We start from the raw sequence: 114,356 nt of genomic DNA, 5'->3' as shown, positions 1-114,356 counted from the left end.
CGCCGGCGAAGTAGCGGAAGTGGTCGACGGCGAGCGGGATGTCGGCGGCGAGCGTTTCGCGGACGGGCTTGCCGTTCTCCCACGTCTCGGCGACGGCGATCTTCTCCAGGTTCTCCTCGATGCGATCGGCGATCTTGTTCAGGATCACCGCGCGCTCGGCGGGCGTCGTGCGCTTCCACGACTCGAACGCCTTCCAGGCGACGTCCACGGCACGGTCGATGTCTTCCACGGTGCCGCGGCCGACCTCGCAGAACGGCTTCCCCGTCACCGGGGAGATGTTCTCGAAGTACTGGCCCTTCACCGGCTCGACGAACTCGCCGCCGATGTAGTGGCCGTAGCGCGAACGGTACTCGGCGACCGATCCACGCTGTCCGGGGGCGGCGTAGACGCTCGAGACGCCTTCTTCGACGATGGTCATGCTCTCTCCTCGTGTCCTCTTCGACAGGGGGCGCGACGGACGGTGTCGCGCGGTGCGTCGACGCTACGTCGCGGGAGGTTGCATCCCGTTGCAATGGGGAGACGGCTCGTCACCCGTGGGCGGCGAGGCGCTCCAGGCGCGCCACGAGCGGAGCCCGCTTCGGGGAGCGGGCCGGCAGCATCCGCAGACACAGCTCCAAGAGCTCCGCGTCCTCGTACCCGAGGTCGGTGTCGGCGAAGGCGAGGAGGACATCGACGCTCGCCTCGGTCATCAGCGCATCCCGGAGCGCCGTGCGCACCGTCTCGCGCACCTCGGCGACCCCCGGCGCGACCGAGTCGGGGAGGACATCGCCGTGGAAGGCGGCGAGCGCCACCCGATGCGCGCCGCGGTGGAGGAGCGACAGCACCTGGTGGGCGTCGGTTTCGAGCTCCACCGCCAGCCGGTAGGGCCGCGACGCCGGGACGAGGGCGGGCGCCGTCCGCTCGAGCGCACGGCGGAGCCGCACCATCTCGGCGCGGAGGGTGACGGCGGAGGAGCCGGCATCCTCCCCGTAGACGAGGTCGCCGAGGCGCTCCGCCGACAGCCCCTGACGGTGGGTGGCGAGGACGAGGAGCAGCTCGGCGTGCCGCGGCGACAGCTCGGTCACCGTTTCCGTCCCCTCCCGGGCCACCTCCAGCAGCGCGCGGTCGCGACCGAGCACGCGCAGAGTGAACCGATCGGCCTCGGTCGCCCGCGCGGACGGGCGGGACGAGAGCGGCCGCGACGGCGAGCGCGACGCGCGGGCGGCGTCCTGCGCCCGTGCCCGAAGCCGGGCGACGAGGAGTTCGCCCTCCACGGCGCGCACCGTGGCGTCCACGAGGAGCTGTGCCTGAGGCGTCACGGCCTCGGCTTCGCCGGTCACATCGATCACCCCGAGGATGCGGCGCGTCTCGGGATCATGGACGGGCGCCGCCGTGCACGACCAGGGCTGCACGAGCCGGTTGTAGTGCTCGGCGCCGTGGATCTGCACCGACCGGTCGAGGCGGAGCGCCGTTCCGGGTGCAGCTGTGCCGACGGCATCCTCCGACCAGTTCGCCCCCTCCACGAACCCCATGTCTCCGGTGAGGGAACGCACGCGCCGATCGCCCTCCACCCAGAGCAGGCGCCCGGCGGCGTCACCCACCGCAACGGCGACGCCCGAGTCCTCCGGGGTACCCGGGAGGAGGAGGGCGCGGACCATGTCCATGACGGAGGCCAGCGGATGCGCGCGGCGGTACTGCTCGAGCTCCGCCGCGGTCAGGTCGAGCGGCGGCAGATCCTCCGCGCCGACGAAACTCTGCAGCGATCGTCGCCACGACTCCCGCACGAGCGGACGGATGTCGGCGAGTCGGTGATCCTCCGGATTGCCGGCGACGAGCTCGTCGTGGGCGCGCTCGATGAGCAGGCGCGAGGTGGCGGGTGCGACCTCGAACCGGGCAGACCACGGCGACGTCATGCGGCTCCGATCATCGACGAAGGAGCGGTGCCGTCGAGTCTAGGTCGGTCCGCCCTCGGAGGACAGGGCCCGGGCCATCATGGAGCCATGGCATCCACACGGTCCGTCGCGCAGACCCTCGTCCGCCGCCTGACGCGGTGGGGCGCGGCATCCGTTCTCGTCGGCGGGGTGCTCGCCGTCTCTCCCCGCACCCGGGCGTTCGGGCTGCAGACGCTGATGTGGGGCGCGATCGACCTCGGCATCGCCGTGTTCACGGGGAAGCGGTCGTCGCTGCCGAAGAAGTCCGCGCTCCGCCGCATCCTGCTCGTGAACACCGCGCTCGATGTGGGCTACGTCGCCACCGGGGCCCATCTCGCGGTGCGCACGCCCACGTTCGGCGGCCGGCTCAGCGCCGCCGACGCGCGCGGTCACGGGCTGGCGATCATCATCCAGGGCGCCGCGCTGTTCGTGTTCGATCTCGCCGCGGCCCGCCGCCTCTCGCGCTGACGCGAGGGTAGCGAAGGCCCCCACGGGTCGGAAGACCCTGTCGCCGGGCGCCCCGACACCTCACGCTGGAAGAGTCCACGAGAGGAGAACGTCATGAAGGCAGTCCAGTATCGCGAGGTCGGCAAGGGTCCGGAGGTCGTGGAGGTCGACGTCCCCGAGCCCGGTCCGGGGCAGATCCGGCTGAAGGTGACCGCCGCGGGGCTCTGCCACTCCGACTGGTTCGTCATGGACCTTCCCGCCGAGCAGTACTCCTACGGACTCCCGCTCACGCTCGGACACGAGGGCGTCGGCGTGGTCGACAAGCTCGGTGCCGGGGTCGAGGGGATCGACGTCGGCGGCTCGTACGCCGTCTACGGGCCGTGGGGATGCGGACTGTGCCACGCCTGCGCGACGGGCAGGGAGAACTACTGCCCGAACGCCGCCGAGCTCGGCATCGCCCCTCCCGGACTCGGGGCTCCCGGCGCGATGGCCGAGTACATGATCGTCGACGACAAGCGGCACCTCATTCCGCTCGGCGACCTCGACCCGGTGCAGACGGTCTCCCTGACGGATGCCGGGCTCACGCCCTACCACGCGGTCAAGAACGCGCTCCCCACGCTGCGCCCGGGATCGACCGTGCTGGTCATCGGGGTCGGCGGGCTCGGTCACGTCGGCATCCAGATCATCCGCGCCCTCAGCCAGGCCCGCGTCATCGCGGCCGACCTCGGTGAGGACAAGCTCGCCCTCGCCCGCGAGGTCGGCGCGCACGAGACGCTCATCTCGGGCGCTGACACCGCCGACCGCGTGCGGGAGATGACCGGCGGACGCGGTGTCGACGCCGTCTTCGACTTCGTCGGCGCGGGTCCCACGCTCGAGACGGCACGCGCCGCCGTCGCGGTCGACGGGCACATCGAGATCGTCGGGATCGGCGGCGGGACCCTCACCGCCGGATTCTTCGCGACGCCCTTCGGAGCGACGGTCCGCGCACCCTATTGGGGTTCGCGGTCGGAGCTGATGGAGGTGCTCGACCTCGCCCGGGCCGGTGCGATCTCGGTCCACGTCGAGACGTTCGGCATCGACGACGCCGTCACGGCCTACGGGAAGCTCCACGACGGCACCGTCCGCGGACGCGCGGTCATCGTGCCCTGAGCCGGCGCGACGCGCGAACGCGCCCGGGCCGACGGAACACCTCCGCCGGACCGGGCGCCTTCGCGTGCGCCACTACTGCGTGCGGGCCCGCATCCGCGCCCGGGCGAAGAACGTCGCCGCAGCTCCCATGAGCCCGAGGATCAGCGCGCCGATCACGAAGGGTGCGGGGCTCGATCCTCCGGTGACCGCGAGGTCACCGGGGTCGGATCCGGATGCCGGTGCCGGGGTGGCGGAGGAGGTGGGCGTCGGCTCGGCCGTCGGGTCCGGCGTCGGCTCCGGATCCGGCGTCGGGTCCGGCGTCGGCTCGACCGGGAGCTCGATGCGGATGTCGTCCCACCCGATCAGGCGGCTCTCCGTGCCGAGCACGGCGAGCTTGTGGTCGCCGAGCGGCATGTCCTCGGGAATCGTCACCTCGATCGTTCCCGTCACCTCGAACTCGCCGAGGTCGATCGGGTCGGAGAAGAGCAGCACCGAAACGGTCGGGTCGCTGCCGGGGATCGTGACGGTGATGGTCTCGCCCGGAGCGGCGATGTCGGGAACGCTCACGCCACCGCGGTTCTCCTCGACGAGGTCCTCCTCGATGACCGGCCCGGGCGGGGTGACCGGCGTGCCTTCGCCCGCGGCCCAGAAGATGGCCCGCGCCACATCGCTGAACGCCCCCACCGGGTGGTTGCGGTACGACGGCGAGGTGCCGAAGACGAAGGCGCGGGTGCCCGTGGGGCCGACCGCCGAGAACGCCGAGGCCTGACCCGCGGCGTCCGCCTGGGTGCGTCCGGCCTGCGAGCCCGCCCAGTGCCCGGAGACGAACATGTCCTCCGTGGCGTAGGACTGCTCGACGGTGGCGTTCTCACCGAGTCCGGTGAACCATACGAACGACGAGCCGAACGCGGTGTCCTGCGGGTAGTCCCCGAGGATGCCGTCGGCCGGAGTGTCGACCCGTGCGATGCCGTTCGACCCGCTCGTTCCGGTGACCGCGGTGGCGGTCGTGACGCCGAAGGTGCTCGCGAACGCGGCGCCCGGGGTTCCGCGGGCCACGACGGGCTTGCCCGCCGCGATGTACGCGGCGACGGCGTCGCGGCCGGCCTGCTGGTTCTGGTTGAAGGTCAGGTTGGCACCCACGAACAGCAGGTCGATCGAGGTCAGGTCGACCGTGCCGGCGGTGATCGTCGCACTCGTCACCGGGACGAGGTCGGTGAATCCGAGCTTGGTGAGCATGTCGCGATCGTCCGAGACGTTGACGTAGCCGATGCGCGGAAGGCGCAACGCGGTGCTCTCGCCGTCGCGGATGGCGCGCCCGTCGACGGCGACGAAGTCCACGCCGTAGATGTCGGCGACCGCGGCGGCGGCCGCCGCCCCCGCCTCGTCGCGGCGCAGGATGACGGTGCCGTCGGGGATCTGCGACAGCGCGATGCCCTCACCGAGGAGCTCGACGATCGCCTGGTGGTCCGCGACGCCGCGCGGCTCGAAGGCCAGATAGGTGCCGGCATCCGGAATGGAGCCCGTCAGCGGCGCCTCCGTGACGGGCTCGACCGAGACCGCGGGGGCGGCATCCGTCGTCGTCCCGATGGCGTCGACATCCGCGCCCCACAGCAGCGACAGGCTCCACGCGGAGATGTCGTACATGTCGGGGACGCGCTCGGAGATGTCCGATCCGTCGGCGAGCAGCACGTTCGCAAGACCTCGGAGCGGCTGGTGCATGTCGACGAAGAACGAGCCGGGCTCGTAGGTCACGCCGTCGACGGTGAAGGGCGCGGTCGTCCGCGACACCTCGATGTTGTTCACCAGCAGCATCTGGGCGAGGGTCTGCGCGTCCGACTCCGAGCGCTGGTCGTCCCCGGCGGGGATCACGTAGGCGCGCGGGTAGTCGGCGTTGTAGATGTCGGTCTCGTCCCAGATGTCGACCCACTCGGTCGGCACGCCCTCGGGGAGCTGCTCGGCGGTGATGTCGGCGGGGATGACCACGCTCGGCTCGCCCGCGAAGCCGCGGCGGAAGATCTCGATCTGGTTGTCGAGCAGCGCGGAACCGTTGTCGGCGACGTAGTCCACGACCGTCTCGACGACGATCTCGGCGACCTCGATGTTCACCGCGGCCCGCTCGGCGTTCCGGGGATCGGACGCGGGGTTCACGCGCCCGAGCGGCAGCTCGACCGTGTTCGTGATCGCGCCCTGGTACGCCACGTACTGCGGCGCGAAGATCGGAGGCCAGTCGTCCCAGCCCGAGCGGATGTCGCGGTAGGGGATCTTGATCTTCCCGGTGTTCGTGGTCGTCGCCGACCCGTTGGCGGCGAGGTAGGTGTTGCCGGGGATGTTCGCCTCGACGACGGCCTTCTCGATCTCGAGCGCGGTGGAGTACGCGTGCGGGAGGAACAGGTCGTACTCGTAGTTCTCGCCGTGCGGGGGTCCGCAGGGCTCGACCTGCAGCACGTTGGTGTAGCCGTGGATGTCGATGAAGTACGTCGGCTGGATGACGCTCGCGAGATCACGGGTCAGCGAGGCCTCGGCGGTGGCGCCGGTGATGAAGTCGCGGTTGGGGTCGTAGCCGTTGACCGTTCCCCGCTGGCCGAGCGCGCGGCCGTCGGGGTTGTTCGTCACGGTGAAGTACAGCCGGTTGTTCGAGATGACGTCGAGTACCGCCGGGTCATCGCTGGTGGCGAGCTTCTCGATGTAGTTCAGGGTGGCGTCGGTGCCCTCCCACTCGTTGCCGTGGATGTTGCTGTTGAACCAGACGGGGATCTTGTAGCCGTCCTTCAGCGCGGTGTCCGCCGCCGCCGCCGCGGGGTCGTACTTGACCTTCTGGCGCCACGCGTCCTGCTGGGCGGTCTGCTCGGGCGTCTCCGGGCTCGTCACCGTGACGAGGTAGATGTCGCGGCCCTGCTGCGAGGTGCCGACGACCTGCGTCGACACTCGGTTCGACTCCGCCATGACGCGGGTGAGGAACGGCGCGATCTCGTCGTAGGGCATCACGCCGCGGAGGATCGAGGCATCCGTCTCCAGGTCCGGGAAGACCTGCAGAGCCGGCTGCACCGGGTACTGCGTCGGCATGTCGATCAGCGGCGATGCGGGTCGGACGAGGGGGATCGCCGGCGATTCGACGGCGGCGAAGGCGGGGGTGGCGACGACGGCGGCGGTGGCGAGGACCGCGGCGCACCCCACCCCGGCGATGAGGCGTTTCAGCACGGATGGGCTCCACTTCAGGTTGGTCGCCGTCACCCTAGGGACACCGTGTTTCCGTGGAGAGGCGGAATGTTACCGCTCCATCACCCGTCGTGAGACAGGAGCCGCGCAGACACGGGGAACGCATGCGGATCTGTCAGACTCTCCCGGGTGCGAATGACTCGATCCCTCCCCGTCCTGGCCGCCCTGTCGGCCGCCGTCCTCCTCAGCGGATGCACCGCCTCCGTCGGCGATCTCACCGGTGGCGACACCGCCGTCCGCGACGAGGACAGCGGGGAGGTCACCGAATCGGGGCAGGCCGACGTCTTCACCCTGTCGGTGGGCGACTGCCTCGACGAGCAGACCGGCGAGGAGATCTCCGACGTCCCCCTCGTGCCCTGCAGCGAGCCGCACGACATGGAGGTGTTCGGCGAGATCACCCTCGACGACGGCGAATGGCCGGGCGTCGATGTCGTCGGCCAGCAGGCCGATGAGGGCTGCTACGCCCAGTTCGAAGCCTTCGTCGGCCTGCCGTACGAGGAGTCAACGCTGCTGTTCAGCTCGTACATGCCCACCCAGCAGGGCTGGGAGGAATTCGACGACCGCCTGGTGTCGTGCCTGATCATGGACCCGGCCGGCAAGACCACCGGCTCCCTGAAGGACTCCGGGATCTGAGATTCGGCGGCGCCGGTTCGTCCGGAGGGGGTCAGCGCGACGCCCACCAGGCGAGCAGGCGCCGCTCGGCCTCCTCCTCGCCGACGACGCCCTCGTCCAGGCGCAGATCGAGCAGGAAACGGTACGCCTCGCCGACCTCGCGACCCGGGCTGATGCCGAGCACCTCCTGGATGCGGTTCCCGTCGAGCTCCGGGCGCATCGCGCCCAGCTCCTCGGCCTCGGCCAGCTCGTCGATGCGGCGTTCGATGTCGTCGTACGCGCTCGCCAGCCGGCGGGCCTTGCGCGCGTTGCGCGTCGTGACATCCGCGCGGGTGAGGATGTGCAGGCGCTCGAGCTCATCGCCCGCGTCGCGGACGTAGCGCCGGACGGCGGAATCCGTCCACGCCCCCTCGGCGTAGCCGAAGAACCGCAGGTGAAGCTCGATCAGTCGGGTCACCGTCGTGGTGGTCGCCGCGTCGAAGCGCAGGGCGTTCAGGCGCTTGCGCGCCATCCGCGCACCCTTGACGTCGTGGTGGTAGAAGGTCACTCCGCCGCCGCTCTCGAGGCGTCGCGTGGCGGGCTTGCCGATGTCGTGCAGCAGTGCGGCCAGGCGCAGCGGCACATCCGGTGCGGCACCCGGGTGCCGGGCGTGCTCGAGCTCGATCGCCTGCCGCAGAACGGTGAGCGAGTGCTCGTAGACGTCCTTGTGGTGATGGTGCTCATCCACCTCGAGACGGAGGGCCGGCACCTCCGGGAGGAACTCCTCCATCAACCCGGTCTCCACCAGCATCCGGATGCCGCGCACCGGGTCGTCGGCGGCGAGGAGTCGCACCAGCTCGCCCTGCACCCGCTCGGGGCTGACGATCGACAGCGATGAGCGCAGCCGCGCCATGGCCGCGACCGTGTCGGGCGCGACCTCGAAGCCGAGCTGGGCGGCGAAGCGCGCCGCCCGCAGCATCCGCAGCGGGTCGTCGCCGAAACTCACCTCGGGATCGGTCGGGGTCCGCAGCGTCCCGGCGAGGAGGTCCTCGACACCGCCGGTCGGGTCGACGAGCGTCTTCGCGGGGACACGCAGCGCCATGGCGTTCACGGTGAAGTCGCGGCGGACGAGGTCGCCCTCCAGCGTGTCGCCGAACTCCACGGTGGGCTTGCGCGTCACCCCGTCGTAGCTGTCTGCGCGGTACGTGGTGATCTCGACCTGCTCACCGGCGACCTTCGCCCCGATCGTGCCGAACGCGCGTCCGACATCCCACTGGACGGAGGAGATCGGGGTGACGATCGCGAGGATCTCGTCCGGGCGCGCATCGGTCGTGAAATCGAGGTCGTTCGTCGTGCGTCCGAGCAGCGCGTCGCGCACCGGACCGCCGACGACGGCGAGATCGCGGCCCGCCGCGGCGAACGCGTCGGCGAGCGTGGACACCACGCGGGACTCGGCGAGCGCGCCGAGACGCGCGATGCCCTCGGCCATGTTGAGCATCCCTCGAGCCTACCGAGGCCCGCCCTCGGCATCCGGTGCGAAGCCGAGGAATCCCGTGAAGAGCAGCTCGCGCACGCGCGGCAGGAGATCGGCGCGCAAGGCCCCGGCATCCACCTCGAGCAGCTGGGCGATCGCGTCGATGAGAGCGCCGACGGCGAGATCCCCGTCGCACGCGCCGACGAGGGCGGCGAGCGCCGGATCGACCGACAGGGAACGGGCGAATCCGCCGCCCTGGCGCAGTTCGATCACCGTCGGGTCCTCCTCGCCCGGGCGATGATGACGCACCTCGGTGACGTCGCCCGAAACCCGGAGGACGGATGCCGCCACCGCCGCATCGTCCATGTCGGCGAGCCGGTCGTGGGCCGCGAGCGCCTCCGCCAGATGCGCGCCGAGGCCCCCCTGCGGAAGGGGCTGGGTGACCGTCTCGTACCGGGCGAGGGTCGGCGCGTCCCCGCCGGCCGGGCGCCGGAGCAGGACGTAGCCGAACCCGATCCCGGTCACCCCGCGCGCGGCGAAGTCCTCGAGCCAGGCGTCGAGGAGTCGATCGAACTCCGCGGTGCCCGGGACTGTGCCGCCGTCGCGGATCCACAGCTCGGCGTAGGCGAGGGGGTCGGTGTGCTCGCGCTCGACGACCCAGGCGTCGACCGGAACCGGCGACGTGTCGACCCACTCGCGCACGCGATCCAGCCCCGGGACACCGTCGCGCGTCTCCCAGTTGCCGAGCATCTGGGCGACACCGCCGGGGACGAGATGCTCGCCCACGTCGCGGATGACGGAGGCCACGAGCGCATCGCCGACCATGCCGCCGTCGCGGTACTCGTAGGCGGGGACGCCGGTGCGTCGCGGGGTGATGACGAACGGCGGATTCGAGATGACGCGGTCGAAGCGTTCCCCGGCGACCGGCTCGAACAGGCTCCCCGCACGCGCGTCGATACCGGAGACGCCGTTGAGGGCGGCGTTCAGCCGCGCGAAGGCGAGGCCGCGCGCGGAGATGTCGGTCGCGACGACCTCCGCGACGTGCTCCCGGGCGCGGAGGGCCTGGATGCCGCAGCCGGTGCCGAGATCGAGGGCGCGCGCGGCGGGGGTGGGCAGTTGCAGTTCGGCGAGGGTGAAGGATGCACCCCCGACCCCCAGGACATGGTCCTCCGGCAGCGGTCCGGCCAGGGCCGCCTCGTCGAGGTCGCTCGCGATCCACCAGTGGCCGTCACCGGTGCCGACGGCGTAGCTCTGCGGGCGGATCAGCGCCGTCGGAGCCACGCGGGTGCCGTCGGTCGTCGCGAGTCCCAGAGCGCAGAGGCCGGCGATGCCCGTGCGCGGGAGGGCGGCGGCGACGGATGCCGCGTCCTGCGGCATCCCGAGGACGAGGAGTCTCGCCAGGACGGCGAGGGCGTCGTCGCGGTCGCCGAGGACACGCAGTGCCGGCCCGCGCACGCCGCGACCGACCGCGTCGTCGTTGTCGGCGCCCCACGCGGAGCGCACCCCGGCGGCAGTGAAGCCCGCGGCGCGGAGATCGGCGGCGAGTCGCTCGCAGCCCTCGCGGTCGGCGGTCGGGAGGGGAAGCGGCGGGGTGGCGGGCGGGGTGGCGGGCGGCGTGGCGGGCGGGGTCACCCCACCATTGAACCCTGCCGCGCGTCATCCGGGCCGCGTGTGTCCTCGCGGAGCGTTCTCAGGGGCCGGAGGGGAAGCGGACCGTAGAATCGCCTTCGATTCGTGCGGTCGACATCGCACGGGAGCGAACCGAACGTATGACCGTGATCCCCCTCGCCCGTCCCGCACGCCGTCCTCCGCGACGCCGGCGCATCGGCGCGACGGTCGGCGCAGCGCTCCTGAGCCTCGTGCTGCTCATCGCACCGACGACCGCGAGTGCGGCCACGACCCCCGCGCCGACCCCGACCCCGACGACCTCGGCGGGCCTGTCCGAGCCCGGAGAGGTCGCGTTCACGCTCTCGCCGCTGGGCGCCGGCATCCTGCGCCCCGGTGAGCGTCTCGCGGTGTCGGTGACCCTCGCCAACGGCACGGATGCCGCCACCCCGACGCTTCCGGTGCGGCTGTGGCTCGGTGGCGAGGCCGTGCGCGACCGGGCCGCGCTGACGGCGTGGCTCGACGGCGAGGGCGGGCTCGACGGGCTCGACGAGGTCGCCGCGACCGAGCTCGAGGCGGTGCCCGCGGGCGGCGAACGCACCGGCGGGATCTCGGTCGAGGCCGACGACCCGCGCCTGTCCGGACGCGCCCCCGGTGTCTACCCGCTCGCGGCGAGCTACGACCTCGACGGTGAGACCGTCACGGCCGTCAGCGTCGTCGTGGTCCCCGAAGACGGTGCCGAGACCACCATCGGGGTGGTCGTGCCGCTGACCGCTCCCGCCCTGAGCACGGGCCTTCTCAGCGCGACGGAGCTCGCCGCGCTGACCGCGCCCACCGGGGCGCTGACGAGTCAGCTCGACGGCGTGGAGGGCACGCCGGCGATCCTCGCGGTCGACCCCGCCATCCCCGCCGCGATCCGCGCGCTCGGCTCCCGCGCCCCCGCCTCCGCGACGCAGTGGCTGGAGCGACTGATCGCCCTCCCCAACTCCCGTTTCGCCCTGCAGTACGGCGACGCCGACGTCGCGGTCCAGCTCGCCGCGGGCCTCGAGCGGCCCCTCCGCCCCCTCGGGCTGGCGGCCTTCCTGACCCCGCAGGATTTCGTGCCGGTCGCCCCGACCCCGGGCAGCACTCCGGCCCCCGCGGCCACCCCGACGCCCACGCCGACCGCGACGGTCGTCCCCGGCGAACCGGTGATCCCCGACACCGACCAGCTGCTCGACATCGGCGGCGGTCGTGACGCGGTGTTCTGGCCGGCACCGGGAACCACCTCGCCCGGATCGGTCGCGCAGCTCGGCGGCATCGAAGCCGACGGTCGCTCTTCCCTCACGATGCTCCCCTCCACCGCGACCACCGCCGGGGCCGACGGCGGAGCCGTCCCCGCTCGCGGCGACGCGGACGGCGCGGCGGTGCTGGTGTACGACGCGGCGGTCTCCGATGCGCTCCACGAGGCGAGCCTGCGCGAGGAGGGGTCCCTCCGCGGCGCGCCCCTGGCGGCGGCATCCGCCTATCTGTCCTTCGCGGTCGCCGAGACCCCGGGTCTTCCCGTCATGGTGACCCTCGACCGCGAGGCCGAGCGTTCGCGCGTCGCACTGCGGGCGGTCCTGACCGCCGCTGCACAGTACCCCGGCGCCACAGCGGTCACACTCGGGGCCCTCGCCTCCTCCCCGGCTGTGCCGGTCACCGCGGTCGACGGCGCCCCGTCCGCCGAACGCGTCGAGACGGCATCCGCTCTGATCGCCGACGAGGATGCGCTCGGACGCTTCGCGACGATCCTCGACCAGCCTTCCCTCCTCACCGGACCGGAGCGCGCCGAGGTCCTGCAGCTGCTCTCGGTGGGCTGGGTCGACCAGCCCGACGCGGCCGCCCGTGCCGTGCAGCTGCACCGCGGCGCCACCCGGACAACGTTGAGTTCGGTGGAGCTCCTCCCCACCAGCACCATCAACCTCTTCGGCTCCGGCGCAGGGCTGCGGTTCTGGGTGCGCAACGACCTCGAGTGGCCGGTCAACCTCGTGCTGTACGCCACGCCCGGCGATCTCCGCCTCGACGTGCAGCGCGCGACCCCGGTGGTCGCCTCTCCGCGGAGCAACACCCGCGTCGAGGTGCCCGTGCAGGCGCGTGTCGGCAGCGGGGACGTCGTCATCGACCTCCAGCTGCGGAGCCCGGCGAGCATCGCGATCGGAGACTCGGAGCGGGTGGAGGTCAACGTCCGCGCCGAGTGGGAGGGCGTGGGTATCACCGCGCTGGCCGTGCTCGTCGGGGGCCTGTTGGTCCTGGGTGTCGTCCGCACCGTCCTGAAGCTCCGGGCGCGACGGCGTGGAATGTCCGACGGCTAGCATGGGTTGATTCATCGAGCGGGATCGATATGTCGGAGTCCCGTGAGAACCGCAGAGAAGGGGGCGCAGTGCGTCACGTCATCATCATCGGATCCGGCCCCGCCGGGTACACCGCCGCGATCTACGCCGCACGCGCGAACCTCGAGCCCCTCGTCGTCGCCAGCTCCGTCGAAGCCGGCGGTGAGCTGATGAACACCACCGAGGTGGAGAACTTCCCCGGCTTCCCCGAGGGCATCATGGGCCCTGATCTCATGGCCAAGATGCAGGCCCAGGCCGAGCGGTTCGGCGCCGAGGTCCTCTACGACGACGTCGTCTCGCTCGACGTCTCGGGCCCCGTCAAGCGCGTGACGCTCGGCAGCGGTGCCACCCACGAGGCGCACAGCATCATCTTCGCGACGGGCTCCGCCCCCCGGAAGCTCGGCATCGAGGGCGAAGCGCGCCTCTCCGGCCACGGGGTGTCGTACTGCGCCACGTGCGACGGATTCTTCTTCCGCGAGAAGGTCATCGCCGTCGTCGGCGGCGGCGACTCCGCGATGGAAGAGGCGACGTTCCTGACGAAGTTCGCCTCGAAGGTCTACGTCATCCACCGCCGCGAAGAGCTCCGCGCGTCCAAGATCATGCAGGAGCGCGCGTTCGCGAACGAGAGGATCGAGTTCGTCTGGAACAGCGCCATCGTCGACATCCTCGGACAGGATGCCGTGACCGGCGTGGTGCTCGAGTCGACCGTCGACGGCTCGCGTCGCGAGCTCCCCCTCGACGGCGTGTTCGTCGCCATCGGCAACGACCCGCGCACGCACCTGGTGCACGGTGCTCTCGAGCTCACCCCCGAAGGCACGATCGCGGTCGACGGGCGTTCGTCGCGGACGTCGGTCGCGGGTGTCTTCGCCGCCGGTGACGTGCTCGACCCCACGTACCGCCAGGCCGTCACCGCGGCCGGAAGCGGTACGGTTGCCGCACTGGATGTCGAGCACTACCTCGCCGGACTCGGTGAGGCCGGTGCGCCGGAGCCGGAGGCCGACCCGATCGAGGGCCGACCCGAGGTCAACGTCGCCTGACGCGGCATCCGGAACAATCCTCCGGCGTCATGTGTTGACGCCCCTGTACGACTTCCGATCGAAGGAGAAAACATGACTGCCAAGGCGACGTCTTCGGCGACCTGGGAGCAGGACGTGCTCCAGGCCGAGGGACCCGTGCTCGTGGACTTCTGGGCGGAGTGGTGCGGCCCGTGCCGCATGGTCGCTCCCGTTCTGGATGAGATCCAGTCCGAGAACCCCGACAAGCTCACGATCCTCAAACTCAATGTCGACGAGAACCCCGACCTCGCGATGAAGTACCAGATCACGTCGATCCCGGCGATGAAGGTCTTCAACAAGGGCGAGGTGGAGACGACCATCATCGGCGCGAAGCCCAAGTTCGCTCTGCAGCAGGATCTCGCCAAGTACATCGGCTGATCCGCTTCACGAGGGAGCCCCGCTCGGAAATCACTTCTGAGCGGGGCTTCTTCGTGTTCGCGCAATATATGCGCGAACCGGAATGTCTGTCTACGACGCGTCGACGCGCACCGTGGCGTCCCAGCGCCGATGGGTGTTCGCCTCGCCGAGGAGTCGCCACACCGCCGTTGTCAGCTCCGGGTAGTCGAGCGAGATCTGACGGAGGACGCGGTAATGACGAGCGGCATTCGGGCGGGATCCGCCGTTCGCGGCGATGTTCTCGGCGCGCAGCGTGAACACCACGAGCTCGTCGACGGAGGGGAGGTCCTCCATGAAATCCCAGGGGTCTTCGCCCTCGCGGAGGCGCTCCGCGATGAGAACGGAGAGCTCGTCCGCTGCTTCGGCGCGGAGCAGCTCGAGACTGGCTCGGCGTTGCGGGGAGCGATCTGCGGAACTCACCCCATAAGCCTACGTCGCGAAACCCGATCGCGGGCTGGGTGTGGAAAGGTGCTCTCAGGCTGAGCCGTAGCCCGATTCGCCGAGCTCCTCCAGAATGCGATTCAGATCCTGGATACTGGCGAAATCGATGTTGATCTGGCCCTTTTTCGCTGCCAGAGTGATTTTCACCCGCGTGTTCAGGCGATCTCCGAGGCGCTCCGCGAGATCGTCGAGGTGGGCGCGGCGGGCGCCGGCTTGTGCCTTGCCCGGCCGAGTCCCCGCACCATCGAGGGTCTTGGCGGCCGCCTCCGCCGCGCGCACCGAGAGATCTTCGTTGATGATCTTGTCGGAGAGGCGCTGCATCGCCTCCGGCGTCTCGACGGAGAGGATCGCCCGCGCGTGGCCGGCGCTGAGGACTCCCGCCGCGACGCGCTGCTGAACCGGAACCGGCAGCTTGAGGAGTCGGATGGTGTTGCTGATCTGCGGACGCGAGCGACCGATCCGGGTGGCGAGCTCCTCCTGGGTGATTCCGAAATCGGCGAGGAGCTGCTCGTACGCGGACGCCTCTTCCAGCGGGTTCAGCTGTGAGCGGTGGAGGTTCTCCAGGAGGGCGTCACGGAGAAGGTTCTCGTCCGACGTGTCGCGTACAACCGCAGGAATGGTTTCGAGGCCGGCTTCGCGAGCGGCCCGCGTGCGCCGCTCCCCCATGATGAGTTCGTAGGTGCCCTCATCCGTGGCGCGGACGACCACCGGCTGCAGCACGCCGAACTCGCGGACGCTGTGGATGAGCTCGGCGAGGTCGTCGGGATCGAAGTGGGTGCGCGGCTGACGCGGGTTGGGCACGATCGTGTGCGGATCGATCTGCATGAGCCGCGCTCCGGGAACGGCGACGAGCTCTTCGGTCGAGTCCCCCGCATCGTCATTGCTGCCAGCCTCGGGCGCGGCATCCGAGGAACCGGTCGCCTCGGGTGCGGCATCCGAAGATGCTGTCTTGGGGAAGAAGACGTCCGAGGGGCGTTCTTCTGTCGGTTCGGCGGTGGGGATGAGCGCCCCGATCCCGCGACCGAGGCCTGTGCGCTTGGCCATCAGGCGCTTCCTTCCTTCGAAGACGCGGAGTCGCGTCGAATGAGTTCCACCGCGGCTTCGCGGTAGGCGATCGCGCCGGCGGACTGGCCGTCGTAGGCGATGACGGTCTGTCCGAAGCTCGGGGCTTCCGAGACGCGGACCGACCGGGGGATGACGGTGCCCATCACCTCGGAGGGGAAGTGCTGGCGCACCTCCTCGGCGACCTGTTGCGCGAGGCGCGTACGCCCGTCGTACATGGTGAGCAGGATCGTGGAGAGGTGAAGTCGGGGATTCAGGTGCTTCTGGATCATCTTCACGGTGCCGAGCAGCTGGCTGAGGCCTTCCAGCGCGTAGTACTCGCACTGGATCGGAATGAGGACCTCGCTGGCGGCGGTGAATGCGTTGATCGTGAGGAGCCCCAGCGACGGTGGGCAGTCGATCAGGACGAAGTCGAGGTGGTGGTCCTCGGTCGCGAGGTAGTCGTCGAGCGCCGTGCGCAGGCGATGCTCGCGTGCGACCTGCGAGACGAGTTCGATCTCAGCGCCGGCGAGGTGGATCGTGCTCGGAGCACAGAGCAGCCTCGGCGACTCCGGGCTGACCTGGATGATGTCGGCGAGGGGGAACTCATCGATCAGGACGTCGTACACGCTCGGGGTGTCGGCGGTATGGGCGACACCCAGCGCTGTCGACGCATTTCCCTGCGGATCGAGGTCGACGACGAGGACTTTCGCCCCGACGGATGCCAGAGCGGCGGCGATATTCACCGCGGTCGTCGTCTTTCCGACTCCACCCTTCTGGTTCGACACCGTCAGGACGCGGGTCTTCCCGGAGAGTTCGACGTCCGTGCTTTCGAGCCGCCGCCGTCGAGCGGAGAGATCCGCGAGTTCGCGGGCCAGCGGGGTGTCGTCGAACGAGAAGGATGCGGAAGATGACTCCGTCTCCTCGGGTTGTTTCACGTGAAACACTCTCCCTCTCGCGCGTCAGAACAACGTCCTCCACTCTAGGCGATCCCACCCCCACCGCCCGCCTCCCGGTGATCGAGGAGCGGCGAAGCGGCGTACCGAGATCCCGTCGCCTACGTTTCACGTGAAACCCCTATCGGTGATCGAGGAGCGGCGCAGCCGCGTACCGAGATCCCGCAACGCCCCCGGGCCGGTCTCGATACACCGCACTCCGCGCGGCACTCGACCACCGACCCATCCGGGTGATCGAGGAGCGGCGCAGCCGCGTACCGAGATCCCGTCGCCACCCCGACCGCGGTCTCGATACACCGCCCTCCGCGCGGCACTCGACCACCGACCCATCCCGGTGATCGAGTAGCGGCGCAGCCGCGTACCGAGATCCCGTCGCCTACGTTTCACGTGAAACGCTTCTTGCCTAGCCGAGACACCGCACCCATATCACCGGCAACCAGAGCGAGGCGCTTTGCCCGGCCCCATCCCTGGACCTGCTTCTCCCGACGAAACGCATCATCGACGCGGTCGTACTCCTCGCAGTAGAGCAACGCGACGGGAAGCCTGACCGCGGTGTATGCCGAACCTTCCCCGAGCTGATGCTCCTGCACGCGACGTGAGAGATCGAGCGTGCTGCCGACGTAGAGAGAACCGTCCGCGCACTGAAGGATATACATCCATGCCACGACAGCATCCTGGCGGGATTGCGCGAGCCGACGGAGCGAGAATCTGGCACCGGTGGACAACGCAGGACAGTGCGCCCCGGGGGAGGAGGGGATCTCGGTACGTCGCTTTGCGACTACTCGATCACCGACGTATCAGCGGGATCTGTTTCACGTGAAACGGCCCGAGCGGCCGACCGACCTTCCGGTGGTCGAGTGCCGCGCGAAGCGCGGTGTACCGAGACCGGGCGAGGGATCTCGGTAGGCCGCTCCGCGCCTACTCGATCACCGAGGTACGACGATGTTTCACGTGAAACGCCTACCTCGAAGGTCTGCACCCGGTGGTCGAGTACCGCGCGAAGCGCGGTGTACCGAGACCGGGTGAGGGATCTCGGTAGGCCGCTCCGCGGCTACGCGATCACCGGGGGTGAGAATATCCCGTGGTCGACACCGGGCAGGGGATCTCGGATCACCGGGGGTCAGCGGCGGACGGCGCCTCGGAGGACGCGAGTGGGCTCGGAAAGGATGCCCTCACCCACGATCTCTACACGCGCATCGACGACACCGAACTTCCGGAGCTGCTTCTGCGCCGCGGCGATCTCGTTCTGAGCATTCGCACCCTTGAGCAGCACAAGCTCGCCACCGTCACGAACAAGAGGCGCCGTCAACGGCAGCAGCGTGCGCAGAGCGCTCACCGCGCGCGCCGTGACCACGTCCATCACCGGACCGCGGCTCCAGTCTTCCGCCCGCGCCCGCAGGACCTCTACGTTGTCCAGCTCGAGCTCGCGCACCTGCTCGGTAAGCCATTGCACACGGCGTTCCATCGGCTCAACCAGGACCCACTCGACATCCGGGCGAGCGATAGCCAGTACCAGACCCGGGAGACCCGCTCCAGAACCGATGTCCGCGACCCGGCCCGAGAAGAACGGTGCGATGATCGCACTGTTGAGCACATGACGCGTCCACAGGCGGGGGAGTTCCAACGGGCCGATCAGGCCGCGCTCCTCACCCTGCTCTGCCAACGCGGCTGTGAACTGCCGCGCGAGACTCAGACGCGACCCGAAGAGCTCCGCAGCGGCAACGGGCTCGACCTCGACCGTCACAGCCGCCGTTTCACGTGAAACGTCGCCCGACACGTCAGGCGCGGCGGATCACGGTGTGACGATCCGCTCCTTCACCGTACGACTCCGAGACGAAACCGCGCTCGGCGACGACATCGTGGACGAGCTTGCGCTCATAGCTCGACATGGACGGGAGGGATGCCTGCGAAGCGCCCTCTTCGATCTTCTGAATCGCACGATCCACCAGCCCGGCCAGCTGCTGCTGCCGTGTGTCGCGAGATCCACCCACATCCAGAATCAGGCGTGAGAATCGACCGGTCTTCGCCTGAACCGCGATGCGCGTGAGTTCCTGCAGCGCCTGGACCGTGTCGGGGTCGGCGATGAGGGAGACGGAACCACCCTCGGGGGCCTCGACAGAGACGTACGCACGACCGTTTCGCACGTCGAGATCGAGGTCACCGTCGATATCGGCGATGTCGAGTAGACCTTCGAGGAAGTCGGCGGCGACGTCCCCTTCCTGCTCGAGCTCCTCGATCGTCGGCTCGGTACGGTCCGCGTTCACGCGCGGAGTATCGATGTTCGTCATGACTGTTCCTTCTCAGAGGGGAGTCCGCTCACGCGGACGACGTGCCGTTGTCGCCCGGAGTCGCACCCGGCTGCTTCTGGGCCTGCTTCTTCGCTCGCTGTTTGCCCACCGGCTGCTGACGCTTCGGTGTCGCCGCCTTGGCGCGCTCGGCCTCTTCGTAGAGACGCTTCTGCTCAGCGAGGTACTTCTCCATCGGGACGACCTTGCCCGACGAATCGATCGCCTTGCCCTTGCGAGCAAGGCGCTCCTCACGCGCTTTCGCGGCTTCCGAACCGGGCGTCGGCATCTCACGGATGACGAGGAACTGCTGGCCCATCGTCCACAGGTTCGAGACGAACCAGTAGATGACGACACCCAGCGGGAAGAAGACGCCGGAGAAGACGAATGCGAACGGCAGGACGTACAGCATGATCTTCTGCATCTGATACGCCTGGCCGGTCTTGGCCTCGGGCGAAAGGTTCTTCGAGATGATCTGCAGCTGCGTGAAGAACTGGGACACGATCATCAGGACGACGAGAACCAGCAGGATGACGATCGCCGTCGTGTTGCCGGTGTTGAACGCGTCGATCAGCGTCTCGTGGAGCGAGGCGACACCGAAGAGCTTCGCGTCGTAGAACTCCTGGGTGAGCTCCGCGTTGAGGAGCCCGACGCCACCGATGCCCGCCTGCGCGTGACGCGTCACGTCGTTCAGCACGCTGAACAGCGCGAAGAAGATCGGCATCTGAACGAGGAGCGGGAGGCAGCTCGCCACCGGGTTCGTCCCGTGCTTCTTGTACAGCGCCATGGTCTCGCGACTCATGGCCTCACGGGAGAGCTGATCCTTCTTGCCCTTGTACTTCTCCTGAACTTTCCGCAGTTCAGGGGCGATTTCCATCATTTTGCGCTGGCTCTTGATCTGCCGCACGAAAAGCGGGATCAGGGCGGCACGCACGATGATGACCAGGCCGACGATGGACAGCACCCAGGTGATGCCGTCCGCAGCCGGGAGGCCGATGGCCGTGAACAACGCGTGCCAGGCGACGAGCACGAGCTCGACGACCCACTTCAGCGGCCACAGGATGGTGCCGATCAGGTCGAAGCCGCCACCGCCGGCGGGAGCCGGAGTGGACGAAGCGGTGGCGAACAGAAGATCCATGCGCAGGATCAGTCCTTTCCGGTGGGGGACGGCACGACGAAACCCCGAGGGGTCAGGGCGTGCGGGAAGTCTCTGTGGGGCGGGACGTCATCCTCGCCGCCGAGGGCCCAGGGATGGCATCGCGCGAGTCGCGCCGCCGCCATGACCGTTCCCTTGACGGCCCCGTGCTGCTGGACCGCGCCGACCGCATACGCGGAACACGACGGGTAGTACTTGCAGACGTCTCCGTACATAGGAGACACCGTCGCACGATACCCATGGAGAAAGGCGAGAACCGCGTTCCTCGGGAGGAGGGGAACCGAGCGCAAGGAGTCGGATGCCGCGAAATGCGCGTCGCCGACGGCGTACGACGGCAGGACGCTCATGCGCGGACTCGGGAGAGAGACCGCGTGACGTCGTCGCGGAGCTCGACATACGGCGCAGTTGCCGCGCTGGGTAGCGCGCGGATCACCACGTCCGTCCCGGCATCGACCAGCGAGGTCGCGAGAGCCCCCGCAGATACAGCTTTGAGCCGTCGGCGCACCGTGTTGCGCACGACGGCTCCGCCGACCTGCTTACTCACGATGAAGCCGAAGCGGACGGCATCCGATTCCCCCGTCGTCCTGACGTAGGTGATCGTGTGCGCGCCCGCGCATCGACGCCCCCGACGGACGACGGCTTTATAGTCCGCGCCGCGGGTGAGACGATTCGGCCTCGCGAGCACCGCTCGGCTCAGGCCGAGAGCTCGGTGCGGCCCTTGGAACGGCGCGCGGCGAGGATCGAACGGCCGGCACGCGTGCGCATGCGGGCACGGAAACCGTGCTTCTTGGCGCGACGACGGTTGTTGGGCTGGAAGGTGCGCTTGCTCATGGGATATCTTCCGGGTCAGGGTCACCGGGACGCTCGAAACCGGGGACTCTCGTACATGGGGACTGGCCGATAGGCACAAGTCAACCGATTAAGGCTACGTCGAGAGGCGTCAGAACTCAAACCGGGAACTGAACGGGCCAGTATGCACGAGCTCCCGACCCTCGCGAAGATGCGACACACCGCGGGATCGAACCCCGCGGGCTTGATACCGGGGGCGCCGCTGACTAGCGTGTCTGAGTCAGTTATCCACAGGTCCGGCGTGATGTTTCCGCGGGAGTGTGCACAACAATCAACACCCCCGGGGGGACCATGTCACCGCACGATGTACCGGATGTCCCCGTCTGGTCCGCGGTGCTGGGCGAACTCGCCGTCGACGATCGCATCACCCCTCAGCTTCACGGCTTCCTGAATCTCGCGGTGCCGCAGGGCGTCATGGGGGGCACGCTCTATCTCGACGTGCCGAACGACCTCACCGCCGCGCAGTTCACCAAGCGCATGCGGATGCCGATCATGGAGGCTCTTGCGAAGGTTCCTCAGGATGAGGCTCCCGCCTCGACCTTCCGTGTCGTGGTCAACCCCGAGCTGATCGAGAGCGCCGACTCCGACCCGGAGCCGGAGGCGATCCCCGCCACGATGACGGCGGCGCAGACGTTCACCCTCCCGCGTTCACCGTTGGAGGAGCCGGTGGAGGTCTCGTCGGCGGCCTCGCGCACCGACACACGGCTGAATCCGAAGTACACGTTCGACAACTTCGTCATCGGTCAGTCCAACCGCTTCGCCCACGCCGCCGCCGTCGCCGTCGCCGAAGCACCGGCGAAGGCGTACAACCCGCTCTTCGTCTATGGCGATTCGGGTCTCGGCAAGACCCACCTCCTCCACGCCATCGGCGACTACGCCATGAGCCTGTACTCCGGCATCCGCGTCCGGTACGTCTCGAGCGAGGAGTTCACGAACGACTTCATCAACTCGATCGCGAACAACCGCGGTTCGGCGTTCCAGGCGCGGTACCGCGATGTCGACATCCTCCTGATCGACGACATCCAGTTCCTGCAGGGTCGCGCCGAGACGCAGGAGGCGTTCTTCCACACCTTCAACACGCTGCACGATCACGACAAGCAGGTCGTGATCACCAGCGACGTGCCGCCCAAGCACCTCACCGGCTTCGAAGACCGCATGCGGAGCCGGTTCGAGTGGGGTCTCATCACCGACGTGCAGGCCCCCGACCTCGAGACGCGCATCGCGATCCTCCGGAAGAAGGCGCAGTCCGAGCGACTGCACATCCCGGACGAGGTCATGGAGTACATCGCCACGGTCGTCTCGTCGAACATCCGCGAACTCGAGGGCGCTCTGATCCGCGTCTCGGCGTTCGCCAGCCTCAACCGGTCGAATCTCGACATGTCGCTCGCGCAGACGGTGCTCCGCGACATCATCGATCAGGATGACGCGAACGTCGTCTCGCCGACGGACATCATCACGGCCACGGCGCAGTACTTCAAGCTCACCGTCGACGATCTGTACGGCTCGAGCCGCTCGCAGTCGGTCGCGATCGCCCGACAGATCGCCATGTATCTCTGCCGGGAGCGGACGAGCCTGTCCCTCCCGAAGATCGGTCAGCTCTTCGGCAACCGTGATCACACCACGGTGATGTACGCGTACAAGAAGATCAGCGATCTCATGAAGGAGCGCCGCTCCATCTACAACCAGGTGACCGAGATCACCACGCAGCTCGGCCGCAACGGCCGCTGACCTCTCCGCCGCCGCGCGAAACGGTCGGAAATCACTTGACACCGTCGCGTCGGCGGCGGCACAATCCGCGTTTCGCCTGTGTTCTGCACAGTGTGGAAAAGCTGTGGATAACTTTCCCCGACGCCGGAATCCCTGTGCAGGATCCGGGGAAGGCTGTGGATAACTGGGGATAACCGTCGTGACGGTCGCCGACCGACCACACCTCCGTCCGCAGCCGATCCACAACTCACACGAATGTGATTCCGGTGTCCCGCAAGCGATCCAGCCCGTTGTCCACAGTTTCCACAGGCGTTAACACCATGACAAAGAAAGAGGGATTAAGGGTCGAGCCGATGACCTTGTCGTGAACCGACCGGGGAAACGGATGCCGCTCCGCGACGCCCGCACATCCGACACAGGTGCAGGGTTCACCGGGGACTAGCATGAGAGGGCCCAGCCCGCTGTCAAGGGAGCATTCGTGAAGTTCCACGTCAATCGTGATGTGTTCAGCGAAGCCGTGTCGTTCGTCGTCAAGCTTCTTCCGCAGCGGAATCCGCAGCCGATCCTGGCCGGTGTGCTGATCGAAGCCGGCGAAAGCGGCCTGTCGTTGTCCGCTTTCGACTACGAAGCATCGGCGCGCACCACGATCGAGGCCACGATCGACGATCCCGGCACGATCCTCGTGCACGGGCGCCTGCTGTCCGAGATCGCCAGCCGTCTTCCGAACGCTCCGATCCAGATCGAGGTCGACGACGACGGCGGCATCCTGCTCTCCTGCGGTTCCGCACGCTTCACGCTCTCGTCGATGCCGGTTCAGGAATACCCCGCGATCCCGGAGGTCACGGGCGACTCGGGGCTCGTGCCGGGTGAGGATTTCGCCACCGCCATCGCGCAGGTCGCCTTCGCGGCCTCCCGCGACGACGTCACCCCCGTCCTCACCGGTGTGCAGCTCGAGGTCTCGGGCACCCATCTCAGCCTCGTCGCGACCGACCGCTATCGTGTCGCCCTCCGCGAGATCCCGTGGGACGGCGGCGGATCGGCTTCGGATGACGCCACCACGGCGCTCGTGCCCGCCCGCACCCTGACCGAGGTCGGCAAGACCTTCTCCCACTCCGGGGACATCTCGATCGCCTTCTCCGGATCGGGCGACCGCGAGATCATCGCCTTCACCGCCGGAAACAAGACGGTCACCTCTCTTCTGATCAAGGGCAACTTCCCGCCGGTCCGCCGGCTGTTCCCCGAGCAGACCGAGCACCACGCCGTCGTGAACACCGCCGAGCTCGCCGAAGCGGTGCGCCGTGTCGCACTCGTGCTCGACCGCTCGGCTCCGCTGCGCTTCACGTTCACCACCGATGCCGTGTCGATGGACGCCTCCGGCACCGAGCAGGCGCGGGCGACCGAGTCGGTCGACGCGAACCTCGTCGGCGAGGATGTCACGCTGGGCCTCAACCCCCAGTACCTCCTCGAAGCGCTCGGCGCGGTCAAGAGCGAGTTCGCGCGGATCACGTTCACCTCGAGCGACAACGCGAACAAGCTGAGCCCGGTCCTCATCACGCCGCAGACCTCGGTCGATCGCGCCGGCGAGGAGTCCTTCCGCTACCTGCTGCAGCCGAACCTGCTCCTGCGGTGAGGGAGGCCGGCACCGACGTCGTGTCGGCGCCGCTGATTAGGCTTGACCGGTGATCGTCGAGCACCTGAGCCTCCGTGACTTCCGCAATTACGCGGAAGCGGAGGTCGCGCTCGTCGCCGGACCCAATGTGTTCGTCGGCAGCAACGGCCAGGGCAAGACGAACCTCGCGGAAGCGATCGGTTTCCTCGCGACCCTGGGATCGCACCGTGTGTCGACCGATGCCCCGATGGTCCGCGACGGGGTGGATGCGGCGATCGTGCGGGCGCGCCTGCGACATGCCGACCGGCAGGTGCTGCTCGAGGTGCAGATCAATCGGCAGGGGACGAACAAGGCCCGCATCAACGGTTCTCCGGTGAAGCCCGCCGAACTCCCGCGTTACGCCCAGATCGTGCTCTTCGCCCCGGAAGACCTCCAAATCGTGCGGGGCGATCCGTCCGCGCGCCGTCGCTTCGCGGATCAGCTGCTCGTGCAGATGTCCCCGCGCATGTCCGGGGTGCTCGGGGATTACGATCGCGTGCTCAAGCAGCGCAACGCCCTGCTGAAGTCGGCGCGGGCGCGCGGCATCCGCGGCGAAGCGCTGTCGACGCTCGATGTGTGGGACGACAAGCTGGTCGCCCTCGGCACGGAGATCATCCGGATGCGCGCGCAGCTCGCCGATGAGCTCGCAGGTCCGCTCGCGTCCGCGTACGCGTCGATCGCCGGCGCCGACCACCGCCCCGAGATCGAGTGGTCGCGTTCGATCGAGGGATTCGATCCCGATGCGGAGGACGCACCGCCCACCGCCGACCCCGCGGCTTCCGGCCCCAGCGACGACACCGGAGAGGGGGACGTGACCGCGGCGCGGTTCCGGGCCGCCCTCGCGGCGAAGCGGTCCGCGGAACTCGAGCGCGGAATCACGCTCGTCGGGCCCCACCGCGACGATCTGCTCCTGCGTGTGCGCGGCCTGCCCGTGAAGGGGTACGCCTCTCACGGGGAGTCGTGGTCGGTGGCACTCGGGCTGAGGCTCGCCTCCGCCGAACTTCTACGCGCGCAGTCGCTGCGCGGCGATCCGGTCCTGATCCTCGACGACGTGTTCGCCGAGCTCGATGCCGGACGTCGGACGCGATTGGCCTCCCTCGCCGCCGACTACGAGCAGGTCATCGTGACCGCGGCGGTCGACGAGGATGTCCCGGAGGCGCTGACCGCGCGGGTCGTGCGAGTCGAGGCCGGCACGATCGTCGGGAACGCGGATGCCGGAGACTGACACCACCGCGCCCGCCGCCGACGTCCCCGAGACGGTCGCGACGTACCTGCGGTTACGCGGACTCGAGCCGACGTCCGCGTCGTGGCGGCGCAAGAAGCGTCGACGTCGCGATGACGACGAGAATCAACCCTTCACCGCGGGTCGCGATCCGAAGGGGGTCGCCGATGTCCTCGCCGACCTGACCCGGGAATCGGGGTGGGACCGCGAACTCGCCCGTGAGGATGTCGTGCGTGCGTGGGCGGAGGTGGCCGGCGAGGGGACGGCGCAGCACACTCGACCGGTGGCGTTCACCGAGGGTGCGCTCACCGTCCAGGCCGATTCCACCGCGTGGGCCAAGCAGCTGCAGCTCATGCGCGCGCACATCCTCACCGAGATCGTGCGCCGGTTCCCCGAGGCGGGGGTCGAGACCATCCGTTTCGTCGGACCGGACGTCCCCTCGTGGAAATGGGGTCCCAGAACGATTCCAGGGCGCGGCCCGCGCGATACCTACGGCTGAACCACGTCCGATATCGTCCAGAACGATTTCCGCGCGCCACAGGGGCGTAGAGGCGTTGTCGGCGAGGCAAAGTTGATAGACTGACCGGGCCCCTGCCCATCGATGTGGAGCGCTCTCACTTATGACGTCCGTTAACCCTGGAAGCGTTCCCGAGGAACCCGAATCGCCACCGTCCTCCGCGGTCCCCAACGAGTACGGTGCCGACGCCATCCAGGTGCTCGAGGGTCTCGAGGCCGTGCGCAAGCGCCCCGGCATGTACATCGGCTCCACCGGTGAGCGGGGTCTGCACCACCTCGTCTACGAGATCGTCGACAACTCCGTCGATGAAGCCCTCGCCGGTTACTGCGACGCGATCGAGGTCACGATCCTCGCCGACGGCGCGGTGCGCGTGGTCGACAACGGTCGCGGCATCCCGGTAGACATGCACAAGACCGAGGGCAAGTCCACGGTCGAGGTGGTCCTGACCGTCCTGCACGCCGGCGGAAAGTTCGGCGGCGGCGGATACGCGGTCTCCGGTGGTCTGCACGGCGTCGGTTCGTCGGTCGTGAACGCCCTCTCCTCCCGCCTCGAGGTGGAGGTCAAGCGCCAGGGCTCGGTGTGGCGTCAGTCGTACGCGACCGGTGGTGTGCCCCAGGCGCCGCTCGCCCAGGGCGAGGACAGCACCGAAACCGGGACGACGATCACGTTCTGGCCCGACGACACGATCTTCGAGACGGTCGTCTTCGACTATGACACGCTCCGCACGCGCTTCCAGCAGATGGCGTTCCTCAACAAGGGCCTGCGCATCAGTCTCCGCGACGAGCGCCCGGAGGGGCTCGTCGACATCGACGGTCTCGCCGATGCGGATGCCGCACCCCAGCCGCGCAGCGACAGCTTCCTCTACGAGAGGGGCCTCGTCGACTACGTCGAGCACCTCAACCGCGTCCGCCACGCGGAGGTCGTCAACGACGACATCATCGAGGTGGAGTCGGAGGACACCGAGCGGAAGATCGCGATGGAGCTCGCGATGCAGTGGACCACGAGCTACACCGAGAACGTCTTCACCTTCGCCAACACCATCAACACCCACGAGGGCGGCACGCACGAGGAGGGGTTCCGGGCGGCGCTCACCACGCTGGTGAACCGCTACGCGCGCGCGCAGAACCTCCTCAAGGAGAAGGACGACAACCTCACGGGTGAAGACATCCGCGAAGGGCTGACCGCCGTCATCTCGGTGAAGCTCTCCGAGCCTCAGTTCGAGGGCCAGACCAAGACCAAGCTCGGCAACACGGAGGCCAAGGCCTTCGTCCAGAAGGTCGTCGGCGACAAACTCGGCGACTGGTTCGACCGCAATCCCGTGCAGGCCAAGAACGTCGTCCGGAAGGCCATCGACGCGGCATCCGCGCGCATGGCGGCACGCAAGGCCCGTGAGACCGCGCGACGCAAGAGCGTGTTCGAGTCGGCGGCGATGCCCGACAAACTGAAGGACTGCACGAGCAAGGACCCGTCGATCAGTGAGATCTTCCTCGTCGAGGGTGACTCCGCCGGTGGTTCGGCCGTCCAGGGTCGTGACCCGCACACGCAGGCGATCCTCGCCCTGCGCGGAAAGATCCTGAACGTCGAGCGCGCGCGCCTGGACAAGGCGCTGTCGAACAAGGAAGTCCAGGCGATGATCCAGGCCTTCGGCACGGGCATCGGCGAGGACTTCAGCATCGAGAAGGCGCGGTACCACAAGATCGTGCTGATGGCGGATGCCGATGTCGACGGTCAGCACATCACCACGCTGCTGCTGACCCTGCTCTTCCGCTACATGCGCGGGCTCATCGAGGCCGGCTTCGTCTACCTCGCACAGCCGCCGCTGTACCGACTGAAGTGGTCGAACGCGCCCCACGAGTACGTCTTCAGCGATCGCGAGCGCGACGCCCTGCTGGCCGACGGCATCGCCTCCGGCAAGCGGATCCCCAAGGACAACTCCGTGCAGCGGTACAAGGGTCTCGGCGAGATGAACGCCAAGGAGCTGTGGGAGACCACGATGGACCCCGAGACCCGCACCCTCAAGCAGGTGACGATCGACGACGCCGCCGCGGCCGACGAGATCTTCACCGTGCTCATGGGCGAGGACGTCGAGTCGCGGCGCGGGTTCATCCAGCGCAACGCCAAGGACGTCCGCTTCCTCGACATCTGATCTCGTCGCCGCACGCGCACGGAATCCACCGGAATCGAACTGAGAACACATGACTGACGAAGAGCGCCCCGCCGCCGTACACAACCACGGCCACATCGACCAGGTCGATCTGCAGGCCGAGATGCAGCGCAGCTACCTCGACTACGCGATGAGCGTCATCGTCGGTCGCGCGCTGCCGGATGTCCGCGACGGACTCAAGCCCGTGCATCGCCGCGTGCTCTACGGCATGTACGATGGCGGCTTCCGTCCCGACAAGTCGTTCTCGAAGTGCGCCCGCGTCGTCGGCGAGGTGATGGGTCAGTACCATCCGCACGGCGACTCGGCGATCTACGACGCCCTGGTCCGCCTCGTCCAGCCGTGGTCGATGCGCTACCCGCTCGCGCTCGGGCAGGGGAACTTCGGTTCTCCCGGAAACCAGGGGGCTGCGGCCCAGCGTTACACAGAGACGAAGATGGCTCCGCTCGCGCTCGAGATGGTGCGCGACATCGAAGAGGAGACCGTCGACTTCCAGGACAACTACGACGGTCAGACGCAGGAGCCGACCGTCCTGCCGGCGCGGTTCCCGAACCTGCTCGTCAACGGCTCCGTGGGTATCGCCGTCGGTATGGCGACGAACATCCCGCCGCACAACCTCCGCGAAGTCTCTTCCGGTGCGCTGTGGGCGCTGGAGAACCCCGAGGCCACCCGCGAGGAACTTCTCGAGGCGCTCATGGAGCGCATCCCCGGCCCCGACTTCCCCACCGCCGCGCAGATCCTCGGTACCAAGGGGATCAAGGAGGCGTACCGCACCGGTCGCGGCTCGATCACGATGCGCGCCGTCGTCAGCATCGAAGAGATCCAGGGCCGCACGTGCCTGGTGATCACCGAGCTGCCGTACCAGGTGAACCCCGACAACGTCGCGGTGAAGATCAGCGACCTCGCCCGCGAGGGCAAGATCACCGGCATCGCCGACATCCGCGACGAGACCTCCGACCGCACCGGTCAGCGACTGGTCATCGTGCTCAAGCGCGATGCGGTGGCGAAGGTCGTGCTGAACAACCTCTACAAGCACACGCAGCTGCAGGAGAACTTCGGCGCGAACATGCTCGCGATCGTCGACGGCGTGCCCCGCACCCTGCCGCTCGACGGGTTCATCTCGTACTGGATCACGCACCAGATCGAGGTCATCGTCCGCCGGACGACGTATCGCCTCCGCGAGGCCGAGAAGCGCATGCACATCCTGCGCGCGTACCTCAAGGCGCTCGACGCGCTCGACGAGGTGATCGCGCTCATCCGCCGGTCGCCGACCGTGGATGAAGCCCGCGCGGGTCTGAAGTCGCTGCTGGACATCGACGACGTCCAGGCCGACGCGATCCTGTCGATGCAGCTGCGTCGCCTCGCCGCGCTGGAACGACAGAAGATCATCGACGAGGCCACCGAGCTCGAGGCGCGGATCGAGGACTTCAAGGACATCCTCGCCACCCCGGCGCGGCAGCGCTCGATCATCCACGAGGAGCTCACCGCGATCGTCGACAAGTTCGGCGACGACCGGCGCACCCACATCCTCCCCGGCTTCGACGGAGACATGTCGGTCGAAGATCTCATCCCCGAGGAGGAGATGGTCGTCAGCGTCACGCGCGACGGCTACATCAAGCGCACGCGCAGCGACAACTACCGTTCGCAGCACCGCGGCGGCAAGGGTGTGAAGGGTGCACAGCTGCGCGCCGACGACGTGGTCGAGCACTTCTTCGTCACCACGACGCACCATTGGCTGCTGTTCTTCACCAACAAGGGTCGGGTCTACCGCGCGAAGGGCTACGAGGTCCCCGAGGCCGGTCGCGACGCGAAGGGACAGCACGTCGCGAACCTCCTCGCACTGCAGCCGGGTGAGGAGATCGCGCAGATCCTCGACATCCGCGACTACACCGCTGCGGCCTACCTGGTGCTCGCCACCCGCAGCGGCCTGGTGAAGAAGACCCGCCTCACCGAGTACGACACCAACCGTCAGGGCGGCATCATCGCGATCCGCCTCCGCGGTCAGGACGAGGAGGACGGCGACGAGCTCGTCAGCGCCCTGCTCGTCGACGAGGACGACGACATCCTCCTCATCAGCCGGCACGGCATGTCGCTCCGCTTCACGGCCACGGATGCCTCGCTCCGACCGATGGGACGTTCCACCGAGGGCGTGAAGGGCATGGACTTCCGAGGCGACGATTCGCTGCTGTCGGCATCCGTCGCCCGAGATGACGCGTTCGTGTTCGTCGTGACCGAGGGCGGGTACGCCAAGCGCACGGCGGTCGACCAGTATCGGACGCAGAATCGCGGTGGACTCGGCATCAAGGTGGCCAAGTTGCACGAGGAACGCGGTGATCTCGCGGGTGGTCTGATCGTCTCGGAGGTGGACGAGGTCTTGGTGGTTCTTGCCAGCGGCAAGGTGGTACGCTCTGCCGTGGCCGAGGTCCCCGCCAAGGGTCGCGACACGATGGGTGTCGTGTTCGCCCGCCCCGATGACGAAGATCGCATCCTCGCGATCGCTCGGAACGGTGAGCGAGGCCTGGCCGAGGAGGCGCCCGTCGAGAGCGACGAGGCAGCCGAGCCCGCATCGGGCACCGAATCCGAAGCCCCTTGATTCCGCCGAAGGGCGCCATCCGAGAGAGTATTGACGCATGAGCACGGTAGCCGACAAGCTCGCCCGCAAGTCCAGCAGCAAGACCAGTGCCAAGCAGGTCCGCCTGCGCCTGGTGTACGTCGACTTCTGGTCGGCGGTCAAGCTGTCCTTCCTCGCGGCGATCGCCCTCGCGATCGTGACGGTGGTGTCTTTCGTCCTGATCTACCTCGTCGTGCAGACGACGGGCCTGATCGACCGGGCGGACGAGTTCTTCGGCAGCTTCTCGGACGGCAACTTCCTGCTGTCGCAGTTCATCAGCCTCCCGCAGGTTCTGGCGTTCGCCGCGGTCGTGGCGATCCTGAACCTCGTGGTGGTGACGGTGCTCGGCGCGGTCACCGCCGGCATCTACAACCTCGCCGTGAAGGTGACCGGCGGCCTGCTGGTCGGCTTCACCTCGAACTGACCTTCCGGAGGTCGCCCCGATTCGTGAAAACCGCGCGATTCGGGTAAAGTCTTCGAGGTTGACCGACGTGCGAACGCCGGTCGCAAGCGGGGCTATAGCTCAGGCGGTTAGAGCGCTTCACTGATAATGAAGAGGTCCCAGGTTCAAGTCCTGGTAGCCCCACCACCGCACATTTCGGGGCCTTAGCTCAGTTGGTAGAGCGCCTGCTTTGCAAGCAGGATGTCGGGAGTTCGATTCTCCCAGGCTCCACAGGATGGAAAGCCGGCCTCCGGGCCGGCTTTCGTCGTTCCCACGGTGATCCCCATCCGTCGTAGGGTGAAGCATGGATTTGCGGGTCGCGGCGTATGCCGTCATCGTCGACCCGGATGATCGACTTCTCCTGGCGCACTGGAACGAGGGACGCCGCGCCGCGTGGACGCTTCCCGGCGGCGGGCTCGAGGCAGGCGAGGATCCCGAGCGTGCGGCTCGCCGCGAGGTGCGGGAGGAGACCGGCTACCGCGTGGAGCTGACGGGTCTCCTCGGCATCCACTCGCGGGTGATCCCCCCGACGCGGCGGCTGGTCGACGACGCGACCGTTCCTCTGCACACCCTGCGCATCGTCTACCGCGCCGAGGTCGTCGGAGGGAAACTGCGCAACGAGGTGGACGGCTCCACGGACCGCGCGGAATGGTTCCCCCGGTCGAGCGTGCGGCGGCTACAGCGCGTGAAGCTCGTCGACATCGCTCTGCGCATGTACGACGACGCGTGAATCCGCGGACCCGTGCGAACGGATGCCGTCAGCCGAGGGGCTGCGAGATGTCGGCCACGACCGCTCCGTAGGCGGAGATCAGGTCGTCCGCGTCGACGAAGAGACTGAAGCCGTCGGCGCCGGCACCCATGGCGATCCGCTGACCGGCGATGCGCTCGTCGGCGTAGACGGGCCAGTCGGTCGTGCTTCCGATGGGGACGATGGTGCCGCGCTCGTAGCCGGTCGCCGCCAGCGCCCGATCGGGATCGGGGAGCTGCAACTTGTTAACGCCCACGACCGCCCGGAGCTTCGGCCAGGAGATGCCGCGGTCGCCGGGGACCAGAGCGAAGAGATAGGTGTCGTCGCTGCGCTTGACCACAAGGGTCTTCACGATCGTCGACGGCGACACACCGAGAAGCCCGGCCGCCTCCTCGAGGGAGTGTGCGGCCGGGCGTTCCCGGAACTCGACGGTCAGGCCGCGTGCCGTGGCGGCATCGCGGACCCGCGCGAGAGGATCACTCATCCGGTGCGCGCAGCGGGTCGTCCGCCACCCACAGCTCGTCGTCGGCGCGGAGCGTCTGCCACGCGGCGTAGAGGACGCCGAGGGCAGCGGCGGCACCGAGGACGATGGCGATGACGCCGCCGGCGCCCATGCCCTTCTTCTTCGGCTGCAGGCCCGAGAGCTGCGACGAGATCTTCTTCGTCGCCTTCGCGCCGTACTTGTCGGCCTTCTTGGCGTACTTCTTCGCGTCGGGGAGGGACAGGCCCTTGCCGGCGGCGAAGCGCGCACGCGTGTCATTGGCGGCATCCCACACCGACAGTGCGGAACCCACGACGGCACCCGCGGCCGGAACGACCGCGTCGTTGAGCACGCGCCGCGACGCGGTCACGCTCTTGTCCACATAGGGGGCTGCATACTTCTCGTACCCCTGCTTCACCTGCGGCGTGATCTGCTCGCGCCGGAAGTTGCCGAGCTGGTGCCCCGCCTCCCGTGCGATGCCCGCGGCTTCGTTCACGAGAACCTGCTGCGACTCCCACAGGCTGTTCGCCTGCTTCTGGAGCTTGCGGAGTTCCTTCTTGCGCTTACGGCTGAGGCTCACAGTGCCCTCCATTCGGCCCGGACTGATGTGATCCCATCCTGCCAGACCGCCTTCTCGACGGCAGGGGTTGGACAGAACTCTGGAAGAATGTTATCCATGCCCATCCACACCGCTGTCGCCACCCTGCACACCAACTACGGCGATATCGTCGTCAACCTCTTCGGCGACCACGCCCCCCGCACGGTTCAGAACTTCATCGGCCTCTCCGACGGGTCCGCGTCCTGGACGCACCCGTCCACCGGCGCCGCCGGCGAAGGCCCCCTGTACAAGGACGTCATCTTCCACCGCATCATCGCGGGCTTCATGATCCAGGGCGGCGACCCGCTCGGTGTCGGCACCGGCGGTCCCGGTTACACCTTCAACGACGAGATCAGCCCGGAGCTGACCTTCACCGAGCCCTACAAGCTGGCCATGGCCAACGCCGGCTCGCGCCGCAACGCCATCACGGGTGAGGTGCAGGGCACCAACGGTTCGCAGTTCTTCATCACCGTCCCCGGCCAGGGTGGTCGCGGCCCCGAGTGGCTGCAGGGCAAGCACACCATCTTCGGCGAGGTCGCCGATGACGCCTCGAAGGCCGTGGTCGACACGATCAGCGACGTCCCGACCGCGGCCGGCGACCGTCCGGTCGAGCCCGTGGTCATCCAGTCGATCGACATCGTCTCGGTCTGATCCGCCCTTCGTGACCAGCGATCAGTTCCGCCGGAACAGCGAGAACTACTGCTACCGGCATCCCGACCGGCAGAGCTTCGTGCTGTGCCAGCGGTGCCTGCGCACCATCTGCCCGGAATGCCAGACCCCGGCCGCCGTCGGCGTCGTCTGCCCGGAGTGCATGAAAGAGCAGCAGAAGGCGCAGTCCCCGGCGCAGAAGAAGGCGGAACGTCGCTGGTCGCGCGCGCGGCCGATGGCGATGGCCGTCTCCGGGGGGCGCCCGATCGTGACCTACGCGATCATCGCGCTGACCGCGTTCGTCTTCCTCCTGCAGCTGATCCCCGTGCTCGGTCCGCAGGTCGAGAACGCCCTGCTTTTCTGGGCGCCCTACATCTACTCGGAGGGGGCGTTCCAGCCGTGGCGGCTCGTCACCGTGGCGCTGGTGCACTCCGGTTTCTGGCACGTGGGACTCAACATGCTGGCGCTGTGGCTGATCGGCCGCAGTCTCGAGCCGCTCCTCGGGCGATGGCGGTTCCTCACGCTCTACGTGCTGAGCGCGGTGGGCGGATCGGTCGCGGTCGCGCTGCTGTCGCCGATGACGCCCGTCGTCGGGGCATCCGGTGCGATCTTCGGACTCTTCGGCGCCCTGTTGATCATCGGTCGTCACATCGGCGCGAACATCACGGGGATCGCCATCATCCTCGGGATCAACCTCGTGATCGGCTTCATCCCGGGCTTCAACGTGTCGTGGCAGGCCCACATCGGCGGGCTGCTGACGGGGCTTGCGATCGGGTTCCTCTTCACGCGGACGAAGAAGAAGAGTCAGCGGGCGGTGCAGATCCTCCTGCTCGCGGCGGTCGCCGCAGTGCTGGTGGCGCTCCTGTTCGTGCCGGTGCTCATCTGAGCATCGCGCCTTCGGGACCCGCGCGGTCGGGGTGGAAAGTTATCCACAGGTCTATCCCCAGTTGGGGATGAATCACACGCGTGTAATTCCTGAAATCCGACGGGTGATCAGCGCCAGCGCGTGGTCATCAGGAAGCCGATGAAGGCGATGCCGAAGCCCACGACGAGGTTCCACCCGGCGATGCCGGGGATGGGGAACTGCATCCCGCTCAGGTAGAACACGAGGATCCACACCAGCCCGACCAGCATGAGGCCGATCATGATGGGCTTGAACCACACCGGGTTGGGCGCGGCCTCACCTTCCGCGCGCTCGATCAGCGAGTCTTCGTCGTTGCCGCGTCGTGCCATGCCCTCGATTCTAGCCGGGAGGAACCTCCCACCGCCCTATGCGAGAATCGCCGGGTGGAGCAGACCCGAGCGAGCAGGCGTCAGGCGACCGCGCGCCCTCGTCCTCGGCGGCGTGTCTCGGTCATCGGCGTCTTCGGCGAACTGCTCATCACCGCCGGTGTGCTGGTCATGCTGTACGTCGTGTGGCAGCTGTGGGTCGGCGACCTCATCTACGGTGCGCAGAACAACGCCGCCGCGGAAGAGCTCTCCCAGACGTGGGCGGAGCAGTACACACCGCCCGAGCCGGACGGTGAGGTGCTCCCCACCGAGGAGCCGGCATCCGGCGAGCCGGTCATCCTGCCGGAACCTGCCGACACCGAGGTGTTCGGCATCATGCGCGTCCCGCGTTTCGGTGACGACTACGCCGTGCAGATGGCGGGCGGCGTGACCCGCGCCGGCACGTTGGACCCCATCGGGATCGGTCACTACCCCGGGACGGCGATGCCGGGCGAGGAGGGCAACTTCGCCGTCGCCGCGCACCGCACCACCTACGGCGCCCCGTTCAACCGCATCGCCGAGCTGAAGGTGGGCGATGCGATCGTGGTGGAGACCCCCGCCGGGTGGTACACCTACCGCTTCCGGACGCTGGAGTACGTCACCCCGAGCGAGACCGATGTGCTCCGCCCCGTGCCGCAGCAGCCGGATGTCCCCGCCAACGGAAAGTACATCACCTTGACCAGCTGCTCCCCGATGTTCTCCCTGGCCGAGCGTATCGTCGGCTACGGCGTGTTCGAGTCGTTCACGCCCTACGCCGACGGCCCGCCTGCGGCCCTCAGCGAAGGACTGGCCTGATGTACGGCGCGCTGTGGCGGATCCTTCCCGGCCCGTGGTGGATCCGCCTCCTCATCGTCCTGATCCTCCTGACCGCGGTGCTTTACGCCCTGGCCTTCTACGTCTTCCCGTGGGTGAGCGAGTTCGTCAACCCGCAGGAGGTCACGGTCGAGTGAGCGCACGCGCGTGAACGCCGTGCTCGTCGTGGACAACCATGACAGCTTCGTCCACACCCTCGTGGACTACCTGCACCAGCTCGGGGCCGCCACCGATCTTCGGGAGGCCGATGACATCACGGATGCCGCTGCAGCGGTCCGCGGATACTCCGGGGTGCTGGTCTCCCCCGGTCCGGGCCGTCCCGCGGACGCCGGCGCGTCGATCGACGTCGTCCGCGCGGCCGTCGATGCCGGCATCCCGCTCCTCGGCGTGTGCCTCGGACACCAGGCGATCGCGGAAGCCTTCGGCGCGCGCGTCGACCACGCGCCGGAACTGATGCACGGGATCACCTCTCCCGTGCACCACGGAGGCGATCCCCTCTTCGCCGGGCTGGCCGATCCCTTCACCGCCACGCGCTACCACTCCCTCGCCGTGGTCGAGGAGACCCTGCCGGCGGAGATCGTGGTCACGGCGCGGACCGACAGCGGGGTCGTCATGGGGATCCGACACCGCAGCGCACCCGTCGTGGGCGTGCAGTTCCACCCCGAGAGCGTCCTCACCGAGGGCGGACATCGGCTGCTCGGCAACTGGCTCGCCGAGGCGGGGTCCACCGTCGCCGCGGAGCGGGGCGCGCGCCTCACTCCGCGTCAGGCGCCGGTGCAGTAGGTGAGGGTGATCTCGGAGCGGTAGGGCACATCGCCGGGGGCGAGGGACTGCGCCGTGACCGTCGGGGGATCCGTCGCCGCGCAGGCGCCGTCCTCCTGCGGGACCACGGTGAGTTCGAGCGCTTCCAGTTCACGCGTCGCGGCCTCCAGCGTGTAGCCGGTGACGTCGTTGATCGTCACGCGACCGGAGGCGACCACCAGGTTCACGGCGGTGCCCACCGCGATGGAGGAATCCGCCGTCTGGTCGGCGGAGATCACGATGTTCTCGGCCAGCGCCGGGTCGTTCCGCGAGCTGACGGTGCCGAGGGTGAGGCCCGCCTGCTCGAGCGCCGCGGTGGCTTCGTCACGGGTGAGCCCCGCGAGCTCAGGGACGGTGGCCAGCTCCTGACCGCGCGAGACGAACACCCGCACCTCCTGTCCGGGCGACATGGAGGTGCCGGGGGCGGGCTCGGTGCGGATCACGTTGCCGACGGCGACGTCGATGGAGTCCTCCTCCACGCGGATGGCGAGGAGGTCGGCGTCGGCGAGCTCCGCATTCGCGCGGTCGTATGTCATGCCGGAGACGTCCGGCACGACGGCGGCGTTCGTGGGGACGTCGGTGGGCTGGAGGGACAGCACCCAGATGACGACGGAGATGAGGAGGACGGCGAGGACCGCCACCCCCGACCAGATCCACGCGACCGGGGGCCCGGCCTGCGTGCGCTTCATCGTCGTGTCGGTGCTCAGCTGGCGGAGGGAGCGCGCCGTCTCGGCCGCCTGACGGGGGTTGGGCCCGTACAGCTCGCTCGTGAGCGCCCCGAGCGCGCGCTTGGACGGCGCACGCCCGTCGATGGTCGCGTCGAGCGCCTCACGGAAGCTCGCGGCATCCTGGTAGCGCTGGAAGGGGTCCTTGGCCAGCGATCGCAGCGCGACGGCATCCAGGGATCGCGGGACGGTGTCGCGGATCTCGGACGGCGCGACGGGAGCTTCGCTGACGTGCTGATAGGCGACGGCGACCGGCGACTCGCCGCGGAACGGCGGGCGCCCGGCGAGCAGCTCGTAGAGCACGACGCCGGTGGAGTACAGATCGGCGCGTGCGTCGACGGGTTCGCCCTTGGCCTGCTCCGGCGAGAAGTACGACGCGGTCCCGATGATGGCCGTCGTCTCGGCGACGGTCGAGGAGCTGTCCGACACCGCGCGGGCGATGCCGAAGTCCATGACCTTCACCTGACCGGCATCCGTCACCATGACGTTGCCGGGCTTGATGTCGCGGTGGACAACACCGGCGCGGTGCGAGTACTCGAGGGCCTCGAGGATGCCGTCGACGTACCGGATCGCATCGTCGAGGGGAACCGGGCCCTCGGCGATGATGTCCTTGAGCAGCGCGCCCTTGACGAGCTCCATCACGATGAACGGCACGGGGCGGACGACGCCGTCCTTGCCGGTCTCGGAATCCTCGCCGGCATCGAAGACGCGGACGATGGTGGGGTGGGCCATTCGGGAGGCCGCCTGCGCCTCGAGGCGGAACCGCGTACGGAACGCGTTGTCGCCGGCGAGGTCGCGATCGAGGATCTTGATGGCCACCTCGCGCCCGAGGGTGAGGTCGTATCCGCGGTAGACGCTGGCCATCCCGCCGCGCCCGATGGGCTCGTCGATGCGGTAGCGGCCGGAAAGCACGCGCGGATCAGCGGTCACTGTCTCCCCCTGTCTGGAACATCAGCCACACTAGCCGAGCGCCCGGGCGGCGACCTGAGAACAGGCCGCCGCCCGGGCGATGTCGGATGCTCCGCGCCTTACTCGTCCGTGGTCGGGTTCGGGTCGGGCGTCGGGCCGGGGGCCGGGGGCTGCTCGATCGTCGCCGTGGCCTCGGGCGACGTCGGCGAGGTGCGCTCAGCCGACGGTCCGCCCGAGCAGGTGACCGTGTAGGTCACGATGAGCGTGCCGCTGCCGTTGTTCGGGATCGTGATCTGCGCGTTCCGGTCGTTCGCGCCGAAGGACGAGGACGACTGTCCGTTCGCGAACGTGCCGTTGGAAGCGGTGAAGTTGTACGCGCTCGGAGACCCTTCGCCCGCCGGGCACGTGTACCCGGGCCAGCTGACATCGATCGTGCCGCCGGGGGCCACCGTCGGCGAGTTCAGCGCCGGAGCTCCGGGGGTCTCGAGAGCCGTCTGCTCGCCGTAGGCGGTGAGGTTGATCGTCGTGCCGGCGGGGACGCGTCCGGTCGGGTCGACGGTGTAGACCAGCCCGACCTCGCCCTCGGTGGGGGCGGCGTTGCCGGGCGTGCAGCTGGCGACCAGGTCGTTGCTCTCGAGGACGCCGCGGGCGTCATCGCACGACAGGCCGATGAGTCCGAGCGAGTTGACGTCGATCCGCTCCTCGGTGGGCGTGGGATCGGGTGTGGGGGTCGACGTCGTCCGGGTCGGGGAGGGCGACGTGGGACCGGGCTCCGGCTCGCCCTGGTTCGCGAGGACCGCCCACAGCGTTCCGCCGAGCACCAGGAGCAGGAGGACGATGAGCGCGATCAGCGGCCACGTCCAGGGGCTCCGCTTCTTCTTCTCGGTCGTCGCTTCGGCGTCGGGATCGGCATCCGCGTCGAGAGGGAGGGCGGCCGTGGCGGGCAGGAGCCGCGTGGCGGCCTGGGTGTCACTACCCGGGGTGAGCAGCTGCGTCACGTCGTCGACGCTGCCGGCGCCGGCGACGGCGGGGACCGCGGCGACGGCGGCGGCCATGTCGCCGTGACGGAGGGCGGTCGCCGCGCGAGCGACGGCGGCCGCGGTGGCGGGGCGCTCCTCGGGCTTCTTGGCGATCATCGCCATGACGAGGTTCTGCACCGGGACGGCGACGGTCGCCGGCAGCGGCGGGGGCTGCTCGTTGATCTGCGCCATCGCGATCGCGACCTGCGATTCGCCGGTGAACGGCCTGCGACCCGCCAGGCACTCGTACGCGACGATGCCCAGGGAGTACACGTCCGTCGCGGGGGAGGCCGGGTGACCGGACGCCTGCTCGGGCGAGAGGTACTGGACGGTGCCCATGACCTGACCGGTCGCGGTGAGCGGAACCTGGTCGGCGATGCGCGCGATGCCGAAGTCGGTGATCTTCACCCGACCGTCGGGGGTGATGAGGAGGTTGCCGGGCTTGATGTCGCGGTGCACGAGTCCTGCGGCGTGCGCGGCCTGCAGCGCGGAGGAGGTCTGCGCGACGATGTCGAGGGTCTTGTCGCTGGAGAGCGATCCGTCCCTCTCGAGGATCGTCGACAGGGCCTCGCCGGGGACGAGCTCCATGACGAGGAACGCCGAGCCGGCCTCCTCGCCGTAGTCGAAGACGCTGGCGATGCCCTCGTGGTTGACGAGGGCGGCGTGCCGGGCTTCGGCGCGGAAGCGCTCGAGGAAGCCGGGATCCCCCATGTACTCGTCTTTGAGGATCTTGATCGCGACGGTCCGCCCGATGACATGGTCGGTGGCTTCCCACACTTCACCCATGCCGCCGATCGCGATTCGCGAATCCAGCTCGTAGCGGCCGCCGAAGGTCACTCCTTGCGTCGGTCTCATCTGCCCAGCACCGCCTCCATGACCTGTTTCGCGATGGGCGCGGCGATGGTGTTGCCGCTGCCCGATTGTCCCTGCCCGCCGCCGTCCTCGACCACGACGGCCACGGCGACCTGGGGGTCCTCCGCCGGAGCGAATCCGGTGAACCACAGTGTGTACGGCGCACCCGCACCGTTCTCCGCGGTACCGGTCTTACCGGCCACGTCGACCCCGTCTATTCTTGCACCCGACGCCACGCCGTCCGAGACATTGGCGACCATCATCTCGAGCAGGTCCGCGGCGACATCCGGCTCCATCGCGCGGCCGTACTCGGTCGGGTCGAAGGTCTGCTGGACCGACAGATCCGGGCCGATCACGCGGCGGATCATCTGCGGGTTCATCACGAGACCCTCATTCGCGATGCCGGCGGAGACCATCGCGATCTGAAGCGGTGTCGCGGTGACCTGGCCCTGTCCGAACCCGGTCAGGGCGGTCTGGGCGTCGTCGAGTCCGCGGGGGTAGCTCGACGGCGTCGAGGTCAGCGGGATGTCGAAGCTGGAGTTGAACCCGAACTTCTCCGCTTCCTCGCGGATGGCGTCATCCCCCAGCTCCACGGCGAGCTCGGCGAAGGGGATGTTGCAGCTCAGCCGCATCGCCGTCTCCAGCGTCACCTCCTCGCCCTCGCCGCACGTGCCGCCGCTGGCGTTGCGCAGAACGCTGGAGGACTGGGGCAGGCGGTATGAGGCGGGGTTGGGGAAGGTGGATTCGGGCGTGTACTCGCCGGAGGCGAGGGCGGCGGAGGCGACCACGAGCTTGAACACGGATCCGGGCGGGTTCAGGTCGCCCGCGATCGCTCGGTTCGACAGAGGCTTGCCCGGGTCGGCGACCAGTGCGTCGTACGCCTCGTTGACCTCGGCCGTGATGTGCGAGGCGAGGAGGTTCGTGTCGAAGCTCGGGCTGGACACGAGGGCGAGGATGCGGCCCGTGGACGGGTCCATCGCCACGACAGCGCCCTCGAGGTCGCCGAGTGCGTCGTACGCGGCCCGCTGGACCTCGGCATCCAGCGTCAGGGAGACGTTGGACCCGCGCGGCGGCTGCCCGGTGATGATGCGGTCGAGGCGCGAGAAGAACTGCGACCCGGAGGTGCCGCTCAGCGGCTGGTTCATCGCCAGCTCGAGTCCGGTGGCGGCGCCCAGTGCGGGGTTGATGTAGCCGGTGACGGGCGCCCACATGTCGGGGTCGACGTACTGGCGCTGCCAGCTGTACACATCGTCGGACGGCACCGAAGAGGCGATCGCGGCGCCGCTGGCGATGATCGAGCCGCGCTGGACCTCGTAGGAGTCGTAGAGCGCCCGGGTGTTCTGCGAGTTCTGCTGCAGAGCATCCGCCTGCACCACCTGGATCCAGCTGACCGATCCGAAGAGGGCGAGGAACATCGCCAGCATCACGATGCTGAGGCGTCGGAGTTCTTTGGTCATGTCAGCCGATCACCACCCGGGGACGACTGCGGACGGCATCCGAGATCCGCAGCAGAAGGGCCACGATGATCCAGTTCGCCACGAGGGAGGACCCGCCCGCGGCGAGGAACGGGGTCGTGAGGCCGGTCAGCGGGATCACGCGCGTCACACCGCCGACCATGATGAACACCTGCAGGGCGATGGTGAACGACAGCCCGGTCGCGAGGAGCTTGCCGAAGTCGTCCTGGCCGGCGAGTCCGATGCGGATGCCGCGGCTCGTGAAGACCATGTACAGGCAGAGGATCGCGAAGACGCCGATGAGACCGAGCTCCTCGCCGAGGCTCGGCAGGATGTAGTCGCTCTCGGCGACCGGCGTCAGGTACGGACGGCCCTGGCCGAGACCCGTGCCGACGAGGCCGCCTTGCGCGAGGCCGAAGATGCCCTGCACGAGCTGGTAGCTGCCGCCGGGGGCGTCGACCACGGCCGGGTTGAAGGCGTCGAGCCAGTTCGTGAAGCGTCCTTGCACGTAGGGCAGGACGCGGGATGCCGCGAAGGCGCCGACGGCGACGAGGACGAGCCCGATGAGCACCCAGCCGGTCTTGCCCGTGGCGACGTAGAGCATCGCCACGAACATGCCGAAGATGAGAAGACCCGTGCCGAGATCGCGCTGGAGCACGATGATCCCGAGCGAGACGAGCCAGAAGACGAGGACCGGGCCGAGCTCGCGTGCGCGCGGCCACGTCATGCCGAGGACCTTGGTGCCGGTGGTCGTCAGGCTCTCCCGGGTGCGCACGAGGTAGCCGGCGAAGAAGATCGCCAGGCACAGCTTCGCCAGCTCGCCCGGCTGGAACGTGAAGAAGCCGACGTCCACCCACACGTCGGCGTTGCCGCCGGCGCTGAGGCCGGGGATGACCGGGAGGACGAGCAGCAGGATGCCGACGAAACCGAAGATGTAGGTGTACCGGAAGAGCACTCGGTAGTTCTTCAGAACGACGACCACGGCGATGGCCAGGACCACCGCGATGCCCGCCCACGCCAGCTGGCGCGTGGAGAAGGCACCCCAGCCGAAGCGGATCGCGGCGATGTCGAGCCGGTAGATCATCGCGATCCCGAGCCCGGTGAGGAGCGTCGCGATCGGCACGACGAAGGGGTCGGCATCCCTCGCCACCAGGCGCAGCACGATGTGGAGGGCGACGACGAGGGCCGTGAGCCCGCCGCAGTAGACGAGGAAGCGCCAGTTGATCTCTCCGAGCGCGCCGAGCTGGACCAGCGCGACGGCGGACCAGGTCAGCGCGAGCGCGAAGATCAGCAGGGCGAGCTCGCGGTTGCGCTGGGTCTGCGGGACGCGCAGGCGCCGCAGGGCCCGGATGACGGCGGTGTCGCTCGAGACCGTATCGGGTGCGTCGGGGCGTGCCGGTGCCGCGCTCATCCGCCTCCTCCTGCCGTCTCACTGATCGTGGCGACGATACGACGTGCGTCTAGGAGGGAGCTCGCCGAGATGGTCTGCTCGATGGTCGCCTGCGCGAATTCCGGAAGCGAATCGAGCGGGATGCCGGTGTCTTCGTACGGCGTGGACAGCGAGATCGGGCCGATGTCCTGCTGGACGCCGCGGAAGATCACCACGGTGTCCTCGTCGGCGCCGACGTAGTAGCGCGTCTGGGTCCACTGGTAGCCGCCCCACAGGCCCACGGCGAGGATGCCGAGGACGAGCACCACGCCGATGATCCAGCCGAACCGGCGGCGACGGCCGCGTCGACGGTCTTCCTCGATGAGCTCCTCGAGGAACTCCGCGGCCGGCTCGAAGTGCGTCGGCTCGTTCGCGGCCTGCCGGTTCGGGTGCAGCCAGCTGGTGCGTCCGGGGCGGGCGGCGGGCACCTCGATGCCCTGCGGGTTGGAGGCGGAGCCGACGATCGTGGGTGTCCCGGAGAACACCGGATGCGCGCCGCCGACGTCGGCGATGACGATCGTGACGTTGTCGGGAGCGCCCCCGTCGAGGGCTTGCTTGAGCAGGATGTCGGCGGTGCGGCCGGGCGTGAGGCCCTGGCTGAGCGCTTTCGCCGTGTGGGCGTCGTCGACGACGCCGGAGAGGCCGTCCGAGCAGAGCAGCCAGCGGTCGCCCGGCTGCGTCGGCATGATGAACGTGTCGAGCTCGGGGTTCGGGTCCATGTCGCCGAGCACCCGCATGAGGACCGATCGACGCGGGTGGTAGCGCGCCTCCTCCGGTGTGATGCGGCCGGAATCGACCAGGCGCTGGACGAACGTGTGGTCGGTGGTGATCTGGGTGAGCTCGTCGTCGCGGTACAGGTAGATCCGCGAGTCGCCGATGTGCGCGATGACGGCGTAGTCGTTGACCATCACCATGGCGCTGACGGTCGTGCCCATCCCGGCGAGTTCGGGGCGGACGTCCACGGTGTCGATCAGCGCGCGGGCGGTCTCCGAGACGCCGTCCCGCAGGGCCCGTTCGGCATCCGACGGCGACGCGTAGGGGTGGTCGAGCTGCTCCAGCCGGGTGACGGCGATGCTCGAGGCGACGTCGCCGCCGGCATGTCCACCCATGCCGTCGGCCACGAGGAAAAGGTTGGATCCGGCGTACCCGGAGTCCTGGTTGTTGGAGCGCACCTTGCCGGTGTGCGAGATCGCGGCGCTCGAGCCCTGGAAGACCATGGTGAGGGTTCCGCTTACGCCCGCAGCTCGAAGGTCGTCGCGCCGACCTTGATGGGGGCGCCCAGGGTCACCGGGACGGGCGTCGACACGCGGGCGCCGTCGTGCCAGGTCCCGTTCGTCGAGTCGAGGTCTTGCAGCATCCACTGCTCGCCCCACAGGACGAGGCGGGCGTGGTGGCTGGAGGTGTAGTCATCGCGGATCACGAGACCCGACTCGCTCGAGCGACCGATCGTGAGGGGTTCGCTGCCGAGCGGGAGCTCGAGTCCCGCCTTCGGACCCGACGTGATCACGATGCGCGTCGCGGACGTCGTCGTCGCCGCTCCACCCTTGGTGCCGGCGCGGGGCGCGGATCCGGATGCCGGGCGGTCGGCCACGGGGGCGGTGGTGTTCGCGCGCGGGGCGGCGGGCGCAGCGGCGGCTGCCGCGGGGCTCGCAGCGGCGGGTGCGCCGGCCTCGGCGGGCTCGGGCATCCGTCGGACCTTCACACCGAACAGGTCGGCGCGGAGCGAATAGACGACGCCGAAGACGAACGCCCAGAGGAGGACGAGGAAGCCGATGCGCAGCAGCAGGAGGGTCAGTTCACTCATGCGAGGGGTCCGCCTTCGCGCAGATCGTAGGCCCGCGTCGCGTCGGCCGCCGGGAGGGGCGGGCGCGGCGGAGTGGCCTGGGCGACCACGCGGAAGATGATCTCGGTGCGGCCGATGGTGACCACCGAGTCGGGGGCGAGGGCGGCTTCGCCGACCTTCTGCCCGTTGAGTTTGGTGCCGTTCGTGGACTTCAGATCGCGCACCATCGCGCGCTCGCCGTCCCACAGGATCTCGACGTGTCGGCGCGAGGTGCCGGAGTCGGGGATGGTGATGTCGGCGTCGCTGCCGCGACCGATGACGGTGCGTGATTTGGCGAGGGTGTGGCGCTTGCCGTCGATGTCGACGACGCCGCGCCAGGAGACCTCGCCGCCCTGAGCGGTGGCGCTGTCGACGCGGAGGGTGCCGGTGGACAGCTGCGGGTCGCGCTCGAGGGTGATCGATACGGGGCCGGCGAAGCTGTAGCCCTGAGCCTTGGCGTGGGTGTGCACCAATGTGTCGAGCTCGTGGATGAGGGCGCCGCCGAGGGCCGCCATCTTCTCGTCGTCGGCGGGGGCGAGGCGCACGGCGAAGGTGTTGGGCGCGAGGATGCGGTCGCGGGTGACGACGGCGGCCTTCTTGTCGAGTTCGCTGCGGAGGGCGGAGGCGATCTCGACGGGCTGGATGCCGCTGCGGAAGGTCTTCGCGAACGCGCTGTTCACGGCGCGCTCGAGACCTTTCTCGAAGCTGTCAAGTAGTCCCACGGGGCTCCTCGGAGGGCGGTTCCGGTTGGTACATGGTAATTGCACATGAGCATCGGTGCCGTGCGAGTGGACGGAGGGAGGGAAGTGCGGGCGGTCGGGCCGCCGTCGGGCGGGTCGGGTGCGTCCTTGCGCCATTCTGCCCCGTCCAGGCGCTCGCGCGCGATTCCGCGGGCGGATTCGGGCGTGATATCCTCGCACAGTTGCGTCGGCAGGTGACTGCCGTTCGCGCGAGTGGCGGAATAGGTAGACGCGCTGGCTTCAGGTGCCAGTGCCCGCAAGGGCGTGGGGGTTCAAGTCCCCCCTCGCGCACAGCGAATGTGCGGACAGCCGGTCGGTGGAGAGATCCCCGGCCGGCTTCGTCGTTTCCGGATGCGGTGTGCGGCGGCTCGGGCGCCGTGGGGAATCCGAGAGGATGTCGAGCGTGACGACGAACGTGCGCCCGCTCCCCGCCGTGGGTCGACTGCGCCGGGGACGACTGCCGTTCCTCGGGCCGATGAACGCCGCGGTGCAGTTCCTCTACTGGCCGGCGATCACTTTCGCGCTCTGGCTGTATCTCCCTCCCGTCGCGATCATCGTGGGCGTGGTCTCGGGGCTATGGCTGTTGTTGCTTCTGGTGTTGTTCGTGCGATTGCCGTTCGTTCACATCGACTTCACTCCCGACGAGGTGAGCATCGTCGGCTGCCTCACCCGGCGCCGCATTCGGACCGAGGACATCACCGGGGTTTCGGCACTGTCCGCCGGCACGTTCGTGATGCTCGGGATCTGGTACGGCGCCCTGATCGGACGTTCGGTCTACTGCGCGCCGGACTTCGTCCTCGTGGACGGCTCGCGCGTCAACGTCCCGTCGTTCTTCGCGAACGAGTCCGACTCGGAGAACCAGGTCGCTGCCATTCGGGCGTGGCTTCGGGAACGGCAGGCTGAACGCGCGCTCGCAGTACCGGAATGAATCTTGACGCTGTCCTCCGCGCAGGCCGGAGTGGTGTGATGGGACGTGTGGCAGACGACAGCGTCCTGAGGGGCCGCGGCTTCGCGCGGTGGTGGGCGTACCGGCTTCTCACGTTCGCTCCCGCCTTCGCCATCATCTGGTTGTTCCCTGACTACTCCGTGACACGCAAGGTAGTTACCAGTGGGGTGATGCTGGCTATCGCTCTGATGCTCATACCTTTCGAGTTCGTTGTGCTCTCTCGTCGGGAGAAGCGCGATCTGGAGAACGTGGGACCCCGCGTCCGACGCCCCCTCTCAGAAAGCCCGAGACGGATGTATCGAGCGCGACGCAGCAGTGAGCCGGACGGCCACGGGGGTAGTTGAATCGGGGGCCCGCCCGCGGGATATCGATCTGTTGACGGAACCTCAGCTATGGTCCGGAGTTCGCCCTCGATTCCTCTGTCGCGTGATCAGCTACGGTCTCGACCAGACCAAGTACTTCATCGCCGAACGGAGGGCCGTGTGAGACTGCGGCTTTGTAGGTTCGTCAGCTCGTCTGCCGGGCTCACCACGTTCGTGCTCGTGGTGACTGGTCTCGTCTACCCCATAGGGTGGGACGTCAAGATCGGGATGATCTTGATCGGCGTTCCCATCGTGGTCGCCGCCGTCATCCGAGCCACGGCAATGTCCAACTGTGGAAACCCCGTTGTGGAGAGAGCCGCGAGAAGGGTTCACGTGGCGGTTGAGGCGTCGCTTCTTCGATTGGCGAAGAGTCTTGTGGATGCCTGTCGCGGTGTGTGCGACGGCGCCGAGGACCGGTTGCCTTGGAGTGGCAGGCACGAACGGAAACACAGAAGGTCGACGCGGTGATTGAGTACCCGAGACCGCCGATGGATGATTCGGCCAATGTGACCAGCTTGCAGGACTGGGGAGCGTCCCGAGAGGTGATCCCATTTATGGCCTGGGCCTACTCGACAGTTCGGGCCCCGCAGATTCCTCCGCAGATCCAGCTCCCTCAAGGCTGGAGCCCGAGATCGAAGCCTTCGCTGTCGAATGTTGTCGACATGCTGCGGAGGGGCGCGGGGTTGTCACTTCACGAGTCTGTTCCCGTCGACGTCGCGCTCTTTCGTGAAGGACACGCGACGCTCTCGAGCCTGGAGTGCGTGGGGAATGCCCGCGCGTTCGGATCTCTCGAGAGCGTCGAAGGCATGGTTGGGCTTCAGAGCCTCAGCTTGCCTCGCTTCGCAACGAGGTTCGATCTGGCGCATCTGGACAAGTTGCGAGTGGCGACCATCTCTCACGCCGCGCAAGTGTCGGTCGCGAAAGCACCCAATCTGACTGTTCTCGGGCTGAGGATGTCGTCGGTGCCGTCCACCTTCACGCTCGAGCCTCAGATCCATGAGCTCGACCTCGACGTTCGTCAGCTCGACATGCGTTCGTGGGGATCAACACAGAATCTCCGCGAGGTGGTCGTCACCGGTGCGTCCAGCTTTGACGTGACGCCGCTCGCCGACGCTATTGAGCTCGAGCGTCTCATCGTCATGAGGACGAAAGAGGTCACCGGACTTTCCGCGCTTCGCAATTGCCGCAAGCTGAAGGAGGTCGTGCTGTCGAATGTCCATCGCTTAGACGATGTTCGGGTTCTTCTTGAGCTTTCGCTGATGCGTTTCGAGGGCGTCGGACCCGCCTTCGACGACGACTTTGCCGTTGCCGCGGGAGCGCGTGCTGGCTGGTGGGTGCCGCGACCGGCCAAGGCACGCGAGGGTGTAGCCGCACCGTTCGTCATCCGAGAGGTGCCGGACGATCTCATCGAGGTCGCCCTCAGCGACATGGCGTGGTTCGCCGCTCGGACCGGCCTGCCTCTGGATTCCGTCACCACCGATGATGTCGAGCAATTGGTGCAGCACGAGCTCGAGCGAACTCACCCGCAGTGGCTGAGTGAGGAGATCGTCATCCTCGATTCCGAAGCCGATGAATTCATCGCGATAGTGCCGAACACCCAGGTCGCTCGGACGATGGTCGCTGTGATGAGCCGGCTCTTCGCCGACACAAGCCGGCTACGCGTTGCGGTACGCAGCCTCGGGATGACATGAAGGGCAGTATGAGGGCCAGGCTCTGTCGCTTTCTGGGCTCCTCCGCCGCGCTTTACACGCTTGCCGCCCTGACCGTCAGTATCGTCGGACCCGCTGACTGGTGGTGGAAACTGGTCATGGTGTTCGTGGCCACCCCCATCGTCGTGTTGGCCACGACCCGGTTCTACGGCAACCATCAGATCTGGAATCCGCCTTGTGGGGAGACCCGGAAGAAGCGTCCGCGAACTGACTGAACGCGAGCGGTCCCGGATCACGCGGAGTGAGGGTGCCCCAGAGCATCTCCGCTGGGCTTGAGGCAGCGGGGCTAGCGGGAGCCGGGGTGGCCGGGCGGACTGGAAAGTGCCGCGGAGGATCGATGCTCGAATACCTTCGGGGGGGGGAGTAATCATCACGGAGTCACGGTCCGCGCCGGTCACGGGTCGAGCCGGGCGCGCCTTCCTGCTCTCGATATCGACATTCCTCGGCGGAGGGGGAGCGTTCGCGCTCGCAACCGTCGGCTTCGTCGAGTCGAGTCTCGGCGCGTGGTCCTTCGTTCTCGCTTCCCCCCCTGCTCGGGTTGTTCGTTTGGGCCTGGGTCCGATTTCCGAGCCTCGGAATCCTTGTCACCGACCAGCATGTGGTCGTGCGGTCGTGGTGGCAGACGACGCTGTTCGCGCGCGAGAAGGTGGTGCGGTTCCGCTCCTTGACGTACACGGGCGTGCTCTACATCTCTTGGCCCGCCATGAGTGGGGTTCTCGAACCTGGGCAGGTCGTGGTGGTTATGGCAGGCGGTTACGAGCACGTGTGTGGCGGTTCGGTCACGTGGAGGACCACGGCGCGAGCTCAGGCGAGAGGGCTCAGCGACGCTTTGGGGGTTTCCGCGGAGCGTTCCTCAATGCGCCGAGCCGTGGGGGTAGACGGCCGAAGGAGGACGACCATGCGGGAGAGCCCTCGTCGGGTGTATCGAGCGCGACAGTGGGGGATCGATGACCCGAAGTCGTGAGGACGTGATCGAGGAAGCGGGAGAGGTCCTCGTCGGCTCTCGCCGCCTCGTCCGGAGTGTGTGGATGCTTCTGGGGCTGGGGTGCTGGCTGATCGTCGCCGCGATCTGTGTCGGTATTGCCGGGTCGACGGTGTGGCCCATCGCGCTCGTTGCATCCGCGATCGCCGGTGCGGCGACCGCCGCCGCCGTGTGGACCGTCGTCGGTGGACTCCGCATGCGGATCCGGCTGCAGGACACGCGGTTGACGGTCAGAGGCTGGCTGTGGCGGGAGGACATCGTGGTGCCGCGCGAGGATATCGAGGGCGGAGAGGTCGTCGAGTTCTTCGATCCGCGACTGCACGGCCTGTACTGGATCCGGGGCAATCGGAACTACCCGCGGAAATTGCAGCTGCAGCTGCGGACTGGCGACACGGTGGGTATCCCGTCGAGCTTCGGACCGGAGCAGCTCCTCCGAAGACAGGCCGCTCGCGTGAACGAATGGTGCGCGGCGTCCGATGGCGCCGGTTCCGCGACGGGTGATGCCAGCGACAAGGGGTACCGAATCGACACAATGCCGCGATTTGTCGCCTGGTTCCCCTGTTACCAGGCGGCTGCTGTCCTCGGGGTGATTTCTGTCGCGGTGAGCGCTGTCGGCTCTTTCGCGGCTCTCGGTCTCAGCGTCGCCTGCGCCGCCGGATTCGTGGCAGGCTTCGGCCGGCTCGCAAGACGGATGGATCGCAGCGACCCGGACTTCGATGAAGTGTTCTGAGTGATGGTGGGACGCAGGGCAGACGCGGGCATCTTGAGGGGCCGCAGCTTCGCGAGGTGGGTGGGTTACCGGCTTCTGACGCTCACCCCCGTGTTGGCCATCATCTGGCTACCGACCGGCCCTTCTGTGTCCGACAAGGTGATCAGTAGCGCGATCGTGCTGGCCATCTCCATGGGCATCTTCTCGCTGGAGTACGTCGAGCTCTCTCGTCGGGAGAAGCGCAGGCTGGAGGAAGTCAGACCTGCTGCCCGCCGTCCTCTCTCGGAAAGTCCGCGTCGGCTGTACCGCGCGCGCCGACGCAACGCGGTGGATGGTTCGGATACCGCCGCGCGCTAGTCCGCCCCGGCGCGCCGTTTGGCGCCGCCACCCCGGCGAGTGAGGATGGGTCGGTGCTCGACGGCCCGCCCCTCGCCGAATGGCTGCCGGTGTCGGCGGCCGCTCTGGTGTTCCTGCTGGTCGCGGCGGGCATCGCCGGATGGGTGGACGCGGTCGTCGGCGGTGGCGGACTCATCCAACTCCCAGCCCTCGTCATCGCCGTTCCGCAGGATGTCGCCACGCCCTACGTCCTCGGCACCAACAAGCTCTCCTCCTTCTTCGGCACGCTGACGGCCAGCTGGGTGTACCTGCGCCGCATCCGCGTGCAGCTCGTGCTCCTCGTCCCCCTCGTCGCGGGCGCGTTCTCCGGCTCGGCCGCGGGTGCCGCCGTCTCGCGGTTCGTGCCGCGCGAGGTGCTGACTCCGGTCGTCCTCGTCGCGGTGGTGGCCGTGGCGGCGTACACCTTCTTCAAGCCCTCGATGGGACTCGAGCACGAACCGCGGTTCGACGGCGGCGTCGCCGTCGTCTGGCGCGCGGCGCTCATCGGCATCGGCGTCGGCTTCTACGACGGACTCCTCGGCCCCGGCACGGGGTCGTTCTTCGTCATCCTCCTCGTCGGCGTGCTCGGTTTCGGCTTCCTCCAGGCCAGCGTCAACGCGAAGGTCGCGAACCTGACCACCAACCTCGCCGCGCTCGCGGTGTACGGGGTCCACGGCGAGATCCTCCTCGTCCTCGGCCTCGCGATGGCGGCGGTCAACATGGCGGGCGGTTTCCTCGGCGCGCACATGGCCACTCGGCGCGGCAGCGCGTTCGTCCGGGTGGTGTTCCTCGTCGTGCTCGGCATCCTCATCGTCAAGCTCGCCTGGGACACGGTCGTCCAGTTCACCGGGTGAATCGGCCCCCCACGCCGACGGATGCCGCACCCGTGCGTCACGCGCCGGTCGAGGCGCGGGGGACGAGCATCGTCGGCAGCTCGAGAGAAGGGTGCGCGACCGACCGGCCCTTCGCGGCGTCGGCGAGGAGCCCGACGGCGGTGGCCGCCATCTCGCGGAGCGGCTGACGGATCGTCGTGAGCGGCGGCTGCAGCCACCGCGCCCCGCGCACGTCGTCGAACCCGACGACGAGGACGTCGCGCCCGATCGACAGGCCCGCCTCCGCGATCGCGCGATAGGCGCCCGCGGCCATCTCGTCCGAGCACGCGAACAGGCCGATCGGTCCGTCGCCGGGGATCTCGGTGAGAGCCCGCGCCGTCGCCCGCCGTGCCTGGCCCGGCGTCCAGTCGGCGCGTTCGCGAACGACCACGGCGCCCGGCATCCGCCGCTCCACCTCCGCCTCGAACCCCTGCACGCGAGCTCTGCCGAAACGGAACGTCGGCTCCCCGGCGATCACGACGAACCGGCGTGCACCGCGGTCGATCAGGTGGGCGGCGGCATCCGTTCCCCCGGCGTGATCGGTCGTGCCGACGTTCCACAGCGGCAGGGACGCATCGCCCCGCGGCCCGAGGAGGACGATCGGGATGCCGGCATCGGCCAGCACCCGCACCTGCGACGCGGTCGGCGTGATGAGGCCGATGACCACCCCGGCCGACCCCCGGGAGCGGATGCGCATCGGCCAGTCGTCGCGCGGCGCATCGCGTTCGGTGGTGAGCACGAGGTCGTAGCCGAGCTCGGCCGCCGCGATCTGCGTCCCCGCGGTGACCTGCTCCGAGTACGGGTCGTGGAATCGGCCGAGCACCAGGTCGATGAGGCGCGAGGTGCCGGCGCGCGGACGGCCGCGGCGCTCGCCGTCGCGCCGGTAGCCGAGGTCCCGGGCGGCGGCGAGCACCCGCGCGCGCGTCTCCGCGGCCATCTCGCCGCGCCCGCGCAGGGCACGCGACACCGTCGTGACGCTCAGCCCGCACCGTGCGGCGACGGCGTCGAGGGTCGGACGCGGTTCGGAGGTCACCCCGTTATTTTGCGCCAATTCATCGCGCGTGATCCGGTCAGGTGGAAAGGTGGGCGCACCGTATCGATCGATGGAGAGGATTCGAGATGTCGACGACGACACCGCGAAGCGCCCTGCGCGTCGCGCTCATCGGCACCGGCTTCATGGGCCGCGCGCACGCGCAAGCCTGGCGCACCGCTCACCGGTTCTTCGACCTGGCCCGTGAGCCGCAGCTTGCCGTCGTGGTGGGCCGCGACCCGGAGCGCACCGCCGCCGCGGCGGCCGAGTTCGGCGCCGAGGGGTGGAGCATCGACTGGCGCGAGGTGATCGACCGAGGTGACATCGACGTGGTCGACATCTGCACCCCCGGCGACACCCACGCCGAGATCGCCACCGCCGCGCTCGAGGCGGGCCTCCACGTCCTGTGCGAGAAGCCCCTCGCCAACGACGTCGCCGAGGCCGAGGCGATGGTGGCGGCTGCGGATGCGGCGGCCGCGGCATCCGGCGCGGTGAGCATGTGCGGGTTCAGCTACCGCCGTACTCCCGCTCTCGCGCTGGCTCGACGCTTCGTCCAGGAGGGGCGGATCGGCGAGATCCGGCACGTGCGCGCGCAGTACCTGCAGGACTGGCTGAGCGATCCGGATGCCCCCTACACGTGGCGCCTGGACCGGGAGCGCGCCGGGTCAGGCACTCTCGGAGACATCGGAGCGCACTCGATCGACGCCGCCCAGTGGATCACCGGTGATGCGATCACGCGCGTCTCGGCGACGATGCAGACCTTCGTCGAGACCCGACCGGTGCTCGGCGAGCAGGTGGGTCTCGGCGGACGAGCAGCGCAGGGAGCTGCGCGCGAGCGGGTGACCGTCGACGACGCCGTCGCCTTCACCGCGCGCTTCGCGTCCGGGGCGATGGGGGTCTTCGAAGCCACGCGGCTGGCGACGGGTCACCGCAACTCCAACCGCATCGAGATCAACGGCGACCGGGGCTCCGTCGCGTTCGACTTCACCCGCATGAACGAGCTCGAGTACTACGACGCCGCCGATGATGCGGGGGCCCAGGGATTCCGCCGCATCCAGGTGACCGAGGCCGAGCATCCCTACACGGCGGCGTGGTGGCCGGCCGGTCACGGACTCGGATACGAGCACCTCTTCACCCACCAGGTGGTCGATCTCGTCCGCGCCATCGCCGGAGAGGGACCCGCCGAACCCGGCTTCGCCGAGGCGGCGGGCGTGCAGCGGGTCCTGGCCGCGGTCGAGCGCAGCGCCCACGATGACAGCCGCTTCACCGCCGTGGAGCCGGCACCGCCCACACCGTCCTACCAGAAGGAGCCCCTCTCATGACCTCCCGCCGTGCACTCGTCGTCCGCGGAGGCTGGGACGGGCACAAGCCCGTCGAGGCCACCGAGCTCTTTCTGCCGTTCCTCCGCGACAACGGGTTCGACGTCACCGTGTCCGGGACCAACGACGTCTATACGGATGCCGACCTCATGGCCGCGACCGACCTCATCGTGCAGAGCGTGACGATGTCGGAGATCTCGCGCGAGGCCTTCGCCGGCCTTCGTGACGCCGTGCGCGCCGGGACCGGGCTCGCCGGCTGGCACGGAGGGATCGCGGATTCCTACCGCATGGAATCGGACTACCTCCACCTCATCGGCGGCCAGTTCGCGACGCATCCGTCGAAGGCGCCCGAGGAGTGCGGCGCGGGCGAGTCCGACAACTTCCTGCCCTACACGGTCGAGATGACCGAGCTCGGCCGCACCCACGAGATCACCGCGGGGATTGCCGACTTCCCGCTCGACACCGAGCAGTACTGGGTCCTGCACGACGACCTCATCGACGTCCTCGCCACGACCACGCACCCCGTCCAGCCCTACCACCCGTGGCATCGGCCGGTGACGTCCCCGGCGGTGTGGACGCGCCACTGGGGTGACGGCCGCATCTTCGTGGCGACGCCGGGGCACTCCCCGGAGGTCCTCGCCGATCCGAACGTCCGCACCATCGTGGAGAGGGGGATGCTGTGGGCAGCCCGCACCGCGTAGGCATCGTCGGACTCGGGGTCATCTCGGGTCAGTACCTCACCACCTTCGCCGGCGTCGCCGGCATCCGCATCACCGCGGTCGCCGACCTCGACGCCGCCCGCGCCGAGGAGGCGGCCGGCCGCATCGACGGATGCCGCGCCCTCTCGGTGGCGGATCTCCTCGCCGACCCCGAGGTCGACACGGTCCTGAACCTCACGATCCCGGCCGCCCACGCCGAGATCGCTCTCGCGGCTCTCGCGGCGGGGAAGAACGTCTACGGCGAGAAGCCGCTGGCGGCGATCCTGCCCGACGCGCAGCGCATCATGGACGAGCGCGGTGACGCGTGGGTCGGCGGTGCTCCCGACACGGTGTTGGGGACCGGCATCCAGACGGCGCGCGCCGCGGTGGACGAGGGGCTCATCGGGCGCCCTCTCTCGGCGACGGCGACGTGGGTGTCGGCCGGGCACGAGGCGTGGCACCCGCATCCGGACTTCTACTACCGCGAGGGCGGCGGGCCGCTCATGGACATGGGGCCGTACTACCTGACCTCGCTCGTACACCTCCTCGGTCCGGTCGTCCGCGTCACCGGGGTGTCGCGGCGCGCGCGGGACGAGCGGACCATCGCCACCGGCCCGCGCGCCGGTGAGCGGATCCCGGTCGAGGTCGACACGCACGTCACCGGCGTCCTGGAGCACGCGTCGGGGGCGGTGTCGACGGTGGTGTTCAGCTTCGACGCCGTGCGCAGCGAGGCGCGACCGCTCGAGATCCACGGCGAGGAAGGGTCGCTCACCCTCCCCGACCCGAACATGTTCGACGGCGAGGTCGCCCTCGCCCGTCGGGGGTCGGAGTGGCAGACCCTCCCGGTCGCGGCGGGCTACGCCGACGCCGGCCGCGGGATCGGGCTCATCGACATCGTGCGCGGCGGTCGCGGTGCGGACGGCTCGGTGGCCCTCCATGTGCTGGACATCATGAGCTCCCTGCTCGAGTCCGGCCGCCGGGGTGCCCCGCTCGACCTCGTGACGACCGTCGCGCGCCCGGCGCTCGTGCCCCTCACTCCCCGGGAGGTGTGGTCCCGAGAGGCCTGAGCGGATGCCGCGGTGAGAGGATCGGAGGATGGAAGCCGACGCACGCGAAGAGCTCCGGGCGCTGCGCGCGCGGGCTTTCGGTCCGGGCGCCGACATCCACGACGACCCCGTCGCCCGCGAGCGTCTGCGCGAACTCGAGACGCTGGTGCAGGAGCGGGCGCGCGAGCGGGCGGATGCCGCGTCCCCGCCGGTCGCGGAGCCCGAGGGACCCGAGGAGCCGCCGGACGGGTCCGACGCCGGTCGTGAGCCGACGCCGCAGGAGCCCGCCGCTGAGCCCCGGTCGCCCCGGCGGATCTCCGCGGGGTGGTGGGCGGCATCCGTCGTCGCGGCGTTCGCCGTGGGCGCGGCAGGTGCCGTCGCGGTCACCGCGGTGAGTCAGGGTGCGAGCGGGGCCCAGGTCATCGCGTCGCTCCCCCCGGAGCCCGAGGTCCCGTGGCCCCGATTCCTCGGCGCCGAAACGGGCGACTCGACCTCGTTCCGCGAGTTCTACGGGTTGGCGACGGTCAGCGCGGAGCGCTCCTGGGGCGGGCCGGGGTCCGATCGCTGCCTCATCGTCTTCCAGACCGTCGAGGCGGACATGGTGGGCTCCGGTGCGGGGTATCAGTGGGCCTGCGGTACACGCTCGTTTCCCCCGAGTGTGCAGTTCGAGGTGGGGTCGTCGAACTCGCTGCCGGATGAGTTGCGGGCGCGCTTCCCCGCGGGGACCGAGCTCCAGTTCACATACGTCCCCTCACCTCGGGAGGACGTCGACGCCCCGCGCGTCGAGATCACGGAGATCCCGCCCGCCGACGACGCCGACGCGCAGGAGTGAGCTCAGACCCCGTCGAGGGCGGGCAGCAGCACGAAGACGATCTCCTCGACCTCGCGGCCGAGTCCGGGCGCGAACGACGTCGTCCGTGAGACCTCGGTGAAGCCGTTGTGGCGGAGCACTTCGACCGAGCCCGCGTTGTGCGCCGCGCACCGCGCGAACAGCGGGCGCACCGGCTCGAGCGACACGAGCTGGCGTAGCGCCTCCGTCGCGATCCCGCGGCCCCAGACCTCCCGTGCGGTCCAGAAGCTCACCTCGCGGTCGCCGTCGACGGTGAACGCCGCGACCGTCCCGGCGAAGGAGCCGTCGGCGACGATGATCCGCTGGATCACCTCGTCGCTCGCGCGCTGACGGGCCATCCACGCGTCGAACTCTTCCCGGGAGTCGGGATCGGATGCCGTGAACGCGGCCTGCTGAACACCGTCGGGATCGCGCATCATCGCGAAGACGTCGTCGAGGTCGTCGTCGGTGAGCGGGCGCAGCTCGATGTGGGTCACGGGGACACCGTACTCAGAGCCATCCCCGCGCAGAAGGGGACTCCCGCGCAGATGGGAGTTGTCGATACCATGTGCGTGTCACGCTTCGGCGTGGCCTATCCGGGGGGATCCGTCGGCGCCCGGGCTTGGAGCATCGCTCAGCCCGGGCGTTCGATGGGAACGCGACCAGCCCACGCGTTCTGCAACATTTCCGTCACTGTGCGACACCCCCCTCGCGGGCCGGGCGTCGCTTCGTTAGCGTGGAACCGCTCCGGCGCGCACGGCGGCGGACGATGAAGAACGGCATGGAATGAGCACGCAGGGCACCGTCAAGTGGTTCAACTCGGAGAAGGGCTTCGGGTTCATCGCACCCGACGAGGGCGGTGCTGACGTCTTCGCCCACTACAGCGCGATCGAGGCCAGCGGCTACCGCTCGCTCGAGGAGAACCAGCGCGTCGAGTTCGAGATCGCCCAGGGCCCCAAGGGCCTGCAGGCGGAGAACATCCGCCCGCTCTGATCTCGAGCGCCCCGCGGGGCGCTCAGGGTGATCTCGCGTCCCGGGCGGGGCGCGATCAGGAGCGGTCGCCGCGCACGAGCTCCAGACCCGCGCCGGCGAACTGACGCAGCGTCGCGTCCGGCAGGAACGCGCGCGTGAGCGCCGGTCCGATGCGGGCGAGGTCGCTCTCGTCGCGGAAGAGCAGGTACATGGTCTCGTACCGCGGGTGGAACTTCTCCTTGAAGCGGTGCAGTGACCCGAAGCTGTAGACCGGCTCGAGCATGTCGGCGAGCTTGTCGCTGAGGACGGCGATCATGCCGGCATCCGGCGGATAGTCGTGCGCGAGGGGCGCGCCCGAGAGCGACATGATCTCCGCGCCCTCCTCGGAGAAGAGCTTGGCCGACGAGCCGATGAGGAACTCCATCACCGGACCGAAGCCGCCCTCGCGCCGGCGCATGAGGTCGAGCGTCCACCCGCGTACGGCGCCGTCGCCGCCGTAGACCGGCAGCCACGACAGGAACCCGTCGACGTCGCCCTCGGGCGAGATGGCCAGGGCGAGTCGCACCTCGGGGTCTTCGGCCTCCACGAGCGTTCCGAGCGTGAATCCCATCTCGGGGAGTCCCTTGTCACCCACCCACATCTCCGAGATCGCGCGCAGCTGCTGACGCACGCCCCAGCTCTCGTCGGCGAGGCGCGTCATCCGGAACGTCATCTCCTCGCGCCCCGCGCGGTTGAGAGAGGAACGCACCGAGTTCCACTGCTTCCCGGTGAACGCCAGCCCCGGCAGGTCGACGATGGTGTCGTCGGCGACGACGATGCTCCGCCACGTCGCCGGGACCGCCGCGCGGGTGGCCTCGTCGGAGCTGAAGAAGCACGGCACGAGGCCCGCCTCCTCCGACATCCGGATGAATTCCGTGACGGATGCCGCGCGGGTCTCGACCGGACCGAGGGGGTCGGCGAGGGCCAGGGCCACCCCCGAACGACGCTGGTGGGCGACCATCCCTCCCGACGTCCGGGCGTACGCCATGCCGTCCCACGTGGTCATCCACGACAGCGTGCCGCCACCCGACGAGCGCAGCATCTCCTTCGCGGCGTCGGCATCGGGGGTGGGGCTGAGGCCCAGGCGCGACCGACGACGGGCGCGGAAGGCGCCGCGGACGATCACGAGATAGATCAGCATCCCGAGCCACATCAGTCCGCTCGTGAGGGCGAGCTCGGTCTCGCCGTCGATCACACCCTCGACCTGCTGTTCGGTCGCGATGATGATCGCGGCGACCACGACGGCGCCGAGGAGGACGTTCAGGCTCGCGAGGATGATCGTCACCACCCACGACCAGCGCCGTCCCCGGCGGAGGCCGTTCGCGACGAACAGGATGATCAGGGTGTCCACGGCGACGTCGATGAAGCCTCCGGAGACCGCCTCCGTGGGCCCGAACAGCCCGTTGGTCGGAATGAGGATCGTGATGATCTGGATCGCGCCCAGGACGACGACGCCGAAGAAGGCGATGAGTCTCTGCTCTCGCACCGTGGTGCGCCGGAGCTTCAGCGACCGGTCGACGGCGAGGATCAGGATCACGGCCAGGAAGTGCTCGAGGTCGGCGAGAGACCCCCAGAAGAGCAGCGCGATGAAGACGAACGAGAAGACGACCAGCCAGCCGCGCACCCGCCACGGCGGGCGGAGCAGGCCCACCGCGGCGGCGATGCACGCCATCGTGCCGCCCGACGCGCCCACGTCGAGGGCCTGCGCCTGCGCCTGCGCCCACTCCCACGGGGTCAGTGACAGCACCGACAGAAGAAGCGCCGACGCGAGGACGGCGAAGAGCTGGCCCACCCAGAAGTAGGCCAGTGCCGCGCGCGAGCCGCGGCGGAACTCGAGGTAGGCCATGCCGACGAAGCTGCTGATGGTCAGGATGTACACCCACGGGTGATCGACGAAGAAGGTGCCGATCACCGGTGTCCACCAGCGGCCTTCGGCCAGAGCCGGGAGCCCGTAGGCGACGACGTCGAAGGCGGGCGCGTCCACGAATGCCGACCACAGGCCGCCGAAGACCACGCCGACGACGAGGATCAACGCCACCAGGGTCAGCGTCGCCGGGATGCGGCGGACGACCGTGAGGACGACGGGGGGCGACTTCGGGGACGCTTCCTCGCTCATGGGCATCACCCTAGCGAGATGCGCCGGTCAGCGTCCGTCGAGTCGGGCGTGATCGGCCAGGGCCGCGGCGTCCTCCGCGTCGCGGAGAGCCCGCCGCGCGGCATCCAGGGCCGTCACCGGATCCTGGGCCTGACGGGCGTCGGCGAGCTCGCGCTGGGCACGCAGCAGGCGGGCGCGCGCATCGGCGCCGGCGCGCGTGTGGGCGATCGCCGCTTCGCCGCGGGCGACGGCGCCGCGGGCGGAGGCGAGGGTTCCGGGAAGAGCGGTACGGGCGCTCCGCAGTCGCTGCTGCGACGTCCGCGCGTCGCCGAGGGCGAGGTCCAGTCGATCCCGGAGCCGCGCCACCCGATCCACCGTCGCCGTCGGCGTGCGCTCGGCGGTGGCGTCGAGTGCGTCGATCCCGTCCTGCACCGCGCGGATCTCCGCGCCCAGCCGCTCGGCATCCGCGGGCTCCAGCGCATCGCGCGTGGTGACCGCCTGACGCACCGCGGACCGCGCGGCCTCGAGCTCCCCGCGGACGGCGGAGGCGGCCTGCAGCGTCAGGCGGTGGGACTCCTCGAGGATGCGCGCCTCGGTCTCCGCGGCGCGGATCGCCCGCTCGGCGGCGGCGAGATCGGCCAGCACGCTCACGGTCGGGTCGCCGAGGCCCTGCTCGGCCGCGGTGAGCGCCTCGTCGGCGCGGTGCGCGGCGGACGATGCCTCCCGGGCCGCGTCGGCGGCGGCGCGCCACTCGCTCTCGTCGAAGCGACGGGACAGCTCGGCCACGAGCGCGCCGGGGTCGCCGATCGTCGCGCGGAGGGTGGTGAGCCGCTCGCGCGCGGCGCGCACCTGGTCGGCGGCGGAGACGTTCTGCCGCACCCACGCGGCGTGCTCCGCGCGGGCGGCCTCGATCCGGCCGAGCGCTTCGCCGCTCCGGCGCTGGATGCGCTGGCTGGCGCGGCGGATCTCGTCCGGGCGGAGGTCGGCCCGCGAGAGCGCGGCGTACTCCGCGAAGGCGTCGTCACGCACGTGCTGCGCCGTCAGTCGCGCCCGGCGGAGGCTCGTCGGCGCGGTGCCGCCGTAGAGCGCACCGGAGAGCCCGAGCTCGAGGTCGAGCTCGTCCACCGCCTCGTCCAACCGGACGAGGTCGGTGCCGGCCTGCGTGCGCAGCGCGTCGGCGGCGGCACGGGCGCGGGGCGAGCGTCGCGCCCGCCGCAGGGCCCAGACGAGGATCACCACGCCCAGGACCGCGATCCCGAAGACGACCACCGAGGGGAGGAGGGCGTCGACGATCTCGCGGACATCGTCAGGCATCGGCATCCTCGACGAGCAGCAGCCGCCGGAGCGCGTCGACGTCACTGACGACCGCCTGCGCGCCCTCGGACTCATGGGGCCAGCTGAATCCCCACGTGACGAAGACGACCGGGATGCCCTGGATGCGTCCGCCGTCGATGTCGTGATGGCGGTCGCCGATCAGCACCGGCCGCGACGTGTCGACGCCGGATGCGCGCAGGCGCCGCAGCGCCTCGGCGATGATGTCGGACTTGGCGCTCAGCGTCTTCTCGTCCTGCGTCGCGCCGACGATCGCGGTGAAGGCGGGCGACAGATCGAAGTGATCCATGAGTGCGACGACCTGCACCTCGGGCTTCGAGCTCGCCGTCGCCTGCGGGATGCCGGCCGCGGCGACGTCGTGGATGAGGGTGTCGACGCCCTCGAAGACCCGGGCGCCGGTGGTGTACCCCTCCTGCTTCGACAGCGAGCGGTAGAACGCGACGGCCTCGGTGGACTGCGCCGGCGTCATCCCGACGTTCACCTGGAAGGACTCGTACATCGGCGGGCCGATCCAGTGCACGAGCTCGTCGCGCGTGGGGGCCGGGAGACCGAAGTGCTCGAGGGTGACGGTCAAGCGGTGGAGGATGCCGACCGAGGCGTCGACGATCGTGCCGTCGACGTCCCACAGCACGCAGGTCCAGGGAGAGCGGGAGGGCATGCTCTCAGCCTATGGGCGTTCGGCGACCCGGCTCGCGTCAGAAGAGGCGGAGGTGCCCCGAGTCGACGCCCTTCATCCCCTCGTAGTCGAGGGTGACGCAGCGGATGCCGCGATCCGCGGCGAGGACCTTCGCCTGCGGCTTGATCTCCTGGGCGGCGAAGACGCCGGTCACCGGAGACAGGTGCGGGTCGCGGTCGAGCAGCTCGAGGTAGCGCGTGAGCTGCTCGACGCCGTCGATGTCGCCGCGGCGCTTGACCTCGACCGCGATCGTGCCGCCGGCGGGGTCGCGCAGCAGCAGGTCGACCGGACCGATGGCGGTGGGGAACTCTCGGCGGACGAGGGTGAGGCCGTCGCCGATCACCTCGACCTGCTCGGCGAGGAGACGCTGCAGATCGGCTTCGACGCCGTCCTTCTGCAGGCCCGGATCGACGCCGAGCTCGTGCGACGAGTCGTGCAGCACCTCGTAGATGCGCACGAGCAGCGCATCGCCGGTCTTCGCGTGCGTGACGCGCCAGTACTCCTGCACGCCCGCGGCGGCGGAGTCGGCATCCGGCTCCTCGACGTCCAGACGGCAGGGCGGGCTCATCCAGTTGAGCGGCTTGTACGATCCGCCGTCGGAGTGCACGAGGAGGCTTCCGTCGCCCTTGTGGACGAGGAGGCGGGTCGCCAACGGAAGGTGAGCGGTGAGGCGCCCGGTGTAGTCGACCGAGCAGCGGGCGATGACGAGTCTCACTGCTCCACGGTACCTGGCTCGACGTCGGGGATCAGTCGCTTCCCGAGGTCGACGGTGTCATCGACGGTGTAGCCGAGGTGCTCGTAGAAGGCGACGACCGCCGTGTTGGAGCTGCGGACCTGGAGGTTGACCTTGGGGCACCCCCGGGCCTCGAGCGCGTGCTCGACATGCTCGACGAGCGCGCGACCGATTCCCGTACCGCGGGCGTCCGGGCCGGCGGCGAGGTAGTTCATCCACCCGCGATGACCGTCGTATCCGGCCATCACCGTTCCCAGTATCCGGTCGTCGTCGACGGCGACTACGAAGAGCTCGGGCTGGACCTCGAGCTTCCGTGCGATGTCCTTGCGCGGATCGTTCCACGGCCGGGTCAGCCCCACCTCTTCCCACAGCGCGACGACAGCCTCCGTGTCGTCGGGCCTGAACGCTCTGATCTGCACGAATGCCCTCCTCTGCTGCGCGGTCGCTCCGGGGCGCGGTGAGCCTAGCGCGCGCGATCTAGTCGCGCGCGCGCACCTCGTCGCGGTCGCCGCTGCGGTCGCCCGTCCGGTCGGCAGCGCCGTGGGAGCGGTGGCCGCCGCCCACGGTCGAGGTGGCCAGGGGCTTGGCGGCGCCGGAGGCGAAGCCGGACATCGCGATGAGGGCGACGATGATCCACAGGGTCGGGAGGATGCCGATCTGGTGGCTGATCCAGCCGAGCACCGGCGGGCCGCAGAGGAACGCGAGGTAGCCGATGGTCGCCGCCGCCGACACCGAGGCGGCGGCGCGCTTCGGGTCGTCCGCGGCGGCCGACATCCCGAGCGGGAAGCCCAGCGACGCCCCCGCGCCCCAGAGGGCGACGCCGACCAGGGCGATCGGGAGCGACGGCGCGAGGATGAACACCACGAGGCCGACGCCGGCGGTGACGGCGAGGATGCGCAGCGTCCACACGCGACCGAAGCGGTCGACCAGCGGACCGCCGATGACGCGGAAGACGGTCATCGCGACGGAGAAGACGGTGAGGGCGACCGCGCCGAAGGCCTCCGTCTCGCCGTGGCCGTCGACCATGGCGATGGTCAGCCAGTCATTCGCGCTCCCCTCGGCGAAGGCCATGCCGAGCATGATCACGCCGATCGCGTAGGTCCGCGGGGTCTTCCACACCGCGGCCAGCTCCGCGAAGCGCTCGCGGCGGGTCGGCGTGGGTGCGTCGTCGTCGAGCACCTCGTCGCGCTGGGGCACGAAACCGAGCGCGACGATTCCCGCGACGAAGGTCAGGATGCCCGCGAGGCCGAGGTGCCACTGCACACCGACCTGCCACGCGGCCATCGCGATGCCCGCACCGGCACCGGCGACCGTGCCGAAGGAGAAGAAGGCGTGGAAGAGGGGCATGAGGGTGCGGCCGAAGGACTGCTCGACGGCCGCCGCCTCGACGTTCATCATCACGTCGGTCGCGCTCATCCCGAGCCCCACGAGGACGAGGGCGGCGGCGGCGAGCTCGAAGGACTGCGCCACCTGCACGGCGAGCCCCACGAAGATCAACCCGAGCGCGAAGCTCGCGATCGTGGCCACCATGCCGCGCCGCGCTCCCCATCGCGCGACGATGACGTTCGCCAGCGACAGGCCGACGATCGAGGCGGCACCCATGACCAGGAGCAGGATGCCGATGCCGAAGTCGTCGGTGTCGAGCGCCTGCTTCACGGCCGGCAGACGCGAGGCCCAGGAGGCGAAGCCGAGGCCCACCACGAAGAAGATCGTGAAGATGGCGGTCCGCCAGCGCACGAGCTGGGAGCGGGTGAGGGTCTGATCCACCCGTGAAGGATATCGAATCGATTCGACCGGCCGCTACACGCTGGGTACGATCGGGGTGTGAACACGCGCCGGGCGACCATCGCCGACGTCGCCCGCGAGGCGGGGGTCTCGCCGTCGACGGCATCCGTCGTCTTCAGCGGCAAGACGCCGGTGTCCGAGGCCACGCGAGGCCGCGTCCTCGCCGCCGCCGAGTCGCTCGGGTACACGGGCCCCGATCCGCGCGCCGCTTCGCTTCGCCGCGGCCGTTCGGGAATCGTCGGGGTGGTGTTCGAGGAGTACCTCGGGGCCGCCTTCCTCGATCCGGTGAAGACGCTGATGATGGACGGCCTCGCCGACGGGGTGGCGCCTCTCGGAGCGGGCTTGCTGCTCCTGCGCGACGACATCGCCGGTTCCGGCGCTTCATTGACCACCGCTCCGCTCGACGCCGCGGTCCTCATCGGCTGCAGCGGCCATCTCCGTGCCTCGCTCGACGTCGTCCGCGCGCGCGGCATCCCGGTCGTCGTGGTGGAGGGGGATGCCGGAGACGACGTCCCCCGGATCGGACTCGACAACCGCGAGGCCCAGCGCCAGGCCGCCAGCCACGTGTGCGCGCTCGGACACCGCCGGGTGGCCGTCGTCGCGCTGCCGCTGTCGGCCGGATGGGAGCGCGGGTGGATGCCCGCCGACGCGCGGATCACGGTCGACGTCACGCGGGAGCGCTTGGCCGGTGCGCGGGAGGTCTTCCCAGATGCCCGGGTGTGGGCGGCCGCGGGCAGCTTCATCGCCGAAGGGCTCGAGGCCGGGCGCGCGCTGTTCGCCGACCCGACCGATCGGCCGACGGCCGTCCTCGCTCAGAGCGACCTGCTCGCCGCCGGCGTGATCCGTGCGGCGGAGGAGGCGGGGCTCCGGGTCCCCGACGACGTCAGCGTCACGGGATTCGACGGCATCGCCGTGGACGGTCTCGCCCCCTACGAGCTGACCACCCTCCATCAGCCCTCGGCCGAGAAGGGCCGCGCCGCCGGGCGTGCCGTCACCACGATGATCGAGGGCGGACAGGCGGCGTCCATCCAGTTCACGTGCACATTCCGCGAGGGCAATACCACCGGTCCTGCGCCGGAGTCCGCCGGACCCACGCGGTAGACTCTCCCTCAGACCCCGATCGCCCGAGCCGTGCACACCTGCCGGCCGACGACCAGAGGAGGCCGTCTCTGCTCGCCCTCCTGCTCGCCTTCGCGATCGTCCCCCTCCTCCTGCCGCTGCTGACCGCGAAGCTCGGCGCGCGCGTCTTCCTCGTCGCCGCCGTGCTTCCCCTCGCCGCCTTCGCGCACGCCGTCTGGCTCGGCCCGGAGGTGCTCTCCGGCGGCGTCCCCTTCTCGTCGTACACCTGGATCGCGCCGCTCGGAATCGAGCTGTCGATGCGGATGGACCTGCTGTCGTGGCTGATGACGCTCATCGTCACCGGCGTCGGCGCGCTCGTGATGATCTACTGCCGCTGGTACTTCCGGGGCAAGACCGACGGCCTCGGCCAGTTCTCCGCCGTCCTCCTCGCCTTCGCCGGCGCGATGTACGGGCTCGTCCTCACTGACGACCTCGTGGTGCTGGTGATGTTCTGGGAGATCACGAGCGTCCTGTCATACCTCCTCATCGGGTACTACAACAATCGTGCCGCCAGTCGGCGCTCCGCGCTCCAGGCACTGCTCGTGACGACGCTCGGCGGCTTGGTCATGCTGATCGGCGTCGTGCTGCTCGTCGTCGAATCCGGCACCACCTCGATGACGACGATGCTCTCGGATGCCCCGACCGGAATGGTCGTCGACGTCGCCCTCGTCCTCGTGCTCGTGGGGGCGCTCAGTAAGTCCGCGATCTTCCCGTTCCACTTCTGGCTGCCGGGGGCGATGGCTGCGCCCACTCCTGTCAGCGCGTACCTCCACGCCGCGGCGATGGTGAAGGCCGGCATCTACCTCATCGCCCGCTTCGCTCCGGTGTTCGCCTTCGCCCCCACATGGCGACCGATCGTCATCGGCCTCGGCGTCTTCACGATGCTGCTCGGTGGCTTCCAGGCGCTCCGCGAGACCGACCTCAAGCGCGTCCTCGCCTTCGGAACGGTCAGCCAGCTCGGCTTCCTCACCGTGATCCTGGGCTTCGGCACCCGGGACGCCGCGCTGGCCGGCCTGGCGCTCCTCCTCAGCCACGCGCTGTTCAAGTCCGCGCTCTTCCTCGTCGTCGGCGTCATCGACCGCCAGCTGTCCACCCGAGATCTCCGCGAACTCAGCGGACTCGGTCGGCAGGCGCCGGTGCTGGCGACGGTGTCGATCGTCGCGATCTGCTCGATGGTCGGCGTCATCCCGACCCTCGGATTCGTGGGCAAGGAGTCCGCGCTCGCCGCGCTCCTCACCGAGACCGAGAACGGCTCGATCTGGGGTCTCGTCGCCCTCATCGGCGTCCTCCTCGGATCGATCCTCACCGCCGCCTACGGGGCGCGCTTCGTGTGGGGAGCGTTCTGGACGAAGAAGGATGCTGACGGCGGCATGAAGACGCGGACCGAGTGGCCCCGGCCTCCGATCGGTTTCGTGGCATCCCCGCTCGTGCTCGCCGGACTCACCCTGGTCGCGGGTTTCGCGGCCCCCGCCCTCGATCGCGCCTTCGCCCTGTACGCCGATCTCTCGCCGGCGTCCTCGCCCGGCATCCCGGCTCCCGAGTACGCGGGCTACCTCGCGCTGTGGCACGGCCTCGAACCGGAGCTCTTCCTGTCGCTCGGGACCATCGCGATCGGGCTCGTGGTCTTCTGGCTCACCGCGCGGCGCGATCTCTCCGCCCGCATCCTGCCGTTCACCGCCGCCGACGTCTACAACACCAGCCTCCGAGGCATCGCCCAGCTCTCGGTGTGGACCACGAGCCTCACCCAGCGCGGGTCCCTCCCCATCTACGTCGGCACCATCTTCATCGTCCTGGTGGCCGCCGAAGGCACCGCGCTCCTCGCGAGCCCGGTCTGGCAGGCCGAGCTCGTCGCCTACCAGACACCCATGCAGCTGGTCGTCGCGCCGATCATGATCGCCGCCGGTCTCGTCGCGGTGCGGGCGCGCAAGCGCTACACCGGCGTCGTCCTGGTGTCGGTCACGGGCCTCGGCATGGTCGTGATCTTCGCCACGAGCGGAGCTCCCGACCTCGCGCTCACCCAGATCCTCGTCGAGACGGTCACCCTTATCGCGTTCGCCCTGGTCCTCCGCCGCATCCCCTCGCGCATGGGCGACCACAACGCCTCCGTCGCGCCGATCACCCGGGCGGTGATCGGCGGTGCAGTCGGCGTCACGATGGGGCTCATCGCCCTCGTCGCCACCGGCGCACGCATCCACACTCCGGTGTCGGAGAACTACCCCGACCTCGCGTACGAGCTCGGGCACGGCAGCAACGTCGTCAACGTGACGCTCGTCGACATCCGCGGGTGGGACACGATGGGGGAGCTGTCGGTGCTCGTCCTCGCAGCCACCGGCGTCGCCTCGCTCGTCTTCGTCACCCACCGCTCCGACACGCTCTCTCGCGCGATCGCGCCGCTCCCCGCCGCCTCGGGCCGTGGGCGCCGGCCGCTCGTGGAGACCTCCGAGGGAGTCCAGCCCCGGGAGACGGGATCGACCCTCGGTCGCACGGCCTGGCTCGTCGGCGGTCAGAAGGTGCGTCCCGAGGAGCGCTCCTTCATCCTCGAGGTGATCGTGCGGATCCTCTTCCACTCGATCATCCTCGTCTCGCTCTATCTGCTGTTCGCCGGCCACAACCTCCCCGGCGGCGGGTTCGCCGGCGGTCTCGTCGCGGGAATGGCCCTCGTCATGCGCTACGTCGCCGGCGGGCGTTACGAGCTCGGAGCCGCTGCTCCGACGGATGCCGGGCGCCTCCTCGGCGTCGGCATGACGATCGCCGTCGCCTGTGCGATCGTGCCCCTCTTCTTCGGCGTCGCCCCGCTCACGAGCACGTGGTGGGAGGCGGAGATCCCCGTCTTCGGCCACGTCGAGTTCGTGACCTCGACGCTCTTCGACGTCGGGGTCTACCTCGTCGTCATCGGCCTGGTCCTCGACGTCCTGCGGAGCCTCGGTGCCGAGGTCGACCGGCAGGGCAAGCAGGCCCGACTGGGGGTGAACGCCTGATGGACGCATCCCTCATCCTCATCATCATCATGGCTGTGCTGTTCGCGTGCGGCGTCTACGCGATGCTCGAGCGGAGCCTGACACGGGTGCTCATCGGGTTCCTCCTCCTCGGTAACGCCGCGAACCTGCTCATGATCATCGCCATGGGCACGCCGGGGATCGCGCCGTTCTACGGTGCCGGTGACCGCGACGAGATGTCCGATCCTGTGCCGCAGGCGCTGACGCTCACCGCCATTGTCATCACCTTCGCGATCTCCGCCTTCCTCCTGGCCCTCATCTACCGGTCGTGGCAGCTCGGGCAGGCCGACGACGTCTCGGACGACGAGGCCGACATCGCCGTGCGCGAGCGCACCGGAGACCCCGGCGAGACGATGGACGACGAGACCGAGATCGAGGACGCCGACGCGGAGGACACGACCGACTTCGTCGGGCTCGCCTCGACGCCGATCACCGTGCTCGGCAACCGCGACCTCGCAGAACTCTCCGACGACGCCGGTGTCGATCGCCCCGCCCCCCTCCGCGGCGACCGCCGCGCCGTGAGCGAGGACGACGACGCATGACCGAGATCGCCCCCGCCCTCGCGCCCCTGCTGGTGACGTTGCCCCTCCTCGGGGCGGCGATCGCCCTCATCGCCGGTCGTCACCGCCGCACCCAGGTGGTCGTCTCGGTCGTCACGCTCACCGTGGTGTGCGTGATCGCCGCCATCCTCCTCGCCGTCGTCGACGGTGGCGATCAGGCCATCGCCGTCTCGGTCGGCGGCTGGCCGATCCCGGTGGGCATCGTCATCTACGTCGACCGGCTCGCTGCGCTCCTGGTCATGGTCTCCAGCGTCGTGCTGCTCGCGGTGCTGCTCTTCTCCGTCGGTCAGGGTGCGGCGGACGGCGACGACGAGACGCCGGTGACGATCTTCCATCCGACGTATCTGATCCTCGCCGCCGGCATCTTCACGGCGTTCATCGCGGGGGACCTCTTCAACCTCTACGTCGGCTTCGAGATCCTCCTCGTCGCCTCGTACGTGCTCATCACCCTCGGCGGCACCGAATCGCGCATCCGGACCGGCGTGGTCTACATCGTCGTCTCGCTGGTGTCGTCGATCCTCTTCCTCGCCGCGATCGCGATGATCTACGCCGCCCTCGGCACGGTCAACATCGTCCAGATCTCCGAGCGGATGCCGGAGCTCCCGCAGGAGACGCAGCTGGTGCTGCACCTGCTCCTGCTGCTCGCGTTCTCGATCAAGGCGGCAGTCTTCCCGCTGTCGTTCTGGCTTCCCGACTCCTACCCGACCGCTCCGGCGCCCGTCACGGCGGTGTTCGCGGGCCTGCTCACCAAAGTCGGCGTCTACGCGATCATCCGCACCGAGACGGAGATGTTCCTCGACAACGACGTGAACACCCTCCTGCTGTGGGTGGCGATGGCGACGATGATCGTCGGGGTGCTCGGGGCCGTCGCGCAGGCGGAGCTCAAACGAATCCTGTCGTTCACGCTCGTGAGCCACGTGGGGTACATGATCTTCGGGCTCGCGATCGCGACCCCGGCGGCGATCGGCGCGACGATCTACTACATGGTCCACCACATCGTGGTGCAGACGACGCTGTTCCTCGCGGTGGGACTGGTCGAACGCCGCGCGGGCAGCACGTCGATCCTCAAAGTGAAGGGGCTGATGAAGGCGGCCCCCCTCATCGCGGTGCTCTACTTCATCCCGGCGGTCAACCTCGGCGGCCTCCCGCCCTTCTCGGGCTTCATCGGCAAGTACGCCATCTTCGACGCCGCGGCCGAGGTCGGCAGCCCGCTCATGATCACCCTCATCGTCGCCGGCATCGTCACGAGCCTGTTGACGCTCTACGCCCTGATGCGCGCGTGGAACCTCGCGTTCTGGCGCGAGGGCGAGGATTCGGTCGAGACCGACGCCCGCATCGAGTACCTCGGTGACGCGCCGGCCGCCGCCATCCAGACCGAGCGCCGCGTCATCCCGCGCATCATGACCGCGTCGACGGCCGGCATGGTGGCCCTCACCGTCGCCCTCACGGTTTTCGCCGGCCCGCTCTACGACGTCTGCACGCGGATCGGCGCCGCCCTCCTGGAGCCGGTCACGCTCGTGCAGCTGGAGGAGCAGCATCAGATCTCCACCGGCGGCGATGAGAAGACGACCGACACCGGCGAGGAGGTGACCCCGTGACCGCCCCGCCGACGCTCCCCGAGGGGCGCGCGCGCCGTGTCGCCACGATCCTGTGGCGCCAGCTGCCGTTCTTCGTCTGGCTCATCGCGCTGTGGATGCTGCTGTGGGGACAGTTCACGTGGACGGCATTCGCCACCGGCCTGGTCGCGGCGATCGTCGTCACGCGGATCTTCCGCTTGCCGCCGGTCGAGCTGTCGGGCCGGGTGAACCTCTGGTACGGCGTCGTGTTCGTGGTGACCTTCTTCCTCGCCCTCATCCGCGGCTCGCTCCTGGTGGCGTGGCAGGTGATCGACCCGCGTCGGCAGCCCGCCAGCGCGATCATCGCGGTGCCCCTGCGCATCGACGACGACCTGATCATGACGCACACCGCGGTGACGGCATCCCTCATCCCCGGCTCCCTCCTGATCGAGGTCGACCGGCCGCGCCGGATCCTCTACCTCCACGTCCTGGGAGTCTCCACGCAGCAGGATGCGGAACACCAGCGTCGCGCGGTTCAGGGCTGGGAGGCCCGGATCGTGCGGGCGGTCGGTTCGCGCGCGCAGCTCAACACCATCCGGCAGGCTGCGGTGAGCACACCGCGGCAGGGAGGGGCGTCGCTGTGAGCATCCTCATGATCGCGATCTATGCCGTCTTCGGCATCGCGGCGCTGCTGACCCTGTGGCGCGTCATCGTCGGCCTGTCGATCCTCGATCGCGCGGTCGCCTCGGACGTGCTCCTGACGCTCGTCCTGTGCGTGCTCGGCGCCGACATGGCGATCAACCACCACACGCGCTCGCTTCCGGTGATGCTCGTCATCGCCGCCATCGGCGTCTTCGGCTCGATCGCCATCGCCCGCTTCGTCGCGCGGAAGGACAACACCGACCAATGAGTCCCGAAGCACCCCTGAGCGCCCTCGACCTCGTCGCGCTCATCCTCATCCTCATCGGGGCGGTCCTGTGCCTCACCGCCGCGATCGGGCTCCTCCGCTTCCGTGACGTGCCGACGCGCCTGCACGCCGCGACGAAGCCGCAGGTGCTGGGCTTCATCCTGATCTGCCTCGCGATCGCCCTTGCCCTCGAGTCCTGGGCGGTGGTCGCCTTCCTCGTCCCCGTGGTCCTCGTCCAGCTCGCCACGGCGCCGCTGTCGGCCCACATCGTCGGCCGCCAGGCGTACCGCAACGGCACCATCGATCGGCAATCGCTGTCGATGGACGAGCTCGCGGAGTCGAAGCGCACGCCTCCGGCCGCGGGGGGCTGAGCAGGTCCTGCGCATCCGCTCCTTCAGGGAGCGAGGTCGACGGGCGCGCGGCGACCGAAGGTGTTGCGCAGAGCCGACTGCGCCGCATACCAGCCGGAGAGTCCGTGCACGCCGGGGCCCGGCACGGTCGACGAGCCGCACAGGTAGAACCCGTCGAGAGCCGTCCGCCACGGGTCGCGCGACAGCACGGGGCGCGCGAGCAGCTGCCACAGGGTCGCCGCTCCCGCGCTGATGTCCCCACCGACGTAGTTCGGGTTCTGCTCGCTCAGATCCACCGCCGTGGCACTGCGGTGCGCGACGATGAGATCGCGGAAGCCGGGCGCCACGCGCTCGATCGTCCGGGTGATGGCCTCGGTCTGGTCGACGTCGGACCCCGCCGGGACGTGGGTGTACGCCCACAGCACGTGGTGGTCGCCGGGAGCGCGCGAGTCGTCGAGCACCGACGGCTGCGAGACGAGGACGTAGGGGTCTGCCGCATGACGGCCTCGGGCGACCTGGTTCTCGGCCCACGCCATGTCGGCCCGCGTGCCGCCGAGGTGGACCGTCCCCGCCTTCCGCACCCGGTCGTCGGCCCACGGAACCGGGCCGGAGAGGGCGAAGTCCACCTTGGCCGCCGCGTTCCCGTGCCGGAAGCGCGAGAGCGCGCGCCGGTAGCGGGCGGGCACGCGGTCGCCGGCGAGGGCGAGGAAGGCCCGGGGGGTGATGTCCATCACCGTCGCCCGAGCCGGTGGCAGATCGGACAGGCGGCGGATGTCGTGTCCGGTGACGATCTCGCCCCCGTGGGCGCGGATGTCGGCCACCAGCGCGTCGGCGATCGCCTGGCTTCCTCCGCGCGGGATCGGCCAGCCGCCCGCATGGGCGTGCGCCTGGAGGGCGAGGCCCGCGCCGGCGGCGACGAGGCTCGGCTGGCGCACGATCGCGTGCGCCGAGACGCCGGTGATCATCGCCGGCGCCTGCTCCTCGCGGAAGCGCGCGTTCCACACCGGCGTCCCCTGCTCGAGGACCCGCGCGGCGAAGAATGTTGCGGCGATCGGGTCGTCGGGGATGCCGAGGAGGTTCGAGCCGGTGAAGCGCGCCACGGCCAGGGCGCGGTCCGACAGCGGCTCGATCATCCGGCGGTATGCCGCACCGTCCGCACCGAGTTCGTGCGCGGTGCGCGCGAGATCCACGTACGCCACCCCCGCCGGCCGATCGGGGAGGGGATGCGCGAACGACACCTCGGGGGTGAGGAGCTCGAGACGCTCGGCGAGCCCGAACGCACGGAAGAACGGCGATGCGACGGCGAGCGGATGCACCGCCGAGCAGATGTCGTGGTGATAGCCGGGGAGGGTCAGCTCCGCCGTGCGGGTTCCGCCGCCCGCCTGCTCGGAGCGCTCGAAGACCTGCACGCTCAGGCCCGCCCGGGCGAGGGTCGCGGCGGCGGCCAGCCCGTTGGGGCCGGAGCCGACGACCACCACGTCGGGAGAGGTCACTCGCGCCTCTCCGGAGGATCGACCTGTTCCGGGTTCTCCGCCGCGTCGTGGGCCTCGTCCGCCTCGGCGACGTCCTCGCGCGCCTCGGCGTCGGCCTCCGGGCCGGGTTCCTCCGCGGGCACGTCGTCCCGGATCACACGGTCGTTCTCGATCCTCGCCTGCGCCCGCCCCTCGGCGAGGAAGGCCAGGCGGCGCAGGGTCTCGGTGTTGCGGAGGCGCATGATGGGCGCCCAGAGGATCTGCGGGACGCGTGCGGCGAGGCCCGCGACCGGCTCCTCGCCCATCCGCACGATGCAGTGATCCCCGCGCGGTCGGACGTCGACGACAACCACTGCCCGCCCGAAGGGGCCGATCCGTGCGCGCAGGCGGAGCCGGCGCGGCGGGTCCCACTCGACGACCTCGGTGCGGTCGTCGATGAGGACCGGCCAGATCCCGAGCGAGTGATGGATCTCGGCCCCGGCCTGCGGCCAGTCGCCGGTGACGTCCCGCATGCGCGCGGCCCCGACCACCCACACCGGATACAGCCATCCGTCCGAGAACACCGCGAAGACGTCATCCGGCGTGCTGCGGACGATGCGGGCGTTACCGGTGGCCACGGGGTGCGCCTCAGTCGGTTCCCGAGTCGAAGGCCGCGGCCTCGCTGGCGGCATCCACGGCGTCGGCGAGCTTCTCGCCGCGCGCGTCGCCCGGCGTGGCCGACCCGGTGATCTCTTCCGCGCCGCCGGCGCTCAGGGTGCCGACGAGCTCGCCGGTCGCCCCGCCGATGATCCCGGCGGCGGCGTAGTGCTCGAGGCGCGCGCGCGAGTCGGCGATGTCGAGGTTGCGCATCGTCAGCTGTCCGATGCGGTCGGTCGGACCGAACGCGGCATCCCCGACCCGCTCCATCGAGAGCTTCTCGGGCGCGTACGAGAGGTTGGGCGAGACGGTGTCGAGGATCGTCCAGTCGTCGCCGCGACGCAGGCGCAGCGTGACCGTGCCGTTGATGGTGGACCCGACCCACTTCTGGATCGACTCGCGCAGCATGAGGGACTGCGGCTCGAGCCAGCGGCCCTCGTACATGAGGCGCCCGAGCCGGCGGCCCTGCTCGTGGTAGGTCGCGAGCGTGTCCTCGTTCAGGATGCCGTTGACCAGGCGCTCGTAGGCGATGAAGAGCAGCGCCATACCCGGGGCCTCGTAGATGCCGCGCGACTTCGCCTCGATGATGCGGTTCTCGATCTGGTCGCTCATGCCCAGGCCGTGGCGACCGCCGATGCGGTTGGCCTCGAAGACGAGCTCGACCGGGTCGGCGTACTCGACCCCGTTCAGGGCGACGGGGCGACCGGCGGCGAACGTGACCGAGACCTCCTCGGTCTCGATGGCGACCGCGGGGTCCCAGAACCGCACGCCCATGATGGGGTCGACGACCTCGAGCGAGACCTCGAGGTGCTCGAGCGTCTTCGCCTCGTGGGTCGCGCCCCAGATGTTCGCGTCGGTCGAGTAGGCCTTCTCCGCCGAGTCGCGGTAGGGGAAACCGTGCTCGGTGAGCCACTCGCTCATCTCCTGCCGGCCGCCCAGCTCGGTGACGAAGTCGGCGTCGAGCCACGGCTTGTAGATGCGCAGCGCGGGGTTGGCGAGCAGGCCGTAGCGGTAGAACCGCTCGATGTCGTTGCCCTTGTAGGTCGATCCGTCGCCCCAGATGTCGACGCCGTCCTCCTTCATCGCGCGGACGAGGAGCGTGCCGGTCACGGCGCGGCCGAGGGGCGTGGTGTTGAAGTACGTCTTTCCGCCGGAGCGGATGTGGAAGGCGCCGCACGCGAGAGCCCCGAAGCCCTCCTCCACGAGTGCGCGCTTGCAATCGACCAGGCGCGAGACCTCGGCGCCGTACTCGAGCGCGCGGCCGGGGATCGCGGCGATGTCGTCCTCGTCGGGCTGGCCGAGGTCTCCGGTGTAGGTGCAGGGGACGGCGCCCTTGTCGCGCATCCACGCCACGGCGACGGAGGTATCGAGCCCCCCGGAGAAGGCGATGCCGACACGCTCGCCGACGGGCAGGGACTGAAGGACCTTCGACATGCCCTCCAGCTTAGTGAGCGGCATCCGTCTCCCTATCACGGGGAAATCACCCTGTCCGGAGGTTTGCCCGAGCGCCGTTTCTGAACGAGAGTGTGTCCATGGCACTCCACGTCAACGCCGACAACTTCGTGCGAGCCGAAACGGACCGCATGTTCGCCGACATCCAGGCGGATGCGGGCGGCATCGGCGTCTTCCGCCACAACCGCGAACCCGCGTCGATCGACGCCCAGACGGTCATCCGGCTGAACCGCGACACGCTCTACAGCTTCGCGATCGCGGATCTCGCCGCCGGCGCGACGCTGACGGTGCCGGATGCCGGTGCCCGCTACGTGTCGGTGATGATCGTGGACAACGACCACTACATCCGCGCGGTTCTCCACGAGGCGGGGGAGTACGACCTCGCGGAGCTGGCGCCGGAGTCCCGCTACGTGCTCGTCGCGGTGCGCACCCTCGTCGATCCCGCCTCCCCGGCGGACGTCGAGGCGGTCGCAGCCGTGCAGGACGGGTTCGTGCTCGACAACGACGGTGCGGAGACCTTCTCGCCGCCCGAGTACGATGTCGCGTCGCTCGACGCCACCCGCACCGCGCTGCTGGGCCTCGCCAGCGGCCTGCGGGCGTTCGCGCGCACCTTCGGCGGCCCCGAGGAGGTCGACCCGGTCCGTCACCTCATCGGCACGGCCGCGGGGTGGGGCGGACTGCCCCTCACCGAGGCGTCCTACGTGGGTGTGGCGCCGAACCTCCCGGTCGGCCACTACGAGCTGACGATGCGGGACGTCCCGGTCGACGCGTTCTGGTCGGTCTCGGTCTACAACGCCCGGGGCTACTTCGAGCCGAACGGCGATGACCGATACAGCGTGAACAGCATCACCGGCGTCCCCGACGAAGACGGCGCGATCACGGTGCGCTTCACCCCGCCGGGGGAGGCCACCGGTCCGAACGACATCCCCCTGCCCGAGGGTTGGAACTACCTGCTGCGGCTGTACCGGCCGCGCGCGGAGTTCCTCGAGGGCCGGTGGGAGGTGCCCGACCTCGTGCGGCTGGACAGCCCCGCGGAGCCCGAGCCCGAGGGGTCTGAGCCCGCCGACCGCTGAGCACGGCGGCGTCCGAGGAAGACCACCGCGGCGCCTACCAGCAGGATCCCCACGGCGATCCCGACGACGTACACGGCCACACCGGCGTAACCCGGGGGCTGGAGCGCGGGATTGTTCGGGTTCAGGAACGGGTAGGGGTACCAGAACGGATCGCCCGTGACCGGGTTGGTGACGAGCGTCCCCCGCACCATCGTGTAGACGACCCACACGATCGGGAACGCCACGATCGCCCACAGCGCCCGCCACGCCAGCGCGCGGCGGCGCGGCCCGAGGAAGAGGTCGAGGGCGAGGAAGAGCGGCGCGACGACGTGGAGGACCTCGTTCGACCACGGCACGGTCGTCCCGGGGGCGAGCTCGATCCCCCGCAGTAGCAGGTTGTAGACCACGCCGGTGATGACCATGTACGTCGTCACCGAGGCCAGCGCGACGGCCAGCGGTGTCCCATCGGTCCTGTCGGGGTGGCGGAGCCCGTGCACCCCCGCGACGGCGAGCACGATCGCAGCGGAGACATTGGAGAGGATCGTGAAGAAGCTGAAGAAGTTCGCCACGGTCGTAGTCACGTCGCGCCCGGCGTCCCGCGCGATGTCGACGGTGAGGGCGAGCTGACTGACGACGGCGGCCAGCACCGCGACCGCCATGGCGAGGCGCAGGATCTGCCAGATCCGGGAGCGCGTGCGTGCGTGCATACGGGTGACTGTAGCGGCCCACCGCGCCCGATAGACTGAGGTCTAACCGTGTCGACAACGGGGGGAAAGCCCATGCCAGGCATCGTCATCGTCGGAGTCCAGTGGGGGGACGAGGGCAAGGGCAAAGCCACCGACCTCCTCGGGGAACGCACCGACTGGGTCGTGAAGTTCAACGGCGGCAACAACGCCGGCCACACCGTGGTGATCGGCGACGAGAAGTACGCCCTGCACCTGCTGCCCTCCGGCATCCTCTCGCCCGGCGTCAACGCCGTCATCGGCAACGGCGTCGTGGTCGACCCCGAGGTGCTCTTCAACGAGCTCGAGGCGCTCACCGCGCGCGGGATGGACATCTCGCGCCTGCGCATCAGCGCCAACGCGCACCTCATCACCCAGTACCACCGCACCCTCGACAAGGTCACCGAGCGCTTCCTCGGCAAGCGCCAGATCGGCACCACGGGCCGCGGGATCGGACCCGCCTACGCCGACAAGATCAACCGGGTCGGAATCCGCGTGCAGGATCTCTTCGACGAGAACATCCTGCGCCAGAAGGTCGAGGGCGCGCTCGACCAGAAGAACCACCTCCTCGTGAAGGTCTTCAACCGCCGCTCCATCACCGTCGACGAGATCGTGGACGAGCTCCTGTCGTACGCCGAGCGCCTCCGCCCGATGGTCGCCGACACCGGGTTGCTCCTCAGCGAGGCCCTCGACCGCGACGAGGTCGTCGTCTTCGAGGGCGGCCAGGCCACGATGCTCGACGTCGACCACGGCACCTACCCGTTCGTCACCTCGTCGTCGGCGACCGCCGGTGGCGCGGCGACCGGGGCGGGCATCGGTCCCAACCGCCTCGACCGCATCGTCGGCATCGTGAAGGCCTACACGACCCGGGTGGGCTCGGGCCCGTTCCCCACGGAGCTCTTCGACGAGAACGGCGACTTCCTGCGCTCGCGCGGGTTCGAGTTCGGCACGACCACCGGGCGCCCCCGCCGCGTCGGCTGGTACGACGCCCCCATCACCCGGTACGCGACACGGATCAACGGCATCACCGACCTCGTGCTCACCAAGCTCGACATCCTCACCGGACTCGACCGGATCCCCGTCTGCGTCGCGTACGACGTCGACGGTCAGCGCTTCGACGAGGTGCCGGTGAACCAGTCCGACTTCCACCACGCGCGGCCGATCCTGGAGTACCTCCCCGGCTGGAAGGAGGACATCTCGGGCGCCCGCACGTTCGACGACCTCCCGGTCGCTGCGCAGGAGTACGTCCTCGCACTCGAGGCGATGAGCGGCACGCGCATCTCGGTGATCGGCGTCGGCCCCGCGCGCGACGCGGTCATCGTCCGGCACGACCTTCTGGACTGACCCCGTGCGCTTCCTCGTGGGCGGCTACACCGCGCCGGAGGGCTCGGCGACGGGGATCGCGGTCCTGGATGCCGGCGCCCCCGACGACGCGCTCGCCGGGGGCGTGCTGCGCGGCGAGGGAGACGCGGTCACGGTGCCGGGGTCGCCGTCCTGGATCACCCCGCACCCGACGCTCGACGTCGTCTACGCCGCTCTCGAGGGAGCGGGGACGGTGCAGGCGTTCCGTCGCGTCGGACCCGAACGCCTCGCGGCCCTCGGTGCCGCGGTGCCGGCGGGGGACGCGGTCTGCCACGTGGCGGTCTCTCCCGACGGCGCCTTCCTCCTCGCCTCGTGCTGGGGAGACGGCCGCGTCGTGCGGGTGCGACTGGATGCCGCAGGTCTCCCGTCGCGCCCCGTCGAGGCGGCTGCTCCCGTCGATCCGCATGGATCGGCTGCGACGGAGGCCCAGACGACCGCGGTGTCAGGCGGGACGGGGGAGGTCATCGACCTCGCCGCTGCCGCGCGCGCCCTCCGCGAGGCGGCGGGTGCGGAGTTCGCTCACCTCGTCCCGGAGCACGACCGCGATGAGGCCCCGCACCCTGCGACGCCGGAGCAGCCGTCCGCGGAGACCGAGCGCACCCCGCACGCGCACCAGGCGCGGTTCCTGCCGCGCGGCCTCGTCGCGACCACCGACATGGGGTACGACGTCGTGCGGCTCTGGAGTGTCACGGCCGACGGCCTCCGTCACCGACAGGACGTCGTGCTGCCGCGCGGGTCGGGTCCCCGCCACACGGTCTGGCATCCGAGCGGTCACCTCTACGTCGTGACCGAGCTGTCGCACGAGGTCTTCGCCCTCGCACCGGATGACTCGGGGGCGTGGCGCATCGTCGCCGGGGCGAGCCTCGGCGCCGGCATCCTCCCCGACGACACGGCGGCCGAGCTCGCGATGTCCCACGACGCCGAGACGCTCTACGCGGGCGTGCGCGGGACCGACACCATCGCGGTCCTCCGGGTCCGCGGCGGGGGCGAGGCGCTCAGCCCGGTCGCGCTCGTCGAGGCGGACGTGCGGTGGCCGCGCCACCACCTCGTCGTCCGCGACACGCTGCTCGTGGCCGGCCAGCACTCGGACGACGTCGTCTCGCGCCCGCTCGATCCCCGCACGGGGATCCCGGGACGGGTCCGGCACCGCACGTCGGTGGCGTCGCCGAGCTGCCTGATGCCGCTCGGTTGAGTCCCGGTTCGCGTCCGCGCCGAGGCCCCGCGTTCCGCTAGGTGACCGGTCTCGTCTTGGCGTCCTGCCGGGGGATCACGACCTGCTTGATGATCAGCAGGATCGAGGCGGTCACCGGCACCGCGACGAGGGCGCCGAGGAGGCCGAGGAGCGTCCCACCCACGAGCGCGCCGATGACGACGAGCGATCCGGGCACCGAAACGGCCTTGTTCATCACCTTCGGCGTCAGCACGTACGCCTCGACCTGCATGTAGACCAGGTACGCCAGGGCGAAGATGAGCGCCGCGAGCGGGTCGAGGAAGAGCGCGACGCTCGAGCCGATGATCCAGAACAGCACCGGGCCGACGAGCGGGATGATCGTGATGCTGAACGAGACCACCGCCATCAGCGCGGCGAACTGCAGGCCGAGCAGCAGGTACATGATGAACGTGAACGTGGCGTTGAAGAAGGCCAGCAGAACCATGCCCATGAGGTACCCGCCGATCGAGTCGGTGATCTGCTCGGTGAGGTCGGCCGTCTTGGCACGCGCGTGCGCGGGGACGAGTCGGTAGAGGCCCTGCTTCATCGACAGCAGCGACGCCAGGAAGTACAGGCTCAGGACGATCACGATGATGCCGCCCGAGATCGCCGAGCCGATGCCGACGACCACGCGGAGGACTCCGCCGCCGAGGGTCGCGATGTTGCCCGGGTCGGAGAGGAACTTCTGGATCTCCGAGATCAGCACCTCGACCGGGTCGCCGAAGGTGCTCTCGGCCCAGCCGTAGAAGGACGACTGCTGGAAGTTGGCGATGAGCGAGGGGATGTCGTCGATGAACTGGGCGATCTGCCCGACGACCGTCGGCACGATGAGCAGGAGGACGCCGATGAGGATGAGCGCGAAGACGGCGTAGACGATGACGATGCCCCACGCGCGGGGCACGTTCTTGCGTTCCAGCCACCGCACCGCGGGATCGAGTCCGAGGGCGACGAACAGGGCGAGCGCGACGTAGATGATGATCGTCGACAGGTTGCCGAACGCGATGCCGAGCGCCAAGGCGACGAGGCCGCCGAGGGTGAGGGTGAAGCCCACCGCGAACGGGTTGTTCAGGCTTGCCCAGCGCTGCAGGGCGGCCCGCGGGGGAAGGCCGCGGCGGGTGTCGTCGGGGGCGTCGGAGGGGGCCTCGGTCGGTCCGGGCGCCTCGGCGGGGGAGGGGGCGGTCGAGGGCGGCTCGGCGGTCATCCTCACACTCTAGGACCGCGGCGTCGCGCGGTAGTGTCGGGGCGAGGAGGATTCACCCATGAAGGACGACCCGCGCGCCACCCTGCTCCGCCTGCGCAGCAGCATCGACAACATCGACGCCTCGCTGGTGTATCTCCTGGCCGAGCGGTTCAAGTGCACCACGCAGGTGGGCGAGCTGAAGGCCGAGTTCGGGATGCCCGCCTCCGACCCCGCACGGGAGGAGCAGCAGGTCGCGCGCCTGCGGGCCCTCGCGGAGGAGGCGGACCTCGACCCCGCGTTCGCGGAGAAGTGGTTCAACTTCGTCGTCGCCGAGGTGATCCGCCACCACACCGCAGCGGCCGACGGGCGCTGAGCACCCGCCGGCCGCGCGCCGATTCGGCGCGGGTCAGGGCGTCGCGCGACGGAGGATGCCGTACGCCGTCGCCGACAGCACCGCCACGACCCCGAGGACGAGGAACGCTCCGCCGAGGATGCCCAGCTGGGCGAACCATCCGAAGACGGCACCCCACGCGTTCAGGCGTCCGATGAGGAACATCGCCAGGACCAGCAGCGCGCCCAGCCCCACGAGCACCACCGTCAGGGCGATGCCGCCGAAGCGCTTGTAGATCGTCGCCGAGGTGAACCCGACGATGAAGAAGAGCATCGCGATGCTGAAGTAGAACAGGCCCGCGACGCCCGCGCCGGCATCCCAGACCCCGGGCAGGGCGAAGAAGTAGCCGTTCATGCCCCAGCCGTTCGTCGCCGTCTCGATGAACGCGCCGAGGACGAACACGATCGCGAGGATCACCGCGGTCATCGCGGCCGTGAGGAGGGTGCCGACGAAGAACTCGCGCCGGCTGACGCTCATCGCCTGCGAGAACGGGAACGTCAAGGTCAGCGCCTGCACGCCGACGACGCCGAAGTACCACAGCGGCGCCTGTGCTCCGCCGCCGAAGAGGTTGCCCGACCCGCCGTTGCCGATGATCACGCCCCAGATCGCGAGGGTGATGAGCAGCGTGCCGAACAGCACGATGAGGGGGACCCAGATGTAGGTCTGGCGGTTCACCAGCTGCATCCGCACGACGTTGAGGATGCGGGGGCTGCGGGTGGGGCTGGGGGTGGCGGTGACGGCGCTCATCGGAGGGCTCCTTCGTCGTGACGCGCGGACGCGGACTGCTGGGTGGTGCGCACGATCAGCTGCTGCAGCGAGACCGGGGCGACGTCGAGGCCGTCATCGGCCAGACGGACGCGGTCGGCGTGGGTGAGTTCGCCGAGGACGGTGACGCTCGACACGTGGCCGAGTCCCTCCCGGTGGAGCACCTCGCGGCCCGCCACGAAGGCGTCGACCCGGGCGCTGTCGCCGACGATGGTCGCGGCGCGTCCGCGGACGGCATCCGTCTCCTCGTCCATGATGATGCGCCCGCCGTCGATGACGAGGACGCGTTCGATGAGGCTGGAGACCTCGTCGATGAGGTGGCTGGAGAGGATGATCGTCCGGGGGTGCTCGGCGTAGTCGGCGAGCAGGCGATCGTAGAAGATCTGCCGGGCGACGGCATCCAGGCCCAGGTAGGGCTCGTCGAAGAAGGTGATCTCGGCGCGGGAGGCGAGGCCGATCACCACTCCGACGGCGGACAGCTGGCCGCGCGAGAGCTTCTTGATCGTCTTCTTCATCGGCAGCTGGAAGTCGTCGACCAGCTGATCGGCGAGGTCCTGGTCCCAGTTCGGGAAGAACAGGCGGGCGATGCGGAACGCGTGGCGCGGGGTGGCGTCGTCCGGGTACTTCTGGCTCTCGCGGACGAAGCACATCCGCTGCAGCACGCGGGGGTTCTCGTACGGGCGCTCGCCGAAGATGCGGACGTCGCCGGAGGTGGCGAAGTTCTGCGCGGTCAGGATCGACATGACCGTGGTCTTTCCGGCGCCGTTGCGGCCGAGGAGACCGTAGATGGTGTCCTTCTCGATGGCAAAGCTGATGTCGTCCACCGCGACGGTCTCGCGGTAGCGCTTGGTGAGGCCGGTGACCTCGATGACGGCGGTCATCTGGGGAGTCCTTCCGTGGTCGGGGGAGTGTGGTTCTCCGCGCGTTCGCGGATGAGGGAGGCGAGGGCGTCGGCGCTCAATCCGAGCCGTGCGGCCTCGGCGAGCAGCGGCTCGAGATAACGATCTGCAAACGCTTCGCGGCGGTCCGAGAGGACGCGGTCGCGGGCTCCCGGGGCGACGAACATGCCCACCCCGCGTCGCTTGTAGAGCACGCCCGAGTCGACGAGCATGTTCACTCCTTTCCCCGCGGTGGCGGGATTGATGCGGTGGAACGCGGCCAGCTCGTTTGTGGATGGGACCTGGGATTCTTCACGCAGCGTCCCATCCACGATCTGCTCCTCGATCGCCTCGGCGATCTGCAGGAACAGGGCTTTCCCGTCGTCATTCACGGGCCCTCCGATCCGGGTGCTTACGTGGTTCATTACTTGACTAAGTAACCATGGAAGTCGGGGTGTGTCAAGAACGGTTCCCGCGGCCATCCGGGTTTGCGCGCGGCATCCATCTCTGATTGCCTCGAAGTCGGGCCTTTCGGCCCACACGACCAGTCCGCGCCCCCGTCCCCCGAGAGAATCGGGTGAGGAGATGGGGTCGTACGGTCGGTGATCTGGGTGGGGAACCCGATGTACCCCACCGGTAGCGATGTCGCTGGGGCACCCCGCTGCCTCGCCTTCGCCGGTGATCACCACCCGGGCGCGACCGATGCGGCCCTGCCTGCTCGCGGGCCGTCGAGGTGTGACCAGTGACCGTCGCTCATGCAATCGAGGTCGAGAACCTCTACAAAGTCTTCGGGAAGAATCCGAAGCAGGCCGTGAAGCGGCTGAAGGCCGGAGAAAGCCGCACGGATGTCGCGGACGCCGGAACCGCCGCCGTCATCGACGCGGGCTTCACCGTCTCGCCCGGCGAGATCTTCGTCATCATGGGCCTGTCCGGGTCGGGGAAGTCCACCATCATCCGGATGCTCAACGGCCTGCACGACGCCACCGCCGGCAGCATCACGGTGCAGGGCGAAACCATCACGGACATCCCCGCGGGCAAGCTGCGCGAGATCCGCCGCGACCGGGTGTCGATGGTCTTCCAGCACTTCGCGCTCCTGCCCCACCGCACGGTGGCCGACAACGTCGCGTACCCGCTCGAGCTGCGCGGCGTCGGCAAGGCCGAGCGGCTGGCCAAGGCGGAGGAGATCCTCGGCATGGTGGGGCTCGAAGGTTGGGGCGACAAGCTCCCCTCGGCCCTCTCGGGCGGAATGCAGCAGCGCGTGGGCATCGCCCGCGCCCTCGCCGCCGACACCGACATCCTGCTCATGGACGAGGCCTTCAGCGCGCTGGACCCCCTCATCCGTCGCGAGATGCAGGAGCAGCTGCTCTCGCTGCAGCAGAAGCTGCAGAAGACGATCGTCTTCATCACCCACGACCTCAACGAGGCGATGTTCCTCGGCGACCGGATCGCGGTGATGCGCGACGGTCGCATCGTCCAGATCGGCACGCCCGAAGACATCCTCACCGACCCGGCCAACGACTACGTCGAGCAGTTCGTCCAGGACGTCGACCGGGCGCGCGTCCTCACCGCCGCCAACGTCATGGAGCGTCCCCGCCCGGTCGTCGCCGACAGCGGCGGCCCGCGCACGGCGCTCCGGCAGATGCGCGACGCCTACTCGTCCGCGGCGTACGTCGTGGGCCGTGACCGGCGTCTCCTCGGCATCGTGACCGACCGCGACGCGGTGAAGCTCGTCCGCCGCGGCGAGAACGCCCTCACCTCGGTGCTGAAGCCCGTGCCGCAGAGCGTCTCGCAGGACGAAGTCCTCATGAACCTCTTCGTCCCGGCCGTCGAGTCGCAGCTGCCGCTCGCGGTCACCGATGACGAGGGGCGTCTCGTCGGCGTCATCCCGCGCGTCACCCTGCTCGCCGCCCTCGGCCCCGGACCCACCGACACCTCGGAGATCACGATCCTTCCCCGACCCATGCCTTCGACCGAGATCGACGCGCTCCTCGGGGACTCCCTCGACGGAGCCCCGGCCGCCGACAGCGAGGGGGTGCGCTGATGGATGGTTTCCGCATTCCCCTCGGCGACTGGGTCGACACCGGGGTCGATTGGCTCCGCGACAACCTCTCGGGCCTGTTCGACGTCATCAGCCTCATCGTCAGCTTCTTGGTCGACGGACTGACGGATCTGCTCATCGCCGTCCCCGTACCAATCGCGATCGTCGTCTTCGCCTTGCTCGGCTGGTTCTTCCGTTCGTGGCAGATGGCGATCGGCACCGCGGTGACCTTCACCCTGATCGTCGCGATGGACCTCTGGGTTCCCGCGATGCAGACCCTCGCGCTCGTGCTCGTCGCCGCCGTCGTGGCGCTGCTCATCGGCATCCCGCTGGGGATCTGGTCGGCGCGCAACGACACCGTGCGGGCGATCCTGAAGCCGGTCCTCGACTTCATGCAGACGATGCCGGCGTTCGTCTACCTGATCCCCGCGATCACGTTCTTCAGCATCGGGGTCGTGCCGGGCGTCGTCGCGACGGTCATCTTCGCGCTGCCTCCCGGGGTGCGCCTCACCGAGCTCGGCATCCGCGGAGTCGACTCGGAGACCGTCGAGGCCGGGCATGCGTTCGGCGCGAAGCCCGGGCAGATCCTCCGGGGCATCCAGCTGCCCCTCGCGATGCCGACCATCATGGCGGGCGTCAACCAGGTCATCATGCTCGCGCTCTCGATGGCGGTGCTCGCGGGCATCGTCGGTGCCGACGGGCTCGGGAAGATCGTCGTGCAGTCGGTCTCGACCGTGAACCTCTCCCTCGGCGTCGAGGCGGGGCTCGGTGTCGTGATCCTCGCGGTCTTCCTCGACCGCGTCACCGCCGCGCTCGGCAACCCCGCCGCCTACCCCCGCTCGCTCCGCGCGAAGCTCGGGCGCAGCCGTTCCTCGCGCGGCTCGAACGAGCCGGCCGTCACCGAGAGCGCGAACGCGTCCGCCGAGGCCGAGCGCGAGGTCGCGTCCCCGCGGCGCGCTCCTGTGGGCGGCGGCGGAGCGCTGTAGCCCTCAGAACCCACAACTGAACACCGATACGGAACGAATGCGATCACACATGAAGAAGATGAAGGGAAGCACTATGCGAAATCGGAAGCTCACAGGAATCCTCGCCCTCGGCGCGGCGGCGACGCTCGCGCTCGCCGGCTGCTCGAGCGACGGCGGCGACAACGGAACCGCGGACGCCGGTTCGGAGGAGATGGGCACGATCACCCTCGGGTTCCTCCCCTCGTGGACCGACGGCCTCAGCACCGCGTACCTCCTCGAGAACCAGCTCGAGAAGCTCGGCTACACCGTCGAGATGCAGGAGCTGACCGAGGCGGGTCCGCTCTACGCCGGTCTCGCCCAGGGTGACGTGGACATGTACCCGTCCGCGTGGCCCGAGGTCACCCACGCCTCCTACATGGAGGAGTACGGCGACAGCATCGAGGACATCGGCGCCTACTACGAGGGCGCGGTGCTCACCATCGCCGTCCCCGACTACGTCGACATCACCTCGATCGAAGACCTCAAGGGCAACGCCGACATGTTCGGCGGCGAGATCGTCGGCATCGAGCCGGGCGCCGGCCTCACCGGCGTGACGCAGGACTCGATGATCCCCGCATACGAGCTGGGCGACGAGTACACCCTCCTCACCTCCTCGACCGCGGCGATGCTCACCGAGCTCGAGAACGCCATCGCCGACGAAGAGGACATCGTCGTGACCTCGTGGCGTCCCTTCTGGGCCAACGACGCGTACAACCTGCGCGACCTCGAGGACCCGATGGGCGCGATGGGCGAGCCCGAGGCGCTGCACTTCCTCGGAACGAGCGACTTCTCGGAGCGCTTCCCGGAGGCGGCCGAGCTGATCGCCGGCATCCAGCTGGATGACGCGCAGTACGCCTCGCTCGAGGACATGGTCGTGAACGAGTACGGCGACGGCCAGGAAGCCGAGGCCGTCGAGGCCTGGATCGAGGCCAACCCCGACGCGTTCAGCACCATCATCACGGACTGATCGCGGAACCTCTCACGGGCGGGCGGCCTTCGGGTCGTCCGCCCGTGGCAGTTCCCGCATGACTTTCTTCTCCAGCGTCTCCATCGCCTCGTCCGACACCGCGATCAAGCCGTCCAGCTCCTCGCGCACGCGGCGGTAGGCGCTCTGCCGCTCGGCGGGGGTGGCGGCCTCGTCCACGGCGATGTTCAGCAGCCGCTGCGCGGTCGCGAGGCGCTTGCGCTCGGCATCCGTGAACTCCGAATCCCGCAGACGGCGGGCGTCGCGCTCGGCGAGGTCGAAGGCGACCTCGAACTCGGTCACCGCCTCGCGGTACTCGCGGAGCTCTTCGGCGCTGATGCGGGCGTCGAGCCCGTCGGGCCGCAGATGGTCGGCCCGGCGCTTCGCACGGAGGAACGCGGCGGTCAGCGGCTGGCGCCCGTCGCTCATCGCGGGATAGGCGATCATCTTCGCGACGTCCAGCTCGTAGTCCAGCCACCGTGCCGTGATGTCGTCGTGCGTCGCGAACAGTCGCTCGAGGGTGGTCGGCCGCTTCTCGCCGGACGTGCCCTCGGACTCGTTCGTGTTCTTCTTCTCCGGCTTCGCCGCGAGCGGCGGCAGGATCACGCCGGTCTCGGCGGCACGCAGCTCGGCGCGGGCGCGGATGAGTTCGAGCTTCTGCTTGTGACGACGCCGGGATGCCGCCTGCAGAGCGTTCCACGCGCCGGCACCGACGCCGAACAGCGGGAACGCCAGCCACCAGAAGTTGCCGAGGAAGTCGAAGAGGGGTTCCACGATCTCCTCACTGGTCCTCGGTCGGCGTGTGGCGCGAGGGCACGGGCCAGGTGGGCTGCGCCCTCGTGGGCTGCGCGGCCGCGGGCGGTGTGACGGCGGGCGGCGGGCTGTTCCAGCGGAGCCCCGCGACACCGCGTCGCGCGGTGTCCTGCGCGTCGCGCTCGGCCACGTCGAAGGCGGCCTCCATCGCACCGACGGCATCGCGGTACTCCACGAACTGCACCGCGGTCATCTTGGCGCGCGCGCTTGCGGGACGCAGGCGCTGCGCCTCGTGCTGCGCCCGCAGGAAGGCATGCGTCGACGGATGCCGCGCATCGAGCATCTGGGGGAAGGACAGCGCGGCCCCGGCATCCGTCTCGTACATGAGCCAGCGCGCGGCGACCGCGTCGTGACGGGCGAGGAGCTGCTCCAGCGGAAGCGGGGCGCTCCGCCCGCTCTGCGCGAAACGCACCTGCACCGCCTTCAGCCGGTCGCGGCTCGCGCGCAGGTGCATCGCCGCCGCCCGCTCCGCGGCCTTGGCAGCCTGGATCGCGCGGCGCTCCTCGGGTGGGGTGGCGGCGAACGGCACACCCCCGCGCGCGGCCTTGGCGCTCAGCGCGTCCGCCCGTGCGGCCCGTACGTCGGCACGCGCGGACTGCAGGGCCTGGTAGGCGCGGTACTGGTCGTGGCGGGCGGCGTCGAGTTCGAGACGCCGCGCGCGTCGACGCGGCATCGTGACGGCACCGTAGCCGACCGCACCGAGGCCCGCGGCCGTCGGAGCGATCCACCACCACGTGCCGAGGAAGAACAGGACCGGCTCCACGGTGACATGCTAGTCGCGACCGGCGGGAGCCGCCGGGGACTCGGGGTCAGCGCTCAGCCGAACAGCAGCGCGAACACCGTCGCCCCACCGCCGACGAGCAGCAGGGAGACGATCGCGACCCACGCCACGACCTTGATCCGCTTCTGCCGAGTGTCGGCGAAGCCCGCGTATTCGTCGTCGTCCTGAGCCATGGCGACAGTTTAGGACTCGGCGATCACGGCGCCGAACGCCGCGGGGAGCGTGGCCGAAGAGACCGAGCGCAGCTCCGCGACCGGGACGGTGAACTGCCCCTGGACCTCGAGCTCGGCGGTCTCGGCGACGTCGGTCACGCCGATGCGCAGGACAGGGTATCCCCGACCCTCGCACAGGCCCCGGAACTTCACGTCGTCTTCACGGGGGACGCTGACGATCACGCGGCCCGTGGATTCCGAGAAGAGCGCCGTGGCGGCATCCACCCCGTCGCGCTCGATGATCTCGTCGAGCCAGACGCGGGCGCCGACGCCGAAGCGCGTGACGGCCTCGGCGAGGGCCTGGCCGAGGCCACCGCTCGAGAGGTCATGGGCGCTGGAGATCAGGCCCTGGAGCGAGGCGGCGTGCACGAGCTCGGCGAGGCGCTTCTCGGTGCCGAGGTCGACCGCCGGCGGGCGACCGCCGAGGTGGTCGTGGATCGTCGCCGCCCACTGCGAGCCGCTGAGCTCGTTCGAGGTGACGCCGAGGAGGTAGATGTTCTCGCCGGCATCCTGCCAGCCCGACGGGATGCGGCGGGCGACGTCGTCGATGATGCCGAGGACGCCGACGACCGGGGTCGGGAAGATCGGGGTGTCGCCGGTCTGGTTGTAGAAGCTGACGTTGCCGCCGGTGACCGGGACGCCGATCTCGAGGCATCCGTCGGCGAGGCCCTCCACGGCGCGCGAGAACTGCCACATGACCTCGGGGTTCTCGGGGGAGCCGAAGTTCAGGCAGTCGGTGACCGCGGTCGGGACGGCGCCGGTGACGGCGACGTTCCGGTACGCCTCGGCGAGAGCCAGCTGCGCGCCCTGGTACGGGTCGAGCTGGCAGTAGCGGCCGTTGCAGTCGGTGGCGATGGCGAAGCCGAGGCCGGACTCCTCGTCGACGCGGATCATGCCCGCGTCATCGGGGAAGCTGAGGGCGGTGTTGCCGAGGACGTAGTAGTCGTACTGGTTGGTGATCCACGACGTGTCGGCGAGGTTCGGGCTCGCCACGAGCTTCAGGAACTGCTCGCGGAGCTCGTCCGGGTCGCTCGGACGCTGGAGAGCGGATGCCGAGTCCTCGCGCAGCGCGTCGATCCACGTCGGGTAGGCGACGGGGCGCTCGTAGACGGGGCCGTCCACCGCGACGGTGGCGGGGTCGACGTCGACGATCTTCTCGCCGTGCCAGTAGATCTCCAGGCGTCCGTCCCCGGTCACCTCGCCGAGGACGCTGGTCTCGACATCCCACTTCCCGACGACCTCGAGGAACGCATCGAGCTTCTCGGGGGCGACGATCGCCATCATGCGCTCCTGGCTCTCGCTCATGAGGATCTCCTCGGGTGTGAGCGAGGGGTCGCGGAGGAGCACCTTCTCGAGGTCGACGCGCATGCCGCTGCCGCCGTTGGCGGCCAGCTCGCTCGTCGCGCACGAGATGCCGGCCGCGCCGAGGTCCTGGATCGCCTCGACGAGGTCGTCACGGTAGAGCTCGAGGCAGCACTCGATGAGCACCTTCTCGGCGAAGGGGTCGCCGACCTGGACGGCCGGGCGCTTGGTGGGCCCGCCCTCGGAGAAGGTGTCGGAGGCGAGGATGGATGCCCCGCCGATGCCGTCGCCGCCGGTGCGCGCACCGAACAGGACGACCTGGTTGCCGGCACCGGTGGCGTTGGCGAGCTTGATGTCCTCGTGGCGCATGACGCCGACCGCGAGGGCGTTGACGAGCGGGTTGCCCTGGTAGACCGCGTCGAACACGGTCTCGCCGCCGATGTTCGGCAGTCCCAGGCAGTTGCCGTAGAACGAGATGCCGCTGGTGACGCCGTGCACGACGCGGGCGGTGTCGGGGTCGTCGATCGCACCGAAGCGCAGCTGATCCATGACCGCCACCGGACGGGCACCCATCGAGATGATGTCGCGGACGATGCCGCCGACGCCGGTCGCGGCGCCCTGGAACGGCTCGATGTAGCTCGGGTGGTTGTGCGACTCGACCTTGAAGGTCACGGCCCAGCCCTCGCCGATGTCGACGACGCCGGCGTTCTGGCCCATGCCGACCATGAGCCGTTCCTTCATCTCGTCCGAGACCTTCTGGCCGAACTGGCGCAGGTAGATCTTGCTGGACTTGTAGGAGCAGTGCTCGCTCCACATGACGGAGTACATCGCCAGCTCGCCCGAGGTGGGGCGGCGGCCGAGGATCTCGCGGATGCGGTCGTACTCGTCGGGCTTCAGTCCGAGGGCGCCGTAGGGCTGCTCCTTCTCGGGCGTCGCAGCGGCATTGTCGACGGTGTCGGCGGCGGGGCGCGCGGGCGTCGAGGGGGTGAGGGTGGTCATGCGGCTGAGCTCCAGGAATCGCGGGCGCCGGACGCGATCAGTCTAGTTGGGCCCCGACATCGCCCGCGAGCAGCCATGGGCGGTGCGCGAGGCTTCTCGGCGAGGAGCCACTAGCGTGAGGGCGGGTGCCTCCGGCGGCCGCGTCCGGGCGGCTGTCCGCGCACGAAGGAGAACCGCATGTCCGTAGGTCTGCTCGCCGTCGTCGACGACATCCTCACCGCGGCGTTGAAGGCGAGCGCGAAGACGGCCGGTGTCGTCATCGACGACGCGGCCGTGACGCCGCAGTACGTCCAGGGCATCACGCCCGCGCGGGAACTCCCGGTCGTGTGGAAGATCGCGCTCGGAAGCCTCGTCAACAAGTTCGTCATCATCATCCCGATCGCGCTGCTGCTCACGGCGTTCGCGCCCTGGGTGCTGCCCTTCCTCCTGATCATCGGCGGCGGATTCCTCTGCTTCGAGGGCGCGGAGAAGGTGCTCGAGTGGTTCGGTGCGCACCACGAGAGCGCGGACGACGAGCCGCGCGACGAGAAGAAGCTCGTCTTCGGCGCGATCCGCACCGACCTCATCCTCAGTACCGAGATCATGCTGATCGCCCTGTCGAACCTCGACCCGGGCTTCGGTCTGGGCATGACCCTCGCCGCGCTCTCGGTGATCGGGCTCGGCATGACGGCGCTCGTGTACGGCGCGGTCGCTCTGCTGGTGAAGATCGACGACATCGGTCTCCGGTTCATGAAGAGCCCTTCGCGCCGCGTTCGGCGCGCCGGCGCGCGCGTCGTCGCCTCGATGCCGGCGGTCTTCCGCGTGATCAGCGTGATCGGCACAGTCGCGATGCTCTGGGTGGGCGGTCACCTCGTCATCACGAACCTCGCCGAGACGGTGTGGCAGGGACCGTACGACCTGCTCCACGCCATCACGCACCTCGTCGAGGCCGCGGGGCCCGTGGTCGTGTGGGTGGTCGACACCGCGGTGTCGGCGGTGTTCGGTCTCGTCGCGGGCCTGGTCATCGTCGGCGTCGTGATGGGGGTGAAGCGCCTCCTCCCCGCGCCGCGGAGGGCGAGCGAGCACCGCGCGGTCGATCCGGCGGAATGACACCCGCGACGCACCGCACTGTCGGGAATGCGGCGAGATGACACTGGATGTCATGTCAGGAATGTGTTCGAGCTGTGATCGCGGAGTCTTTGTCGTGACACTTTCCTGCTGATGGTTCCCCTCACCGACCATCCTGATGTGGGTGGTGAAGGGGACCCGCTACCGGAAGAACGTTGGGATGACTGCTTCGATTTTGGTTTCGAGGGTGTCGATGATCGTGGTCGGCCAGCCGAAGTAGGACGTCGTGTACGTGAGAGCGTTGTAGAACGCAGCAATCGCAGCTCGCGCTTCCTGCTCGGTGGGGCCGATCTCGATGTGGAGGTAAGCCACCCTGTGCCCATGTTCTGGATCGCTGAACCAACCGCGGCGCTGACGAGCGGGGTAGAGGGTCGGATGCGTCATGTTGGAGAGAAGGCCGTAGATGCCGGTGGCTTGCTTCGGGGTGATGTTGCCGCCGGCAGCTTCGGTGAGCGCGTACATGTCTTTCACTGAGTCTTCGATCCTCGGGAGCTTCTGACCATGGAGCTCGTACTTTCCCAAGGCCTCCATTGATGTGTTGGGGAACCGCGCGAGCGTTTGGCGCTGAATCTCCTTGTAGACGTCGGCAGCGTGGGCATGGCTCGAGGCTGTTTTGCCATGCATGTACCCGGAGTTCTTCTTGGCCTCCTCTGCGCTCTTCCGCTCCTCGAGGTAGCAGCGAGCGAGACGGTTCTCAGCGTCCTCTCCGTCCTCCCCGAGAACCCATATCGCGTGTGCGCAGTTCTCGATGACCGCGCGGACGAGGAGGGGCGGCGAGAAAGCGATCTCTCCGCTCAGGTAGAGGCTGGCGAGACCCCCGAGGTGACCGCTCGCGGTCAAGAGGAAGCTCTGAACAATCTCGGCAATAAGGCGATGTCCGGTCTCGCCCTGAGGCGATGGAATCTGAGGATCGGGTGAAGGAAGAGCGGCTGCATCTTGGGCGCTGGGGGAGCCAGGCGCCGGCGCCCAATGGTACGCATCCGCGATCTCGTGGAGAGCGTCGCGACACAGCAAGAACACGCCCGCGAGTTCTTCGAGTCGCGCGCTGAGCCCGGGCGAGTTGGACTGCCAATGGGTCATGGGTTGGCCTCGTGTGTCTTCAGGTCAGTGGTGAGGTGTCGTCTACGTTCGAGCCGAGGGTTCTTGCGGACCAGGCGGGCTACGCGCGGGGGAATCATCGACTATGCAGGCGCCCAGGCGCTGAGCTGATCCGTCACCGACGGGGCACCCTTAACGAGCTGGGTGCGCCAGTCGAGTTGGCGGTGATGCTGAAGGAAACCAACGATGACGATCTCATGTACCCCCAGCCGGTCGGCTTGTGTCGACACCCAGCTCTGACGGATCGGTCGTGGAGGGGTGGGGAGGCCACCGGGAATGGCCCACTCGCCGGCGAGTTGGTTAGTTGCATTCTCATCTCCCATCGTGTGTGTTTCACCGTCGTCGATCAGGATGATTCCGCCGGGGCGCACGTCACCGCGGACGAGGTGAGCGAGCTCGTGCAATAGCGTGAACAGGACCTTGTCGAGGCGCTTGCCTCGACCGGAGATCGCTATCACGGGCTGGCCTGCGTCATCGTCTAGGAGGAACGTGGCTCCGTTCATTTTGCTGCCGGGGAAAGCTTCGACGTAGACGAGTCGCACCCCCACCTCGGCGAACAAGCTCGCGAGGTCGGCGAACGCCGAAATGTCTCGAACCCTTCGGGCGAGGCCCTCCGCGAGGTCGGCGACGGCGCCCAGGTCAAGAGGCGCGATGGTGAGGGTGCGTGCCTTTCGGCGGGCAACGGCGAGCCAGGCTTTCTGAGTGGGAGTGAGCGGAACGTCGGGGTTGGCACGTCTGGCGGCGGCCGCGAAAACGGGCTCGTCGTTGATCGATTCGATCTCGAACAGGTCTCGAATTTCGGCTTCGAGCTCTTCGAGACTGTTTCCGGTGATGTAGCCACGTTTACGAAGCACGGCTACAGGTGCGAGCCGGTTCAGCTGGGCACGCACCTTCACGCTGTGAAGTTGACTCTGCGTCTCAGTGTCTTGCGCTTGACGAGACAGCAGGTAATGGTTTTGTAGGTTCAACCAATACTCAGCCGTTGTGCCGAGAGCGGCCGCGAACTGTGCGGCTGACTCACGCGTGATCTCTTTCTTCGCGGAGACGATTTCGGAGACGAACTGTGTGGGGCGGCCGAGTATCTCCGCGAACTCTGCCTGGGACCAATGCCGCTCCTCAAGCTCCTCCGCGAGGATCTCTCCGGGTGGAACCTGGTCGGCAAGGTGCTTATCCATACTGCTCCTCCTCAGTAATGTTCGACGGCTTCGATTACGGCGGCAGGGGTGCCGCTGGTGTCTGGATAGGAGACGCGCAGCCGATGCTCATCGTCGATCCGAAGCGTCGCGCCCAAGACGCCTCGCGTTGTCGAAGGCCGTGCGCGAAGACTCATCAGCGCCTCTAGATCCCCCGGCCCGGTCGCTGCGGAGATCATCTGAAGGACTCGCCGATAGCGGCGAAGGAGCACCGCAGACCAACCGTCTGCGACGTACTCGGACTCATACGCGCGGCGCTCCAACTCCCCGTCCTTGAACTGCAGTTGCAACGCGCATTCCGCTCTTCACCCCTGAACTGATACCGCCACGATAGCCGACGTCTGTGTGGATGGCGGGACGCATCATCTCGCGCCTCCATGTTACACTAAGTACATCACCCAAGGGGTGATGGCATGAAGACAACTAAAATCCCAAGAAGGAGTGTCGCATGACGACGCAGCCGAGCCTCGCGGATGCGAGCAACAAGAAGAACCCGAAGATGACGATCACGATCGACTCAAAGCGGTACCAGGTGCGGGACGACGACTGGGAGGCACGTGCGCTGCTCCTCCTGGCAGGCCTCGATCCGGCCGAGTACGACTTGGCTCAGATCAAGCGCAACGGCACGCTCAAGCGGTTCAAGGACCGGCAGATCGTCAAGGTCGAGGATGGCGACGAGTTCGAGTCCGTCAAGCAAGACGGACCCGTCGCCTGATGAGCACCGTGGGGCACGGCGTACAAGGCTTCATTGCCGACCTCGCCGAGTGGGGTGCGCCAGCGAAGGTCGTGGAGTCCTGGGTTGTGTTCCCGGTGCGTGCGCCGAGTGGTGTGCTGGAGGGAGAGGTGTTCGAGAGTGCGGTCGCCGTGAGCGAGCTGAGCTCGTGGCCGCTGATCCCGCCTCACTGGGTTCATTTTCCTTCGTCGGTGACGCTCCCGCAGGTGCACGCCGATCAGTCAGACACGCAGCCGGGGTGGACGCGACACTCGCGACAGATCGAGCGATGGGAGCAGGTGACTGAACCGGGCCGCGCCTGGCTCGGTCACGCCCGCGCCACCCTGGCCGGGGCATCATGACGGGCGAGCGGCGATACTCGGTCGCGATGCCGGCCGCGGTCGCCGAGATCCTCACGGCGCATCTGGACCGAGAGGACGGCCAGGAGGATGTGGTCCTCGCCACGTACGCACCTTCGACGGGACGGGAACGAACCTCGGCGCTCCTGCGTCGCGTGTTTCTCCCGCAACCGGGCGAAAGGCACGTATACGGGAACGCATCCTTCACCGCCGACTACGTGATGCGCGTCACAGAGGAAGCTGCGGCTGCAGGTGAGGGCCTGGTTTTGCTGCACTCCCACCCTCGGGGGACGACGTGGCAGTCGATGAGCACGACGGACCGAACGACCGAGTCGGGGTACGCCGGACTCGGCACTGCGGCGACCCGGCTCCCAGTGATCGGGATGACCTGGGGAGGCGCTGGGCAGGTGTGGTCGGCACGGTTCTGGTTCGCGCGGACGAGCGTGGTTGATGCGGATTCGGTGCGAGTGGTCGGGGCGACGTTCGCTTCCTCGTTCAATCCGGCTCTTGTCCCAACGCCGGAGGCAACGTCGGCGCAGGTCCGGACGGTGAGCGCCTGGGGCTCGGCTGTACAGGCGGATCTCGCCCGAATCCGAGTGCTGGTGGTCGGGACAGGCAGTGTTGGCCTGGACGTCGCACAGCGACTCGTGGCGTCCGGGATCCGCACCGTCGGCGTGATGGATTTTGACGCCGTGGAACACCGAAACCTCGATCGGATGATCGGAGCCCGCCGCCGAGATGCCCGTGACCAGGTCGCGAAGGTTGAAGTCGCGGCCCGGCTCCTCCGGGCGCAGGCCACCGCAGCCCATCCGGACATCCGCCGGCACGAGATGTCGATCTGTGGCCCGGACGGGCTGCGCGTCGCGCTGGATTACGACATCGTCTTCTCCTGCGTGGACAGACCGTGGCCGCGAGCGGTGCTCAACCAGATCGCCTACGCGGACCTCATTCCGGTCATCGACGGCGGCATCAACATCGAGGTCGCCGACGACGACACTTTCAACCGGGCAACTGCTCGCGCGCACACCCTGGTCCCCGGCGAGCCATGCATGGCCTGCACGCGTCAGCTGAAACCAGCACGGGTGGCGCTGGATCGCGAGGGGCTGCTCGATAACGCTGAGTACGTTCGCCGGTCCGAAATCGACTTGGAACGCGCTGGACAGAATGTCGCGACGCTCTCCGCGATGGTGAGCGCGCTGCTTCTAGCTCAGTTCGTGAGCCTGACCGTCGCGCCCGGCGGACGAGGCGTACCAGGTCCGGTCTGCTACCACTACCGCCCGCACGTCCTCGAACATCTCGAAGACGCCTCGGCGCCGTCCTGCCCGTGGGAGACGGCTCTCGCCGTTGGAGACTCACGGATTCCGATTGCGACGGGGCACGCCCACGCCGACGCGATCGTCATGTCGCGGCGCCGCGCCGGACGCACCCTGCGCGGGCGATTCCGCCGGCTACGACGGTGGCTCGCGGAAAGCTCCAGGATCTGAAGCATCCCGATCGCTGATGGTGTCACATGGCCTATGTCGACCGGGTATCCGAAGCCGCCAGCTAGCGAATCCATTAATCTGACCAACCACATAAGCAAGGAGACACTGCCGTGACGATCCCCGTTGTCCTTCCATCCTTCCGCTGGCCATCGAAGAAGGCGGCATTCGACGCTTTCAGGCTGCTGCACACCGGCGGCCCCTACGCCGCTTACGACCGCATCACCGACCCCTCCCACGATTTGATGCTCCGTGAGGCGCTGGATCTTCACCCCGAGGCTTCCGAGAAGATCGGCGGAGGAGTCGACTACTTCTACGTCGGCTTGACCAGCGACGGCGACAAGTTCAACGTGCGGCCTGACGCAACGGGCATCTGGATTAAACGCGTGGACGGGTCGGAGGTGGACTTCAGCTACCGCACCTGTATCCAAAACCACACCGAGGAATCCGATGCGAAGGAGGGGCTCCGGCTCGCAGTCGAGGACCGCCGACTGTCGTACCGGGACGACCGCATCAAGGCGGGGACGTTCGCGAGCGATGTCTCCGGAATCGTCTTCTCGGACCGCAACGAGGGGCAGGTCATATACGACGAGCCCTCATGGGGCCAGCTGACCTACCGCTTCGCCGAGGCCGAGGGCGGATGGGACCGGATCCTCGTCCACTCCGGGCACGGTGGCATCCTTATCGGCAGCCACCTCATGGACACGGGCGTCCACACGAGATGGCTCGAATTCTACGACCGATACGCAAACCGTCGGCTGGCTACCGCGAGCGAGGCCGCCGCCCGTCCGCGCCCTCGGCAAGACGCGTGGACACCCTGACAACCCGAGCCTGGCATCCGGCCAGATATCGCGAGCCAGCGCGCTCGCGATATCTATGCCACTGCTGTGGCAACAGCACTCTCGTGGAACTGGCGGAGCGTGCCAACGATGACGTCCACGTCGGAGTCCGCGAAGAAAGAAATCTCTCAGGTGCGCGTTCTGGTGCGAGGTGGGGCTCCCCGATGTTCGAGACAGGTTGTTGGTGATGCCCATGCTGAAGCATCCCTCCGACATCATCGCGAGGTCTGAGTGAGAGTTGGTGCAACGGGTCGTTGCACCAACTGTGCGATGAAGGCAGGTGCCTCAGGCTCATCTCGGAGGTGCTCAAGCAGGTCGCGGGGCTCTTGATGTCCGCATAATGGCGGTCTTTCTCCCAGAAGATGTACTCCTGGTCGTCGTCGGTCAGGCCCCATTCGATGCCGATCGACCGCAGCCAGGCGGTCATCAGTCGACAGAGATCGGACAGCACGGCGCTGAGCTCGTCGGTAGTCATGGGCTCGTCCACCGGCTGGAGCCGGTGGAAGGTCAGGCTCCAGGCGTCCCAACTGTCTTCGATGTAGTCGGTCCAGCCCGCGGGCAGGGGGTTGGGGCGGCGGGCCTTACCGTTCTCGTCGAGGCCGAGTTCGGGGGCGCGGTATGCGAAGACGCGGATCAGCCCGTTCGCGGCGTTGAGGGTCCTGTAGGCGGCGTCATCGATATCGGCGCGCCACGTGCGCTTGGCCTCGTTGAGTTCGGCGCGCAGGTGCGCGATCGCGTCAGCGAGGTGGTCGACGTGGTGCAGAGGCGAGGGTGCGTGGGCGGTGGTGTATCGCTCGATCCGGTTGTCGTCGATGTGCGCGGCGAGCGGCCTGCGGCAGGCGGCATCGCTCTTGCTCATGCCCCCGATGTCTTGGTAGGCATCGGCGTCCTCGCCGCGCAGGCGCAACGCGGCATGCCCGGCCTCATGTCGGCTCAGGTGCTCGGCTGCGGCGATGACGTGCGCGACGAGCGCCTCAACAGACTCGACGTCCTTGCGCGTCGCGAACAGGACGTTCGCGGAGACCACGATGTCGAATGTACCGTCCTCGTGCGGGAGCGTGATCGCCCCGGCATGCCCGGCGCCACGGTCCGTGGTGTAGGGGTTGTCGTCGGCGCGGTCGGTGACCCGATTCACCGTCGCGACCATGTCGCCGGTGAGTGTCAACCGCCAGAGCGACGTGTCTGGGAGCAGCTCGACGATCCCGGTCACCAGGGTCTGCAGCAGACCCTGCTGCTCGATCATGAACGACAGCGCGCCGGCCAGCTCCGGGTCTTCGTAGTCCTCGGAGAATCCGTCGAGCGAGATGCTGATCGGTGAAATGGGCGTGTCGGTCATCACCGTCACCATAGACGCCGCCGTTGACATCTCTTCCTCGTCGTGACGGACGTGGCAGCATCAAGAAGCCCATTCGATTGGTCGTCGCCCTCGCCAGTTTGATCGTGGGACCGTCCGCCCTCATCGATAGTGTTTCCGCGTGGGCCACAAAGAACCGATGACGATCGCTACCGCGCTGAAGCTGATCCAGAAGAACGAGTTGATCCTCCCCGCGATCCAGCGTGAGTACGTGTGGAAGCCGTCGCAGGTCATCAAGATCTTCGACTCGGTTCTTCGCGGATACCCGGTCGGCAGCTTCCTGTCTTGGAAGGTCGCGCCGGAAACGGTTGGCGCATTCAAGTTCTACGGGTTCTTGAAGGACTACAGCGGCTACGACAAGAAGCACAACCCGGTGGTCGATATCCCGACCGACCGCGAGGTGATCGCTGTTCTCGACGGTCAGCAGAGGCTCACGTCGCTGAACATCGGACTGCGGGGCACCTACGCTTACCGCAATCCGCGTGCATGGGCGAACAAGGCGTGGTCATTTCCCGAGCGACGGCTTTACCTGAACCTGCTTGGCGAGGCGCCCGAGAACGAGGCTGGCCTCAAGTACCACCTTGCGTTCCTCACGAAGGAGCAGATCACGCAAGGCGCTGAGGACGACACGAAAAAGTGGTTCCCCGTGAGCGACATCTTCGACGCCAGCGAGGCCTACCAGATGGCGCAGATCCCTGTGAAGTACGGCGTTGGCAACGAGGCCAAAGCTGTCGAGATGATCAGCCTGCTGTGGCAGGAGGTCCACCACAACCAGAGCCTGCACTTCTACGAGGAGACTGACCAGGACATCGAGCGCGTTCTAGACATCTTCGTCCGTGTGAACTCGGGAGGCACCGTTCTCTCCTACAGCGATCTGCTGATGTCGATCGCAACTGCACAATGGAAGGAGAAGGATGCTCGCGCGGCCGTCCACGACCTGGTGGATGCGCTGAACACCACCGGTCAGGGGTTCGACTTCTCACAGGACACGGTGCTGAAGTCCGGGCTCGTGCTGGCCGATGTCGGAGATGTCGGCTTCAAGGTGAAGAACTTCACCACTGCCAACATGGCTCGCCTTGAGTCGAGGTGGGATGACATCAGCACCTCGCTGCGCATCGCGGCCGAGCTGCTCGCGGACTTCGGCTTGTCCGGCGGCACGTTGACTGCCGATAGCGTGCTCATCCCGGTCGCGTATTACGTGCATCGCCGAGGGCTCACGCCGTCATACCGCGTCTCCGACAAGAAGGAGGATCGCGAGGATCGCGCCGCGTTGCGCTCGTGGGTGCTGCGTTCGCTGATTGTCCGCGGGGTGTGGGGATCGGGCCTTGACACGCTCTTGCGCGATCTCCGCGAAGTGCTGCGGAGCGACGGCGCGGAGGCATTCCCACTGGCCACGATCGAGCAAGTGATGGCGCGACGGGGAAAGTCGCTCGAAGTGACCGACGCGCTCATCGAAGACATTCTCGGTCTCGCCTACGGCGGCGGACGAACGTGGGCTGTGCTGGCAACTCTCTTCGATCACGTCGACACGCGAATGCAGTATCACGTCGATCACGTATTCCCACAGGCACAACTCGATGCACGTGCGCTGAAGACGGTGAGGTCTCCCGAAGGCGTTCGCCGCTACAGCGATGAGCTTGTGGAGGAGCTTGTCGGCAGGCGAGACCTGCTGCCGAACTTGGAACTGCTGCCGGGCCCAGAGAACATCGGCAAGTCCGACACGGCGCCGGACTCCTGGGTGGTCGAGCACTACCCCGGAGCCGATGAGCACGCGGCATTTGTGAAGGCCAATGCTCTGCCGAGCGTTCTGCCGCACGACGTCGACAGCTTCCTAGACTTCTACGACGCGCGACGCGATCTGCTCATTGCGCGAATCAAGGACAAGCTGCAGACGCAGGTTCGCACGGCGCCGACGTTCGAGTCGCGGCGCTCGACTGACATCGACGCGGAGCTTGGAGAGGGTGACCTCGACGATTGAGGGGCTGCGTTCAGTACGCGATCCCGTGCGACCGGAAGATGGCCTCAACGCTCTCGCCGGCATCGAGGGCAGCGCGCACGGTGCTGCGCGTCGCGGCGTCATGAACGGATAGCAAGAGCGTCTTCCCCTCGATCTGCGTGATGGGCCAAATCGCGCGGTACTCGACCGCGTGGTCGTCGGCATAGTCGAGATAGCCCCTCAGCTTGTCGGCCGAGTCCCCGAAGTGAATGCCGTGCGGATCGATGATCGTCGGTCGGATGCCGCCACCGACATCGTGGAACGTCACGAAATCGGGGAAGAGTCGGGCCCAAGACCCCGTTCCGCTGTCGCGGTAGGGGATGCACAGCGCTCGGTCGCCGCCAGTCGGGTTGCGGTACCAAGCCACGAGGGTGGGTTCCTCGAGTTCGGTTGTGAGCACCTTCCGCTCGAGCCCGTCGGTCGCAGTCGGCTGCTTCCAATAGCGACCGTCGCCGTCCTGATAGAGGTGCTTCGGCCAGCGGTTTGCTTCATCGTCACGGATGTCGGCGCGGAGTTGTGTGTCGGATGAGTCGGGCTCCATCCGGATCGAGACTGCGTCCTCGATCGTCCCATCGATGATGATGCCGGGGCGGCGCGCTGGTTCCTTCGCTTCCGCCTGAATACGCGCGTAACGCGACCGGTCAGCCTCGGGGAGAAGGGAAATTGCCTTCGCATGCTGCTTGAACCAATCAGCAACGAGCGATGCCGCCGCGGTCTCGACGTTATCCACGACGTGCTCGGTGAGCGCGAGAGCTGCGACCGTGATCTTCGCTTCGATCGGGTCCTCGTCGGGATCCTTATCGACAAGGTAGGCCCAATACGCCTCGGCGGTGCCGTCCTTGAGCGCGCGGCTCGCGCGCTTGAAGACATCATCAATGTTCTTGGCGTCGAGGCGGGTGCCGGTCACGAGTCGCTCGCCATCGATGACAGACCCGTCGATCGAGGTCAGCAGTTCGAACACCGACGCGCTAGACACCGCCTCACGCTTCGACTCGAGTTCTCCGGAGGCGTCTAGCTTGCCTCGTTCATCGTCGAGCTTGCCATTGAGGAATGCGCGAGCGTGGGCGGCAGCATTCGGCCGGACCCCATCGTTCTCGAGCAGTGTCGCCAGCGCATGGAGGCGCCGAACATCCGGTGCGGATGACTGCGAGGGGATCACATAGGTGGGCAGCTCAGCGAGCACCTTCAACGCCGCCTCCATCCCGCTGGGCGCGTGGTAGTCGAGCGTCAGGCGCACGACCTCTGCGGTCGCTCCCGCCTCCCCTCCGGCGAACTGGCCAACGACCTGCATGACCGTGTTTCGGTCGAACCGTGGGAGGTACGCCTGGACGCGGTTCAGCGACTCATCTGACGCGATCCGCCTGGCGAGCGGCTGACGAACGATCCGACCGATCAACTGCGCGATCGGCGTGTAGTCAACCGACGCACGGAGTGAGACGAGCACCTCCGCGCGAGGACAGTCCCAACCGGTCGTGATCGCATTCTTCGCCAGCACGACACGCACGTGAGTCGCGTCTTGGATGTCCTGCGGGGGCATGTAGCGCACCGCCCGATGCGGTCCGAGGTCGATCGGGGCACGTTCGGCGAACGTGTGCACGATGTTCGACGCGACGAGCCCGGGCCACTCCTGGGTGATGGCATCGATCACTGCTCGCACGAGCTCGAGGAACTCGCCATCGTCGGAACGTTCATCGGGGAGTTGAACCACAAGCGCCGGCTTCACCGCGGCCTCCCCCTGCTGCTCCGCGTAAGACGCCCAACGCTGCTCGAACTCCAGTGTCTTCTGCACCGCCAGACGAACGAACGTCGTGTCCGCGGTGACCTCTCCTTGCACAGCCGCCGGCGCCAGCACGATCCGGTCCTTGACGAGCCCGGAGTCACGGACCTTCTCGATCGGAACGACGTAGTTCTTCCGGAACCGATTCTGCTGCTCAAGTGCCTTGTTCAGACGCTGCGCGGTGGCCGAGATCCCGACGAAGACGGGGATCGGGACCTCGCCGTTGATGATCTTGTTCACGACGGTCGGAGAGCCGCCCGGCTTCTCCGTCACTCCGTAGTGCGCCTCGTCGACGACCACCAGGAAGCGGCTCCCGCGCAACCGCACGGTGTTCGCGATCGTCTGCCAGATCGTGTACCGCTGATTGTCGGACCGTTTGGTGATGCGCGCAGATGTCGAAGCGGCTTGTGTGTTGAGGAAGTAGATGGCGCCTGCCTCGAAGTACTCCTCGTCGAACGAGGCGCCCTGCCCGATAAGGCGAATGTCGCTGATCTTCTCGCTGGCCTCCTGCATCTTGCGCGCGGTCTGGGCGTTGAGGCTCGGATCGTTCGTCACCCACAGGATGGTGGTCCCGTCGATGGGATCCGTGAAGTCAGACCCGAAGATCAGCTGCTCAATGACCGACGTTGCGATCACCGTCTTTCCGGCTCCCGTTGCCGCTTCCAACACGACGGCGCCGAGAAGTTCCGAGTCGTTGTCGTAGCGCGCTTGCGCCTTCTTGATCTCCGTGATCAGTGCCTCTGATGCGGTGCGCTGAAAGTCGAGGAGGTGGAACTTCACGCCTCAGCCCTTTCCATTGATCTCGAAGGAGCGCAAGTAGTCGGCATACAGCCTCGTCGTCTCGAGCCGCAGTTCGGGTGGCAGGTAGGCCACGGCTTCCTGAAACTCGCTCTCGGAGTCCGTAACCACGAAGAGGTGATGCAGGTCGCGGTCGTGGACAGTGATCAACTCAGTAAAGGCCTTCGCGTGCGCAGGCGCGAACAGCACCCCATAGCGTGCACCACTCGGGAGCGCCCACAACGCTTCACCGCGCCGCCTGACGACTGGCCCGACGCCGCCTGCCTTCAGCCACAACAGCGGCGCTACCGCGTCGAACCGGCGCCCGAGCGCAACGAGGTTCTCGTCCTCGTACGTGAGTTTGAAGAAGGCGACGTTCTCATCATGTCCGGCTGAGAAGACTGAGCCGTCGGCTCGAACGCCGGATACAACCGTCTCAATGCGGGGTCGGGTGACCTTCGCGGAGACGCCCTGCGCTTCCCACTCGGGGTCACCAGGGCGGTGGCCCCCGGCCCGCAGACTAGCGGCTGCCTTCGAGGAGAGTTCATTGTTCGTGACAACAATTGCCTGTCGCTGGCCGCCATCCTGCGCATTCAGACGCATTACGGCTTCCACGGTCGATCCCGTGCCCGCGAAGAAGTCGAGTACTACAGCGTCGGCCGATCGTTGAGTGGCGATGGAGATCCACCGCGCGAGGACGTCTACATCCTTCGGAAAAGGGAACTCCTTCGATCCGAGGACGGAACTCAAGTGCTGACTTGCTGAGCGCCGATCTTTGTAGAAGCTCGGCATCACACTCCGCATCGACATGTCGCGGAGCGGTGTCTTCAGTCGAGGGCGTACTCCGAACAGGACGCGGTTGTTGGCGATCATCTCGTCCATCAACTCGCGTTTGAAGCGCCATCCGTTCTCTGGAGGTTCGTAGACGACGCCTGTCGCAGGATCTGTGATCGAATAGCGAAGGTTGGGCCTTGGCAAGCTGTTGCTCAGGTCACCAACCTTGATGGCGGTTCCGTCGCTGTCGACCTTGACGTTGTCGCCCAGCCCGGGATCGTACCTGGACTTGTTTCGGTTCCACCACGACGACAGCAGGCGGGACGCAGCTTCGGAGTCGTGCTCGGACTTCTCCCATGCCTCAGCAGCTGCGTCGAGAACGTCTTGTAGGCCGTCTTTCTCAACTTTCCAGCGCACGCCGGAATCGGTGAGAGCCGACATGTCGCGCGCGTATACGAGCATGTAGTCGATTCCACCCGCGTGGAACCGTGAAAGTGACGACCCTCCTCCTTGCCACACGATGTTTCCGACGAAGTTCTGCTCGCCATATATCTGATCGAGGAGCATCCGCAGCCGGTGGTGCTCGTCGTCTCCGATCGCGACAATGATCACCCCGGTGTCCGTCAGAAGTCGCTTGGCGTGGATGAGCCGTCGCTCCATGAACGACAACCATTTCGAATGCCTGTACGCGTCAGTGCTCGCAACGAACCGGTCGTTGTAGATCCAGTCATCCGCGCCGGTGTTGTAGGGCGGGTCGATGTAGATCAGATCGACCTTGCTCTCGTGGGTGTAGAGCAGAGTCTCGAGCGCATAGTAGTTCTCGCCCTCGATCACGACGTGTGTCGGCTTGTCGCCTCCTCGACTGATCTCGCCGAGGGCCTCCAGGCCGGGATAGATCGGGACGCTGAAGTCTTTGACAACGACGAGGTCGTCGAAGGCGTGAGTCGCGGGTTCTCTCCCTTCGATTGTCTGCTTCGCCGCGTCCACGGCAATGACCGACGCGGCGCCGCCCCTGACCGAGAGCACGACATAGTTCTGTTTGTCGGTATCGGCACGAAGTCGCACGACATCGCCGCGCCGCGGCCGGGTTCCGGGAACCTCAAGGTCCTCCGGAAGGTGGCGCTGAAAGACGAGGCCGAAGTCCTTGCGCTCGACGAGCTTCGCCACCTCTTCGGCGATCTGCGCCCGGAGATGGGGGTCAGCGATTCGCTCGATGAGGTTGTCAACATGGGCCACGAGTTACACCGTACCGGCGCCGCCGATCTCAATCGTGCGGGCTATCGCAGTGTCAGATTGGAGGCGCGCGCTGGCAATCTCGAACACTTCTCGGCCCTGCTCCAGGCGGTTCACCGAGAGCCGCCGGCTACCTCGATGTCGATGGCTTCCATGACGGTCTCTAGCCCGTTGAGCGCCAGCACGTCGGTCGGGCGCGCGCCGTCCAGATGCGCGTTGGCGCTCGTCAACCAGACGTCGATGGCGGGATCAGTCCAGAGAATCGAGAGGCGCTCTCGGACCGCCTCCACATCGGACGCGATGCCTTGCGCCACGAGGTCCCGCCCCAGTCGCGCGGCATCATGGCCGAACGCTACTCCGCCGCTGCCGTCGCTCATGGGCCGAACCTATCGGACACGAGGAGGCACCGTCAGTCTCGTAGTCGCTTGACGCCTTTGGCGCGGCTCTCAGCGGGCAGTGAGGTCTGGCATGGCGTCCGGGAGGAGGTCGTCGAGCGGAACCTCCAACACCTGCGCGATAGCGAGAAGGGTCATCAACCTGGGATTGGACGTTCGCTGGGGGCTAGACCGCCCGCGCTCGAGCTGCTGGTACGTGTAACGGCTGAGGTTCGCCTCGTACGCGACGCGATCCTGGCTGTATCCGCGCGCAATGCGGAGCCGGTGGATATTCGCGCCGATCTCTCCGACGTACTTGTCCCAGCCTGACGGAAAGGCCAGAGGACTACGCACCATCCCAGGCTGACGGCGAGGCATGCTGAGAATGGCTCGATCTATCTGGCATTCTGCTCGCATGGCGACGCAACTCGTCGAGGTCGAGTCGTTTCAGATGGCTGTCCGCGATCCCTTCCTCGAGGTACTCATCAGCCTCGTCGGCGAGCCGAACGGCGCCCCCACTGCTCTGCACGCGTACGAGACAACCTGTGCGTGGTGGGATGAGCACGCAGAAGGTCCGACCGCCGATGAGCTGCTGGACTCGATGTTCGAGCCGGCCGACTGGCTCATTGTGATCGACGATCGCGGCAGGCCCCTGTCAGCGCAGTCGGCGCAACTGCAGCTTGTTCGGGACTGGCTTCTGCTCTATTGGTGCCGATTAGGCGCCATCAGCTTCGTCGCTGGAGTGGACCTGGTGGTTCGCCCCGGCAGCCCGGCCCTCATGGCTGGTGAAATTACGTCCGCGAGGCGATAGCGCGCATGGTCCAACGGCGCGTTGGACAATTGGAGGCTGCCATCCAAGACGCCCGGCTGTGAGGGGGCCGGATTGGGGGAATGGGAGAGGGGGTTCGAGTTGCAGAAGGAATATCCGACGTTCGACTTCGACCAGGTCGACTTCGTCACGTCGGACACGCACTTCAGTCATGCGCGCATCAGCGAGCTCGCCGGTCGTCCGTTCGAATCGGTCGAACAGATGGACTCCGAGCTGATCCGCCGTTGGAATGAGGCGGTCGGTCCCGACGACGTAGTTCTGCACTTGGGCGATGTCGCGCTCGGCCCGATCGCCGAGTCAATGCCCCTGACCGCGCAGCTCAATGGGCGCAAGTTCCTCGTGCCAGGTAACCACGACCGAGTGTCGCCCGCGACGCAGTCCCCGTCTGCGATCGAGCGATTTACGCCACTCTACGAACAGGCGGGCTGGACCGTTCTGCCGGAAGTCATTGAGGGTGCCCGACGTGGCGTCCGACTTCTCGCATCCCACTACCCGTACTCCGGCGACACCCAGGAGCAAGACCGGCACGCGTCGCATCGCCCTATCGATCACGGCACCCCGTTGCTGCATGGTCATACCCATGATCGATGGAACGGGCCTGTAGGAAATCAGTTCCATGTCGGCATCGACGCTTTCGCGTACGCGCCTATCCCGTTCTGGGTAATTGACGCCTGGCTTGACGACCTCCGCCGCGAGGACGACGAGATCGTTGCGATCGTACGGGAGAGGATCGCGATGGAGGACGAAACACCGCTGGCCGAGGTCGCAGAGCGGTTCGGGGTCGAACTCCCGCCCCTCGACACGCCAGATCTGGACGATCGGCGAGGGAGCGCGCGTTGACTGACGGAGGCGACGTGACAAACGCGCCCGCGACGGCCATGGACCTCGTCCGGCGTGCGCGGGACGGCGAAATCTCGGGGGACGATCTCGTCGCCGTCTTGCTGACGTGGCAGTTCGAACCGCAGCACCGAACTCGGGGCCTCACGGATGACTGGGAATCCCGGCCGAACAGCTTTGACGCGGTGCAGTATGCCTACACCCTCGATCTGCTCGATGAGGATGCGTATCGGCGCATCGCCGATCGTGCCGGGCGGTCCAAGGCAGCGGGTCGCAGGTAGACAGCTGCCGACAGCGTGGATCGCCGTCCGAGCAAACCGAGCTGGTCGTGGCTCGATTCGTTTAGCCATCCAGCATGTTGACGACCCTGTCGCAGCGAGGGCATTCGAGCCCGTTCACGCGGCTGACCACCGACGCCTCCCAGACATGATCGCTCGAACACCGCCACAAGACTTTGGCCTGAGAGGTTGGTTTCACACGTTCGGGTCGCGACCTATTGCTGACGTCCCACTCCGCAGCGAGGTCAGGTCTCAAGGTCGCCAGATCGGTCGTTCCCGGAACGGCGCGACGACCGTAGCAGTGGGGGCAGCCACAGGCCCGGCGACCGGTTCGGCTTGCGATCACAGCCTCCCATTGGTGCCCGTGCTTACAGTTCCACAGCGCGCGTTGCTTCGAACCCGCGGGCACCTCGGTCGGCTTGCGCGCGTTCGAGGCGTCCCACTCGCTTACCAAGTCGGGCCGAACCGTGGCAAGGTCGGTCTTGCCGACGATGACGTATCTTCCGAAGCAAAACGGGCATCCCGTGCCGAGGACGTGCCGCCGATAGATCGCAGCCGTCCATGTGTGCCCCTCTGCGCACTGCCAGACCACCTTCTTTCCCGAGCCCGGAACGACCTCGTCCGGCCGCAGCTTGTTGCTGGAATGCCACTGCCCAGCGAGGTCGGGTCGGACTGTCGCCAGGTCCGTTACCCCGGTGATGGCCCGCTTGCCAGCACACATCGGGCAACCTTGGCCGCTCGAGCGATTGTTGATCGCCGCGTCCCACCGGTGGCCGCACTCGCCTGTCCACCAGACCTTCATGGCGGAGAAGGCACCGACGACATTCGGCGTGAGGTCACCGTTTCGCTCGAAATCCCATTCCAACGCGAGGTCAGGTCGAACCGTTGCGAGGTCGGTCTGTCCCGGGACAGCCCGGTTCCCGGCGCAGAACGGGCACCCGGAGCCATTCCGCGTGCGATTGGCTATCGTTGCCGTCCACCGGTGACCTTCACCGCAGACCCAGTTGACGCGGCGGTTGGAGCGCGCGCCGACATGGTCTGGGTCGCCCGCATTCGATCCAGGGGTGCGATCCCACTCGGCAGCCACAGCGGGATACTCGGAAGCGAGATCCGATTGTCCCAGCCAGGGCGCTTGGCCAGCACAGTGGGGACAGCCCGCTATCGCTCGCACGTAGGGTGTCGACTGCCAGGTGTGTCCCGCGTCACACGTCCACCACGCCTTGTATGAGGTTCCTCGTGGCTCCCATGGGTCGCGGTCTTGATCATTGCGACTCCAGTTCCACTCCGCGACAGCCTGCGGTCGGCGCTGTATCCATAACGGGTACGGCGCTGTGACGTCGATGATCGTCGGAGTGTCGACGAGGTCCAGCGGCACGTCCAACGGGTCGATGCGAGTGTGGCGGACTTCGCGGCGCCGTGGCCGCAGCCAGAGGACGATCCGCTCAATCAGCACGTCGGTAGGTGCTCCGCCGAGAGGGAGCGAGGAAGCAATCGCGTCGCGGAGCGCTGTGGAGGGGAGCCCCACCCACTCGTGGACGGTTGCCAAATCGGAGAGCAGCTCGAGAACCCGCACCATCTCGGGGTAGAGCGCCGCGCGTCCGTGACCTTCGTGGTCCTCCACCAACGGCGCCAGCTCCGGCTTCCATCCCTCTGGTCGGGTAAGCCACGCGTTGTCGCGCACCATCTCCCATACCCGCGCGTGCAGGCGCGGGTCAACGCGCCCTGAAGCGACCAAGCGCCGAAATCGCCGCTCTGCCTTCGCTTGATGGTCGCTGCGCTCTGCCACCAGCTGCGTGCCGGGCGTCGTTCCGGGGCCAGCCCAGACCATCTGACCTGGATGCCGAAGGCACCAGTTCTCGCGATCGTGGGGTATCTGCTCCACAAAGTCGCCAGCGGAGCAGAGGCGGCAGAGGAAGCGCTCGGGATAGGTAAGGGATGGGTCAGGCTGTGCAATGTCCCGCAGGCGACGGTAGTGGCCTTCGGGCCGTCCGGCGGCAGCCTCGACAATGGCAGCGGCCGCGGCCTCGTCCTTCCACACTCGGTAGATGTACAGCTGCTTCTCGGAGGTGAGCCCTCGCTCGACGTCCTCGAACGGGATTCCCGCGGCACGGGATTGACGCCGCGCGTACGAGCGCGGTGACTCGAGCCGGTGCCACTTCGGCCGGATCGCCCATGCCCGAGTGTCCGTCACGCCGCCTCGACCAAGTCCTCGATCGTTATCGGGTGACGGACTGGTGTCGTGCGGCGCAGGCCATCGAGGACGGTGAAGAGCCGGTATCGCGTGACCTGCTCGTCGCGCCGGTGGTGGTCGTCGAGAATCGAAGCGACCAACCGTTCGACGATCAGAGCGAGTACTGCGAGGCGCCCGTCAGCGGCCTTCTGCAAGACCCGGGCGTTCCGCGTCAACGTGCCAGGAGTATGTTCGCAGAGCGGGAGGTTGCGATCGAATGTCGTGACCCAGCGGTCCCACAGTGCACGCCCCGTATCGGTCTCGTCAGCCCGACGCAGCTCTACCATGTCGCATCGCATCGTGACCTGGAGACCGTCGCCCTTGCCGAAGGCCGTTCCGCTGGCCAGGCTGATGCCGACCAATGCCACCGTAGTTGAGGACTCGTTCTGCAACGCCTTAATGACGCTGGAGGGCTCGCTGCCCCCGAGATTGTGCGCTTCATCGATCACGAGGAGCTTCGTGCGGTGGAGGTGCAACAGATCAACGGCGCGGTGCCGGAGTTCGTCGGTGGTGATGTGCTTCGGCAGCACGATAGTCGGCGCGACGAATCGGACGATCTGCGCGAGCAGGGCCTTGCCGGTCGCGTGGTCGGTCATCTCTACCCAGACCACAGGAACTTCGCCGTTGTCGGCATAATCCGGGTATCGCTTGGCGTGTTCATACTCGACGGAACGAGCCAGAAGGAGGGCGAGTTCGGTCTTTCCGTAGAACATCGGCGCAGAGATCATGAGTCCTCGGCGAGAGTTCTTGCGACGGGGATTGGAACTGATGAGCTTGGCGAGGATGCCGGCACTGAGGTCTTGCTCGGGGGTCGGCACCCGCAGCGTCAGTCGCAGAAAGTCGTCGCGTGCCTGGTCATACGCCGAGCGATCGTCAGGTCGCAGCGCAGCGTAGTCAGCGAACGAGAGGGCCGGCGGAGGCGGCGGGAGTGAGTTGAAAGCCTCTCGTAGTCCCGGCAGGGTGGTCTTTCGGTCGTGATCCAGGATGAGCGGCTCGACGATCACGAGCGGATGTCCTTGATAGTGACGATGTCGTATGCCGACGAGTGCCAGTCGATGTCGTCTACGTCGACTGGAGCGGCCCAATCCCGCAGTTTGATCGGCGTCGACTCGGCAGCTCCGTCAACGCTGTCGCCTGATTCCGCCCGAGCGCTTTGATCGCGGAGATGCTTGCTCCGGGCGCGTTTGTCGCTGCGCGCCCGCCGTTCGACAGAGTCCAAGAACTCTGCAGTCTTCGGAGTCTCGCCGCCCTCGCCAGCCCCGAAGTGCTCGACCAGCTTCACCGCGGCCTCCGCGGCCATCCATGCCGATCGATCATCGAGCGCCGTGTCCCAGCACTCGATCCACTCGTCTGTCTCCGGATGGCGCACCCAGACGGCGTTGAGGTTGTACGGGTCGTAGCTGATTTCCACCTTGCGGGCAGTTCTCGAGCCGGGTGAGGCTGTCCCGGTCATCGACCGTCCGCGGAGATCGGCGAGGAGTGGCGAGTCGTAGGTGCGGTTCTGGAACGCGATGCCCTCGTTGCTGATGATGCGGGGTTTGGTGGGCAACAATGCGAAGAAGTCCTCGGCGCGGAACGGCAGTTGGACGCCCGGACCCACCTCGAACAGCGCCGCGTACATCTGGTTGGGCGTCCACTCTCGGCCGGGAAATAAGGGCGATCTCAATCCGCCGTGTCGGGTGTTGAGGTAGACCGTCGTGATCCACGTTTCAAACGCGAGGCGTAGTGAATCGAGTGTCAGTGTCGGCGCGTCGCGCTTGCCACGATTGGCCACCGAGTTACCCGTGGAGCCGGCCAGCCATGTTGCAAAGCTCGTCGAAGTTGTACCGAAGTTGCGCTCAACGTGCGGCTTCACCGTCGGCGTGTTGGGTGGCGCCAGCACAAGGGTGATGCCGAATGCACGGCAGGCTGCCTCGAAGGTGGCGGAGCGGTAGTCGGCGCCCCCGTCGACGGTGATCGCATGAGGGAAGATCCATGGGACCGCCAGCGAGTCATCGTCGAGGTAGGGGTTCACCCGTTTCATCAGCTCGATGGGGAGAGTTGCAGATCCCGATAGCACCGCCGCCGGGGAGCCCGGAATGGCGCGGCGTCCGACGATGGCGCGCGCCAGAAGCAGGGCATGATCGAAACCGTTCGGCGCGTCTGCGTGGATAGCCCACGCAAGGGGAACTCGACTCGCAACGTCGAACAGCACGGTCGCCGTCGGGCGGAACACGTTCCCCTTGTCGTCCCATACCTGCACGTCGAGCTTGGTCGAGTCGATCTCGCAAACCGCGCCGAGACGCGACGCGTTTCCAGAGAAGAACGCACGGTCGGGGCTGTTGGCAGCTGTGCGTCGAGTTGTTGCCTTGGCGAAGCTGTATCTTCCGGCGTCGCGCTCGTTGATGTAGCCCTGCAACGTGCCGTCTTTGATGGCACAGACAGTGTCGCCGGGATACATGCTCTCTAGCGTTCGGCGCACCAACAGCGCGCAGTGGCGTCGGGTGCTCGTCGGCATGTCCCTGCGATCGTCGAGCGCGCGATCGATGACGGCAACGAGCCGCGGGTCGGCCTTCGCAATGGCTAGCCGCTTCTTGCTCTTGCGGTGCATGCGGGCATCAATGCCGGCGGCACCGTGAGCCTGGTACGCGCTCCACAAGTTGTATAGCGTGCGCCGAGATCGTGAGAGCGACGTGCCCGCCAACTCGGCGGTTTTAGAAGCGATGCGCTGCTCCTGGCTCGTCTCTGCCGGGTCATAGAGTGGTCGCGGGCTGGTGGCGGTTGCATCCATGGGTATTCCTCGGAAGGCCTCAAGCAGATGCTTCTCCATGTCACGTACGTCGCTCGGCCAGTCTCCCTCGCTCGGTCGCAGAGGGAGATCGGTGCCGCGGCGCGCGGTCCCGGCGTGCGCGAGCAGTTCCGGCACCGAGAGGACCAGCCAGTCGTCAGCAGACCCGTCTCGGCGGAGCTTCGCCTCGGTGCCGCGGCGCACTCCCTCCCATACCCAGGTCTCACCGTCAATCTCGACGGCATCGCCTAGCCGAAGCTTGTGATCGTCAGGCATTCGCCAACGCTCCTTCCCGGACTTGCTCCGAGGTCGTGAAGACGGTGTCGCTGCTGAACGTCGCGGCGAGATCGAGTTTGAGGAGTCCTCGCCACGCGAGGTTGTCGACCCAAGCGCATGCGAGTGGCGGGCAGTCCGGCGATACGATCCGGCACAGTTCGCCACGCGTTCTGCCCCCGCGCGCGGCATCCACGATCAGCGCCTCAACCCGAGCTGTCGGCCTGCAGCGGTCGTGACGGGATGCCGATATGCAGTCGAGGTTTCTCGTCGCGAGCGGGTCATGTCCGGTCAGCACGCGGTAGTGCCACCCGAGCGCGTCGCAGACCTTCGCCGTCTCCTCGAACTGCTGGCGTGCCCGCTCATCAACGAGCTCAGCCGGACGAACGTCAAACAGCCCGTAGCTCCCGTCCGTGAACTGCGCCAAGAGATCGGGTATGTGCCAGTGGCCCGACAGCCGCGACCCGTGCCCGAACGCGATCGCCATCGGCTGCGACCACAGCAGGTCCACCTGGCCGCCATAGTCCAGCCACAGAACCTCCCAACGCTCCTCTTGCGACTCGCACCACACGTGGCTGCGCGAGCGCTGCCAGAAGTAGAGCGCGCCGGTGAAGTAATGCCGAACGCCCTTGGAGGTGCGTACCTGCGTCGGATCGATCGCGGCCCAGTCCAATGCGCCGAGCTTCCTGTCGGCGAGGGCATGCTGTTGGTGCTCGCCGGGCCCGTTGGCATTCACGCGGGGCACCCAGTGCAGCTCGGTGCCGACAGAGCGGCGTCTGGTCGTAATCCGCTTCGCGATGTCGACCGGTCGCACCAGGATGCCTCCCACCGGGCCCGCAGCACTGCGTGCCTGGTGCTGATGCTCCCGTTGAGCGAGCGAAGCGGTCGGAGCCGCGTCGGCGTTTCGCTGCATTCAGTGCAAGGTCAGCCGAGCCCAGTGCAACGAAAGGGCCTCAAGTGCAACGAGAACGCGTTCCCGACACGCATGTCGGTATCGCTACTCGATGACACTAGGTGTCGCGCCGGAAGGACACTTCTGAGGGTTGCGCGGCATCCTTGTCGTGACACTTTCCTGAGACAGGCCGCCTGGCGGACCTTGGGAGGCGCCAGCGCACACGGCGAGGAACAGGGCGATTGATGGCACCTCCCGCAGGGGAATCTGGACTGATCATTATTCGGGTGGCATGTGTTTGCTACTTGTATTCTCGGAGCATCTTCTCCGGTGAGGTGACGTCCCGCTGTGTGGTGGATTTTCTCAACACCGTGCGGGTCAGCTGTTGTGATTATGCCGCGGTCAGTTCTGGGATCGCCACCTCCTCTT

At 68.3% G+C, this 114,356-nt stretch carries 108 protein-coding genes, 3 tRNA genes and 1 pseudogene (1 of these 112 running past the window's edge); 56 read left to right on the top strand and 56 right to left on the bottom strand.

What is annotated here, in order from left to right; translation table 11 throughout:
* Together AB0O93_RS14170 and AB0O93_RS14165 are read right to left on the bottom strand one after the other, a co-directional pair.
* Positions 1-418 carry the start of an aldehyde dehydrogenase family protein gene (locus AB0O93_RS14170; protein WP_363344428.1) on the bottom strand. 1,130 nt of this gene lie to the left of the window's left edge, so 418 of the gene's 1,548 nt are visible here — the first part of the coding sequence; it begins with the start codon at positions 416-418; its stop codon lies beyond the left edge, outside the window.
* Positions 419-527: 109 nt separating this feature from the next.
* Positions 528-1,892: a transcriptional regulator gene (locus AB0O93_RS14165; protein WP_363344426.1), complete on the bottom strand. Its 1,365-nt coding sequence runs from the start codon at positions 1,890-1,892 to the stop codon at positions 528-530.
* Between the two features lie 87 nt (positions 1,893-1,979).
* Between AB0O93_RS14165 and AB0O93_RS14160 the strand changes: the two genes are divergently transcribed.
* Together AB0O93_RS14160 and AB0O93_RS14155 are read left to right on the top strand one after the other, a co-directional pair.
* Positions 1,980-2,378 carry a hypothetical protein gene (locus AB0O93_RS14160; RefSeq protein WP_363344424.1) on the top strand — a complete coding sequence of 133 codons (399 nt, stop codon included), beginning with the start codon at positions 1,980-1,982 and terminating at the stop codon, positions 2,376-2,378.
* 93 nt (positions 2,379-2,471) lie between these two features.
* A complete protein-coding gene (locus tag AB0O93_RS14155) occupies positions 2,472-3,506 on the top strand; it encodes an NAD(P)-dependent alcohol dehydrogenase (RefSeq protein ID WP_363344422.1) in 1,035 nt (344 codons plus the stop codon).
* A 72-nt stretch (positions 3,507-3,578) separates the two neighbouring features.
* Here AB0O93_RS14155 and AB0O93_RS14150 read toward each other — a convergent pair whose 3' ends face one another.
* Positions 3,579-6,716 (bottom strand): M14 family zinc carboxypeptidase, encoded by a 3,138-nt coding sequence (locus tag AB0O93_RS14150; protein WP_363344420.1) that lies wholly within the window; start codon positions 6,714-6,716, stop codon positions 3,579-3,581.
* Between the two features lie 120 nt (positions 6,717-6,836).
* On the opposite strand from AB0O93_RS14150, the gene AB0O93_RS14145 reads away from it, so the two are divergent.
* The gene (locus AB0O93_RS14145) at positions 6,837-7,334 is read left to right on the top strand and encodes a septum formation family protein (RefSeq protein WP_363344481.1); all 498 of its coding nucleotides are present in this window, start codon (positions 6,837-6,839) and stop codon (positions 7,332-7,334) included.
* A gap of 31 nt (positions 7,335-7,365) precedes the next feature.
* Here the strand turns inward: AB0O93_RS14145 and AB0O93_RS14140 are convergent, their stop codons facing one another.
* Positions 7,366-8,790 carry a CCA tRNA nucleotidyltransferase gene (locus tag AB0O93_RS14140; RefSeq protein ID WP_363344418.1) on the bottom strand — a complete coding sequence of 475 codons (1,425 nt, stop codon included), beginning with the start codon at positions 8,788-8,790 and terminating at the stop codon, positions 7,366-7,368.
* Positions 8,791-8,799: 9 nt separating this feature from the next.
* Entirely contained in the window at positions 8,800-10,398 is a 1,599-nt protein-coding gene (locus tag AB0O93_RS14135) for a methyltransferase (RefSeq protein ID WP_363344416.1), read from the bottom strand.
* Between the two features lie 143 nt (positions 10,399-10,541).
* Between AB0O93_RS14135 and AB0O93_RS14130 the strand changes: the two genes are divergently transcribed.
* The 3 genes from AB0O93_RS14130 to trxA all read left to right on the top strand — a co-directional run bounded on the left by AB0O93_RS14130 (position 10,542) and on the right by trxA (position 14,155).
* The gene (locus AB0O93_RS14130) at positions 10,542-12,704 is read left to right on the top strand and encodes a DUF6049 family protein (protein ID WP_363344414.1); all 2,163 of its coding nucleotides are present in this window, start codon (positions 10,542-10,544) and stop codon (positions 12,702-12,704) included.
* Between the two features lie 68 nt (positions 12,705-12,772).
* On the top strand, positions 12,773-13,759 hold the full coding sequence (gene trxB, locus AB0O93_RS14125; RefSeq protein ID WP_363344412.1) for a thioredoxin-disulfide reductase: 987 nt from the start codon (positions 12,773-12,775) through the stop codon (positions 13,757-13,759).
* Positions 13,760-13,831: 72 nt separating this feature from the next.
* Positions 13,832-14,155 carry a thioredoxin gene (gene trxA / locus AB0O93_RS14120; RefSeq protein ID WP_363344410.1) on the top strand — a complete coding sequence of 108 codons (324 nt, stop codon included), beginning with the start codon at positions 13,832-13,834 and terminating at the stop codon, positions 14,153-14,155.
* A gap of 90 nt (positions 14,156-14,245) precedes the next feature.
* Here trxA and AB0O93_RS14115 read toward each other — a convergent pair whose 3' ends face one another.
* From AB0O93_RS14115 to rpmH, 10 genes are all read right to left on the bottom strand, one after another.
* The gene (locus AB0O93_RS14115) at positions 14,246-14,593 is read right to left on the bottom strand and encodes a tryptophan synthase subunit alpha (protein ID WP_363344408.1); all 348 of its coding nucleotides are present in this window, start codon (positions 14,591-14,593) and stop codon (positions 14,246-14,248) included.
* A 54-nt stretch (positions 14,594-14,647) separates the two neighbouring features.
* Positions 14,648-15,658 (bottom strand): ParB/RepB/Spo0J family partition protein, encoded by a 1,011-nt coding sequence (locus tag AB0O93_RS14110; protein WP_363344406.1) that lies wholly within the window; start codon positions 15,656-15,658, stop codon positions 14,648-14,650.
* Entirely contained in the window at positions 15,658-16,593 is a 936-nt protein-coding gene (locus AB0O93_RS14105; RefSeq protein ID WP_363344404.1) for a ParA family protein, read from the bottom strand. The genes AB0O93_RS14110 and AB0O93_RS14105 overlap by 1 nt, the downstream gene beginning before the upstream one ends.
* 401 nt (positions 16,594-16,994) lie before the next feature.
* Positions 16,995-17,267, bottom strand: a complete 273-nt coding sequence (locus AB0O93_RS14100) for a GIY-YIG nuclease family protein (protein WP_363344479.1) — start codon at positions 17,265-17,267, stop codon at positions 16,995-16,997.
* A 464-nt stretch (positions 17,268-17,731) separates the two neighbouring features.
* Complete coding sequence (gene rsmG / locus AB0O93_RS14095; RefSeq protein WP_363344402.1) at positions 17,732-18,355, bottom strand: 16S rRNA (guanine(527)-N(7))-methyltransferase RsmG; 624 nt, start codon at positions 18,353-18,355, stop codon at positions 17,732-17,734.
* Positions 18,356-18,389: 34 nt separating this feature from the next.
* Positions 18,390-18,899, bottom strand: a complete 510-nt coding sequence (locus tag AB0O93_RS14090) for a R3H domain-containing nucleic acid-binding protein (RefSeq protein WP_363344400.1) — start codon at positions 18,897-18,899, stop codon at positions 18,390-18,392.
* Positions 18,900-18,927: 28 nt separating this feature from the next.
* Positions 18,928-20,040, bottom strand: coding sequence for a membrane protein insertase YidC (yidC, locus tag AB0O93_RS14085; protein ID WP_363344477.1), 1,113 nt, complete (start codon positions 20,038-20,040; stop codon positions 18,928-18,930).
* A 2-nt stretch (positions 20,041-20,042) separates the two neighbouring features.
* Complete coding sequence (gene yidD, locus AB0O93_RS14080; protein WP_363344398.1) at positions 20,043-20,399, bottom strand: membrane protein insertion efficiency factor YidD; 357 nt, start codon at positions 20,397-20,399, stop codon at positions 20,043-20,045.
* Positions 20,396-20,737, bottom strand: a complete 342-nt coding sequence (gene rnpA, locus AB0O93_RS14075; protein WP_363344396.1) for a ribonuclease P protein component — start codon at positions 20,735-20,737, stop codon at positions 20,396-20,398. The genes yidD and rnpA overlap by 4 nt, the downstream gene beginning before the upstream one ends.
* Before the next feature lie 8 nt (positions 20,738-20,745).
* Positions 20,746-20,883 (bottom strand): 50S ribosomal protein L34, encoded by a 138-nt coding sequence (gene rpmH, locus AB0O93_RS14070; RefSeq protein ID WP_053546712.1) that lies wholly within the window; start codon positions 20,881-20,883, stop codon positions 20,746-20,748.
* A 309-nt stretch (positions 20,884-21,192) separates the two neighbouring features.
* Here rpmH and dnaA point away from each other — a divergent pair, with 309 nt between their 5' ends.
* From dnaA to AB0O93_RS14020, 10 genes are all read left to right on the top strand, one after another.
* Complete coding sequence (gene dnaA, locus AB0O93_RS14065) at positions 21,193-22,629, top strand: chromosomal replication initiator protein DnaA (protein ID WP_363344394.1); 1,437 nt, start codon at positions 21,193-21,195, stop codon at positions 22,627-22,629.
* Positions 22,630-23,086: 457 nt separating this feature from the next.
* Positions 23,087-24,238, top strand: coding sequence for a DNA polymerase III subunit beta (dnaN, locus tag AB0O93_RS14060; protein WP_363344392.1), 1,152 nt, complete (start codon positions 23,087-23,089; stop codon positions 24,236-24,238).
* Between the two features lie 49 nt (positions 24,239-24,287).
* On the top strand, positions 24,288-25,481 hold the full coding sequence (recF, locus tag AB0O93_RS14055) for a DNA replication/repair protein RecF (protein WP_363344390.1): 1,194 nt from the start codon (positions 24,288-24,290) through the stop codon (positions 25,479-25,481).
* Positions 25,468-25,977, top strand: coding sequence for a DciA family protein (locus tag AB0O93_RS14050; protein WP_363344388.1), 510 nt, complete (start codon positions 25,468-25,470; stop codon positions 25,975-25,977). The genes recF and AB0O93_RS14050 overlap by 14 nt, the downstream gene beginning before the upstream one ends.
* 121 nt (positions 25,978-26,098) lie before the next feature.
* Positions 26,099-28,141 (top strand): DNA topoisomerase (ATP-hydrolyzing) subunit B, encoded by a 2,043-nt coding sequence (gene gyrB / locus AB0O93_RS14045; RefSeq protein ID WP_363344386.1) that lies wholly within the window; start codon positions 26,099-26,101, stop codon positions 28,139-28,141.
* 49 nt (positions 28,142-28,190) lie between these two features.
* Complete coding sequence (gene gyrA / locus AB0O93_RS14040; RefSeq protein WP_363344384.1) at positions 28,191-30,749, top strand: DNA gyrase subunit A; 2,559 nt, start codon at positions 28,191-28,193, stop codon at positions 30,747-30,749.
* Between the two features lie 37 nt (positions 30,750-30,786).
* On the top strand, positions 30,787-31,191 hold the full coding sequence (locus AB0O93_RS14035) for a DUF3566 domain-containing protein (protein WP_053546705.1): 405 nt from the start codon (positions 30,787-30,789) through the stop codon (positions 31,189-31,191).
* 88 nt (positions 31,192-31,279) lie between these two features.
* A tRNA-Ile gene (locus AB0O93_RS14030) sits at positions 31,280-31,356 on the top strand.
* 11 nt (positions 31,357-31,367) lie between these two features.
* A tRNA-Ala gene (locus tag AB0O93_RS14025) sits at positions 31,368-31,440 on the top strand.
* Positions 31,441-31,513: 73 nt separating this feature from the next.
* Positions 31,514-31,939 carry an NUDIX hydrolase gene (locus AB0O93_RS14020; protein WP_363344382.1) on the top strand — a complete coding sequence of 142 codons (426 nt, stop codon included), beginning with the start codon at positions 31,514-31,516 and terminating at the stop codon, positions 31,937-31,939.
* A 28-nt stretch (positions 31,940-31,967) separates the two neighbouring features.
* Here the strand turns inward: AB0O93_RS14020 and AB0O93_RS14015 are convergent, their stop codons facing one another.
* Positions 31,968-32,441 (bottom strand): YbaK/EbsC family protein, encoded by a 474-nt coding sequence (locus AB0O93_RS14015; RefSeq protein ID WP_363344380.1) that lies wholly within the window; start codon positions 32,439-32,441, stop codon positions 31,968-31,970.
* Positions 32,434-33,018, bottom strand: a complete 585-nt coding sequence (locus AB0O93_RS14010) for a DNA helicase (RefSeq protein WP_363344378.1) — start codon at positions 33,016-33,018, stop codon at positions 32,434-32,436. The genes AB0O93_RS14015 and AB0O93_RS14010 overlap by 8 nt, the downstream gene beginning before the upstream one ends.
* A 96-nt stretch (positions 33,019-33,114) precedes the next feature.
* On the opposite strand from AB0O93_RS14010, the gene AB0O93_RS14005 reads away from it, so the two are divergent.
* Both AB0O93_RS14005 and AB0O93_RS14000 read left to right on the top strand, forming a co-directional pair.
* Positions 33,115-33,687 (top strand): peptidylprolyl isomerase, encoded by a 573-nt coding sequence (locus AB0O93_RS14005; protein WP_363344376.1) that lies wholly within the window; start codon positions 33,115-33,117, stop codon positions 33,685-33,687.
* A 10-nt stretch (positions 33,688-33,697) separates the two neighbouring features.
* Complete coding sequence (locus tag AB0O93_RS14000) at positions 33,698-34,570, top strand: rhomboid family intramembrane serine protease (RefSeq protein WP_363344374.1); 873 nt, start codon at positions 33,698-33,700, stop codon at positions 34,568-34,570.
* Between the two features lie 107 nt (positions 34,571-34,677).
* On the opposite strand, the gene AB0O93_RS13995 is transcribed toward AB0O93_RS14000, so the two are convergent.
* A complete protein-coding gene (locus tag AB0O93_RS13995) occupies positions 34,678-34,917 on the bottom strand; it encodes a cell division protein CrgA (RefSeq protein WP_053546700.1) in 240 nt (79 codons plus the stop codon).
* A gap of 54 nt (positions 34,918-34,971) precedes the next feature.
* On the opposite strand from AB0O93_RS13995, the gene AB0O93_RS13990 reads away from it, so the two are divergent.
* From AB0O93_RS13990 to AB0O93_RS13980, 3 genes are read left to right on the top strand one after another with little or no spacing between them, the layout of a single operon-like run.
* Positions 34,972-35,748 (top strand): class E sortase, encoded by a 777-nt coding sequence (locus AB0O93_RS13990; RefSeq protein ID WP_363344372.1) that lies wholly within the window; start codon positions 34,972-34,974, stop codon positions 35,746-35,748.
* The gene (locus AB0O93_RS13985) at positions 35,748-35,903 is read left to right on the top strand and encodes a hypothetical protein (RefSeq protein ID WP_363344370.1); all 156 of its coding nucleotides are present in this window, start codon (positions 35,748-35,750) and stop codon (positions 35,901-35,903) included. Before AB0O93_RS13990 ends, AB0O93_RS13985 begins: the two co-directional genes overlap by 1 nt.
* A 10-nt stretch (positions 35,904-35,913) precedes the next feature.
* Positions 35,914-36,549: a gamma-glutamyl-gamma-aminobutyrate hydrolase family protein gene (locus AB0O93_RS13980; protein WP_363344368.1), complete on the top strand. Its 636-nt coding sequence runs from the start codon at positions 35,914-35,916 to the stop codon at positions 36,547-36,549.
* Here AB0O93_RS13980 and pknB read toward each other — a convergent pair.
* The 7 genes from pknB to AB0O93_RS13945 form a co-directional block, all read right to left on the bottom strand.
* On the bottom strand, positions 36,531-38,222 hold the full coding sequence (gene pknB / locus AB0O93_RS13975; RefSeq protein ID WP_363344366.1) for a Stk1 family PASTA domain-containing Ser/Thr kinase: 1,692 nt from the start codon (positions 38,220-38,222) through the stop codon (positions 36,531-36,533). The genes AB0O93_RS13980 and pknB overlap by 19 nt on opposite strands.
* 98 nt (positions 38,223-38,320) lie before the next feature.
* A complete protein-coding gene (locus AB0O93_RS13970; protein ID WP_363344364.1) occupies positions 38,321-40,075 on the bottom strand; it encodes a serine/threonine protein kinase in 1,755 nt (584 codons plus the stop codon).
* Positions 40,072-41,529: a penicillin-binding transpeptidase domain-containing protein gene (locus tag AB0O93_RS13965; protein WP_363344362.1), complete on the bottom strand. Its 1,458-nt coding sequence runs from the start codon at positions 41,527-41,529 to the stop codon at positions 40,072-40,074. The genes AB0O93_RS13970 and AB0O93_RS13965 overlap by 4 nt, the downstream gene beginning before the upstream one ends.
* 1 nt (position 41,530) lies before the next feature.
* The gene (locus AB0O93_RS13960) at positions 41,531-42,937 is read right to left on the bottom strand and encodes an FtsW/RodA/SpoVE family cell cycle protein (RefSeq protein WP_363344360.1); all 1,407 of its coding nucleotides are present in this window, start codon (positions 42,935-42,937) and stop codon (positions 41,531-41,533) included.
* The gene (locus AB0O93_RS13955; RefSeq protein ID WP_363344358.1) at positions 42,934-44,172 is read right to left on the bottom strand and encodes a PP2C family serine/threonine-protein phosphatase; all 1,239 of its coding nucleotides are present in this window, start codon (positions 44,170-44,172) and stop codon (positions 42,934-42,936) included. Before AB0O93_RS13955 ends, AB0O93_RS13960 begins: the two co-directional genes overlap by 4 nt.
* 14 nt (positions 44,173-44,186) lie before the next feature.
* Positions 44,187-44,759, bottom strand: coding sequence for an FHA domain-containing protein (locus AB0O93_RS13950; protein ID WP_363344356.1), 573 nt, complete (start codon positions 44,757-44,759; stop codon positions 44,187-44,189).
* The gene (locus AB0O93_RS13945) at positions 44,756-45,499 is read right to left on the bottom strand and encodes a DUF3662 and FHA domain-containing protein (RefSeq protein WP_363344354.1); all 744 of its coding nucleotides are present in this window, start codon (positions 45,497-45,499) and stop codon (positions 44,756-44,758) included. The genes AB0O93_RS13950 and AB0O93_RS13945 overlap by 4 nt, the downstream gene beginning before the upstream one ends.
* A 225-nt stretch (positions 45,500-45,724) precedes the next feature.
* Between AB0O93_RS13945 and AB0O93_RS13940 the strand changes: the two genes are divergently transcribed.
* From AB0O93_RS13940 to AB0O93_RS13910, 7 genes are all read left to right on the top strand, one after another.
* Positions 45,725-45,808 (top strand) — tRNA-Leu (locus tag AB0O93_RS13940).
* Between the two features lie 112 nt (positions 45,809-45,920).
* The gene (locus AB0O93_RS13935) at positions 45,921-46,445 is read left to right on the top strand and encodes a hypothetical protein (RefSeq protein ID WP_363344352.1); all 525 of its coding nucleotides are present in this window, start codon (positions 45,921-45,923) and stop codon (positions 46,443-46,445) included.
* A gap of 500 nt (positions 46,446-46,945) precedes the next feature.
* Positions 46,946-47,293: a hypothetical protein gene (locus tag AB0O93_RS13930; protein ID WP_363344350.1), complete on the top strand. Its 348-nt coding sequence runs from the start codon at positions 46,946-46,948 to the stop codon at positions 47,291-47,293.
* Positions 47,294-47,313: 20 nt separating this feature from the next.
* Positions 47,314-48,516 carry a hypothetical protein gene (locus AB0O93_RS13925; RefSeq protein WP_363344348.1) on the top strand — a complete coding sequence of 401 codons (1,203 nt, stop codon included), beginning with the start codon at positions 47,314-47,316 and terminating at the stop codon, positions 48,514-48,516.
* A gap of 965 nt (positions 48,517-49,481) precedes the next feature.
* Positions 49,482-50,246, top strand: a complete 765-nt coding sequence (locus AB0O93_RS13920) for a hypothetical protein (protein ID WP_363344346.1) — start codon at positions 49,482-49,484, stop codon at positions 50,244-50,246.
* Positions 50,247-50,336: 90 nt separating this feature from the next.
* Positions 50,337-50,582 (top strand): hypothetical protein, encoded by a 246-nt coding sequence (locus AB0O93_RS13915; RefSeq protein WP_363344344.1) that lies wholly within the window; start codon positions 50,337-50,339, stop codon positions 50,580-50,582.
* A gap of 53 nt (positions 50,583-50,635) precedes the next feature.
* Positions 50,636-51,454 carry a TSUP family transporter gene (locus tag AB0O93_RS13910; protein WP_363344342.1) on the top strand — a complete coding sequence of 273 codons (819 nt, stop codon included), beginning with the start codon at positions 50,636-50,638 and terminating at the stop codon, positions 51,452-51,454.
* Between the two features lie 37 nt (positions 51,455-51,491).
* On the opposite strand, the gene AB0O93_RS13905 is transcribed toward AB0O93_RS13910, so the two are convergent.
* A complete protein-coding gene (locus tag AB0O93_RS13905) occupies positions 51,492-52,505 on the bottom strand; it encodes a LacI family DNA-binding transcriptional regulator (RefSeq protein WP_363344340.1) in 1,014 nt (337 codons plus the stop codon).
* An 86-nt stretch (positions 52,506-52,591) separates the two neighbouring features.
* On the opposite strand from AB0O93_RS13905, the gene AB0O93_RS13900 reads away from it, so the two are divergent.
* The 4 genes from AB0O93_RS13900 to AB0O93_RS13885 are packed head-to-tail and all read left to right on the top strand — an operon-like array spanning position 52,592 to position 56,397.
* The gene (locus AB0O93_RS13900; protein ID WP_363344338.1) at positions 52,592-53,824 is read left to right on the top strand and encodes a Gfo/Idh/MocA family oxidoreductase; all 1,233 of its coding nucleotides are present in this window, start codon (positions 52,592-52,594) and stop codon (positions 53,822-53,824) included.
* Complete coding sequence (locus AB0O93_RS13895; RefSeq protein WP_363344336.1) at positions 53,821-54,522, top strand: ThuA domain-containing protein; 702 nt, start codon at positions 53,821-53,823, stop codon at positions 54,520-54,522. Before AB0O93_RS13900 ends, AB0O93_RS13895 begins: the two co-directional genes overlap by 4 nt.
* Positions 54,501-55,586, top strand: a complete 1,086-nt coding sequence (locus tag AB0O93_RS13890) for a Gfo/Idh/MocA family oxidoreductase (RefSeq protein WP_363344334.1) — start codon at positions 54,501-54,503, stop codon at positions 55,584-55,586. Before AB0O93_RS13895 ends, AB0O93_RS13890 begins: the two co-directional genes overlap by 22 nt.
* A 28-nt stretch (positions 55,587-55,614) precedes the next feature.
* Positions 55,615-56,397: a hypothetical protein gene (locus AB0O93_RS13885; protein WP_363344332.1), complete on the top strand. Its 783-nt coding sequence runs from the start codon at positions 55,615-55,617 to the stop codon at positions 56,395-56,397.
* Between the two features lie 2 nt (positions 56,398-56,399).
* Here the strand turns inward: AB0O93_RS13885 and AB0O93_RS13880 are convergent, their stop codons facing one another.
* Complete coding sequence (locus tag AB0O93_RS13880) at positions 56,400-56,891, bottom strand: GNAT family N-acetyltransferase (RefSeq protein ID WP_363344330.1); 492 nt, start codon at positions 56,889-56,891, stop codon at positions 56,400-56,402.
* 289 nt (positions 56,892-57,180) lie between these two features.
* Between AB0O93_RS13880 and AB0O93_RS13875 the strand changes: the two genes are divergently transcribed.
* Positions 57,181-57,387 (top strand): cold-shock protein, encoded by a 207-nt coding sequence (locus AB0O93_RS13875; protein WP_301134333.1) that lies wholly within the window; start codon positions 57,181-57,183, stop codon positions 57,385-57,387.
* A gap of 55 nt (positions 57,388-57,442) precedes the next feature.
* On the opposite strand, the gene AB0O93_RS13870 is transcribed toward AB0O93_RS13875, so the two are convergent.
* Genes AB0O93_RS13870 through AB0O93_RS13845 form a run of 6 tightly spaced genes read right to left on the bottom strand, consistent with a single transcriptional unit; the run spans position 57,443 to position 64,008 of the window.
* Positions 57,443-59,521, bottom strand: a complete 2,079-nt coding sequence (locus AB0O93_RS13870; protein ID WP_363344328.1) for a DUF2156 domain-containing protein — start codon at positions 59,519-59,521, stop codon at positions 57,443-57,445.
* Between the two features lie 27 nt (positions 59,522-59,548).
* Positions 59,549-60,814 (bottom strand): hypothetical protein, encoded by a 1,266-nt coding sequence (locus AB0O93_RS13865; RefSeq protein ID WP_363344326.1) that lies wholly within the window; start codon positions 60,812-60,814, stop codon positions 59,549-59,551.
* Positions 60,807-61,490 carry an HAD hydrolase-like protein gene (locus tag AB0O93_RS13860; protein ID WP_363344324.1) on the bottom strand — a complete coding sequence of 228 codons (684 nt, stop codon included), beginning with the start codon at positions 61,488-61,490 and terminating at the stop codon, positions 60,807-60,809. The genes AB0O93_RS13865 and AB0O93_RS13860 overlap by 8 nt, the downstream gene beginning before the upstream one ends.
* Before the next feature lie 37 nt (positions 61,491-61,527).
* Positions 61,528-62,223: an endonuclease NucS gene (nucS, locus tag AB0O93_RS13855; RefSeq protein ID WP_363344322.1), complete on the bottom strand. Its 696-nt coding sequence runs from the start codon at positions 62,221-62,223 to the stop codon at positions 61,528-61,530.
* Positions 62,220-62,660 carry a GNAT family acetyltransferase gene (locus AB0O93_RS13850; protein ID WP_363344320.1) on the bottom strand — a complete coding sequence of 147 codons (441 nt, stop codon included), beginning with the start codon at positions 62,658-62,660 and terminating at the stop codon, positions 62,220-62,222. The genes nucS and AB0O93_RS13850 overlap by 4 nt, the downstream gene beginning before the upstream one ends.
* 58 nt (positions 62,661-62,718) lie before the next feature.
* The gene (locus tag AB0O93_RS13845) at positions 62,719-64,008 is read right to left on the bottom strand and encodes an MFS transporter (protein ID WP_363344318.1); all 1,290 of its coding nucleotides are present in this window, start codon (positions 64,006-64,008) and stop codon (positions 62,719-62,721) included.
* A gap of 57 nt (positions 64,009-64,065) precedes the next feature.
* On the opposite strand from AB0O93_RS13845, the gene AB0O93_RS13840 reads away from it, so the two are divergent.
* The 7 genes from AB0O93_RS13840 (at position 64,066) to mnhG (ending at position 71,535) form a co-directional block, all read left to right on the top strand.
* The gene (locus tag AB0O93_RS13840) at positions 64,066-65,127 is read left to right on the top strand and encodes a LacI family DNA-binding transcriptional regulator (RefSeq protein WP_363344316.1); all 1,062 of its coding nucleotides are present in this window, start codon (positions 64,066-64,068) and stop codon (positions 65,125-65,127) included.
* Between the two features lie 68 nt (positions 65,128-65,195).
* The gene (locus tag AB0O93_RS13835; RefSeq protein ID WP_363344475.1) at positions 65,196-68,123 is read left to right on the top strand and encodes a Na+/H+ antiporter subunit A; all 2,928 of its coding nucleotides are present in this window, start codon (positions 65,196-65,198) and stop codon (positions 68,121-68,123) included.
* The gene (locus AB0O93_RS13830) at positions 68,123-68,683 is read left to right on the top strand and encodes a Na(+)/H(+) antiporter subunit C (RefSeq protein ID WP_363344314.1); all 561 of its coding nucleotides are present in this window, start codon (positions 68,123-68,125) and stop codon (positions 68,681-68,683) included. The genes AB0O93_RS13835 and AB0O93_RS13830 overlap by 1 nt, the downstream gene beginning before the upstream one ends.
* Complete coding sequence (locus AB0O93_RS13825) at positions 68,680-70,299, top strand: Na+/H+ antiporter subunit D (RefSeq protein ID WP_363344312.1); 1,620 nt, start codon at positions 68,680-68,682, stop codon at positions 70,297-70,299. The genes AB0O93_RS13830 and AB0O93_RS13825 overlap by 4 nt, the downstream gene beginning before the upstream one ends.
* Positions 70,296-70,901: a Na+/H+ antiporter subunit E gene (locus tag AB0O93_RS13820; RefSeq protein ID WP_363344310.1), complete on the top strand. Its 606-nt coding sequence runs from the start codon at positions 70,296-70,298 to the stop codon at positions 70,899-70,901. Before AB0O93_RS13825 ends, AB0O93_RS13820 begins: the two co-directional genes overlap by 4 nt.
* On the top strand, positions 70,898-71,167 hold the full coding sequence (locus AB0O93_RS13815) for a monovalent cation/H+ antiporter complex subunit F (protein WP_363344308.1): 270 nt from the start codon (positions 70,898-70,900) through the stop codon (positions 71,165-71,167). Before AB0O93_RS13820 ends, AB0O93_RS13815 begins: the two co-directional genes overlap by 4 nt.
* Positions 71,164-71,535 carry a monovalent cation/H(+) antiporter subunit G gene (mnhG, locus tag AB0O93_RS13810; protein WP_363344306.1) on the top strand — a complete coding sequence of 124 codons (372 nt, stop codon included), beginning with the start codon at positions 71,164-71,166 and terminating at the stop codon, positions 71,533-71,535. The genes AB0O93_RS13815 and mnhG overlap by 4 nt, the downstream gene beginning before the upstream one ends.
* A gap of 23 nt (positions 71,536-71,558) precedes the next feature.
* Here mnhG and AB0O93_RS13805 read toward each other — a convergent pair whose 3' ends face one another.
* Genes AB0O93_RS13805 through argG form a run of 3 tightly spaced genes read right to left on the bottom strand, consistent with a single transcriptional unit; the run spans position 71,559 to position 75,056 of the window.
* Positions 71,559-73,007, bottom strand: coding sequence for an NAD(P)/FAD-dependent oxidoreductase (locus tag AB0O93_RS13805; RefSeq protein WP_363344304.1), 1,449 nt, complete (start codon positions 73,005-73,007; stop codon positions 71,559-71,561).
* Positions 73,004-73,603 carry an SRPBCC family protein gene (locus tag AB0O93_RS13800; RefSeq protein WP_363344302.1) on the bottom strand — a complete coding sequence of 200 codons (600 nt, stop codon included), beginning with the start codon at positions 73,601-73,603 and terminating at the stop codon, positions 73,004-73,006. The genes AB0O93_RS13805 and AB0O93_RS13800 overlap by 4 nt, the downstream gene beginning before the upstream one ends.
* Positions 73,604-73,613: 10 nt before the next feature.
* Complete coding sequence (gene argG, locus AB0O93_RS13795) at positions 73,614-75,056, bottom strand: argininosuccinate synthase (RefSeq protein ID WP_363344300.1); 1,443 nt, start codon at positions 75,054-75,056, stop codon at positions 73,614-73,616.
* Between the two features lie 98 nt (positions 75,057-75,154).
* Between argG and AB0O93_RS13790 the strand changes: the two are divergent.
* Positions 75,155-75,988: pseudogene (locus AB0O93_RS13790) on the top strand (DUF1254 domain-containing protein); the annotation flags it as partial.
* Positions 75,989-76,020: 32 nt separating this feature from the next.
* Here the strand turns inward: AB0O93_RS13790 and AB0O93_RS13785 are convergent.
* Positions 76,021-76,833, bottom strand: a complete 813-nt coding sequence (locus tag AB0O93_RS13785) for a Pr6Pr family membrane protein (protein WP_363344298.1) — start codon at positions 76,831-76,833, stop codon at positions 76,021-76,023.
* Positions 76,834-76,905: 72 nt separating this feature from the next.
* Between AB0O93_RS13785 and AB0O93_RS13780 the strand changes: the two genes are divergently transcribed.
* Both AB0O93_RS13780 and AB0O93_RS13775 read left to right on the top strand, forming a co-directional pair.
* Entirely contained in the window at positions 76,906-78,192 is a 1,287-nt protein-coding gene (locus AB0O93_RS13780; protein WP_363344296.1) for an adenylosuccinate synthase, read from the top strand.
* A 4-nt stretch (positions 78,193-78,196) separates the two neighbouring features.
* On the top strand, positions 78,197-79,402 hold the full coding sequence (locus AB0O93_RS13775; protein WP_363344294.1) for a beta-propeller fold lactonase family protein: 1,206 nt from the start codon (positions 78,197-78,199) through the stop codon (positions 79,400-79,402).
* A gap of 37 nt (positions 79,403-79,439) precedes the next feature.
* On the opposite strand, the gene AB0O93_RS13770 is transcribed toward AB0O93_RS13775, so the two are convergent.
* Positions 79,440-80,621 carry an AI-2E family transporter gene (locus AB0O93_RS13770; RefSeq protein ID WP_363344292.1) on the bottom strand — a complete coding sequence of 394 codons (1,182 nt, stop codon included), beginning with the start codon at positions 80,619-80,621 and terminating at the stop codon, positions 79,440-79,442.
* A 58-nt stretch (positions 80,622-80,679) separates the two neighbouring features.
* Between AB0O93_RS13770 and AB0O93_RS13765 the strand changes: the two genes are divergently transcribed.
* Positions 80,680-80,973, top strand: coding sequence for a chorismate mutase (locus AB0O93_RS13765; protein ID WP_363344290.1), 294 nt, complete (start codon positions 80,680-80,682; stop codon positions 80,971-80,973).
* 33 nt (positions 80,974-81,006) lie between these two features.
* On the opposite strand, the gene AB0O93_RS13760 is transcribed toward AB0O93_RS13765, so the two are convergent.
* From AB0O93_RS13760 to AB0O93_RS13750, 3 genes are read right to left on the bottom strand one after another with little or no spacing between them, the layout of a single operon-like run.
* Positions 81,007-81,738 (bottom strand): hypothetical protein, encoded by a 732-nt coding sequence (locus tag AB0O93_RS13760; RefSeq protein WP_363344288.1) that lies wholly within the window; start codon positions 81,736-81,738, stop codon positions 81,007-81,009.
* Positions 81,735-82,637 carry an ABC transporter ATP-binding protein gene (locus AB0O93_RS13755; RefSeq protein WP_363344286.1) on the bottom strand — a complete coding sequence of 301 codons (903 nt, stop codon included), beginning with the start codon at positions 82,635-82,637 and terminating at the stop codon, positions 81,735-81,737. The genes AB0O93_RS13760 and AB0O93_RS13755 overlap by 4 nt, the downstream gene beginning before the upstream one ends.
* Positions 82,634-83,026, bottom strand: coding sequence for a GntR family transcriptional regulator (locus AB0O93_RS13750; RefSeq protein ID WP_363344284.1), 393 nt, complete (start codon positions 83,024-83,026; stop codon positions 82,634-82,636). The genes AB0O93_RS13755 and AB0O93_RS13750 overlap by 4 nt, the downstream gene beginning before the upstream one ends.
* A 350-nt stretch (positions 83,027-83,376) precedes the next feature.
* On the opposite strand from AB0O93_RS13750, the gene AB0O93_RS13745 reads away from it, so the two are divergent.
* The 3 genes from AB0O93_RS13745 (at position 83,377) to AB0O93_RS13735 (ending at position 86,643) form a co-directional block, all read left to right on the top strand.
* Positions 83,377-84,675 (top strand): glycine betaine/L-proline ABC transporter ATP-binding protein, encoded by a 1,299-nt coding sequence (locus AB0O93_RS13745; protein ID WP_363344282.1) that lies wholly within the window; start codon positions 83,377-83,379, stop codon positions 84,673-84,675.
* Complete coding sequence (locus AB0O93_RS13740; protein ID WP_363344280.1) at positions 84,675-85,658, top strand: proline/glycine betaine ABC transporter permease; 984 nt, start codon at positions 84,675-84,677, stop codon at positions 85,656-85,658. Before AB0O93_RS13745 ends, AB0O93_RS13740 begins: the two co-directional genes overlap by 1 nt.
* 73 nt (positions 85,659-85,731) lie before the next feature.
* Complete coding sequence (locus tag AB0O93_RS13735) at positions 85,732-86,643, top strand: glycine betaine ABC transporter substrate-binding protein (RefSeq protein WP_363344278.1); 912 nt, start codon at positions 85,732-85,734, stop codon at positions 86,641-86,643.
* Positions 86,644-86,655: 12 nt separating this feature from the next.
* On the opposite strand, the gene AB0O93_RS13730 is transcribed toward AB0O93_RS13735, so the two are convergent.
* From AB0O93_RS13730 to purL, 4 genes are read right to left on the bottom strand one after another with little or no spacing between them, the layout of a single operon-like run.
* Positions 86,656-87,414, bottom strand: coding sequence for a hypothetical protein (locus tag AB0O93_RS13730; RefSeq protein ID WP_363344276.1), 759 nt, complete (start codon positions 87,412-87,414; stop codon positions 86,656-86,658).
* Positions 87,415-87,421: 7 nt separating this feature from the next.
* Complete coding sequence (locus AB0O93_RS13725) at positions 87,422-88,216, bottom strand: hypothetical protein (RefSeq protein ID WP_363344274.1); 795 nt, start codon at positions 88,214-88,216, stop codon at positions 87,422-87,424.
* Positions 88,217-88,269: 53 nt separating this feature from the next.
* Entirely contained in the window at positions 88,270-88,407 is a 138-nt protein-coding gene (locus AB0O93_RS13720) for a hypothetical protein (RefSeq protein WP_353999001.1), read from the bottom strand.
* A gap of 9 nt (positions 88,408-88,416) precedes the next feature.
* On the bottom strand, positions 88,417-90,747 hold the full coding sequence (gene purL / locus AB0O93_RS13715; protein ID WP_363344272.1) for a phosphoribosylformylglycinamidine synthase subunit PurL: 2,331 nt from the start codon (positions 90,745-90,747) through the stop codon (positions 88,417-88,419).
* A 177-nt stretch (positions 90,748-90,924) separates the two neighbouring features.
* Here purL and AB0O93_RS13710 point away from each other — a divergent pair, with 177 nt between their 5' ends.
* Positions 90,925-91,836, top strand: a complete 912-nt coding sequence (locus tag AB0O93_RS13710) for a DUF808 domain-containing protein (RefSeq protein WP_363344270.1) — start codon at positions 90,925-90,927, stop codon at positions 91,834-91,836.
* A gap of 159 nt (positions 91,837-91,995) precedes the next feature.
* Here AB0O93_RS13710 and AB0O93_RS13705 read toward each other — a convergent pair whose 3' ends face one another.
* Together AB0O93_RS13705 and AB0O93_RS13700 are read right to left on the bottom strand one after the other, a co-directional pair.
* Positions 91,996-92,934 (bottom strand): hypothetical protein, encoded by a 939-nt coding sequence (locus tag AB0O93_RS13705; protein WP_363344268.1) that lies wholly within the window; start codon positions 92,932-92,934, stop codon positions 91,996-91,998.
* Between the two features lie 101 nt (positions 92,935-93,035).
* Positions 93,036-94,127: a HigA family addiction module antitoxin gene (locus AB0O93_RS13700; protein WP_363344266.1), complete on the bottom strand. Its 1,092-nt coding sequence runs from the start codon at positions 94,125-94,127 to the stop codon at positions 93,036-93,038.
* Between the two features lie 466 nt (positions 94,128-94,593).
* Between AB0O93_RS13700 and AB0O93_RS13695 the strand changes: the two genes are divergently transcribed.
* The 4 genes from AB0O93_RS13695 to AB0O93_RS13680 all read left to right on the top strand — a co-directional run bounded on the left by AB0O93_RS13695 (position 94,594) and on the right by AB0O93_RS13680 (position 97,518).
* On the top strand, positions 94,594-94,860 hold the full coding sequence (locus AB0O93_RS13695) for a hypothetical protein (protein ID WP_363344264.1): 267 nt from the start codon (positions 94,594-94,596) through the stop codon (positions 94,858-94,860).
* Positions 94,860-95,219: a hypothetical protein gene (locus AB0O93_RS13690; RefSeq protein WP_363344262.1), complete on the top strand. Its 360-nt coding sequence runs from the start codon at positions 94,860-94,862 to the stop codon at positions 95,217-95,219. Before AB0O93_RS13695 ends, AB0O93_RS13690 begins: the two co-directional genes overlap by 1 nt.
* 26 nt (positions 95,220-95,245) lie before the next feature.
* Positions 95,246-96,700: a ThiF family adenylyltransferase gene (locus AB0O93_RS13685; protein WP_363344260.1), complete on the top strand. Its 1,455-nt coding sequence runs from the start codon at positions 95,246-95,248 to the stop codon at positions 96,698-96,700.
* Positions 96,701-96,810: 110 nt separating this feature from the next.
* Positions 96,811-97,518, top strand: a complete 708-nt coding sequence (locus tag AB0O93_RS13680) for a DCL family protein (protein ID WP_363344258.1) — start codon at positions 96,811-96,813, stop codon at positions 97,516-97,518.
* Here the strand turns inward: AB0O93_RS13680 and AB0O93_RS13675 are convergent.
* Positions 97,460-98,872, bottom strand: a complete 1,413-nt coding sequence (locus AB0O93_RS13675) for a hypothetical protein (protein WP_363344256.1) — start codon at positions 98,870-98,872, stop codon at positions 97,460-97,462. The genes AB0O93_RS13680 and AB0O93_RS13675 overlap by 59 nt on opposite strands.
* A gap of 139 nt (positions 98,873-99,011) precedes the next feature.
* Here AB0O93_RS13675 and AB0O93_RS13670 point away from each other — a divergent pair, with 139 nt between their 5' ends.
* A complete protein-coding gene (locus AB0O93_RS13670) occupies positions 99,012-100,868 on the top strand; it encodes a DUF262 domain-containing protein (protein ID WP_363344254.1) in 1,857 nt (618 codons plus the stop codon).
* 10 nt (positions 100,869-100,878) lie between these two features.
* Here AB0O93_RS13670 and AB0O93_RS13665 read toward each other — a convergent pair whose 3' ends face one another.
* The 4 genes from AB0O93_RS13665 to AB0O93_RS13650 form a co-directional block, all read right to left on the bottom strand.
* Positions 100,879-103,443, bottom strand: a complete 2,565-nt coding sequence (locus AB0O93_RS13665) for a DEAD/DEAH box helicase family protein (protein ID WP_363344252.1) — start codon at positions 103,441-103,443, stop codon at positions 100,879-100,881.
* A 3-nt stretch (positions 103,444-103,446) separates the two neighbouring features.
* Positions 103,447-105,450 carry a site-specific DNA-methyltransferase gene (locus AB0O93_RS13660; protein WP_363344250.1) on the bottom strand — a complete coding sequence of 668 codons (2,004 nt, stop codon included), beginning with the start codon at positions 105,448-105,450 and terminating at the stop codon, positions 103,447-103,449.
* Between the two features lie 110 nt (positions 105,451-105,560).
* Positions 105,561-105,824 carry an antitoxin Xre/MbcA/ParS toxin-binding domain-containing protein gene (locus AB0O93_RS13655; RefSeq protein WP_363344248.1) on the bottom strand — a complete coding sequence of 88 codons (264 nt, stop codon included), beginning with the start codon at positions 105,822-105,824 and terminating at the stop codon, positions 105,561-105,563.
* Between the two features lie 69 nt (positions 105,825-105,893).
* Positions 105,894-106,175, bottom strand: coding sequence for a helix-turn-helix transcriptional regulator (locus tag AB0O93_RS13650; RefSeq protein WP_363344246.1), 282 nt, complete (start codon positions 106,173-106,175; stop codon positions 105,894-105,896).
* A gap of 61 nt (positions 106,176-106,236) precedes the next feature.
* Between AB0O93_RS13650 and AB0O93_RS13645 the strand changes: the two genes are divergently transcribed.
* The 3 genes from AB0O93_RS13645 (at position 106,237) to AB0O93_RS13635 (ending at position 107,768) form a co-directional block, all read left to right on the top strand.
* Entirely contained in the window at positions 106,237-106,632 is a 396-nt protein-coding gene (locus tag AB0O93_RS13645; protein ID WP_363344244.1) for a hypothetical protein, read from the top strand.
* A gap of 99 nt (positions 106,633-106,731) precedes the next feature.
* Positions 106,732-107,490 (top strand): metallophosphoesterase, encoded by a 759-nt coding sequence (locus tag AB0O93_RS13640; protein ID WP_363344242.1) that lies wholly within the window; start codon positions 106,732-106,734, stop codon positions 107,488-107,490.
* A 14-nt stretch (positions 107,491-107,504) separates the two neighbouring features.
* Complete coding sequence (locus AB0O93_RS13635) at positions 107,505-107,768, top strand: hypothetical protein (protein ID WP_363344240.1); 264 nt, start codon at positions 107,505-107,507, stop codon at positions 107,766-107,768.
* A 61-nt stretch (positions 107,769-107,829) separates the two neighbouring features.
* Here the strand turns inward: AB0O93_RS13635 and AB0O93_RS13630 are convergent, their stop codons facing one another.
* Genes AB0O93_RS13630 through AB0O93_RS13615 form a run of 4 tightly spaced genes read right to left on the bottom strand, consistent with a single transcriptional unit; the run spans position 107,830 to position 113,948 of the window.
* Positions 107,830-109,956, bottom strand: coding sequence for a zinc-ribbon domain-containing protein (locus AB0O93_RS13630; RefSeq protein ID WP_363344238.1), 2,127 nt, complete (start codon positions 109,954-109,956; stop codon positions 107,830-107,832).
* Entirely contained in the window at positions 109,953-110,999 is a 1,047-nt protein-coding gene (locus AB0O93_RS13625) for a TniB family NTP-binding protein (RefSeq protein WP_363344236.1), read from the bottom strand. The genes AB0O93_RS13630 and AB0O93_RS13625 overlap by 4 nt, the downstream gene beginning before the upstream one ends.
* Complete coding sequence (locus AB0O93_RS13620) at positions 110,996-113,038, bottom strand: Mu transposase C-terminal domain-containing protein (protein ID WP_363344234.1); 2,043 nt, start codon at positions 113,036-113,038, stop codon at positions 110,996-110,998. Before AB0O93_RS13620 ends, AB0O93_RS13625 begins: the two co-directional genes overlap by 4 nt.
* Positions 113,031-113,948: a hypothetical protein gene (locus tag AB0O93_RS13615; protein ID WP_363344232.1), complete on the bottom strand. Its 918-nt coding sequence runs from the start codon at positions 113,946-113,948 to the stop codon at positions 113,031-113,033. Before AB0O93_RS13615 ends, AB0O93_RS13620 begins: the two co-directional genes overlap by 8 nt.
* Positions 113,949-114,356 lie beyond the last annotated feature (408 nt).

It is taken from the genome of Microbacterium sp. NPDC077184, from assembly GCF_040687055.1.
Lineage (GTDB): Bacteria > Actinomycetota > Actinomycetes > Actinomycetales > Microbacteriaceae > Microbacterium.
This window is presented reverse-complemented; position numbering and strand designations above follow the sequence as displayed.

Coding starts and splice junctions, on each gene's coding strand:
- AB0O93_RS14165 (WP_363344426.1), bottom strand. CDS start 1,892: ATGACGTCGCCGTGGTCTGCCCGGTTCGAGGTCGCACCCGCCACCTCG.
- AB0O93_RS14160 (WP_363344424.1), top strand. CDS start 1,980: ATGGCATCCACACGGTCCGTCGCGCAGACCCTCGTCCGCCGCCTGACG.
- AB0O93_RS14155 (WP_363344422.1), top strand. CDS start 2,472: ATGAAGGCAGTCCAGTATCGCGAGGTCGGCAAGGGTCCGGAGGTCGTG.
- AB0O93_RS14145 (WP_363344481.1), top strand. CDS start 6,837: ATGACTCGATCCCTCCCCGTCCTGGCCGCCCTGTCGGCCGCCGTCCTC.
- AB0O93_RS14140 (WP_363344418.1), bottom strand. CDS start 8,790: ATGCTCAACATGGCCGAGGGCATCGCGCGTCTCGGCGCGCTCGCCGAG.
- trxA (WP_363344410.1), top strand. CDS start 13,832: ATGACTGCCAAGGCGACGTCTTCGGCGACCTGGGAGCAGGACGTGCTC.
- AB0O93_RS14110 (WP_363344406.1), bottom strand. CDS start 15,658: ATGGCCAAGCGCACAGGCCTCGGTCGCGGGATCGGGGCGCTCATCCCC.
- AB0O93_RS14100 (WP_363344479.1), bottom strand. CDS start 17,267: ATGTATATCCTTCAGTGCGCGGACGGTTCTCTCTACGTCGGCAGCACG.
- AB0O93_RS14090 (WP_363344400.1), bottom strand. CDS start 18,899: ATGACGAACATCGATACTCCGCGCGTGAACGCGGACCGTACCGAGCCG.
- yidD (WP_363344398.1), bottom strand. CDS start 20,399: ATGAGCGTCCTGCCGTCGTACGCCGTCGGCGACGCGCATTTCGCGGCA.
- rpmH (WP_053546712.1), bottom strand. CDS start 20,883: ATGAGCAAGCGCACCTTCCAGCCCAACAACCGTCGTCGCGCCAAGAAG.
- dnaA (WP_363344394.1), top strand. CDS start 21,193: ATGTCACCGCACGATGTACCGGATGTCCCCGTCTGGTCCGCGGTGCTG.
- AB0O93_RS14050 (WP_363344388.1), top strand. CDS start 25,468: ATGCCGGAGACTGACACCACCGCGCCCGCCGCCGACGTCCCCGAGACG.
- gyrB (WP_363344386.1), top strand. CDS start 26,099: ATGACGTCCGTTAACCCTGGAAGCGTTCCCGAGGAACCCGAATCGCCA.
- gyrA (WP_363344384.1), top strand. CDS start 28,191: ATGACTGACGAAGAGCGCCCCGCCGCCGTACACAACCACGGCCACATC.
- AB0O93_RS14035 (WP_053546705.1), top strand. CDS start 30,787: ATGAGCACGGTAGCCGACAAGCTCGCCCGCAAGTCCAGCAGCAAGACC.
- AB0O93_RS14020 (WP_363344382.1), top strand. CDS start 31,514: ATGGATTTGCGGGTCGCGGCGTATGCCGTCATCGTCGACCCGGATGAT.
- AB0O93_RS14015 (WP_363344380.1), bottom strand. CDS start 32,441: ATGAGTGATCCTCTCGCGCGGGTCCGCGATGCCGCCACGGCACGCGGC.
- AB0O93_RS14005 (WP_363344376.1), top strand. CDS start 33,115: ATGCCCATCCACACCGCTGTCGCCACCCTGCACACCAACTACGGCGAT.
- AB0O93_RS13995 (WP_053546700.1), bottom strand. CDS start 34,917: ATGGCACGACGCGGCAACGACGAAGACTCGCTGATCGAGCGCGCGGAA.
- AB0O93_RS13985 (WP_363344370.1), top strand. CDS start 35,748: ATGTACGGCGCGCTGTGGCGGATCCTTCCCGGCCCGTGGTGGATCCGC.
- AB0O93_RS13970 (WP_363344364.1), bottom strand. CDS start 40,075: ATGAGACCGACGCAAGGAGTGACCTTCGGCGGCCGCTACGAGCTGGAT.
- AB0O93_RS13965 (WP_363344362.1), bottom strand. CDS start 41,529: ATGACCAAAGAACTCCGACGCCTCAGCATCGTGATGCTGGCGATGTTC.
- AB0O93_RS13960 (WP_363344360.1), bottom strand. CDS start 42,937: ATGAGCGCGGCACCGGCACGCCCCGACGCACCCGATACGGTCTCGAGC.
- AB0O93_RS13955 (WP_363344358.1), bottom strand. CDS start 44,172: ATGGTCTTCCAGGGCTCGAGCGCCGCGATCTCGCACACCGGCAAGGTG.
- AB0O93_RS13950 (WP_363344356.1), bottom strand. CDS start 44,759: ATGAGTGAACTGACCCTCCTGCTGCTGCGCATCGGCTTCCTCGTCCTC.
- AB0O93_RS13925 (WP_363344348.1), top strand. CDS start 47,314: ATGGATGATTCGGCCAATGTGACCAGCTTGCAGGACTGGGGAGCGTCC.
- AB0O93_RS13920 (WP_363344346.1), top strand. CDS start 49,482: ATGACCCGAAGTCGTGAGGACGTGATCGAGGAAGCGGGAGAGGTCCTC.
- AB0O93_RS13900 (WP_363344338.1), top strand. CDS start 52,592: ATGTCGACGACGACACCGCGAAGCGCCCTGCGCGTCGCGCTCATCGGC.
- AB0O93_RS13895 (WP_363344336.1), top strand. CDS start 53,821: ATGACCTCCCGCCGTGCACTCGTCGTCCGCGGAGGCTGGGACGGGCAC.
- AB0O93_RS13885 (WP_363344332.1), top strand. CDS start 55,615: ATGGAAGCCGACGCACGCGAAGAGCTCCGGGCGCTGCGCGCGCGGGCT.
- AB0O93_RS13875 (WP_301134333.1), top strand. CDS start 57,181: ATGAGCACGCAGGGCACCGTCAAGTGGTTCAACTCGGAGAAGGGCTTC.
- AB0O93_RS13870 (WP_363344328.1), bottom strand. CDS start 59,521: ATGAGCGAGGAAGCGTCCCCGAAGTCGCCCCCCGTCGTCCTCACGGTC.
- AB0O93_RS13865 (WP_363344326.1), bottom strand. CDS start 60,814: ATGCCTGACGATGTCCGCGAGATCGTCGACGCCCTCCTCCCCTCGGTG.
- AB0O93_RS13860 (WP_363344324.1), bottom strand. CDS start 61,490: ATGCCCTCCCGCTCTCCCTGGACCTGCGTGCTGTGGGACGTCGACGGC.
- AB0O93_RS13830 (WP_363344314.1), top strand. CDS start 68,123: ATGGACGCATCCCTCATCCTCATCATCATCATGGCTGTGCTGTTCGCG.
- AB0O93_RS13825 (WP_363344312.1), top strand. CDS start 68,680: ATGACCGAGATCGCCCCCGCCCTCGCGCCCCTGCTGGTGACGTTGCCC.
- mnhG (WP_363344306.1), top strand. CDS start 71,164: ATGAGTCCCGAAGCACCCCTGAGCGCCCTCGACCTCGTCGCGCTCATC.
- argG (WP_363344300.1), bottom strand. CDS start 75,056: ATGTCGAAGGTCCTTCAGTCCCTGCCCGTCGGCGAGCGTGTCGGCATC.
- AB0O93_RS13785 (WP_363344298.1), bottom strand. CDS start 76,833: ATGCACGCACGCACGCGCTCCCGGATCTGGCAGATCCTGCGCCTCGCC.
- AB0O93_RS13780 (WP_363344296.1), top strand. CDS start 76,906: ATGCCAGGCATCGTCATCGTCGGAGTCCAGTGGGGGGACGAGGGCAAG.
- AB0O93_RS13770 (WP_363344292.1), bottom strand. CDS start 80,621: ATGACCGCCGAGCCGCCCTCGACCGCCCCCTCCCCCGCCGAGGCGCCC.
- AB0O93_RS13765 (WP_363344290.1), top strand. CDS start 80,680: ATGAAGGACGACCCGCGCGCCACCCTGCTCCGCCTGCGCAGCAGCATC.
- AB0O93_RS13760 (WP_363344288.1), bottom strand. CDS start 81,738: ATGAGCGCCGTCACCGCCACCCCCAGCCCCACCCGCAGCCCCCGCATC.
- AB0O93_RS13755 (WP_363344286.1), bottom strand. CDS start 82,637: ATGACCGCCGTCATCGAGGTCACCGGCCTCACCAAGCGCTACCGCGAG.
- AB0O93_RS13740 (WP_363344280.1), top strand. CDS start 84,675: ATGGATGGTTTCCGCATTCCCCTCGGCGACTGGGTCGACACCGGGGTC.
- AB0O93_RS13735 (WP_363344278.1), top strand. CDS start 85,732: ATGCGAAATCGGAAGCTCACAGGAATCCTCGCCCTCGGCGCGGCGGCG.
- AB0O93_RS13720 (WP_353999001.1), bottom strand. CDS start 88,407: ATGGCTCAGGACGACGACGAATACGCGGGCTTCGCCGACACTCGGCAG.
- purL (WP_363344272.1), bottom strand. CDS start 90,747: ATGACCACCCTCACCCCCTCGACGCCCGCGCGCCCCGCCGCCGACACC.
- AB0O93_RS13710 (WP_363344270.1), top strand. CDS start 90,925: ATGTCCGTAGGTCTGCTCGCCGTCGTCGACGACATCCTCACCGCGGCG.
- AB0O93_RS13705 (WP_363344268.1), bottom strand. CDS start 92,934: ATGACCCATTGGCAGTCCAACTCGCCCGGGCTCAGCGCGCGACTCGAA.
- AB0O93_RS13700 (WP_363344266.1), bottom strand. CDS start 94,127: ATGGATAAGCACCTTGCCGACCAGGTTCCACCCGGAGAGATCCTCGCG.
- AB0O93_RS13695 (WP_363344264.1), top strand. CDS start 94,594: ATGACGACGCAGCCGAGCCTCGCGGATGCGAGCAACAAGAAGAACCCG.
- AB0O93_RS13690 (WP_363344262.1), top strand. CDS start 94,860: ATGAGCACCGTGGGGCACGGCGTACAAGGCTTCATTGCCGACCTCGCC.
- AB0O93_RS13685 (WP_363344260.1), top strand. CDS start 95,246: ATGCCGGCCGCGGTCGCCGAGATCCTCACGGCGCATCTGGACCGAGAG.
- AB0O93_RS13675 (WP_363344256.1), bottom strand. CDS start 98,872: ATGACCGACACGCCCATTTCACCGATCAGCATCTCGCTCGACGGATTC.
- AB0O93_RS13655 (WP_363344248.1), bottom strand. CDS start 105,824: ATGAGCGACGGCAGCGGCGGAGTAGCGTTCGGCCATGATGCCGCGCGA.
- AB0O93_RS13645 (WP_363344244.1), top strand. CDS start 106,237: ATGGCGACGCAACTCGTCGAGGTCGAGTCGTTTCAGATGGCTGTCCGC.
- AB0O93_RS13620 (WP_363344234.1), bottom strand. CDS start 113,038: ATGCCTGACGATCACAAGCTTCGGCTAGGCGATGCCGTCGAGATTGAC.
- AB0O93_RS13615 (WP_363344232.1), bottom strand. CDS start 113,948: ATGCAGCGAAACGCCGACGCGGCTCCGACCGCTTCGCTCGCTCAACGG.